At 67.1% G+C, this 113,458-nt stretch carries 100 protein-coding genes and 1 pseudogene (2 of these 101 cut by a window edge); 45 read left to right on the top strand and 56 right to left on the bottom strand.

All coding sequences use genetic code 11. The features are described 5' to 3' along the window. Nucleotides 1-324, bottom strand: the 5' end (the start) of a protein-coding gene (locus ACFQXB_RS08605) for a M81 family metallopeptidase (protein ID WP_377402187.1). Its footprint begins 1,200 nt before the window's first position; 324 of the gene's 1,524 nt are visible here — the first part of the coding sequence; it begins with the start codon at nt 322-324; the stop codon falls past the left edge of the window. Nucleotides 325-443: 119 nt separating this feature from the next. Here ACFQXB_RS08605 and ACFQXB_RS08610 point away from each other — a divergent pair, with 119 nt between their 5' ends. Next, nucleotides 444-1,256 (top strand): IclR family transcriptional regulator, encoded by an 813-nt coding sequence (locus tag ACFQXB_RS08610; RefSeq protein ID WP_377402190.1) that lies wholly within the window; start codon nt 444-446, stop codon nt 1,254-1,256. Nucleotides 1,257-1,265: 9 nt separating this feature from the next. Here ACFQXB_RS08610 and ACFQXB_RS08615 read toward each other — a convergent pair whose 3' ends face one another. From ACFQXB_RS08615 to ACFQXB_RS08625, 3 genes are all read right to left on the bottom strand, one after another. Further along, the gene (locus tag ACFQXB_RS08615) at nt 1,266-2,528 is read right to left on the bottom strand and encodes a TRAP transporter large permease (RefSeq protein ID WP_377402193.1); all 1,263 of its coding nucleotides are present in this window, start codon (nt 2,526-2,528) and stop codon (nt 1,266-1,268) included. After that, nucleotides 2,525-3,100 carry a TRAP transporter small permease gene (locus ACFQXB_RS08620; protein WP_377402196.1) on the bottom strand — a complete coding sequence of 192 codons (576 nt, stop codon included), beginning with the start codon at nt 3,098-3,100 and terminating at the stop codon, nt 2,525-2,527. The genes ACFQXB_RS08615 and ACFQXB_RS08620 overlap by 4 nt, the downstream gene beginning before the upstream one ends. Before the next feature lie 123 nt (nt 3,101-3,223). Next, nucleotides 3,224-4,201 carry a TRAP transporter substrate-binding protein gene (locus ACFQXB_RS08625; protein WP_377402199.1) on the bottom strand — a complete coding sequence of 326 codons (978 nt, stop codon included), beginning with the start codon at nt 4,199-4,201 and terminating at the stop codon, nt 3,224-3,226. Between the two features lie 308 nt (nt 4,202-4,509). Between ACFQXB_RS08625 and ACFQXB_RS08630 the strand changes: the two genes are divergently transcribed. After that, nucleotides 4,510-5,625, top strand: coding sequence for an NADH:flavin oxidoreductase (locus tag ACFQXB_RS08630; protein WP_377402202.1), 1,116 nt, complete (start codon nt 4,510-4,512; stop codon nt 5,623-5,625). An 810-nt stretch (nt 5,626-6,435) separates the two neighbouring features. Here ACFQXB_RS08630 and ACFQXB_RS08635 read toward each other — a convergent pair. After that, nucleotides 6,436-7,536, bottom strand: coding sequence for a hypothetical protein (locus ACFQXB_RS08635; protein ID WP_377402205.1), 1,101 nt, complete (start codon nt 7,534-7,536; stop codon nt 6,436-6,438). A 211-nt stretch (nt 7,537-7,747) separates the two neighbouring features. Between ACFQXB_RS08635 and ACFQXB_RS08640 the strand changes: the two genes are divergently transcribed. The 5 genes from ACFQXB_RS08640 to ACFQXB_RS08660 all read left to right on the top strand — a co-directional run bounded on the left by ACFQXB_RS08640 (nt 7,748) and on the right by ACFQXB_RS08660 (nt 14,561). Then, complete coding sequence (locus ACFQXB_RS08640; protein ID WP_377402208.1) at nt 7,748-9,322, top strand: gamma-glutamyltransferase; 1,575 nt, start codon at nt 7,748-7,750, stop codon at nt 9,320-9,322. Then, nucleotides 9,319-10,698, top strand: coding sequence for a M20 family metallopeptidase (locus tag ACFQXB_RS08645; protein ID WP_377402211.1), 1,380 nt, complete (start codon nt 9,319-9,321; stop codon nt 10,696-10,698). Before ACFQXB_RS08640 ends, ACFQXB_RS08645 begins: the two co-directional genes overlap by 4 nt. Before the next feature lie 39 nt (nt 10,699-10,737). After that, a complete protein-coding gene (locus tag ACFQXB_RS08650) occupies nt 10,738-11,805 on the top strand; it encodes a GAF domain-containing protein (RefSeq protein ID WP_377402214.1) in 1,068 nt (355 codons plus the stop codon). A gap of 111 nt (nt 11,806-11,916) precedes the next feature. After that, on the top strand, nt 11,917-13,437 hold the full coding sequence (gene adh / locus ACFQXB_RS08655; protein ID WP_377402217.1) for an aldehyde dehydrogenase: 1,521 nt from the start codon (nt 11,917-11,919) through the stop codon (nt 13,435-13,437). Nucleotides 13,438-13,571: 134 nt separating this feature from the next. Then, on the top strand, nt 13,572-14,561 hold the full coding sequence (locus ACFQXB_RS08660; RefSeq protein WP_377402220.1) for an SDR family oxidoreductase: 990 nt from the start codon (nt 13,572-13,574) through the stop codon (nt 14,559-14,561). Here ACFQXB_RS08660 and ACFQXB_RS08665 read toward each other — a convergent pair. Then, nucleotides 14,558-15,571 carry a LacI family DNA-binding transcriptional regulator gene (locus tag ACFQXB_RS08665; RefSeq protein WP_377402223.1) on the bottom strand — a complete coding sequence of 338 codons (1,014 nt, stop codon included), beginning with the start codon at nt 15,569-15,571 and terminating at the stop codon, nt 14,558-14,560. The two genes, ACFQXB_RS08660 and ACFQXB_RS08665, sit on opposite strands and share 4 nt — an antisense overlap. A 107-nt stretch (nt 15,572-15,678) precedes the next feature. Here ACFQXB_RS08665 and ACFQXB_RS08670 point away from each other — a divergent pair, with 107 nt between their 5' ends. The 3 genes from ACFQXB_RS08670 (at nt 15,679) to ACFQXB_RS08680 (ending at nt 18,203) form a co-directional block, all read left to right on the top strand. After that, nucleotides 15,679-16,737, top strand: a complete 1,059-nt coding sequence (locus tag ACFQXB_RS08670; protein ID WP_377402226.1) for a sugar phosphate isomerase/epimerase family protein — start codon at nt 15,679-15,681, stop codon at nt 16,735-16,737. Beyond that, on the top strand, nt 16,734-17,894 hold the full coding sequence (locus tag ACFQXB_RS08675; RefSeq protein WP_377402228.1) for a Gfo/Idh/MocA family protein: 1,161 nt from the start codon (nt 16,734-16,736) through the stop codon (nt 17,892-17,894). Before ACFQXB_RS08670 ends, ACFQXB_RS08675 begins: the two co-directional genes overlap by 4 nt. 90 nt (nt 17,895-17,984) lie before the next feature. Next, nucleotides 17,985-18,203 (top strand): helix-turn-helix domain-containing protein, encoded by a 219-nt coding sequence (locus ACFQXB_RS08680; RefSeq protein WP_377402870.1) that lies wholly within the window; start codon nt 17,985-17,987, stop codon nt 18,201-18,203. 106 nt (nt 18,204-18,309) lie between these two features. On the opposite strand, the gene ACFQXB_RS08685 is transcribed toward ACFQXB_RS08680, so the two are convergent. Both ACFQXB_RS08685 and ACFQXB_RS08690 read right to left on the bottom strand, forming a co-directional pair. Continuing rightward, on the bottom strand, nt 18,310-19,440 hold the full coding sequence (locus ACFQXB_RS08685; RefSeq protein WP_377402231.1) for an alpha/beta hydrolase: 1,131 nt from the start codon (nt 19,438-19,440) through the stop codon (nt 18,310-18,312). A 141-nt stretch (nt 19,441-19,581) separates the two neighbouring features. Next, a complete protein-coding gene (locus tag ACFQXB_RS08690) occupies nt 19,582-20,829 on the bottom strand; it encodes a lytic murein transglycosylase (protein ID WP_377402234.1) in 1,248 nt (415 codons plus the stop codon). Between the two features lie 161 nt (nt 20,830-20,990). Here ACFQXB_RS08690 and ACFQXB_RS08695 point away from each other — a divergent pair, with 161 nt between their 5' ends. Further along, complete coding sequence (locus tag ACFQXB_RS08695; RefSeq protein ID WP_377402237.1) at nt 20,991-21,476, top strand: hypothetical protein; 486 nt, start codon at nt 20,991-20,993, stop codon at nt 21,474-21,476. A 51-nt stretch (nt 21,477-21,527) separates the two neighbouring features. Here ACFQXB_RS08695 and ACFQXB_RS08700 read toward each other — a convergent pair whose 3' ends face one another. After that, nucleotides 21,528-21,875: a four-helix bundle copper-binding protein gene (locus ACFQXB_RS08700; RefSeq protein ID WP_377402240.1), complete on the bottom strand. Its 348-nt coding sequence runs from the start codon at nt 21,873-21,875 to the stop codon at nt 21,528-21,530. Between the two features lie 235 nt (nt 21,876-22,110). Here ACFQXB_RS08700 and ACFQXB_RS08705 point away from each other — a divergent pair, with 235 nt between their 5' ends. Beyond that, nucleotides 22,111-22,401, top strand: coding sequence for a hypothetical protein (locus tag ACFQXB_RS08705; RefSeq protein ID WP_377402243.1), 291 nt, complete (start codon nt 22,111-22,113; stop codon nt 22,399-22,401). A 94-nt stretch (nt 22,402-22,495) separates the two neighbouring features. Further along, nucleotides 22,496-22,777, top strand: a complete 282-nt coding sequence (locus ACFQXB_RS08710) for a hypothetical protein (RefSeq protein WP_377402894.1) — start codon at nt 22,496-22,498, stop codon at nt 22,775-22,777. A gap of 219 nt (nt 22,778-22,996) precedes the next feature. On the opposite strand, the pseudogene ACFQXB_RS08715 reads toward ACFQXB_RS08710, so the two are convergent. Then, a pseudogene (locus ACFQXB_RS08715) lies at nt 22,997-23,832 on the bottom strand (fumarylacetoacetate hydrolase family protein); the annotation flags it as partial. A gap of 301 nt (nt 23,833-24,133) precedes the next feature. On the opposite strand from ACFQXB_RS08715, the gene ACFQXB_RS08720 reads away from it, so the two are divergent. The 8 genes from ACFQXB_RS08720 to ACFQXB_RS08755 all read left to right on the top strand — a co-directional run bounded on the left by ACFQXB_RS08720 (nt 24,134) and on the right by ACFQXB_RS08755 (nt 35,286). Then, nucleotides 24,134-24,844, top strand: a complete 711-nt coding sequence (locus ACFQXB_RS08720; RefSeq protein WP_377402246.1) for an FCD domain-containing protein — start codon at nt 24,134-24,136, stop codon at nt 24,842-24,844. 127 nt (nt 24,845-24,971) lie between these two features. Next, nucleotides 24,972-25,481, top strand: coding sequence for a 2Fe-2S iron-sulfur cluster-binding protein (locus tag ACFQXB_RS08725; protein WP_377402249.1), 510 nt, complete (start codon nt 24,972-24,974; stop codon nt 25,479-25,481). Then, on the top strand, nt 25,478-26,497 hold the full coding sequence (locus ACFQXB_RS08730; protein WP_377402252.1) for an FAD binding domain-containing protein: 1,020 nt from the start codon (nt 25,478-25,480) through the stop codon (nt 26,495-26,497). Before ACFQXB_RS08725 ends, ACFQXB_RS08730 begins: the two co-directional genes overlap by 4 nt. Beyond that, nucleotides 26,494-28,707: a xanthine dehydrogenase family protein molybdopterin-binding subunit gene (locus tag ACFQXB_RS08735; RefSeq protein WP_377402255.1), complete on the top strand. Its 2,214-nt coding sequence runs from the start codon at nt 26,494-26,496 to the stop codon at nt 28,705-28,707. The genes ACFQXB_RS08730 and ACFQXB_RS08735 overlap by 4 nt, the downstream gene beginning before the upstream one ends. 228 nt (nt 28,708-28,935) lie before the next feature. Then, on the top strand, nt 28,936-29,139 hold the full coding sequence (locus ACFQXB_RS08740) for a hypothetical protein (protein WP_377402258.1): 204 nt from the start codon (nt 28,936-28,938) through the stop codon (nt 29,137-29,139). 123 nt (nt 29,140-29,262) lie between these two features. Continuing rightward, on the top strand, nt 29,263-31,098 hold the full coding sequence (ilvD, locus tag ACFQXB_RS08745; RefSeq protein WP_377402261.1) for a dihydroxy-acid dehydratase: 1,836 nt from the start codon (nt 29,263-29,265) through the stop codon (nt 31,096-31,098). 365 nt (nt 31,099-31,463) lie between these two features. Continuing rightward, the gene (locus tag ACFQXB_RS08750; protein WP_377402264.1) at nt 31,464-34,568 is read left to right on the top strand and encodes a bifunctional diguanylate cyclase/phosphodiesterase; all 3,105 of its coding nucleotides are present in this window, start codon (nt 31,464-31,466) and stop codon (nt 34,566-34,568) included. A gap of 73 nt (nt 34,569-34,641) precedes the next feature. Continuing rightward, nucleotides 34,642-35,286, top strand: a complete 645-nt coding sequence (locus ACFQXB_RS08755) for a sulfotransferase family 2 domain-containing protein (RefSeq protein WP_377402267.1) — start codon at nt 34,642-34,644, stop codon at nt 35,284-35,286. Here the strand turns inward: ACFQXB_RS08755 and ACFQXB_RS08760 are convergent. The 4 genes from ACFQXB_RS08760 to ACFQXB_RS08775 form a co-directional block, all read right to left on the bottom strand. Next, nucleotides 35,259-38,360: an efflux RND transporter permease subunit gene (locus ACFQXB_RS08760; protein ID WP_377402270.1), complete on the bottom strand. Its 3,102-nt coding sequence runs from the start codon at nt 38,358-38,360 to the stop codon at nt 35,259-35,261. The genes ACFQXB_RS08755 and ACFQXB_RS08760 overlap by 28 nt on opposite strands. After that, entirely contained in the window at nt 38,360-39,535 is a 1,176-nt protein-coding gene (locus tag ACFQXB_RS08765; protein WP_377402273.1) for an efflux RND transporter periplasmic adaptor subunit, read from the bottom strand. The genes ACFQXB_RS08760 and ACFQXB_RS08765 overlap by 1 nt, the downstream gene beginning before the upstream one ends. 141 nt (nt 39,536-39,676) lie before the next feature. Beyond that, entirely contained in the window at nt 39,677-40,171 is a 495-nt protein-coding gene (locus tag ACFQXB_RS08770; protein ID WP_377402276.1) for an RrF2 family transcriptional regulator, read from the bottom strand. An 85-nt stretch (nt 40,172-40,256) separates the two neighbouring features. Then, nucleotides 40,257-40,769, bottom strand: a complete 513-nt coding sequence (locus ACFQXB_RS08775) for a hypothetical protein (RefSeq protein WP_377402279.1) — start codon at nt 40,767-40,769, stop codon at nt 40,257-40,259. Between the two features lie 169 nt (nt 40,770-40,938). Between ACFQXB_RS08775 and ACFQXB_RS08780 the strand changes: the two genes are divergently transcribed. The 5 genes from ACFQXB_RS08780 (at nt 40,939) to ACFQXB_RS08800 (ending at nt 47,991) form a co-directional block, all read left to right on the top strand. Beyond that, complete coding sequence (locus ACFQXB_RS08780) at nt 40,939-43,251, top strand: FdhF/YdeP family oxidoreductase (RefSeq protein WP_377402282.1); 2,313 nt, start codon at nt 40,939-40,941, stop codon at nt 43,249-43,251. Next, on the top strand, nt 43,248-44,129 hold the full coding sequence (gene fdhD, locus ACFQXB_RS08785; protein WP_377402285.1) for a formate dehydrogenase accessory sulfurtransferase FdhD: 882 nt from the start codon (nt 43,248-43,250) through the stop codon (nt 44,127-44,129). The genes ACFQXB_RS08780 and fdhD overlap by 4 nt, the downstream gene beginning before the upstream one ends. A gap of 527 nt (nt 44,130-44,656) precedes the next feature. Continuing rightward, a complete protein-coding gene (locus tag ACFQXB_RS08790; protein WP_377402288.1) occupies nt 44,657-46,291 on the top strand; it encodes a GMC family oxidoreductase in 1,635 nt (544 codons plus the stop codon). 42 nt (nt 46,292-46,333) lie between these two features. After that, nucleotides 46,334-47,491: a zinc-dependent alcohol dehydrogenase gene (locus ACFQXB_RS08795; protein WP_377402291.1), complete on the top strand. Its 1,158-nt coding sequence runs from the start codon at nt 46,334-46,336 to the stop codon at nt 47,489-47,491. 14 nt (nt 47,492-47,505) lie between these two features. Next, complete coding sequence (locus ACFQXB_RS08800) at nt 47,506-47,991, top strand: hypothetical protein (protein ID WP_377402294.1); 486 nt, start codon at nt 47,506-47,508, stop codon at nt 47,989-47,991. Between the two features lie 107 nt (nt 47,992-48,098). Here the strand turns inward: ACFQXB_RS08800 and efp are convergent, their stop codons facing one another. After that, the gene (efp, locus tag ACFQXB_RS08805) at nt 48,099-48,665 is read right to left on the bottom strand and encodes an elongation factor P (RefSeq protein ID WP_377402297.1); all 567 of its coding nucleotides are present in this window, start codon (nt 48,663-48,665) and stop codon (nt 48,099-48,101) included. A gap of 114 nt (nt 48,666-48,779) precedes the next feature. On the opposite strand from efp, the gene epmA reads away from it, so the two are divergent. Both epmA and ACFQXB_RS08815 read left to right on the top strand, forming a co-directional pair. Next, nucleotides 48,780-49,829 carry an EF-P lysine aminoacylase EpmA gene (epmA, locus tag ACFQXB_RS08810; protein WP_377402300.1) on the top strand — a complete coding sequence of 350 codons (1,050 nt, stop codon included), beginning with the start codon at nt 48,780-48,782 and terminating at the stop codon, nt 49,827-49,829. Between the two features lie 22 nt (nt 49,830-49,851). After that, a complete protein-coding gene (locus ACFQXB_RS08815) occupies nt 49,852-50,403 on the top strand; it encodes a sugar O-acetyltransferase (RefSeq protein ID WP_377402303.1) in 552 nt (183 codons plus the stop codon). Nucleotides 50,404-50,537: 134 nt separating this feature from the next. Here the strand turns inward: ACFQXB_RS08815 and ACFQXB_RS08820 are convergent, their stop codons facing one another. Then, the gene (locus ACFQXB_RS08820) at nt 50,538-52,181 is read right to left on the bottom strand and encodes a sensor histidine kinase (RefSeq protein ID WP_377402306.1); all 1,644 of its coding nucleotides are present in this window, start codon (nt 52,179-52,181) and stop codon (nt 50,538-50,540) included. Nucleotides 52,182-52,506: 325 nt separating this feature from the next. Here ACFQXB_RS08820 and ACFQXB_RS08825 point away from each other — a divergent pair, with 325 nt between their 5' ends. The 3 genes from ACFQXB_RS08825 (at nt 52,507) to ACFQXB_RS08835 (ending at nt 55,518) form a co-directional block, all read left to right on the top strand. Then, complete coding sequence (locus ACFQXB_RS08825; RefSeq protein WP_377402309.1) at nt 52,507-53,526, top strand: TRAP transporter substrate-binding protein; 1,020 nt, start codon at nt 52,507-52,509, stop codon at nt 53,524-53,526. Nucleotides 53,527-53,641: 115 nt separating this feature from the next. Then, nucleotides 53,642-54,238 (top strand): TRAP transporter small permease, encoded by a 597-nt coding sequence (locus ACFQXB_RS08830; protein ID WP_377402312.1) that lies wholly within the window; start codon nt 53,642-53,644, stop codon nt 54,236-54,238. Beyond that, nucleotides 54,235-55,518 (top strand): TRAP transporter large permease, encoded by a 1,284-nt coding sequence (locus tag ACFQXB_RS08835; RefSeq protein WP_377402315.1) that lies wholly within the window; start codon nt 54,235-54,237, stop codon nt 55,516-55,518. The genes ACFQXB_RS08830 and ACFQXB_RS08835 overlap by 4 nt, the downstream gene beginning before the upstream one ends. Here the strand turns inward: ACFQXB_RS08835 and ACFQXB_RS08840 are convergent. Beyond that, the gene (locus tag ACFQXB_RS08840) at nt 55,515-57,032 is read right to left on the bottom strand and encodes an acetyl-CoA hydrolase/transferase family protein (RefSeq protein WP_377402318.1); all 1,518 of its coding nucleotides are present in this window, start codon (nt 57,030-57,032) and stop codon (nt 55,515-55,517) included. The two genes, ACFQXB_RS08835 and ACFQXB_RS08840, sit on opposite strands and share 4 nt — an antisense overlap. A gap of 313 nt (nt 57,033-57,345) precedes the next feature. Between ACFQXB_RS08840 and ACFQXB_RS08845 the strand changes: the two genes are divergently transcribed. Beyond that, entirely contained in the window at nt 57,346-58,854 is a 1,509-nt protein-coding gene (locus tag ACFQXB_RS08845; RefSeq protein ID WP_377402321.1) for an ABC transporter substrate-binding protein, read from the top strand. 339 nt (nt 58,855-59,193) lie between these two features. Here ACFQXB_RS08845 and ACFQXB_RS08850 read toward each other — a convergent pair whose 3' ends face one another. Continuing rightward, nucleotides 59,194-59,955 carry an IclR family transcriptional regulator domain-containing protein gene (locus ACFQXB_RS08850; RefSeq protein ID WP_377402324.1) on the bottom strand — a complete coding sequence of 254 codons (762 nt, stop codon included), beginning with the start codon at nt 59,953-59,955 and terminating at the stop codon, nt 59,194-59,196. Nucleotides 59,956-60,073: 118 nt separating this feature from the next. Here ACFQXB_RS08850 and ACFQXB_RS08855 point away from each other — a divergent pair, with 118 nt between their 5' ends. Genes ACFQXB_RS08855 through pcaF (ACFQXB_RS08865) form a run of 3 tightly spaced genes read left to right on the top strand, consistent with a single transcriptional unit; the run spans nt 60,074 to nt 62,684 of the window. Further along, on the top strand, nt 60,074-60,814 hold the full coding sequence (locus ACFQXB_RS08855; protein ID WP_377402327.1) for a 3-oxoacid CoA-transferase subunit A: 741 nt from the start codon (nt 60,074-60,076) through the stop codon (nt 60,812-60,814). Beyond that, nucleotides 60,811-61,482, top strand: coding sequence for a 3-oxoacid CoA-transferase subunit B (locus ACFQXB_RS08860; protein ID WP_377402330.1), 672 nt, complete (start codon nt 60,811-60,813; stop codon nt 61,480-61,482). Before ACFQXB_RS08855 ends, ACFQXB_RS08860 begins: the two co-directional genes overlap by 4 nt. Nucleotides 61,483-61,484: 2 nt before the next feature. Continuing rightward, nucleotides 61,485-62,684, top strand: coding sequence for a 3-oxoadipyl-CoA thiolase (gene pcaF / locus ACFQXB_RS08865; protein WP_377402333.1), 1,200 nt, complete (start codon nt 61,485-61,487; stop codon nt 62,682-62,684). 15 nt (nt 62,685-62,699) lie between these two features. Here the strand turns inward: pcaF (ACFQXB_RS08865) and ACFQXB_RS08870 are convergent, their stop codons facing one another. Then, nucleotides 62,700-63,296 (bottom strand): hypothetical protein, encoded by a 597-nt coding sequence (locus tag ACFQXB_RS08870; protein WP_377402336.1) that lies wholly within the window; start codon nt 63,294-63,296, stop codon nt 62,700-62,702. A gap of 192 nt (nt 63,297-63,488) precedes the next feature. On the opposite strand from ACFQXB_RS08870, the gene ACFQXB_RS08875 reads away from it, so the two are divergent. Next, nucleotides 63,489-64,028: a gluconokinase gene (locus tag ACFQXB_RS08875; protein ID WP_377402339.1), complete on the top strand. Its 540-nt coding sequence runs from the start codon at nt 63,489-63,491 to the stop codon at nt 64,026-64,028. Here the strand turns inward: ACFQXB_RS08875 and ACFQXB_RS08880 are convergent. The 6 genes from ACFQXB_RS08880 to ACFQXB_RS08905 all read right to left on the bottom strand — a co-directional run bounded on the left by ACFQXB_RS08880 (nt 64,025) and on the right by ACFQXB_RS08905 (nt 70,274). Further along, nucleotides 64,025-65,206: a Gfo/Idh/MocA family protein gene (locus ACFQXB_RS08880; RefSeq protein ID WP_377402342.1), complete on the bottom strand. Its 1,182-nt coding sequence runs from the start codon at nt 65,204-65,206 to the stop codon at nt 64,025-64,027. The two genes, ACFQXB_RS08875 and ACFQXB_RS08880, sit on opposite strands and share 4 nt — an antisense overlap. After that, nucleotides 65,163-65,906 carry a sugar phosphate isomerase/epimerase family protein gene (locus ACFQXB_RS08885; protein ID WP_377402345.1) on the bottom strand — a complete coding sequence of 248 codons (744 nt, stop codon included), beginning with the start codon at nt 65,904-65,906 and terminating at the stop codon, nt 65,163-65,165. Before ACFQXB_RS08885 ends, ACFQXB_RS08880 begins: the two co-directional genes overlap by 44 nt. Before the next feature lie 191 nt (nt 65,907-66,097). Further along, nucleotides 66,098-67,171, bottom strand: a complete 1,074-nt coding sequence (locus ACFQXB_RS08890) for an ABC transporter ATP-binding protein (RefSeq protein WP_377402348.1) — start codon at nt 67,169-67,171, stop codon at nt 66,098-66,100. A 3-nt stretch (nt 67,172-67,174) separates the two neighbouring features. Beyond that, complete coding sequence (locus ACFQXB_RS08895; RefSeq protein ID WP_377402872.1) at nt 67,175-68,068, bottom strand: carbohydrate ABC transporter permease; 894 nt, start codon at nt 68,066-68,068, stop codon at nt 67,175-67,177. A gap of 25 nt (nt 68,069-68,093) precedes the next feature. Then, nucleotides 68,094-68,987: a carbohydrate ABC transporter permease gene (locus ACFQXB_RS08900; protein WP_377402351.1), complete on the bottom strand. Its 894-nt coding sequence runs from the start codon at nt 68,985-68,987 to the stop codon at nt 68,094-68,096. A gap of 57 nt (nt 68,988-69,044) precedes the next feature. Further along, nucleotides 69,045-70,274, bottom strand: coding sequence for an ABC transporter substrate-binding protein (locus ACFQXB_RS08905; RefSeq protein ID WP_377402354.1), 1,230 nt, complete (start codon nt 70,272-70,274; stop codon nt 69,045-69,047). Between the two features lie 237 nt (nt 70,275-70,511). Between ACFQXB_RS08905 and ACFQXB_RS08910 the strand changes: the two genes are divergently transcribed. Further along, entirely contained in the window at nt 70,512-71,585 is a 1,074-nt protein-coding gene (locus ACFQXB_RS08910; RefSeq protein ID WP_377402356.1) for a LacI family transcriptional regulator, read from the top strand. Nucleotides 71,586-71,722: 137 nt separating this feature from the next. On the opposite strand, the gene ACFQXB_RS08915 is transcribed toward ACFQXB_RS08910, so the two are convergent. From ACFQXB_RS08915 to ACFQXB_RS08925, 3 genes are read right to left on the bottom strand one after another with little or no spacing between them, the layout of a single operon-like run. Then, nucleotides 71,723-72,649: an NAD(P)/FAD-dependent oxidoreductase gene (locus ACFQXB_RS08915; protein WP_377402359.1), complete on the bottom strand. Its 927-nt coding sequence runs from the start codon at nt 72,647-72,649 to the stop codon at nt 71,723-71,725. Beyond that, entirely contained in the window at nt 72,646-73,845 is a 1,200-nt protein-coding gene (locus ACFQXB_RS08920; protein WP_377402362.1) for an osmoprotectant NAGGN system M42 family peptidase, read from the bottom strand. The genes ACFQXB_RS08915 and ACFQXB_RS08920 overlap by 4 nt, the downstream gene beginning before the upstream one ends. A gap of 3 nt (nt 73,846-73,848) precedes the next feature. Then, entirely contained in the window at nt 73,849-75,624 is a 1,776-nt protein-coding gene (locus tag ACFQXB_RS08925; RefSeq protein WP_377402365.1) for an N-acetylglutaminylglutamine amidotransferase, read from the bottom strand. Between the two features lie 258 nt (nt 75,625-75,882). Here ACFQXB_RS08925 and ngg point away from each other — a divergent pair, with 258 nt between their 5' ends. After that, nucleotides 75,883-77,646: an N-acetylglutaminylglutamine synthetase gene (gene ngg / locus ACFQXB_RS08930; RefSeq protein WP_377402368.1), complete on the top strand. Its 1,764-nt coding sequence runs from the start codon at nt 75,883-75,885 to the stop codon at nt 77,644-77,646. Between the two features lie 317 nt (nt 77,647-77,963). On the opposite strand, the gene ACFQXB_RS08935 is transcribed toward ngg, so the two are convergent. The 9 genes from ACFQXB_RS08935 to ACFQXB_RS08975 all read right to left on the bottom strand — a co-directional run bounded on the left by ACFQXB_RS08935 (nt 77,964) and on the right by ACFQXB_RS08975 (nt 87,166). Then, nucleotides 77,964-80,162 carry a putative bifunctional diguanylate cyclase/phosphodiesterase gene (locus ACFQXB_RS08935; protein ID WP_377402371.1) on the bottom strand — a complete coding sequence of 733 codons (2,199 nt, stop codon included), beginning with the start codon at nt 80,160-80,162 and terminating at the stop codon, nt 77,964-77,966. A gap of 562 nt (nt 80,163-80,724) precedes the next feature. Further along, the gene (adhP, locus tag ACFQXB_RS08940) at nt 80,725-81,750 is read right to left on the bottom strand and encodes an alcohol dehydrogenase AdhP (RefSeq protein WP_377402374.1); all 1,026 of its coding nucleotides are present in this window, start codon (nt 81,748-81,750) and stop codon (nt 80,725-80,727) included. A gap of 90 nt (nt 81,751-81,840) precedes the next feature. Continuing rightward, nucleotides 81,841-82,671, bottom strand: coding sequence for a tellurite resistance TerB family protein (locus ACFQXB_RS08945; RefSeq protein ID WP_377402377.1), 831 nt, complete (start codon nt 82,669-82,671; stop codon nt 81,841-81,843). 78 nt (nt 82,672-82,749) lie between these two features. Next, nucleotides 82,750-83,910: a pyrroloquinoline quinone biosynthesis protein PqqE gene (gene pqqE / locus ACFQXB_RS08950; RefSeq protein ID WP_377402380.1), complete on the bottom strand. Its 1,161-nt coding sequence runs from the start codon at nt 83,908-83,910 to the stop codon at nt 82,750-82,752. Further along, complete coding sequence (gene pqqD, locus ACFQXB_RS08955; protein ID WP_377402383.1) at nt 83,907-84,212, bottom strand: pyrroloquinoline quinone biosynthesis peptide chaperone PqqD; 306 nt, start codon at nt 84,210-84,212, stop codon at nt 83,907-83,909. Before pqqD ends, pqqE begins: the two co-directional genes overlap by 4 nt. Continuing rightward, nucleotides 84,209-84,991: a pyrroloquinoline-quinone synthase PqqC gene (pqqC, locus tag ACFQXB_RS08960; RefSeq protein WP_377402386.1), complete on the bottom strand. Its 783-nt coding sequence runs from the start codon at nt 84,989-84,991 to the stop codon at nt 84,209-84,211. Before pqqC ends, pqqD begins: the two co-directional genes overlap by 4 nt. After that, nucleotides 84,981-85,901 carry a pyrroloquinoline quinone biosynthesis protein PqqB gene (gene pqqB / locus ACFQXB_RS08965; protein ID WP_377402389.1) on the bottom strand — a complete coding sequence of 307 codons (921 nt, stop codon included), beginning with the start codon at nt 85,899-85,901 and terminating at the stop codon, nt 84,981-84,983. Before pqqB ends, pqqC begins: the two co-directional genes overlap by 11 nt. Nucleotides 85,902-85,931: 30 nt before the next feature. Next, the gene (gene pqqA / locus ACFQXB_RS08970; protein WP_377402874.1) at nt 85,932-86,012 is read right to left on the bottom strand and encodes a pyrroloquinoline quinone precursor peptide PqqA; all 81 of its coding nucleotides are present in this window, start codon (nt 86,010-86,012) and stop codon (nt 85,932-85,934) included. 125 nt (nt 86,013-86,137) lie between these two features. Then, nucleotides 86,138-87,166, bottom strand: a complete 1,029-nt coding sequence (locus ACFQXB_RS08975) for a LysR family transcriptional regulator (RefSeq protein ID WP_377402392.1) — start codon at nt 87,164-87,166, stop codon at nt 86,138-86,140. Nucleotides 87,167-87,307: 141 nt separating this feature from the next. On the opposite strand from ACFQXB_RS08975, the gene ACFQXB_RS08980 reads away from it, so the two are divergent. Genes ACFQXB_RS08980 through ACFQXB_RS08990 form a run of 3 tightly spaced genes read left to right on the top strand, consistent with a single transcriptional unit; the run spans nt 87,308 to nt 91,689 of the window. Further along, on the top strand, nt 87,308-88,330 hold the full coding sequence (locus tag ACFQXB_RS08980) for a sugar-binding transcriptional regulator (protein ID WP_377402395.1): 1,023 nt from the start codon (nt 87,308-87,310) through the stop codon (nt 88,328-88,330). Then, complete coding sequence (gene deoC / locus ACFQXB_RS08985) at nt 88,320-89,318, top strand: deoxyribose-phosphate aldolase (protein WP_377402398.1); 999 nt, start codon at nt 88,320-88,322, stop codon at nt 89,316-89,318. The genes ACFQXB_RS08980 and deoC overlap by 11 nt, the downstream gene beginning before the upstream one ends. Nucleotides 89,319-89,328: 10 nt before the next feature. Continuing rightward, the gene (locus ACFQXB_RS08990; RefSeq protein WP_377402400.1) at nt 89,329-91,689 is read left to right on the top strand and encodes an aldehyde dehydrogenase family protein; all 2,361 of its coding nucleotides are present in this window, start codon (nt 89,329-89,331) and stop codon (nt 91,687-91,689) included. 15 nt (nt 91,690-91,704) lie between these two features. Here ACFQXB_RS08990 and ACFQXB_RS08995 read toward each other — a convergent pair whose 3' ends face one another. The 11 genes from ACFQXB_RS08995 to ACFQXB_RS09045 form a co-directional block, all read right to left on the bottom strand. Beyond that, nucleotides 91,705-92,526, bottom strand: a complete 822-nt coding sequence (locus tag ACFQXB_RS08995; protein ID WP_377402876.1) for a glycoside hydrolase family 25 protein — start codon at nt 92,524-92,526, stop codon at nt 91,705-91,707. 68 nt (nt 92,527-92,594) lie between these two features. Further along, nucleotides 92,595-93,239, bottom strand: coding sequence for a rhomboid family intramembrane serine protease (locus ACFQXB_RS09000; protein ID WP_377402403.1), 645 nt, complete (start codon nt 93,237-93,239; stop codon nt 92,595-92,597). A 3-nt stretch (nt 93,240-93,242) separates the two neighbouring features. After that, complete coding sequence (locus ACFQXB_RS09005; RefSeq protein WP_377402406.1) at nt 93,243-93,917, bottom strand: SDR family oxidoreductase; 675 nt, start codon at nt 93,915-93,917, stop codon at nt 93,243-93,245. A gap of 99 nt (nt 93,918-94,016) precedes the next feature. Next, nucleotides 94,017-94,793, bottom strand: coding sequence for a COG3904 family protein (locus ACFQXB_RS09010; RefSeq protein WP_377402409.1), 777 nt, complete (start codon nt 94,791-94,793; stop codon nt 94,017-94,019). Then, nucleotides 94,790-96,178: a hypothetical protein gene (locus ACFQXB_RS09015; protein WP_377402412.1), complete on the bottom strand. Its 1,389-nt coding sequence runs from the start codon at nt 96,176-96,178 to the stop codon at nt 94,790-94,792. Before ACFQXB_RS09015 ends, ACFQXB_RS09010 begins: the two co-directional genes overlap by 4 nt. A 57-nt stretch (nt 96,179-96,235) precedes the next feature. Then, complete coding sequence (locus ACFQXB_RS09020; RefSeq protein WP_377402415.1) at nt 96,236-98,287, bottom strand: 3-hydroxyacyl-CoA dehydrogenase NAD-binding domain-containing protein; 2,052 nt, start codon at nt 98,285-98,287, stop codon at nt 96,236-96,238. A gap of 3 nt (nt 98,288-98,290) precedes the next feature. Next, the gene (locus ACFQXB_RS09025) at nt 98,291-98,992 is read right to left on the bottom strand and encodes an ABC transporter ATP-binding protein (protein ID WP_377402418.1); all 702 of its coding nucleotides are present in this window, start codon (nt 98,990-98,992) and stop codon (nt 98,291-98,293) included. Further along, nucleotides 98,979-99,785 carry an ABC transporter ATP-binding protein gene (locus ACFQXB_RS09030; protein WP_377402421.1) on the bottom strand — a complete coding sequence of 269 codons (807 nt, stop codon included), beginning with the start codon at nt 99,783-99,785 and terminating at the stop codon, nt 98,979-98,981. The genes ACFQXB_RS09025 and ACFQXB_RS09030 overlap by 14 nt, the downstream gene beginning before the upstream one ends. Further along, nucleotides 99,782-100,738, bottom strand: a complete 957-nt coding sequence (locus ACFQXB_RS09035; RefSeq protein ID WP_377402424.1) for a branched-chain amino acid ABC transporter permease — start codon at nt 100,736-100,738, stop codon at nt 99,782-99,784. The genes ACFQXB_RS09030 and ACFQXB_RS09035 overlap by 4 nt, the downstream gene beginning before the upstream one ends. 2 nt (nt 100,739-100,740) lie before the next feature. After that, nucleotides 100,741-101,613, bottom strand: coding sequence for a branched-chain amino acid ABC transporter permease (locus tag ACFQXB_RS09040; RefSeq protein ID WP_377402427.1), 873 nt, complete (start codon nt 101,611-101,613; stop codon nt 100,741-100,743). Between the two features lie 60 nt (nt 101,614-101,673). After that, nucleotides 101,674-102,822: an ABC transporter substrate-binding protein gene (locus ACFQXB_RS09045; RefSeq protein ID WP_377402430.1), complete on the bottom strand. Its 1,149-nt coding sequence runs from the start codon at nt 102,820-102,822 to the stop codon at nt 101,674-101,676. 134 nt (nt 102,823-102,956) lie between these two features. Here ACFQXB_RS09045 and paaG point away from each other — a divergent pair, with 134 nt between their 5' ends. From paaG to ACFQXB_RS09065, 4 genes are all read left to right on the top strand, one after another. Further along, nucleotides 102,957-103,745, top strand: coding sequence for a 2-(1,2-epoxy-1,2-dihydrophenyl)acetyl-CoA isomerase PaaG (gene paaG, locus ACFQXB_RS09050; RefSeq protein ID WP_377402433.1), 789 nt, complete (start codon nt 102,957-102,959; stop codon nt 103,743-103,745). Nucleotides 103,746-103,747: 2 nt separating this feature from the next. Further along, nucleotides 103,748-104,173, top strand: a complete 426-nt coding sequence (gene paaI, locus ACFQXB_RS09055; RefSeq protein WP_377402436.1) for a hydroxyphenylacetyl-CoA thioesterase PaaI — start codon at nt 103,748-103,750, stop codon at nt 104,171-104,173. Nucleotides 104,174-104,199: 26 nt separating this feature from the next. Then, nucleotides 104,200-105,504 (top strand): phenylacetate--CoA ligase PaaK, encoded by a 1,305-nt coding sequence (gene paaK / locus ACFQXB_RS09060; protein WP_377402439.1) that lies wholly within the window; start codon nt 104,200-104,202, stop codon nt 105,502-105,504. Nucleotides 105,505-105,586: 82 nt separating this feature from the next. Then, nucleotides 105,587-106,183, top strand: coding sequence for a TetR/AcrR family transcriptional regulator (locus tag ACFQXB_RS09065; RefSeq protein ID WP_377402442.1), 597 nt, complete (start codon nt 105,587-105,589; stop codon nt 106,181-106,183). A 15-nt stretch (nt 106,184-106,198) separates the two neighbouring features. Here ACFQXB_RS09065 and ACFQXB_RS09070 read toward each other — a convergent pair whose 3' ends face one another. The 8 genes in view from ACFQXB_RS09070 to pcaF (ACFQXB_RS09105) are tightly spaced (at most 55 nt apart) and all read right to left on the bottom strand, a layout consistent with a single transcriptional unit that may run on beyond the window. Continuing rightward, entirely contained in the window at nt 106,199-106,816 is a 618-nt protein-coding gene (locus tag ACFQXB_RS09070; protein WP_377402445.1) for an acyltransferase, read from the bottom strand. Next, entirely contained in the window at nt 106,817-108,868 is a 2,052-nt protein-coding gene (gene paaZ / locus ACFQXB_RS09075) for a phenylacetic acid degradation bifunctional protein PaaZ (RefSeq protein ID WP_377402448.1), read from the bottom strand. It abuts the gene before it with no gap. A 55-nt stretch (nt 108,869-108,923) separates the two neighbouring features. Continuing rightward, complete coding sequence (paaE, locus tag ACFQXB_RS09080) at nt 108,924-109,997, bottom strand: 1,2-phenylacetyl-CoA epoxidase subunit PaaE (protein WP_377402451.1); 1,074 nt, start codon at nt 109,995-109,997, stop codon at nt 108,924-108,926. 17 nt (nt 109,998-110,014) lie between these two features. After that, nucleotides 110,015-110,533, bottom strand: a complete 519-nt coding sequence (paaD, locus tag ACFQXB_RS09085) for a 1,2-phenylacetyl-CoA epoxidase subunit PaaD (protein ID WP_377402454.1) — start codon at nt 110,531-110,533, stop codon at nt 110,015-110,017. Between the two features lie 4 nt (nt 110,534-110,537). Further along, a complete protein-coding gene (paaC, locus tag ACFQXB_RS09090) occupies nt 110,538-111,311 on the bottom strand; it encodes a 1,2-phenylacetyl-CoA epoxidase subunit PaaC (RefSeq protein WP_377402457.1) in 774 nt (257 codons plus the stop codon). Then, a complete protein-coding gene (gene paaB / locus ACFQXB_RS09095; protein WP_377402460.1) occupies nt 111,311-111,595 on the bottom strand; it encodes a 1,2-phenylacetyl-CoA epoxidase subunit PaaB in 285 nt (94 codons plus the stop codon). The genes paaC and paaB overlap by 1 nt, the downstream gene beginning before the upstream one ends. Nucleotides 111,596-111,636: 41 nt before the next feature. Beyond that, on the bottom strand, nt 111,637-112,641 hold the full coding sequence (paaA, locus tag ACFQXB_RS09100) for a 1,2-phenylacetyl-CoA epoxidase subunit PaaA (protein ID WP_377402463.1): 1,005 nt from the start codon (nt 112,639-112,641) through the stop codon (nt 111,637-111,639). Between the two features lie 14 nt (nt 112,642-112,655). After that, nucleotides 112,656-113,458, bottom strand: the 3' portion of a protein-coding gene (gene pcaF / locus ACFQXB_RS09105; RefSeq protein WP_377402466.1) for a 3-oxoadipyl-CoA thiolase. It continues 403 nt past the right edge of the window; 803 of the gene's 1,206 nt are visible here — the last part of the coding sequence; its start codon lies off the right edge, out of view; its stop codon occupies nt 112,656-112,658.

Consider the following 113,458-nt stretch of genomic DNA (forward strand, 5'->3'; position numbering starts at 1 on the left):
AAGAAAAACGCCATCCAGCCGGCCTGCGGCGCGAATGCCCGAAATGATCTCGTCCGTGATGCTTTCATAGGCATCGCGTGTAACCGGGGCCGAGGGAATCGCCCCCGCCCAGAGAATCGGCACCGCGTCCCAACCCGCGGCTGCGGCGTGATCCGCCGCGCCACCGATGCCAAGGTTGATCCCGCGCGAGGCGGTCAGCAGCGCCGGGCCCCGTGCCATCGGCATATAGCCACCCCCCTGAACAAAGGCGGCCATTGTCGCCTTTGTGGGCGCAAAGCTGTTTGTTTCGTGGACAAATCCTGCCAATGCGACGCGTTTCGACATTCTCTCGCTCCTGAAGGGCTTGGCATGGGGCGGTGCAGACTGTATCGCACAATGATACAACTGCATTGTCATAAAAGTCTAAGCCCCGCCCTTTCGCGCTGTCAACCATCAGGATCGCCATGACGCATACCCCGCTTCGCACGGAACCTGGCCTTCGCCGCCTCAGTGACGACCAGCGCGAGGATCCGCTGTTCATCCAGTCAATCGACCGCGCCCTGCAGGTTCTGTCGGCGTTCCACGGGACCGACCGTGCGCTGACCCTGTCCGAGATCGCCCGCCGCGCCAATATCGACCGCAGCGCGGCCCAGCGCGTCGTGCATACCTTGCGCACGCTGGGCTACATGCGCCGCGACGCGGCTGACCGCGGGTTTCTGCCGGGGGTCCGGCTTCTGGATCATGCGCTGGATTTCCTGCGCCTTGATCCGCTGGTGCAGCAGGCGACGCCGGTGCTGCTGGAACTGCGGCGCAATGCGCAGGAACGGGTCGATCTGTCGCTGTTCGACGGGCAGCGGGTTGTCTATGCCGCGCGGATGCAGAGCAAGCGCGAAACCTTCTATGCAACGCTGGTGGGCCACAGCGTGCCGACCTATTGCAGTTCCGGGGGCTGGGCCATCCTTGCGGCGCTGCCCGAGGCCGAGGCCCGTGCATTGGTCGAGGCATCGGACAGGCGCAGCTTTACCGCCCACACCCTGACTGCAACCGATACGATCATGGAGCGGGTCGCCGAAACGCGGCAGCAGGGTTTTTCCTGTGCACAGGAGCAGATCCTGGTGGGCGAAATCGCGATCGGCGCGGCGGTGATGGGTGCCGATGGCCGGCCGGTCGGCGCGGTCCATCTCGCGGGGTCGCTGGGTGAATGGGAGGCCGAGGCCTTTACCCGCCGCTTTGCACCGCTGGTGGTCGAGGCGGCGCGCGCGATCAGCCGCTATTGACCTGCGCGCTCAGGGCAGCAAGGCGAGGCTGAACCACGGCACCAGCGCCAGCACCACCAGCGCCGCACAGGCGACTGCGTAGAACGGCAGCGTCACCGCCACCACCCGCAGCGGGCTGACACCGGCGACCGAGGCCGCCACGAACAGCCCCACCCCCACCGGTGGCGACAGAAGCCCCAGGATCAGGTTGACCGAAACCACCACCCCGAAATGCAGCGGGTGGATGCCATAGACATCGGTCGCGATGGGCAGCAGGATCGGCACGACCATGATCAGGCCGGGGATCCCGTCGATCACCGTGCCGACCAGCAGCAGCACGACCAGCACCAGCAGCATGAAGGCCATGGGCGTTGTCGCGACGTCCTGGATCCAGCCGGCAGCCATCTGCGGCACCTGGCCGAAGATCAGCACCCAGGAAAACACCCCCGCCCCCGCGACCAGAAACAGCACCAGCGCCGAGGACAACCCGGTGCGCAGCAGGATGCCGGGCAGATCGCGCAGGCGCAGGCTGCGGGTATGGAAGATGCCCACCAGCGCCGCCAGAAGCGCCCCCACCGCGGCCGCCTCGGTCGGCGAGCCATAGCCGCCAAGGATCATGCCGATCACCGCAGCCGGGATGAGCAGCATCGGCAGCGCGGTGCGCAAGGCCGCAAGCCGGTCGCGCCAGGGCAGGCCCTGCCCCGCCGGAAAGCCCTGCCGCCAGCCCAGAACCGCCACCGTCAGCACGAACAGCAGTGTCAGCAGCAACCCGGGCAGGATCCCGGCCATCAGCATGTCGCTGACCGCCACCTGCGCCAGAACCGCATAGACCACGAAGACGATCGAGGGCGGAATGATCGGCCCCAGAAGTCCGCCGAAGGCTGTCAGCCCCGTCGCGAAGGCGCGGTCATAGCCGGCCTTTTCCATTTCGGGCACCATGACCTTGGCCATCATCGCGATCTGCGCGGTCGCCGATCCGAGGATCGAGGCGACCATCATGTTGGCCAGAAGGTTGATATAGGCAAGCCCGCCGCGCAATGCGCCGACGCAGGCTGCTGCAAGCCGGACAAGCTGCGTGGTGATCCCGGCTGCGTTCATCAATTCGCCGATCAGGATGAACAGCGGGATCGCCAGCAGCCCGAAATTGTCAAGGGATGTGAACATCTTGAGGGGATAGCTGTCAAGAAGCAGCGGATTGCCGCTCTGGACGATATAGGCCAGCGCGGCAAGGCACAGGATCAACCCGACTGGCAGGCCGATCAGCAGCAGGGCCAGAAAGACCAGCGCGGTCACGGCGCGGCCCCCGTTTCGGCGGGACCGGGGGGCGGCAGAAGGCCCAGATCCTCGCAGAGGTTGGCAAGCGCATGCAGGCTGAGCGTCAGCGCGAACCACGGCATGACAAGGAAGGGCAGGAACATCGGAAGGCCAAGCACCGGCGAGACCTCGGTGTAAAGAAAGTTGAAGGTCTGGCTTTCGTAAAGCGCCACGTCGAAACCGGCGCGGATCAGCCCCGGCAGGTCGAACCAGCGCCAGCACAGCCAGGCCAGCACCAGCCCGAATCCCAGCGCCAGCGCCGAGGCCAGGACACGCAGCAGATACAGGCCGCGCCCGGGCAGGACCTCGTGCAGGATCTGAACCGCCGGGTGGTTGCGCATCCGCAGCATGAGCGAAGCGCCCACAAACCCCGCAAGCACCATCGCCTGAATGGCAAGCTCATCCGCCCAAGCGAGCGTCATGCCCAGGGCGCGCGCCGCCACGTTCAGAAGCACCAGCCCCGCAATCGCCCCGACCAGCCCCACAAGAAGGCCGCGTTCGACCCGCGCCAGCAGCGCCGAGATCCGGGCGATCGTGCCGATCAGGGCCATGGGGGTCTCCTTCGTTCTGCGGTGGCCACCTGCGGGGCGGGGCCGCCCAGGGCTGCGCCGTTGCCACGGGGCCATCCCGGCGTGCAACGCGGAAGGCCACGCGACGACGGCCCGATCCTTTGCTCAGAACTCGGCGGCGAGCGCCCGCAGCCGCGCGACATACGGCGTCTGCGCACCCCATTCGGCATCCCAGCGCGCGACGATGTCGCCAAAGAACGCGGGTCCCACATTCTCGGTGATGACGATGCCGGGTGCTTCGCGCAGCCGTGCCAGCTTGCCGTCCTCTTCGGCGACGAAACGGTCGATCGTCCGGTCGCAATGGATCTGGACCGCCTCGGCGATGATGGCCTGATCCTCGGGCGAAAACCCGGCCCAGACGCGGCCCGACACCAGTGCCACCATGCCGAACATGTGATGGTTCGTCTCCATCAGATAGGGCGCATGCTCATAGTAGCGGAAGTTGATGATGGATTCATAGTCCATGTCGATCGCGTCGATCTGGCCATTGGCCAGCGCATCATAGACCTGGGTCAGCGGCATCGGCGCTGGCGCTGCGCCGAACATTTCGAAGAAGCTGCGGATCGCCGGGGCAGGCGTGATGCGGAAGCGCATGCCGCGCAGATCGGTCGCCGCGGCAACCGGCTGGCGCGTCAAGAGCTGGCGCATGCCGGTCATGGCATAGCAAAGGCCCACCGTGCCGGTTGCCCGTGGCAGGGCGTCCAGGATCTCGCGCGCGGGGTCAGATCGCAGCACCCGCGCCGCATCAGCGATGTTCTCCACCAAGAAGGGCGCATGAAGGGCCGCCATGTCAGGCACGCGCGTGGTTACCTCGGCCGTGGTGAGCCAAGCCATGTCCAGCGCCCCGGTCTGAAGCTGTTGCAGCATCGTCGCCTCGTTTCCCAGCTGCCCCGAGGGGAAGGGCACGATGGTGAAGCGGCCGTCCGACAGGGTGGACAGCGTGGCCGAAAGCGCTTCGACTTCCTGGTTCCAGACATGGGCGGGCGGCGTGATCAGACCCAGCCGAAGCGCGCGTTCCTGCGCTGCGCCAGGGACTGCGACGAAAGCCGCGGCGCAGGCCATCAGAATGCCTTTCCAGTTCATCGTGCGGTCCTCCTCATCGGGCGCGCTGCCGGATCCGGCCTTGCCCTGCCCGGGCAAAGGCCAGCGGTTGCTTGCTCTTGCCCGCAATCGACCCGCGTTTCAAGCACTGCGTTGCCGCTCGTCACACTTCATGCAGGCGTCGATCGGGGCGGCCGCGCGCGCGCGGCCAGCGCGGATCCGGTGGGGGCCGATGGCCAGCCCGGGCCCCTCGTCTGCGCTGCGGGACCGGGGGTCGTCGGCTGCGGCCGGCGATTGAAACGCCCTGCGCCGGTCTTACCTATGCACCCCGAAACCGCAGTGGAGTTGACATGACCAGCCAGAACGAAACGCTTTTCCGGCCGTTTCGCATCGGAACGCTTGAACTGAAAAACCGCATCGTCATGGCGCCGATGACCCGGAATGCCGCGCCCGATGGCATCCCCGGGCCTGCCAACGCGGCCTATTACCGCAAACGGGCGGAAGGGCAGGTCGGGCTGATCCTGTCCGAGGGAACGGTGGTCGAGCGTCCTGCCTCGCGCAATGAGCCGCATGTGCCTTTTTTCTTCGGGGAGGCGGCGTTGGCCGGCTGGAAGAGTGTGATCGATGCCGTCCACGCGGCTGGCGGGCGGATGGGGCCGCAGATCTGGCACACCGGCTCGACGCGCGGAGGGTCCGGCTGGGAGCCGGACGCGCCGGTGGAAAGCCCCTCGGGGCTGCTTGCGCCGGGCAAGCCGCGTGGCCGGGTGATGAGCGAGGAAGACATCGCCGACACGGTGGCGGCCTTTGCCCGCGCGGCTGCCGATGCGCGCCGGCTCGGGTTCGACACGGTCGAGATCCACGGCGCCCATGGCTATCTGATCGACCAGTTCTTCTGGTCCGGAACCAACCAACGCAGCGATGCCTATGGCGGAGCAACGATCGCCGAACGGTCGCGCTTCGCGGCCGAGATCGTGGCGGCCGTGCGCGCGGCGGTGGGGCCTGATTTCCCGGTGATCCTGCGGGTCAGCCAGTGGAAGCAACAGGATTATGGCGCCCGTCTTGCCACCAGCCCCGATGAGATGGCCAGCTGGCTTGTGCCCCTGGTCGAGGCCGGAGCCAATGTGCTTCATTGCTCGCAGCGCCGTTTCTGGGAGCCGGAGTTCCCCGAGATCGATGGCGAGGAGGGGCTCAACCTTGCGGGCTGGGCCAAGAAGCTTACCGGGGCCGCAACGATCAGCGTCGGGTCTGTTGGCCTCTCGGGCGAATTTCTGGCGGCGTTCGGGGGCGAGAACTCGCGCAGTGTCGGGATCGAGGGTCTGATCCGCCGGATGGAGCGGGACGAGTTCGACCTGATCGCGGTAGGCCGCGCGCTGATCAGCGATGCCGACTGGGTGAAGAAGGTCCGCGAAGGCGCACAGGAACAGCTTCAGGGCTTCAACCCGGCATCGCTTGCCGAACTGGTCTGATCGCCAAGCCGGGAGCCGAAGCCGGCAATCGCCTGCTCCGGCTTCCGCAGGGCGGATACAGGATGCTGACGCAGGCGGCAGGCACGCGCCGTGTTGCACAGCGATGCGGCAGCGCCGGTCTTTGCCGGGCAAGCCTGCAATCGAGGGTTGACCTCGGACCGCGCTCTGCCTAGCTGGACGGGTATCCGCGGTTTCCTCGCGGTGATCCTTCCCCGTCTCGGGCCGCTTTTCCTCCCGGCGCTTCCCGGGGCGGGGTCGAGGATGTCGCATGCCGGCTGCCTGCCAGCCACCGGGTTTGCCGGGGCACTAAGCTGCCTTGGAGGGCGCGTGGCAGCCGTGGACGGGAAGGCGACGATGCTGCGGCGCACGGTCGGGTTTGAGGATCATCGCCTGCGCATCAGCATCCCGGCTGCATGCCTCGGCGCCTCACGATCGGGCGGTGCCTTGACCGCGGCAGATCACCCGCACCTCACATGTGCCCCGACGCCGCGCGGCAACGATGATGATGCAGCCTGTGGCATCGTTCTGCGGTCTCCGGGGTTGCGGGTCCGGGTCAGGTGGCTCAGGACGGCGGGGCAAATCGTTTCGCGCGGCGCCGCAGCCAGGCCGCAGAGGGCTCTGCTGACGGACTGCGCCCCCACCATGCCTGGTGCATGGCGTCAGGCGGCAAGGAAGCCACGATGCCGCCCTGCGGTGATCCCCCGGCTTCGGGAGGCGAATTGGCCGCACGCCCTGTGGCAAGCGCCAGAGACCGCGCCGTGCGGCCGGCCGGGGCCAGCGCCGCGGATCGCCGGAACTGGCGGCGCCCGTTCAGAAGTAATCCTCGTCCTGATCCGGCCCGGATCCGCCCTGCCGCAGTTCTTCGGGCAGAAGTGCAGGAGGGGCGGCACCGCCCATCGGATCGGAAAGAAGCTCCTCGGCCAGGCGGGCCTGTTCTTCCCCTTCACTCACCAGGGCCCAGAGACGACGCATGTCTTCTTCGAAGCGCGCATCGCCGATTTCGCCGGCATCACGGAGCTTCTCGATTTCGCGCATCACTTCGACGGCATAGTCGGTGAGCCCCAGCGCCTGCACGGCCCCGTTCGAGATGATGTCATGTCGCACCGCATGGGCGAAGGCATACAGCACGAGCTGCGACAAGGCCTCGGCGGCGGAATCGCCGCGCGCGATGCGATGGGCGACCAGAGCGTCGCCGGCCATCGTCATTTCCATTCCCAGTCCCTCGATCACCTCGCGCAGGCTTTCCAGAAGGGCCGGATCGATGGCCGGGGCAGGGGTAACGATGACAGCAGGTGTTCCGCCCAGCTCTTCGGTGTAGGCGCTGGCGGCGGCGCGCTCGGCCGCCGTCGGGCGGGCGGGTCTGGGCAGTGGAGACGGTGCGCGGGGCTGGTCCTTGGGCGGCGCGGCGCGCGGATCGGCGGGCAGATCGGGGTGCTGCGGCGGGACGGCGTGATCGGACCCGGTCGTCGGCGTCGTCGGCGCTGTGGCGGGCTGATCCTCGGCGGCCGCGATCGCGAGGCCCGAGGCACCGGGCGTGGCTTCGTCGCTCGGGGGCATCGGATCCGTCGCGGCTGCCGGCGGCGCTTCGGCGACAGGGGTCGATGCTGCAACCGCGGACTGATCGGGCTGGGGTGCGGCGGGCTCCGCTTCGGGCGCCTCGGGCCGTGCAACCGGCTGCAGCAACGTCCGCGTGCGCGCACCGAACAGCCGGCGCAACAGGAAGGGGCGGCGCTCGATCTCTTCCACCAGCCCCAGCGCCCTGAGCCGGCCAAGCGCACGTCCGACCTCTAGCCCGCGTCCCCGTGCAACCACCAGCAGGACGTCGCGGTCAAAGGCACCCTTTTCGGCGTGGAGATCCCGGATCACGGACAGCAGATCCTGTTCGGCCCGGTCAAGCGTCTTGTCCTGCATGTTGCCCTCATCTGCAAGCGGAAGGCCAGATCGCAGATCGCGTGCAGCGCGTCAATTGGTGTTGCACCTTCGGGCAGGATGTTGCCCGGCCTGACCATCGCGCGCCACCGAAGGGAGATGGGGCAGAGGTGGTTGCAACTCCGGCCCTGCGCGTGGAAAGTCGCACAAGACTCGTGACGCCAAGCCCGTTCCAACCCAGCCGAGGATCTTCATGACCCGTTCAAGCCTGTCCCGAACCCAGATCACGCGCAAGACCGTTGTCGAAAGCCGGGGCGGCATCGTCGCGGCCCAGCATGGCCAGGCCGCCGAGGCGGGCGCCGCCGTGCTTGCTGCGGGCGGCGATGCGATGGATGCCGCCGTCGCGGTCTCCTTCGCCATGGGGGTGCTGGAGCCCTGGATGTCCGGCCCCGCCGGGGGCGGGGCGATGATGATCTGGCGCGCGGACGAAGGGCGCGCCCATGCGGTGAACTTCGGGATGCGCAGCCCTGCCGGGCTTGATCCTGCCGATTACCCGCTGGCCGGCACCGGCAAGGCGGGCGACCTGTTTCCGTGGGAGGCGGTGGTCGAAGATCGCAATATCGAAGGTGCAACGGCCATCGCGGTGCCGGGGACCGTGGACGGGATCGGCATTGCCCATGCCCGCTTTGGCCGGATGCCCTGGGCCGAGCTGTTGCAGCCGGCCATCGGCTTTGCGCGCGAGGGGCTGCATGTGGATTGGTACGCGGCGCTCATCATCGCCTCGGCCACGCGGGAACTGGCGCGCGATCCCGATGCGGCGGCCATGTTTCTTGAGGATGGCCAGTGGCCCACCATCGCCGGCTGGACGGCACTGTCGGAAAAACGCATCGCGATGCCGCAGATGGCCGACACGCTGGCAGAACTCGCTGCGGGCGGCCACCGCGCCTTTTACGACGGCGACATCGGCGCAACCCTTGCACGCGACGTGCAGGCCAAGGGCGGCTGCCTTGCGCATGACGACCTGCGCGCCTATCACGCCGCCTTCGAGGATCCGCTGAGCTTTGATCGCGGCACGGCGCGGTTCCACGTCACCCCCTTCATGACCGCAGGGCCCACCTTCCGCGACCTGTTCGCGGCGCTGCCACCGCTTGATGCCGCAGGTCCGGCGGCCTATGCCGGCTATGCGGCGGCGCTCAAATCGGCCTATGCGCAGCGGTTGGCCAGCGCGGGCGACAGTGAGAGGGCGCCGGGCTGCACCACGCATTTCTCGGTGGTGGACCGGCAAGGCAACATGGTGGCGGTCACGCAGACCCTGCTGTCCGTATTCGGCGCGCGGGTGGTGGCGCCGGGCCTTGGCATGCTGATGAACAACGGCATCATGTGGTTCGATCCCGAACAGGGCAAGCCGAACTCGCTGGGGCCGGACAAGCGCTGCCTGATGAACGTCTGTCCGGTGATCGGCGAGGCGGGGCTTGGCACTGCGGCCGAGCGGCGCTTTGCCTTCGGTGCTTCGGGCGGCCGCAAGATCCTGGGCGCGGTGGCGCAGCTCTCCAGCTTCGTGGCGGATTGCGGCCTTTCGCTGGAGGATGCCTTCCACCAGCCGCGCATCGACGTTTCGGGCGGCGAGACGGTGACGGCGGATGACAGCCTTCCGACCGAAGTGCTTGCGGCGCTGCGGGCCGAACATCCGGTGGTGACGACCCGCCGTACCGTCTTTCCCTATGCCTTTGCCTGCCCCGCCGGGGTGCTGCGGCAGGGCGAGGTGAACAGCGGCTGCACCGAGATCATGTCGCCCTGGGGCGATGCCGTCGCCGAAGGTGCGGCATGAGCCGGGATGCGGCCATTGCCGCCGCCGAACGCTATTTCGACGACGGCGGTTTTCAGGCCGAACTGGCGACGCTGGTGGCACATGAGACCGAAAGCCAGAACCCGGCGCAGGCGGCCGCCCTGCGCCGCTATCTGGACGAGGCGATGGCGCCGCGCCTGGCATCGGCGGGCTTTGTCTGCACGGTTTTTGACAACCCCGATCCGGCGGGCGGGCCGATCCTTCTGGGCGAACGGCACGAAGGCGCGGGCCTGCCGACGGTGCTCTGCTATGGTCATGGCGATGTCACCCACGGGCAGGCCGATCAGTGGCGTGCCGGCCTGCACCCTTTCCGACTGGTGGCCGAGGGCGACCGGCTTTACGGGCGGGGCAGCGCCGACAACAAGGGCCAGCACCTGATCAACATCGCCGCACTTGAAGCGGTGATCGCCACCCGCGGCAGCCTGGGCTTCAACATCAAGATCCTGATCGAGATGGCCGAGGAAACCGGCTCGCCCGGGCTTGCGGCCTTTTGCGCGGCGGAAAAGGCGCGTCTGCAGGCGGATGTGCTGATCGCGTCGGACGGGCCACGCCTGCAACCCGAGGTGCCGACGATCTTCATGGGCGCACGGGGCGGGGTGACCTTCGATCTGCGGGTCGATCTGCGCGAAGGCGCCCATCATTCGGGGAATTGGGGCGGGCTTCTGGCCGATCCCGCGATGATCCTTGCCCATGCGCTGGCCTGCATCACCGATGCGCGCGGGCAGATCCTGATCCCGGAATGGCGGCCCGACAGCCTGACTGACACGGTCCGCGCAGCACTTGCAGAGTTGCCGGTCGCGGGCGACGCCGGCCCGGCGATCGACTATAATTGGGGCGAAGAGAGCCTGAGCCCCGCTGAACGGGTGTTCGGCTGGAACGCCTTTGCGATCCTTGCGATGACAAGCGGCGTGCCCGATGCCCCGGTCAATGCCATCTCGGCCAGTGCCCGCGCCACCTGTCAGCTGCGCTATGTGGTTGGGACGGAGGCGGATCAGATCCTGCCCGCGCTGCGGCGTCACCTCGATTCGCATGGCTTCGCGCAGGTGCAGATCGTGCCGCAGGATCAGGGCGTGTTCCAGGCGACGCGGCTGGATCCGGGCCATCCCTGGGCGCAGTTTGCCGCCGCCTCTCTGACCAGAACCGCAGGGCGGGCGCCACATGTCCTGCCCAACCTGGCGGGTTCGCTGCCCAATGACTGCTTTGCCGATATTCTTGGCCTGCCGACCATCTGGATCCCCCATTCCTATCGTGGCTGTTCGCAGCACGCGCCGAACGAACATGTGCTGCTGCCGGTCTGCCGTTCGGCGCTTGCGGTGATGGCGGGGCTGTTCTGGGATCTCCCGCAGGAGGCGCCGTAGCGGCCGCCTTCGGCTCCGCTTCCATGCCATGCGATTCGCTTGCCTGATACGCCGGCCCGCGCCAAGATGGGGCATCCGCACCCCGTCCGTGATGCGGGTGCCGTCGCCGAGGAGTGGGAGGAGCTCATCGCGAACCAGGGCGGACATATCGAACGCGTGATCCGCTCGCTGTCCTCGGGCAGCGCAGCGGCGCGGTCACGGCTGGCGGCCTCGTGGCAGCGGTCGTGGCAGAAGCACGGGCTGGACCCGGCGCAGACACCGCGCCGGGCACCCGATACCGTGCGGCTGCGCGAACGGCGCGATCAGCTGGGCCCGGTTCTGGCCGTGGCGGCCCCTCGGTTGAATGAGCTGTTCGTGATGCTTGGCCAGTGCGGCTGCGGCGTGCTGCTGACCGATGCCGAGGGGGTGGTGATCGACAGCCGCTGCGCCGCGGGCGACGCCGATGTGTTCCGCAACTGGGGCCTGACCCCGGGCACCGACTGGAGCGAGGCCGCGCAGGGCACCAATGGCATCGGAACCTGCCTGGCTGAACGTCGCGCCGTGACCATACACCGGGATCAGCATTACCTGGCCGGCAATATCGGCATGAGCTGCATCGACGCGCCGATCTTCGGCCCCGATGCGGCGCTGGTGGCGGCGCTGGATGTCTCGTCCGCGCGGGCCGATCACACCGAGGGCTTCAACCGGCTGATCGAGGCGATGGTGGCCCAGGTCGCGCATCAGATCGAGTCGGAACTGTTCCGCAGCGCGTTTTCGCGCCACCGCATCCTGCTGGCCGGCACCGGCGGCGATGCCCAGAGTGCGGCGCTTCTGGCCGTTGATGATGACGATGTGGTCGTCGGCGCCACGCGCGAGGCCCGTCGCCTGCATGGGCTCGAGCTGGCAGGCACAATCCGCCCGCGCCCGATCGCCGATGTTCTGGGACGTTCGGGAACGGGCGAGGGGCTGGTCCGTGCCGAACGGGCCGCGGTGATTCGCGCGCTGACGCGCGCCGATGGCAATGTGTCACAGGCTGCGCAGGCCCTTGGCATGAGCCGCGCCACGCTTTACCGGCGGATGAAGCGGCTGGGGATCGACGATTTCCGCCCTGGGCTGTCGCGGATCTGAGACAGAACGCCGCAGCGCCCTGCCTCGCTCCGGTGACAGGCCCGTGTCTCGGCGTCACGCTGACCCTTGCCGACGGTCCGCATTGCGGCCGGGCACAGGAGGAGGATCGACATGAACGAGATGACCGAGGTTGCAGGCCGCCAGGCCTCGCCCTTCAAAAGCCGTTATGACAACTTCATCGGCGGCAGTTTCGTGCCCCCGGTGAACGGGCGCTATTTCGAGAATATCACCCCGATCACCGGCCAGGTGGTCTGCGAGGTGGCGCGGTCGGATGCCGCGGATGTGGAACGTGCGCTCGACGCCGCCCATGCCGCCAAGGCCGCCTGGGGCCGCACCCCGGCGGCCGAGCGGTCCACCACGCTGTTGCGGATCGCTGACGTGATGGAAGCGAACCTGGATCTTCTGGCGGCCGCCGAAACCTGGGACAACGGCAAGCCGATCCGCGAGACGACGGCCGCCGACATTCCGCTGGCCATCGACCACTTCCGTTACTTCGCGGGGGTCCTGCGCAGCCAGGAAGGCACGATGTCGGAGATCGATGCCGACACCGTTGCCTATCATTTCCACGAACCGCTGGGCGTGGTCGGGCAGATCATTCCGTGGAACTTCTCGATCCTGATGGCGGCGTGGAAACTGGCGCCGGCGCTGGCGGCGGGCAACTGCGTCGTGCTCAAACCCGCCGAACAGACGCCGGCAGCAATCATGGTGTTGGCCGAGCTGATCGCGCCGATGCTGCCCGGCGGCGTTCTGAACATCGTGAACGGCTATGGCGCCGAAGTGGGTGCGGCGCTGGCCCGCTCGCCGCGCATCGCCAAGATCGCCTTCACCGGCTCCACCGCGACCGGCCGCAAGATCATGCAGTATGCGACCGAGAACCTGATCCCCGTGACACTGGAACTGGGCGGCAAATCCCCCAACATCTTCTTTTCCGATGTCATGGCCGCGGATGACGCGTTTCTGGACAAGGCGGTCGAAGGGTTCGTTCTGTTTGCCTTCAACCAGGGCGAGGTCTGCACCTGCCCGTCGCGGGCGTTGATACAGGAGGATATCTACGACGCCTTCATCGAACGCGCCATTGCCCGGGTAAAGGCGATCAAGCAGGGCGATCCGCGCGATCCGGCGACGATGGTCGGCGCGCAGGCGAGCCAGGCCCAGCAGGAAAAGATCCTGTCCTATCTGCAGATCGGCCGCGAAGAGGGCGCCGAAGTGCTGGTGGGCGGTGATGCCGAGCGGATGGAAGGCGATCTTGCCCACGGCTTCTATATCCAGCCGACGATCCTCAAGGGGCACAACAGGATGCGCGTGTTCCAGGAGGAGATCTTTGGTCCCGTCGTGTCGGTCACGACCTTCCGTGACGAGGAGGAGGCGCTGCAGATCGCCAATGACACGATGTATGGCCTTGGCGCGGGGGTCTGGAGCCGCGATGCGAACCGCTGCTACCGCTTCGGCCGCGCAATCGAGGCGGGCCGGGTCTGGGTGAACAACTACCATGCCTATCCGGCCCATGCGGCCTTCGGCGGCTACAAACAGTCGGGTATCGGGCGCGAAACCCACAAGATGATGCTGGACCACTATCAGCAGACCAAGAACATGCTGGTCAGCTACAATCCCAACAAGCTGGGCTTTTTCTGACACTCCTGCGCCCTGGCCCCTGCGCCGGGGCGCAGCCTTCCGGATGCGCCGGGGCGCGTCCTGCCGGAACCTTTCCCCCCGCCGATGGTTGCCGGCTGAACCGCGCCTTCGGGCGCAGCGGATGGGGAAATTCCATGGCAGGATCCACTTCGGCACCCGTTGTCGTCATCACCGGCGCCTCAAGCGGCATCGGCCAGGCCACGGCCGAAACCTTTGCGCGCCGCGGCGCCCAGCTTGTGCTGGCCGCGCGCTCGACCGAGGCGCTGGAACGGGTGGCGCAGCGTTGCCGGGATCTGGGCGGCACCGCTATCGCCGTGCCCACGGATGTGACCGACAGCACCGCGGTGGCGGCGCTTCTGCAGCGGGCTCTCGGGGTCGCCGGGCGGATCGATGTCTGGTTCTCGAATGTCGGGGTCGGCGCGGTCGGCCGCTTTCAGGACGTTCCCCTGGAGGTGCATCGCCAGGTAGTTCAGGCCAACCTGATCGGCCATATGATCGACGCACATGCGGTCGTGCCCGTGTTCCTGCGGCAGGGGCGCGGGGTGTTCATCAGCATGAATTCGATGGGCGCCTATCTGCCAGCGCCCTATGCGGCCTCGTATACGGCGGGGAAGTTCGGGCTGCGCGGTTTCACCGCGGCGTTGCGCGCCGAACTGGCGGATCACCCGCAGATCCATATCTGCGAGGTCTATCCCCTGTTCGTGGATACCCCCGGAATCCCGCACGCGGCGAACTATACCGGACGGAAGTTGCGGATCGGTGGCACGATGAGCGATCCCTGGACGGTGGCGCGCGCGGTTGTGCGGCTGTCGCAGAAGCCACGGCCAAGCCTCACGATCGGCAGCGCCGCCTGGATCCTTCGGGCCGGGCATGTCCTGGTGCCGCAGCTTGCGGTGAACCTTGCGGCGGCTTTCATCCGCCGCGCGCTTGAGCGGGCCGAACCCGCGCCGTGCGGCAGCGGCAATGTGCTGGGACCACCGGCCCGGCCCGGCGGCGTCGAAGGTGGCTTGCGCCGCTCGGGCGGTGGCGGTGCTATCCTGCCGCTTGCGGTTCTGGCAGGGGCTGCGGCGTTCGGCCTGATCCGGACAGGCCGTTCCGGCATCGCGTCAAGGCGGCACGGCTAGGCTGGAGGACGGGCCGTGCTGTCGCGCACCAGAAGCTCGACGCCGAGGACGGTGCTCGGCTCGACCGTATCGCCCTGCATCCGTGCCAGAAGCACTTCGGCCGCCCGGCGACCAAGCCGCGCCCGGTGCTGGCGGATCGTGGTCAGCGGTGGCAGGCAATAGGCGGCAAGCCCGATATTGTCGAAACCCATGACCGACACGTCCCGCGGCACGGAAAGGCCCTGCCCGTGCAAGGCGTTGATCATGCCGAAGGCCATTTCGTCATTGTCACAGAAAACCGCCGTCGGGCGTTCCTGCATCGCGGCGATGCTGCGCCCGGCTGCGTGGCCTGAACGCATTCCGAAATCCCCGGCGAGGGGAGGGGCCGCATCAATCCCGGCCTCTGCCAGGGCCGCCACAAATCCCGCGCGCCGCGCCCGGGTCAGAGAGTTCGGCGCCGGCCCCGCCAGATGCAGGATCCGGCGATGTCCAAGCGCGATGAGGTGCTGTGCTGCCAGCCTGCCGCCCGCCTCGTTGTCCGCCAGAACGCGCGGCGCCTCCAGCCCGGGGATCCATTCGCAGGCCTGGACGACCGGCGGGCATCCGGGGCGGCTGAAAAGATCCGGTGACAGGTTGCCGTCCAGCACGATCACGCCGTCGGATCGGGAACGGTTGAGGTAAGGCGCCAGCGCCGCCGGGTCGGGGCTGTCGGGGTGGATGGACGTGTCGAGCACCAGCAGGCTCAGGCCACGGCTGCGCAAGACCTCGGAAATGCCCGAGAGGATCTCCGAAAAGAATGGATTGGCCAGCTTCGGCACAAGGGCAAGCACGCTGCCCACCTGCTGCTGCCGCAGGTTCCGGGCCATGAAGTTCAGCGTATAGCCGGTGCGGGCGATCGCGTCTTCCACCGACTTGCGCGTCGGTTCCGACACGATCCCCGGGTTCGAGATCACCCGGCTGACGGTGGCAACCGACACGCCGGCCAGCTTGGCGACGTCCTGAATGCGGGCGGGGCGGGTCTGATCGGTCACGCGGGGCTCCTTCTGCGGCGTGCAGTTAGCATGAATTGACGGTTGTAAACAATTTCATTCTGTGCATCCTTGTGTGAAACCGATTACATACCGCACGGGGGGAAGGCATGAAAACGATGAGGGGCCCGGGGCTGTTTCTGGCGCAGTTCGTCGGACCGGCGGCGCCGTTCGACAGTTTCTGCGCCATTACCCGCTGGGCGGCAGACTGTGGCTATCTGGGGGTGCAGGTGCCCTCGGGGGCAGGGGCGCTGATGGATCTGGAGCAGGCGGCCGCGTCGCAGGGTTATTGCGAGGATCTGGCCGGGCAGGCAGAGGCCAATGGCGTCTGCATCACCGAGCTTTCGGCCCATATCCAGGGGCAACTGGTTGCCGTTCATCCGGCCTATGATGCGGCTTTCGACGGCTTCGCTCCGCCGGAATTGCGCGGCAAGCCGGCGGCGCGGCAGGAATGGGCGGTGGATCAGGTACGCAAGACCATCGATGCCTCGGCGCGGCTGGGGCTTGACCGGATGGCAGCCTTCTCCGGCGCGCTTGCCTGGCCCTATGTCTATCCCTGGCCGCAGCGGCCGGCCGGCCTGATCGAGGCGGCCTTTGACGAACTCGCGGCGCGGTGGCGCCCGATCCTGGACCATGCCGAGGAAAAGGGCGTCGACATCTGCTTCGAGATCCATCCCGGCGAGGACCTGCACGACGGCATCAGCTTCGAGATGTTCCTCGATCGCCTGGACCAGCATCCCCGGGCCAGGATGCTTTACGATCCGTCGCATTATGTGCTTCAGCAACTCGACTACCTGCAGAACCTCGACATCTATGCCGAGCGGATCGGCATGTTCCACGTCAAGGATGCCGAGTTCAACCCGACCGGGCGCCAAGGCGTCTATGGCGGCTATCAGAGCTGGGTGGATCGTGCCGGCCGGTTCCGAAGCCCCGGTGACGGGCAGGTGGATTTCGGTGCCATCTTCTCGAAACTCACGACGATGGGGTTCGACGGCTGGGCGGTGGTCGAATGGGAATGTGCGCTCAAACACCCCGAGGATGGGGCGCGGGAAGGCGCAGCCTTCGTGCGCGACCATATCATTCGCGTGACCGACCGTGCCTTTGACGATTTCGCGGACGGTGGTGCCGATCATGCGGCCAACCTGCGCATGCTGGGGCTGGATCGATGACGGCGCGGCATGTCCCGCTGCGGCTCGGGATGGTGGGCGGCGGTGCCGGCGCCATGATCGGCAATGTGCATCGCATCGCGGCCCGGATGGACGGGCATTTCCAGCTGGTCGCCGGCGCGCTGTCGGCGACGCCCTCGCGGGCGATGGCCAGCGCAGCGCAGGCGGGCATTGCCGAGGATCGCAGCTATGACGATTACGAGGTGATGGCTACGGCCGAAGCCGCGCGCCCCGATGGTATCGAGGCAGTGGCGATCTGCACCCCGAACCATCTGCATTATCCGGTGGCCCGTGCCTTTCTGCGCCAGGGGATCCCGGTGATCTGCGACAAGCCCATGACCGCGACCCTTGACGAAGCGCGGGAGCTTGCCGCCCTTGTCGAGGCGACAGGGACGCTTTTCGTCCTCACGCACAACTATTCCGCCTATCCCCAGATCCGTCTGGCGCGCGAGATGGTCGCTCGCGGTGATCTTGGCCGGATCCGGCTGGTGCAGGTCGAATATGCACAGGACTGGCTGACCGAGCCGAGCGAGTCGAAACAGGCGGAATGGCGGGTGGATCCGGCGCGCGCAGGGGCCGGGGGGGCGATCGGTGATATCGGAACCCATGCCTTCCAGCTTGCGCGGTTCGTGTCCGGCCTGCGGCCCGACCGGATCGCCGCGGATCTGAGCAGCTTTGTGCCGGGGCGGCGTCTGGATGACAATGCGCATGTGTTGATGCGCTATGCCGATGGCGCGCGCGGAATGCTATGGTGTTCGCAGGTCGCACCGGGCACGGAAAACGGCCTGAGGCTTCGGATCTATGGCGACAAGGCGGGCCTCGAATGGGCGCATGAGGTGCCGGAAACCCTGTGGTTCACGCCGTTTGGCGCCCCCCGGCAGAAACTGCGTCGCGCAGGTCCCGGCACGACGGATGCCGTCGCGCGGGGCAGCCGGGTTCCGCCGGGGCATCCCGAAGGCTATCTCGAGGGTTTCGGCAATATCTATGCCGAGGCGGCAGAGGCCATCCGCGCCCGACAGGAAGGCACGCCGCCGCCGACCGACCTGGCGCTGCCGGGTATCGTCGACGGACTGGAGGGCCTGTGTTTCATTGACGCCTGCATCAGATCGCAGGCCGCGGATGGGGCATGGGTGGATCTGATGCCGGGGCCGACCGCATGAGCCCGGTCATGTAGCGCAAGAATAAACATAATCTTCATTCACGGGTTGAAACGCTCCGGTGGTGCGCGTTGTCCTGGAGCGCGACTTTTGGTGCCGGACAAGGGGTTTAGGCCTGAAAGCACACTGCGAGCAAAGATCCGCCAGAGCCACCTTTTCCGTTCGGAACGCCGCAGGATTGAACGTTGGCGGCAGGCCAATGTCACCCCTGACGAGATGGCGCACAGGCTTGGCCGGCATCGTTCGACAACCTGTCGCGAACTGCAGCGAAACCACTTCCGTGACAGCGGGATCCCGAAGCCGGGCGGCTAAGGGTGTGGGATGGCGCAGAGCTGCACGGACGGCCGACCGACTCGGCAGCCCAAGCTGATGTGTGATCCCGGGCTGCGCGACCAGGCTGAACGAACGTTGTCTCCGCTCAGCCACCGGCCCGCTCCAGCAACACCAGCGGGGCGGAGAGCGTCGCGCCGACGGCGCGGAAGATGAACGCGCCCGCCTGCCGCAGATTGTCGCCCGCCCCTGGGCGGGAGCTTTGCGACAGCTGCGGGTAAAGCGCCGCGAGGTTCACGTAACGGTCGTGGTTGAAGCCGTCGGTCGCGCCGATCTCCGAGATGTCCACGATCTGGATATGGCCCCGCTGCGCCGCCGCTCGCACGCGTGGATCATCGACGCTCAGCGCCCCGGCCCGCTGTCGATCCTGCCCGAGGATGCGCGACAGGGAAAGCGCGCGGTCATCGGGCGCGACCAGCATCAGAAGCGGTGGCGACAGGGGACCGATCACCTCGAGCTGCGCACTGAACACATCAACATCGATATCCGGCGCGGCAAGGATGACGCGCAGCCGGTCAATCGTGGTGTCTTGCCCGGACAGGCGCAGTTGACGTACCGCCTCGTTTGTCAGCCAGCCGCCCAGGCTGTGACCGAAGACCATCACCTGATCTTCGGTTTCGTTGCGCGCCAGAAGGATCAGCAGATCCGCCAGCCCGTCGCGCGAAGCGGTCGCGGCTTCGCGATCGGCCACATAGCCGGTCACCTGCCCCTGCGAGGGCCAGGCGAACAGCACCGGCACGCCCTCGATTTCCGCGTCGGCAGCGATCTGGGCAAGGCGGAACAGCGATTCCTGGAAGCTGTAGTTGAACCCATGCACGAAAACGGTCGTCTCGCCGCCGCCTCGCTGGGCCTCGGCCACCGCGCGTTCGAAACTTGCGCGGCTGTGACGTTTCTGCCCGATCGTCACGAAACTGCTCTGCGGATCGGGAATATCCTGTGGCCATTCGATCCGGCCGGGGAGGTGGCCGGGCGGAATCGAGATCTCGAACTCGGCAAAGCGCATTTCCGAGGCGCGGCTTGTTCCGAAGCCGCCCTGCCCCGGCGCGACTTCTTGCCGGGTCGTGGCAACATAGACCGTCACGCTGCGGGCGCCGGTTTCGGCAAGCGCCACCGGTTGCAGGATGCCGGGGCCGGGCCGGGCCGCGCATCCTGCGAGGATCAGAACGGCAAGAACCAGCATGGCGCGGGTGGCGGTGGGGCGGGCTCCGGGCGTCAGCACATCGATCCTCGTGGGTTGCGGCGGTTCAGGGCGCTGCCGGATGTCTAGCGCGCCAGCATCTTCCCCGGCCAGCCCCAACCGGCAGATCGGGAAGCGTGCCGCCCCGGCATCCCCGTCGGTGCCGGGGATCCGCCGGCGCCCCTAGCGCAACCGCCGCAGCAGATCGAGCGATGGCTCGCCCGTCACCGGCAGGCCCGCCCGTTCCTGATAGGCGCGGATCGCAGCGCGGGTGTTCGGGCCGATCACGCCGTCAGTGCCCTGGGTGTCAAAGCCCGCAGCGGTCAGGCGGCGCTGCAGGTCCTGCCGGTCAGCCATGGTCATGCCCTGGGCATCGGGCGGGAACCGGCCGCGGATGGGCGGACCGCCGCGCAGCCGGTCGGAGAGATGGCCCACGCCGATCACATAGCTTTCGGCATTGTTGTAGCGGGTGATCACGGTGAAGTTGCGAAAGGTCATGAAGGCCGGCCCGCTTGCCCCTGCCGGAATGATGATCGAGGCGGGGCCGTGATCCGGCACGACGCGCCCGTCCATGTCGCGCACGCCCTGCGCCGCCCAGTCTCCGGGGCTGCGGGTCGTGCCGCGCCCGGTCTGGCCGGTGTTGAAGCCCGAGGGCAGCCGCACCTCGACACCCCAGGGCTGGCCGCGTCGCCAGCCCGACCGCGACAGATAGGCCGCCGCCGAGGCAAGCGCATCGCTGGGATCCTCGGACCAGATATCCCGCCGCCCGTCGCCGGTGAAATCCACCGCATAGGCAAGATAGGATGTCGGGATGAACTGGGTATGCCCCATTGCACCGGCCCAGCTTCCGGTCATGCGATCCGCGGTGATATCGCCGTTCTGCAGGATCCGAAGCGCGGCGACCAGCTGCTGTTCGAAAAAGGCCCCGCGCCGGCCGTCGAAGGCCAGCGTGGCCAGCGCCGAGATCACCGGGACCGAGCCGCGCCGCGTCCCGTAGGAGCTTTCCATCCCCCAGATCGCAGTCACCACCTCGGGTTCGACGCCATAGCGCGCCTCGATCTGGGTCAGAACGCCGCGATACCGTTGCAGTGCTGCGCGCCCGTTTGCCACGCGTTCATCGGAGGCCGCGATCGCGAGATAATCTTCAAGCGAGCGGGTGAACTCGGTCTGGTTGCGGTCGCGATCGACCACATCGGGCAGGAAACCGGCGCCGCGCAGGGCCGTATCAAGCGTCGCCTGGGAAATCCCCTGCCCTGCGGCACGCGGACGGAACGCGGCAAGCCAGGCGTCGAACCGCGGATTTGGCACCGGCCGGAACTGCGGTTCCGGGGCGCGCGCGGGCCCCGCCAACCCCCCCGGGCCACCACCCGCACAGGCCGAGACTGCCGTTGCCGCCAACCCAAGGACCATCGTTCGCCGTTTCATCCGCATAGCTTTCCTCCTGCTCTTTTTCCGACCCTATCGCAGCACCGGCGTCGATCAAAGCCATGCAGGCGCAAAACCGACGCTCGGGCAGATATGCACCTGCGATGACAACCGGAACCTTTCGCGGCCCTGTTGGTTTCCCTGCGGCAATAACAAGAGCAGACGAAATGAAACATGCCGAGGTGACCGACCTGCGCATCCTGCTGGTCGAGGACGACTTCTATTCCGCACATGATCTGGCAGACAGGATCGCGGCCGCGGGCGGCCGGGTGCTTGGCCCCGTGGCCAGTGTGGCGGCCGCACTTGCGCTGACGCATGAAGGCCCCGTTGACGGGGCGATCCTTGACGTGGAGAGCCATGGAGCGGCCATCTTTGCGATTGCCGATGCGCTGGCGCGACGCGGAGTGCCGTTTCTGTTCACCGCCGGGCGTCAGCCCGACATCCTGCCGCGCCGCCACTCGGCTGTTCCCTTCTGCGCGAAACAGGTGTCTTCGGCACGCAAGCTTGCGGTTCTGGTCGAACGGATCGCGCGTTCGGCGCAGCTGGCGGGCGGCAATGGGCCGCCGCGCGCGCCTTCCGTTGCCGCGCGGAGGGTCATGCAAGGCGCTGCGGGACAGCAATCGCCCTGGCTGCCGGGCGCACGGGCGGTGTAGCTGCCCCGGCAGCGCCTGGCCAAGCGGTCATTCCTCAGGGCTCAGGAGGGCTCAGGCCGCCATCCGCCGGCATTCCTCGGCACATTTGCGGCAGGCCGCCACGCAGGCCTCCATTCCCTCCAGCCGCGCACAATCCTCGGCGCATTCGGTGCAGATCTCGGCGCATTCGGCGCAGACATGGGCATGATGCCGCGAACCGATCAGCATGAAATGGGCCGAGGTGCGGCAGATCTCGGCACAGGCCATCATCAGGCGGAAATGGTGCGGCGCGGTATGCTCGCCCCCGCTTTCAAGGCAGTGGCCCATCGCGGTGGACAGGCAGGTGCGATAGCATTCCAGACAGGCGGTGATGCACTCCTGCATATGGGCCTGCGAATGCGACGTCTCATGCTGTGCCATGGATCTCTCCTGTGTCAGGCGGGCCGCAACCACCGACCCGCACAAACCAACACCCGCCGGACGGCTTTGTTTCCGCCCCGCTACAGAACCGCCCTGATCTTCCACGGCAACTCGCCGTCCTGCGCGACCAGACGCGGGAGCTGACGGCCACCATCTGTCGGATCAACAAGGCCATGGCAGAGGCCGCGGCCGGGATGAACTTGAAGGCTTCGAATTACTCGCCTCAATCACGGGCGTGGGTCGGCCTGCCGCCGCGATCTTCCTGTCGGCCCTGGGCGACATCCGCGGCTTCGCCCATTGCGACAAGCGGGCGGCCCATGTGGGCGTCGTGCCGCGCATGGCGGCCTCGAACGGCGTCGAGCAACCGGCCGGGCAGCACGCTGGTCCGGACAAGGCTGGTGCAACAGGCGCTCAGCCGACCCGGTGCGCGGGATACCTGGCTACCTTTTATCGCCGCATCACGGAACGCCGCGGAGCAGGCAAGGCGATCACCGCCTCCGCGAAGGTTTCTCACGATCATCAATAACACGCGGAGAAACGGATTGGTCTTCGATGATTTTCCGGCCTTCAGCCTCTGAAGCACCAGCAATCTGACTCGGCAAACATCATGGGAGAACAGGATGCACAAGCGTTTCGCGGCGATCGGCGAATGTATGGTCGAACGGGCGCCTGCCGGCACGCGGAACGGTTCGGGCGATACCTTCGCCACCGGCTTTGCCGGCGACACGTTCAACACCGCGTGGTATCCGCGCCGCGCCCTGCCCCGGTATTGGCAGGTTCACCAACCGATTGCGATGGGCCCGGATGCACGACTGGCCCGGACGTGCGCCTTCATGGAACAGGCGGGGCTTGGGACGGCGCATGGGCGCGGGGTCCCGTCCGGACCCTGGGCCTTTACATGATCGAATTGCAGAACGGCAAGCGCAGCTCTTCCGGTGGCGCAGCCAGAGCGGGGCGCGCGGCCCTGCCGATGCGGCCGTGGTCTGTCTGTCGGGCATTACCCCTGGCCCTCCTTGACCCCGCGGACCGGCAGAGGCTTGCGAAGCGCTGCGGCAGGCCCGAGCAGGGGTTTGACCGGCACATCCCGGACCGATGCCAACCGGCCAGGCGCCCCAGGCTGGGTCTGCCATTACCTCCTGTCGCTGGGCACCCAGCCCGCCGATCCCCAGTTCCACAACGTCACCCGGCTTGAGGAACCGTTGCGGCGTCATGGCCATGCCGACGCCCGGCGGAGGTCCCGTCGAGATCACGTCGCCGGGATGCAGCGCCATGAACTGGCTGAGGTAGCTGACAACCTGCGCCAGGCCGTGGACCTTGGTGCGGGTCGAGCCCTGCTGCATCGTCTGCCGTTCACCCGCAGCCACATCCCCAGGTTCTGCGGATCGGGCACCTCGTTCCGGGTGACAGGCCAGGGGCCAAGGGGGCCGAAACTGTCGCAGCTCTTGCCCTTGGTCCATTGGCCGGCGCGCGCGGTCTGGAAGCTGCGCTCGGAGATGTCATTGGCCACGGCATAACCTGCAACATGATCCGGCGTCTGGTCCGGGCTCACGTATTTCGCGCGGCTGCCGATGATGACGGCAAGCTCCACCTCCCAGTCGGTCTTTTCCGATCCGCGCGGCAGGCACGCCGGATCATCGGGGCCGCAGATCGCACTGGTGGCCTTCATGAAGATCACCGGTTCGGGCGGGACGGCCATGCCGCTTTCGGCGGCGTGATCGGCAGAGTTCAGACCGATGCAGATGAACTTGTCCGTTCCGCCGACACAGGGGCCAATCCGCCCCGGAGTCCACCCGTGGCAGCCTGGCGGGATTGATCGCGGCAATCCGGGCAAGACTCGCGGGCGAAAGGGTCGCGCCAGCGATGTCGTCCCCCACAGAGGCAGATCGTGCAGCCTGCCTTCCGCATCAATAATTCCGGGCTTTTCCTGACCCGGGGGCCCGAAGCGCAGCAGTTTCATCGCCTGACCTTTCCTTCGGTGACCGGCCGCAGCCGCCGGCCGGGCGAAAGGACCGCAAGACTGCGAACCGTTCTTGATCGGGTTTCGGATCGTCGGCATTCGATGCCATGCCCGGATGACGTGACGAAGGGGCCGGGCGTGGCGCGCAGGAGCATCCGTTTCAAGGCGGCTTGCAACCAGATGCTGGACGATATGGCCGGGCGCGCTGGGGACGAGCCGGCTTTGGAATCGGATCGCACTGCAGCTTGGGGTCAGCCGCACCATCACCCGCCCGGTTCTGCGGGCGCTGCATGATCGGGGCGTGATCGCCTGGGAAGGGCGGCGCAGGACGGTGCTGCGCCTGCCACAGTCCGAAGACCGCTTCGATCGCGACGATCTGGTGCCCGAGGCCGAGCGGCTGGAACGGAGGTTCCCTGACTGGATCCTGCGCCGCGACGGTGCACCACGCACCCGGCTCAACATCAGTGAATTGTCCCGCCAGTTCGATGTCGGACCACAGGCGGCCGCCGGGTTTCTGGGCCGTTTCAGTCGCCTCGGACCGGTCGAGCGGATTGGCCGCAGCGACTGGGCGCTGCGCGGCTTTGCTGCCGATCATGCGCGTGAACTGCCAGAGTTCCGGATGATGATCGAACTGGATGCTGCACGCCGTTTCGCCAGCCTTCCCGCATCCCGTCCGGCCTTTGCCCGGCTGGAGCATCGGGAGGCGGAACATCTGGCGCTTCTGGACAGGATCGACACCGCCTGTCACGACTTCTCGGCGCTGGACGTCCGGCTGCATCCCGCGGTCACCGGCATTACCGGCAACCGCTTCGCGCGGGATTTCCGGGACCTCATCTCGTTCATCTTCCACCATCATAACCAATGGAACAAGCGCCTGGAACAGCGGCGCAATACGGCAGCCATTGCCGACCATCCGGAGTATATCCGGCCCCTGCGCAGCCGGGACAAGACCCGCATCCTTCGCGCGGCAGAGGGGCATCTGACCACGGCGCGCCAGACGCTTCTGGATTAGATCGGCGCCTGACTCTGCCCTGCCAAGGGAGATGCGGACCTCTCCGTGCATCGGGAACATCCGCCGCGACGGCGCGTTGCCTTCCGACCCGAAGCCCAATGCCACCCCAAGGGAAGCGACCCGGCCGATGAAACTCACCCTCACCGTCAATGGCGAGCCCCGCGCGCTTGATCTTGATCCGCGCGTCACCCTTCTGGATGCGCTGCGCCACCATCTTGACCTTCCCGGGACAAAGAAGGGCTGCGATCACGGCCAGTGCGGCGCCTGCACGGTGATCGTCAACGGTCAGCGCATCAATGCCTGCCTGACACTGGCCGTGATGCACGAGGGCGACCAGGTGACCACGATCGAGGGGCTGGCGTCAGAGGGCAAGCTGACGCCGCTGCAGGCAGCCTTCATCGAGCATGACGGGTTTCAATGTGGCTATTGCACCCCGGGCCAGATCTGTTCGGCCACAGCAATGGCCGAGGAACTGCGCCAGGGCTGGCCCAGCGACGCGACCGAGGATCTCGAGACCCATCCCAGCCTTACCGAGGCCGAGATTGCCGAGCGGATGAGCGGCAACCTTTGCCGCTGCGCCTGCTATCCCGGTATTCGCGCGGCGATCCTCGAGGCCTTGCAGGAGCGGGACGCATGAGGCCCTTCGATTATCACCGTGCCACCTCGCCCGCCGAGGCAACCCGGCTGGCCGACCAGAAGGGCAGCGCCTTCATCGCAGGCGGCACCAACCTGCTCGATCTGATGAAGCTCGAGGTCATGGCGCCGGATCGTCTGGTCGATGTGTCGCGGGTTGATGCAGACGGGATGGGCGGTATCGAACCGCAGCCCGATGGCGGGCTGCGGATCGGCGCCAGCGTCACCAACAGCGCCCTTGCCGCCGATCCGCTTGTGCGGCGCCAGTATCCGCTGCTTTCCCGGGCGCTTCTGGCCGGTGCCACCGCCCAGCTGCGCAACAAGGCCACCACGGGCGGCAATCTCCTGCAGCGGACGCGCTGCTATTACTTCTACGACCGCGACACGCCCTGCAACAAACGCAGCCCCGGCAGCGGATGTGCGGCGCAGAAGGGCGTGAACCGCAACCATGCGATCTTCGGCACCAGCCCCGCCTGCATCGCCACCCATCCCAGCGACATGGCGGTGGCGCTGCGGGCGCTTGATGCCCGGGTCGAACTGCTTTCCCCCCGGGGCAAGCGCCGGATCGTGCCGCTGGAGGGGTTTCACCGCCTTCCCGGGGACAGCCCGCATCTCGAGACGGTCCTTGCCCCCGGCGAATTGATCCTTGCCGTGCATCTGCCGCCCCCCATCGGGCCGCGCCAGATCTATCGCAAGGTGCGCGACCGGGCGTCCTATGCCTTTGCGCTGGTGTCGGTTGCCGTCGTGCTGCGGATGGAGGACGGGCGGATTTCCGAGGCCGCCTGCGCCTTTGGCGGGGTCGGAACCGTGCCCTGGCGCGATCCTGCGCTCGAGATCTTCCTGAAGGGCGAGGCAGCCTCGGAAGCCCTTTTCGACGAAGCCGGCCGGTTGCTGCTGCGCGATGCCAGGGGCCAGGGCGGGAATGATTTCAAGATCCCGCTGCTGAAACGCACGCTGCGGGCCGTGCTGGCCGAGGCCATGGCGGAACGCGCCAGCAATCCGGCAGGGGGTGAGGCATGAAACGCCATCAGAAAATCGACACGCCGCAGCGGGATCACCGCCTGGACGGCATGGTGCAAGGCGTTCTGGGCGCGCCCCTTGACCGTATCGACGGCAGCGTCAAGGTTCAGGGCCTTGCACCCTATGCCGGCGAAGCGCGTCTGCCGGGACTTGCCCATGGCGTTCTGGTACGGGCGCCGCAGATCGGTCGGATCACCGGAATGGACACCGACCGCCTGCAGCGCTTTCCCGGCGTGCTTCTGGTGCTGACCGAAGGCTTGCCGCGCAATTCGGCGCAGGGAACAGCCGATACCGCACCGCCGTCGTCGGGGGACCGGGCCGACTATGTCGGCCAGCCGGTGGCGCTTGTCGTGGCCGAGACGCTGGAACAGGCCCAGCATGCCGCCCTTCAGGCCGAGGTGGCGATCGCCGCCACAGGCGGGGTCACCGACCCCGAAGCCGCCGATACGCCGGTCGAGACACCGGAAAAGAAACAGCTTGATCTGGGCGATCTGGACCGTGCCCTGGCCGAAGCCGCCTTTCGCCTTGACGAAACCTATCGCACGCCCACGCTCAGCAGTGCCCCGCTTGAACCGCATGCCGCGGTCGCGCATTGGCAGGACGGGCGGCTGGAACTGCACGGCAGCTACCAGATGCTGAAATACAATGTCGCCCAGCTTGCCGATGCGCTGGACGTGGCCCCTGACCGGATCCGCCTGCTGGCGCCCTTCGTGGGCGGTGGCTTTGGCTCCAAGCTGGGGATCGGTGCCGAGGCGGTGGGCGCGGCGCTGGCCGCCCGCAAGCTGGATCGGCCCGTTTCGGTCAGGCTGCACCGCCGTCAGGTGTTCGAAATGACCAGCCGCCGGTCCGAAACCCGTCAGCGCATCCGTCTGGCCGCCGACCGCGACGGCAAGCTGACCGGGATCGGCCACGACAGCCTTGTGTCGAACCTCCCGGGCGAGGCGTTCTCGGAACCCGTGGCCCAGGGCACGCGCTTCAACTATGCCGCCCCGAACCGGCGCATCCTGCACCAGATCGCACGCGTTGGCCGGATCTCGGCCGGTTCGGTCCGCGCGCCGGGCGAGGCGGTGGGCGTGACCGCCTTCGAAACGGCGATGGACGAACTGGCGTTGCAGATCGGCCTTGACCCCGTCGAGCTGCGGCTGCGCAACATGCCCGATTGCGACCCGGTCAGCGGCAAGCCGTTTTCGTCGCACATGCTGGCCGAGGCGCTGCGGGAAGGGGCCGGCCGGTTTGGCTGGCAGCACCGCCCGCCCCGCAGCCGGCGCGAGGGCGAATGGTGGATCGGCATGGGCATGGCCTCGGCGGTGCGGGTGAACATGCTGATGGAATCGGAAGCCCGCGTGACCCTGTCCCCCGCGGGCGAGGCGCTGGTCGAAACCGACATGACCGACATCGGCACGGGCAGCTATACGATCCTTGCCCAGATCGCGGCCGAGATGCTGGGCCTGCCGATGGCCCGCGTCAGCACCCGGCTGGGCGATACCGATCTGCCGCCCGCGGCGGGCTCGGGCGGATCGTTCGGGGCAAGTTCTTCCGGCAGCGCGGTCTATCTTGCCTGTCTTGAACTGCGCAGCCGCATCGCCCGCAGCCTTGGCTGCGCGGAAACCGACCTCACGCTGAAGGACGGCGACGCGATCCATGCCAACCACCGCACCCCCCTGGCCGAGATCCTTGCCGGCGAAAGCTGGTCGGCCGTGGGTCATGTGGAGCCGGGCCAGACCGCGAAGGACGTGCGTGCCGGCACCTATGGCGTGAACTTCGCCGAGGTTGCGGTGAATGATGTCACCGGCGAAACCCGGTTGCGGCGGATGGAGGGTGTCTTTGCCTGCGGGCGCATCCTGAACGAAAAGACCGCCCGCTCGCAATGTCACGGCGGCATGATCTGGGGCATCGGAATGGCGCTGACCGAGGCGCTGCTGCACGATCCCCGCGACGGCCATGCCGTGAACCGGGATCTGGCCGAATACCACCTGCCCGTGAACCGTGACACGCCCGCCATCGGGGTGCATTTCCTGGACGAGCGCGACGACTGGGTTGGCCCGCTGCAATCCAAGGGCATCGGCGAGCTTGCCATCTGCGGCGCGGGCGCTGCGGTGGTCAACGCGATCCACAATGCCTGCGGGGTTCGCATCCGCGATTATCCCGCCACGCCCGACAAGGTGCTTCTGGGGCTTCTGGCGCTTGAAGATGATGCCGCGGTCTCGTGACGGACGGAGGGCGTGTTCGGGCAACTGCCTGCTTTTCCCGCACCGCCGGACGCCCGCCGGATCGAGGCGAGCTTTGCCGCGCACTTCCGCGGCATCCAGGCTGGTTTCTTCAAGGTTGAGCTTGTCTTTCCACAAATTTGCCCCAGGTTGAAGACTGCGGTTTCAGCGCAGCCGCCGCATCGGAAGTGGCACCAGCGCTGGAAGATCACCAGCAGCGGCGGAGGACATATGTTCGATCATCTCATCAGGCTCACGAAATACGAGGCACCCAAGGAGCTTCCGCGCCCCGAAACAGCGCTTGACCGCACCACCCGTGCGGCACAGGAAATCATCGACAGCGAAACGCGCAAGCGGGACGACAAGACGGAACGGCTGCGCCTCGCGCGGATCGAGCGCGCCCGCAAGGAGCGCAGGACGCCCGCCAAGGGCTGAGCCAGGCCCCCACGCACCCGCCTCCGTGACCGGGGGCGGACCGGGCACAGCCGGAAGCAGGGGTTGACAGAACCCGGCAGCAGGTGCAACCGCGCGCAGGTAACTGCGCAGAAAGGTTCCGCCATGCCCGTCTATCGCTCCCGCACCACAACTCACGGCCGCAACATGGCTGGCGCCCGGGGTCTCTGGCGTGCCACCGGCATGAAGGATGGCGATTTCGGCAAGCCGATCATCGCGGTCGTCAACTCGTTCACGCAATTCGTGCCGGGCCATGTGCATCTCAAGGATCTTGGCCAGCTTGTCGCGCGCGAGATCGAGGCCTCGGGCGGGGTGGCGAAGGAGTTCAACACCATTGCGGTCGATGATGGCATCGCCATGGGCCATGACGGCATGCTGTATTCGCTGCCCTCCCGCGAGCTGATTGCCGATTCCGTCGAATACATGGTCAACGCACATTGCGCCGATGCGATGGTCTGCATCTCGAACTGCGACAAGATCACCCCCGGAATGCTGATGGCGGCGATGCGGCTGAACATCCCCGCGGTCTTCGTGTCCGGCGGGCCGATGGAGGCCGGCAAGGTGGTGCTGGACGGCAAGGAAGTGGCGCTTGATCTTGTCGATGCGATGGTCGCGGCCGCGGATGACAGCGTTTCGGACGAGGATGTGAAGGTGATCGAGCGGTCGGCCTGCCCGACCTGCGGATCCTGCTCCGGCATGTTCACCGCCAATTCCATGAACTGCCTGACCGAGGCGCTGGGGCTGTCGCTTCCGGGCAATGGATCGCTGCTGGCCACCCATGCCGATCGCCGCGAGCTGTTCCTCGAGGCAGGCCGCACGATTGTCGAGATCACCCGTCGGCACTATGAACAGGATGACGGTTCCGTCCTGCCCCGCGCGATTGCCAACCGCGCGGCCTTCGAAAACGCGATGACGCTGGACATTGCGATGGGCGGATCCACCAACACCGTTCTGCATATTCTTGCGGCAGCCCATGAGGGCGGGATCGACTTCACCATGGCCGATATCGACCGCCTGTCGCGGCGCGTGCCGGTGCTGTGCAAGGTCGCGCCGGCAAAGCAGGATGTGCATATGGAAGATGTGCACCGGGCGGGCGGGATCATGGCGATCCTTGGCCAGCTTGATGCGGCGGGGCTTCTGAACCGCGATACGCCCACCGTTCACGCGCCCACCCTTGCGGCGGCGATCGATCGCTGGGACATCAGCCGCAGCACCGATCCCGAGGTGCAGAACCGCTTCCTGGCCGCGCCGGGCGGGGTGCCGACGCAAGTGGCCTTCAGCCAGAACCGGCGCTGGTCCAGCCTTGATCTTGACCGTGAGGCAGGGGTGATCCGCGCGGCCAGCCACCCCTTTTCTGCCGATGGCGGGCTGGCGGTGTTGTCGGGCAACCTTGCCCCCGAAGGCTGCATCGTGAAAACCGCCGGGGTGGACGAGTCCATCCTCGTGTTCTCGGGGCCCGCGCGGGTGTTCGAAAGCCAGAACGCGGCGGTCGAGGCAATCCTGTCGAACCGCATCAAGGCGGGCGATGTGGTGGTGATCCGCTATGAAGGGCCGAAGGGCGGGCCGGGGATGCAGGAAATGCTCTATCCCACCAGCTATCTGAAATCCAAGGGGCTGGGGAAGGCCTGCGCCCTGATTACCGACGGGCGCTTTTCGGGCGGCACCTCTGGTCTTTCGATCGGCCATGTCTCGCCCGAGGCGGCCTCGGGCGGCACGATCGGCCTTGTGCAGGATGGCGATCTGATCGAGATCGACATCCCCGCCCGGACGATCCGGCTTGCGGTAACGGATGAAGTGCTTGCCACGCGCCGGGCCGAACAGGATGCGCGCGGCTGGGCACCTGCCGCGCCCCGCCCGCGCAGGATCAGCACGGCGCTGAAGGCCTATGCGATGTTCGCCACATCGGCTGCGCAGGGGGCGGCGCGGCACCTGCCCGAATGACGGGGTGGGGGGCGGTTGCGCGCGGCGGCCCCCCACCCACCCTGTTCATCAGCGGTGCGCCCGGATGATGACGGATGTGGCGCCCACGTCCCGTCCGGCAGAGCGGAACGGTTTGCGCGCGCGGCGCGCGGAAAGATATTGTTAAGGGTCAGGGCTTACCCTATCAGATCTGCTTGGGCGTAGGATGCGGGTTGATTTGTTTGCAGATCTTCAACCAGAAGATATCTTGATATGTGTGTCGGTCTGCCGGCAACCCGCGCTTTCATCACGTCAGCGCAGGAAGTGCACCTGAACGGCGTCTGCCATGGGGGGCGCGTTCTGCTGAGCGCGCGCAAGGTTCTGGCCGAGGATCCGATGATGCCGCAATGCGGGAAGCCCTGCCGATGACGTCGGACAGCCCGACAGCCGATTGCAACGAGGACCGTCTGACCAAGGCGCAGGCGCTCATCCTTGACGCCTTGCGCCGGTTGCTGCGGGCCTCGATCGATCATATCGACGCGGAGGTCCTGGCGACGCTGGAGCGGGTTGGCCGTTTCGCGCAGGCTGATCGCAGCTATGTGTTCCGGCTGCGCGACGACGCCCTGCTTGACAATAGCCACGAATGGGTGGCCGCCGGCATCGAGCCCATGCAGGCCAGCCTTCAGGGCCTGCCGCTGGAGATGATCGCACAGTGGCAGACCAGCTTCGAACGGGATCAGCCGGTCTATATTGCCGATGTGAATGGACTGCCCGAACACGCGCCGGAAAAGACCACCCTGCAGCGGCAGGGGATCCGGTCGCTTCTGGTCGCACCGATGCTGAAGGCCGGCCGCTTCTACGGAATGATCGGCTTCGATCTGGTGCGCAAGCACGGTGACTTTCTGCCTGGCGAGGTTTTCCTGCTCAAATCCGTCGCGGATGTCATCGGTTCGGTGCTTCAGCACAGCGACACGGTGCAGGAAATGCGCCAGATCCAGGCACAGCTGCAGGACACCGGAAACCGGCTGAGGACGACGCTTGCGGCCATGCCGGATCTGGTGATCGAGATTGACGGCGAAGGGCGCTATGTGTCCTTCAACACCGACGAAAACCGCTTCCCCTTCGTGGATGTACCGGCGCTTCGGGGCAAGCTCATGGAGGAGGTTCTGCCGCCCCAGGTTGCCCGGTCGCGGCGGCTCCTGATGCATCAGCTGGATCAGGGAACCCCCGCCGTGCGTCAGAACTATAAGCTGCCTACCCCCTCGGGCCCCCGGTGGATGGAGCTGTCCGGGGCACTGCTGCCCACCCCAGCGGGAAGCGAGCGCCGTTATCTGTTCGTGGCGCGCGATATCACCGCGCGGGTGCGCGACCAGAACGAACTGGCCTATCGCGACGATCTGCTGACGGCGCTGTTCGATGTGATGCCGGCGGGAATGCTGCTTGTGGATCCGCGCAATGGCTGCATCCTCGAGGTGAACCGCGCGATGCTGGAGCTTACCGGCCAGTCGCGCGAGGCGTTGTTGAACCTGCGCAGCATGGATGTTGTTCCTGGACTTGACGTTGCGGGGGAGGGCATCCGGCGCGATCTTGAACGGCGGACGCGGTTCGGGCCGCTCCAGCTTTTCTGCCACCGCGCGGATGGCACGTCCAGGCCGGTGCAGATCCTGGGCTTCGAGGTGATGGACAGCGCGCGCGAACCCCGGATCTGGATGATTGTCGAGAACCTGAGCGAAACGCGCCGCCTGCAGGCCGCGCTTCTGGCCCAGCGTGACTTTCTGGCCACGCTGATGAACACCAGCATGACCGGGATCGCTGCGCTGGATGACAAGGGGCGTGTCCTGTTCGCGAACCGCGAAGCCGCGGCGATCCTCGATCTGGATCAGGAGCGGCTGGTGGACCAGGCGACGGGTGATCCGCTGTGGCTTGCGCCGCAGAACGACGAAGCCGTCACCTCGGTTGCCCTGCGTTCCCTGGTGGCCGAGGTCATCGGCACGGGGCGCGAGATCCGCAATCTGCGGATCCTCGGCGGCACCGCAGCCGCGCCGCGCCACGTCTCGGTTGATGCGGTGCCGCTGGCCGCCCCCGTGCGGGGCGCCCGGGTCGTCATCACGGCACGCGACATCACCGGACAGACCGAGGCCGAACAGGCGCTGCGCGAAGCGGCACGGCGGCAGGAATTCCTCGCCACGCATGACCCGCTGACGGGGCTCGCCAACCGGGCCCTTCTCAAGCATTGCATTGTCCAGGCCCTGTCCGAGCCCGATGCCGTGGTCGCGCTCCTGTTTCTTGATCTCGACAACTTCAAGACCATCAACGACAGCCTGGGCCATCGCGCGGGGGACATGCTGCTGCGCCTGGTCGCGAACCGGCTGCGGGCGCTTCTGGCGCCGGGTCAGACCCTCGCGCGGCTTGGCGGGGATGAATTCGTGGTTCTTCTGCCCCGGGCGGGGCTGACGGAGGCCACGTCGCTCGCCGAGGCGGTTCTGGAGACGCTCGGGGCACCCTTCGACCTGGACGAACAGCCCGTCTTCCTGTCCACCAGCATCGGGCTTGCGATTGCCCCGGATCATGGCGCGGACGAAGGCGAGCTGATCCGGAATGCCGATATCGCCATGTATCGCGCCAAGGAACTGGGCCGCAACCGCTTTGCCACCTTCCACCCCGAGTTTCAGGACAAGTCCAGCCATCAGAGCGCCGTCATCCAGGCGTTGCGTCACAGTCTGCGCAACGGCGGTTTCCGGCTGAAGCTGCAGCCCAAGTTCGACATCCGGTCCGGGCAATCCGGGCCGCGCATGATCGGCGCCGAAGCGCTGCTGCGCTGGAACGCGCCCGGGCTGGGCGAAACACCCCCCGACGTGTTCATCCCGATAGCCGAAAGCACCGGACTGGTGCGCGAGCTTGATGCCCATGTGACAAAGATGCTTGTCGGGCTTCTGGCCGGCTGGAACAGCGACGGCGGCCCCTGCCCCACCGTGGCCGTCAACATCTCTGCCCAATCCTTCCAGGACACCCGCTTTGCCGAACGGCTGCTGGAGCTTCTGGCGCAGAACGCTGTCCCGCCCACGGCGCTCAGCATCGAGATCACCGAGACGACGCTGATGAAGCGGTCCTCAAGCGCCAGCGACAACATCCGCAGTCTCCGCGCCGCGGGGATCACCATCGCCATCGATGATTTCGGCACCGGGTATTCTTCGCTCAGCTATCTTCAGCGTCTGCCGCTGGCCGAACTCAAGATCGACCGCAGCTTCATCGCGCGGATCGGCGGGCGCGACCGCGACGGCGAGGTCATCGTGACCGCGATCCTGTTGATGGCCCAGGCCCTGGGGCTGCGTACCGTCGCCGAGGGCGTGGAAACCGACGCCCAGTTCGAATGGCTGCGAAGCGAGGGCTGCGACATGGTGCAGGGCTATTTCCTGTCGCCGCCCCTCGAGCCGCAGGAGTTCATCAGGCTGTATCGCGAAGGTCGCGCCCGGCCGGATCCGGCAGCGCCGACCGCGGAACCGGGGGCCTGAGGGCTTCGCCTCCTGGTTGACCCGTCACATGCGGCCCCTTACGCTCGGGCAGCGTCACAAACAGGAGCAGGGTGTGAGTGCCTTTGTCAACGACTACAAGATCAGTTACTTCTCGGTGCCCAAGGTTGCCTGCACCTCGCTGAAATCGGCGTTCTTCCAGCTTGAGAACGATCGCGCCTTTCAGAACTTCCGCGTCAATGGCATCTGGAAATACATTCACCATTTCTACCCCTCGATCAACTTCGAACGCGCCCCGCATGATGCGATCGCCGGTCATGCCCGGTTCGCGCTCGTGCGCGATCCGGTCGAACGTGCGGTGTCGTGTTACCGCAACCGCGTCGTGCATTACCGAGAGCTTGCCCCCGGCCGGATCAGCGAGGAGCATGTTCAGAAAGGCGCGATCCCCGACCCGGATCTGGAGCATTTCCTGTGCAATCTGAAGCTGTACCGGCAGGCCTCGGTCTCGATCCGGCACCACACCGACCCGTTCACCTTCTATCTTGGCACCGACCCGGCCTATTACGACACGATCTTTGCCATGCGCGACATTGCGGATTTCGCCGCGCGCATTGCCCGGATCACCGGCAAGCCCTTTCCCCTGCCGCATGAACAGACCGGCGGCCCGCGCATCGATGCCACAAGCATCAGCAAGCGCGCGGCGAACCGCACCCGCCGTCTTTATGAACAGGATTACGAGGTTTTCGGCCGCTTCATGTGAGCACGCCGCACCCGTCGTGCCCCGTCCCAGGCCAGAAGCGCGGGGGTCAGCAGCACGGTAACAAGGGTCGAAAAGGCCAATCCGCCCACGATGGCGGTGGCCAGCTGGATCCAGAACTGCCCGGAAGGCGCACCGAAATAAAGATCGCGGCCGGTGAAGTCGATCGTCATGCCCATGACCATCGGCAAAAGCCCGACGATGGTGGTGATCGCGGTCAGCATCACCGGGCGGAACCGTTCGGTGCCCGCGCGGCGCGCGGCCTCGGACGGGTCAAGGCCAGTGCCGCGATGTTCGTTGTAACTGTCGATCAGCACGATGTTGTTGTTCACGACGATCCCCGCCAGCGCGACGAGACCGATGCCGCTCATGACCACGGAAAACGCCTCTTGCCGGATGACAAGGCCGATGAACACGCCGGCAAAGGAAAAGATGATCGCCGACAGCACCAGCAGGCTCTGGAAGAAGCTGTCAAGCTGCGCCAGCAGGATCAGGAACATCAGGAACACCGCGACGATGAAGGCAAGGATCAGGAAGGTCATGGCCTCCTGCTGTTCCTCGATCTCGCCGGCAAAGGTGATCTCGATCCCTTCGCCGAAGTCCTCTGCCTGAAGGCGCGATTCAAGGGTGGCAAGTTCCTGTGCCACAGTCGTGCCAGGGACAAGCGCAGCCGAAACCGTCTGGACATTGCGTGCATCGACCCGGTTCACCACCGAAGGCGCGGGGGCGACGGTCAGCGTCACGAAATTGGCGATCGGGATCATGCCGTTCTGGGTCGAGATGCGCAGATCGGCCAGCTGTTCGAATGTCCGGTCCTCGGCGGGATAGCGCAGCCGGATCTCGACCTCGTCGGTGGCATAGTCGGGCAGATAGGTGCCAAGCACCACGCCATCCGTCAGCATCTGCACCGCGGATCCAAGTGTGCCGATATCGACGCCATAGCGCGCGGCCTGTTCCCGGTCCACCAACAGCCGCAGTTCCGCATTGGGGCGCGGCACATCGCTGGACACATCCACAAAGGCCTGCTGTTCGGCCATCAGCCCCTGAAGCTGCGCCACTGCCGCCGGCAGCGCCGCCCGGTCGGCGGCCGAAACCTCGATCTGCACGGGGCGCGATTCACCGGGGCCGGCCTGCTGTTCCTCGATCTGCAGGCCGATGCCCGGCAGGTCGGCGGTCTCGGCGCGCATCCGTTCGATCAGGTCCGAGGCCGGGGCGCGGGCCCGCCAGTCGATGAAGTCGATCTGGATCGTGCCCACGACATCGGGATTGAGATTGGCGCCCAGCCGCCCCTCGACCGAACCGATGGTGCGGGAATAGACGCGGTCGTTGCCCGGAATGCCGATCAGCCGGTTTTCGACCATCCGCACCAGCCGGTCGGCCTCGTGCACCGAAAGGTTGCCATCGGCCTGCACCTGCACCTGTGCGCGTTCGGGCTCGACCGCCGGGAAGAAATCCACCCCGCGGCCGAAGGTGCCATAGATCAGGAACGATCCCACCAGCGCCAGCAGGCAGAGGCCAAGCGCCAGCCCCGGCCGCGCGATCATCCGGTCCAGCACGCGGTCATAAAGCGCGGGACGCTGGCCGCCCTCCTGTTCGGGCGGCTTCGGGGGCGCCCCGGGAAACAGCGTGCCGATCGCGGGCACGAAGATGAGCGCCATCAGCAGCGAGGCGATCAGCGTCACGATCACGGTGGCCGGCAGGAAGCGCATGAACTGCCCCGCCGTGCCCGGCCAGAACAACAGGGGCAGAAAGACCGCCAGCGTCGTGGCCGTCGAGGCGGTGATCGGCCAGGCCATGCGCTGCGCGGCGGCAAGGAAGGCGCTGCGGCGGTCCCTGCCCTCGCTCTGATAGCGTTCGGCAAGCTCCACCACCACGATCGCCCCGTCGACCAGCATGCCGATCACCAGGATCAACCCGAACAGCACCACGATGTTCAGGGTGAAGCCGATCAGCCAGATCGTCAGGATGCCGCCCAGAAAAGCACCCGGAATCGCCACCGCCACCAGAAGCGAGGCCCGCAGCCCCAGCGCCAGGATCGTGGTCAGCATCACCAGAACCACCGCCGCGATCACGTTGTTTTCCAGATCGCCCAGAAGCTGTTCGATATCCTCGGCCTGGTTTTGCAGGTAATCCACCCGCACCGCCTCGGCCCAGCTTTCCGACAGCGCATCGACCTCTTGCTGAACGCGCGCCACCGTGTCGATCACATTGGCGCCGGCGGCCTTGCGCACATCAAGCCCCACCGTGGCGCGGCCGTCGATCCGGGCAAAGGATGTGGCATCGCGGTAGGTCTGGCGGACCTCGGCCACATCCTGCACCCGCACCACCGTGCGGTCGGTCACCTGGACCGGAATCGCCAGCACATCGGCCAGCGTCTGGATCGTGCCGGGGATCGCCACGCCGATCCGGCCGGCGCCGGTGTCGAAGGCCCCCGCTGCGATCAGCTGGTTGTTGGCCTGCACGGCCTGCGCCACCGCATCCGTGGAAATCCCGTAGGACTGCGCGGCAAGCGGGTTGATGATGATCTCCAGCAGGTCGTCCCGGTCGCCGGTCAGATCGACCTCGAGCACCCCGGGCAGGGTTTCCAGCTGGTCCTGCAGTTCGCGTGCCATGCGGATCAGTTCGCGTTCCGGCACCGCACCCGAAAGCGCGACCGTCAGGATCGGGAATTGCGACAGGTCCACCTCGCGCACCGTGGGCTGATCGGCGCCTGCCGGCAGATCGGGGGTGGCGTTGTCGGTTTCGTCGCGCACGCTTTGCAGCGCGGCCTGATGGTCAAAACCGGGGTCGAATTCCAGCGTGATGGTCGCAAATCCCTCGCCGGCCTGCGCCGACATGCTGCGCAACCCGTCGATCGTCTGCAACTGCCGCTCCATCGGCTCGACCAGAAGCCGCGCGCTGTCCTCGGCCGAGATGCCGGAATAGGTGATGTTGACGATGAAGATCGGGATCTCGATCTCGGGCGTCGATTCCTTCGGGATCGTCACATAGGCATAGATGCCCGACAGGAAGACCAGCGCCAGAAGCAGCATGACCATCCGGACGCGGGCAAAGGCGGCGGCGATCAGCGTGCGCACTAGGGGCTCTCCGCGGTGGTGCTGGCCGGTGCGTCGGCTGCCGCGGCACCGCCATCCTGAACCTGGTTCGCCGCTTCGGGTTCGGCTTCGGGCAGATCGCCGACCAGATATTCGGGCGGCGTTTCCTGCACCTCGACCTGCTGGCCCACGGCAAGGCTGCCCTGGCTGATGGTCACGATCCGCACCCGCGGTGGCAGGCCGGTCACCCAGACGCCGTCAGCCCGGGCACGGATCACCTCGACCGGTGCGAAGGTGACCCGGTTTTCATCGTCCAGCACATGCAGACCCAGCCGCCCCTGTTCGTCCAGCCGCCCCAGCGCCGCCGAAACCCGGTGCGCCGCGACGGTCTGGTAGGGAATGATCACCTCGGCGCTGAGCCCGGCGGGCAGGTCACGTTCCTGGTTCGGGATCTCGGCCTCGACCCGGAAGGTGCGCGTTGCCGCATCGGCCAGCGGCGAGACGAAGCGCAGCACGCCCTCGCTTTCGCCGCCCCCGACAAAACGCACCCGCGCGGCCATGCCCGGCCGGATCCGTTCGATCGCGGTCTGCTGGACATGAACCACGGCGACCAACGGATCGTTCTGCACGATGTCCAGAACCTCCCCGCCCGGCGAGACGAATGAGCCCACCTCGGCCAGCACCTGGTTGACGATGCCGCTGATCGGCGCCTGCAGGCGGGTGTTCTCGATATCCAGTTCGATCGCGCGCAATTCGGCCCGCGCCGCTTCCAGCTGCGCCAGACGGGCGCGGGCTTCGGCTTCGGGTCCTACGCCGCGCTCGAACAGTTGTTGCGCGGCGTTGTAGTCACGCTCGGCCGCGGCCAGCTGTGCCTCGGCGCCCGCCAGCCGGGCATCGCGGTCATCGGTGGACAGCCGTGCCACCACATCGCCGGCGCTGACGCGGGTGCCCTGCGCCACCGCTTCCTCGACGATGCCGTCGGTGCGGCTGCGCAGCGTCGCAACCTGGACCGGCTCTACATCGCCGTAAAGCACCAGTTCGCGCGTGACCTCTTCGGCCGTGCTCCAGCTTGCGGCCACGGTGGGCACGCGGGGCGGCGGGGCTTCGGCCTCTTCGACCGGTTCGCGGCCGATCATGCCGCTTCCGATCCAGAGCACGACCAACAGCAGGATTGCGGCGAAGGTCAGGATGGTGGGATCAGCAAATCGCGCGCGCATGGGTCCTTTCCGCGGCTCGGCCGGTGTGTCAGTGGGCTGCACCCCCGACAGATCCTGCGAGACGCGCAGGGCGGGGCCTGCCACTGAACGCAAGGCGGGGCGATGGGGTTCCTTGTCCGGCGGGAAGGAGGCCGGGCGGTGTCAGCCGGCCGTGCCGGTGGGGCTTACCGCCGCGGGCGGCAGGACCGCGTCGCCCAGCACCACCTCGGCAGGGCCGCCGGGGCCCAGAAGGTCTTCAAGGGTCAGTGACTCGATCAGCAGAAGATAGGACCAGAACACCTCGGCAAAGACCTTGCGGATCCGGCAGGTCTTTTCGTCGGTGCAATCCTCGCAGCGCTGATAGGCGCGGCGCGACAGACAGGGCAAGGGTGCGATCGGCCCGTCGATCATCCGCAGCAGTTCGCTCAGCGCGATGGCCTTGGGCGGCTTGATCATGACATAGCCGCCCTTGCGGCCACGGACCGAAGCGATGAAGCCCGCGTTGCGGATTTCCAGAAGGATATGCTCGAGAAACCGCTTCGGCGCGCCCGAGCGCAGCGCGATCTCCTCGATCCGCAGGGGCTGGGCGTTTTCCGCCGCTTCCTCCGCCAGCACGATCAGTGCCTTGAGCGCATATTTCATCTTCTGTGTGATCATGGCCCTTCATAGGCGAGCCGCGACCGTCGTTCAACAACGACCGGTGGCCGGCCGCCTGTTTCTGCGGCAGGCGGGCCAGCGGCGATCAGTGCAGATCCGGCAACGCCTCGGTCCCGCGCCGCAATTCGCCGGCGACGGAGCCTTCGATCTGGCGCAGGCCAAGGGCCAGCGTGCCCCCCCAGACCAGATGCGCCGCGATCATCAGCAGGTTGCGCCGCAGCGGATGGCGATGCGCGGGCTTCAGAAGCCCCGAGGCCGGAACCCAGCCGAAATAGCTTGCCGTCCAGACCGTCACGCCATAGGCGGCCCCCGTCCCTGCACCCCGGCGCTGCTGAAGTGCGAAGAGCGCGCCGGTGGCTGCGCCGAACAGCGCATGGGCGATCAGGGTCGCATTGGCCAGCCCTGCCTCGTCCCGGCCCGGATCGGCAACGCTGCGGCCCTCGCCCCGCAGCGCGCCGATGATTTCCCGGGGTGGCAGCGGATAGCGGTCGCGGGCGGGCAATCTGCGCGCCAGTTGCCGCGCTGTTGCGGTCATGGCGACCGTTGCCGCCGTTCCCGCGATGGCGCCCTGCAACAACCGGTATGGCAAACGGTTCATGTGGTTCTCCTTTTCCTGGCAGCCCCGCGCATCGGCCTTCCGCGACGGCCCGCGCGGCGTCGCAGTCTAACCCGTGGAGCCTGTCGCCTGTTCCGCGGAATGCCGCGCGGGGAACATCCGCGCCTGCCACCGGTTCACCCCCCAAACGTCTCGAGCCGAAGGACACGTCATGCAGCGCAAGACCAAGATCAAACCCTATCCAGGACCTGCCGGCGGCTGGGGATCGCTGAAATCCGTTTCGCGGCACATGAAGAAGCAGCACCTCATCCCCGAGGCGATGCCGGCCCTTGAACGCCAGAACAAGCCCAAGGGCTTTGCCTGCGTCAGCTGCGCCTGGGCCAAGCCCCATCCTGCCCATGCCGCCGAATTCTGCGAGAACGGCGCCAAGGCCACCTTCTGGGAACTGACCAAGAACCGCACCCCGCCCGAGTTCTTTGCCCGCCACAGCGCCGCCGAGCTGCGGCTCTGGCCCGATCACGACCTGGAACAGGAGGGCCGGCTGACCCATCCGATGCGCTTCAACCACGAGACCGACCGCTACGAACCGGTCAGCTGGGACGAAGCCTTTGCCGAAATCGGCCGCGAACTGGCCGAGATCCGCGCCCGCGATCCCAGGCGCGCGGTGTTCTATACCTCGGGCCGCGCCTCGCTGGAAACCAGCTACATGTACCAGTTGTTCGCCCGGCTTTACGGCAACAACAACCTGCCCGACAGTTCCAACATGTGCCATGAAAGCACCTCGGTCGCGCTGCCGGAAAGCATCGGCGTGCCGATCGGCACCGTCCAGCTCGAGGATTTCCAGGAAACCGACACGATCTTCTTCTTCGGCCAGAACGTGGGCTCGAACAGTCCGCGCATGTTGCACCAGCTCAAGGATGCGCGGGAAAACGGGGCGCGGATCGTCACCTTCAACCCCCTGCGCGAACGCGGGCTGGAAAGCTTCATCGATCCGCAGGACCCGGTGCAGATGATCACGCGCGATGCGACCGAAATCAGCCAGGAATACCACCAGCTGCGCGCCGGCGGCGATATCGCCGCGATCACGGGCCTTTCCAAGGCGGTGTTCGATCTGGACGACGCGGCCCGCGCGGCCGGTGCCCCGCGGGTGCTGGATACCGAATTCATCGAGCAGCACACCCACGGCTTTGCCGCGTTCGAGGCCCATGTCCGTGCCACCGGCTGGGACGACATCACCCGCGAATGCAGCCTGACCCGCGCCGACATCGAATCCGCTGCCCGGATCTATGCCGAGGGCAAATCGGTGATCGCGATCTATGGCATGGGCCTCACCCAGCACAAGCGCGGGGTGGAGACGATCCAGATGCTGGTCAACCTGCTGCTGATGCGCGGCAATATCGGCAAGCGGGGCGCCGGCATCTGCCCAGTGCGGGGCCATTCCAACGTTCAGGGCCAGCGCACCGTCGGCATCACCGAAAAGCCCGAGCTTGCCCCGATGGACAAGCTGGCCGAGCTTTACGGCTTCACCCCGCCCGAGGACGAGGGCCACACCACCGTCACTGCCTGCCAGGCCATCATCAATGGCGAGGTCGATGCCTTCGTGGGCCTGGGTGGCAACTTTGTCCGCGCCATCCCCGAGCGGGAGTTGATGGAGGCGCACTGGCCCCGGATGCGGCTGACGGTCCAGATCGCCACCAAGCTGAACCGCAGCCATCTGATCAACGGTCAGGTCGCCTATCTGCTGCCCTGTCTGGGCCGGCTCGAGATCGACCGGCAGGCCAGTGGAGAACAGGTGGTCACGATCGAGGACAGCACCGGCAAGTTCCACGCCTCGGTGCCGATCCGCGAACCGGCCAGCCCGCATCTTCTGTCGGAACCGGCGATCGTGGCCGGCATCGCCAAGGCCACGCTGCCTGCCAATCCGAAAGTGGACTGGGACGGCTGGGTGGCCGGTTACGCCCGGATCCGCGACGCCATGGGTCGCACCTGGCCCGAGTTGTTCACCGATTTCAACGAGACCATGTGGACCCCCGGAGGAATTTCCCGCCCCATTCCGGCACGTGAGCGCGTCTGGCAGACCGAAACCGGCAAGGCCAACTTCAAGCTGCCCTCGGCCCTGACGGCGAGCTTCGACGAAGGCCATGACCCGGCCGTGCTGCGGCTGATCACGCTGCGCAGCAACGACCAGTTCAACACCACGATCTACGGCTATCGCGACCGGTTCCGCGGCATCTATGGCACGCGCATGGTGGTGCTGTTGTGCGACGAGGACATGCAGCGCCTGGGCGTCGAGGACGGCGCGATCGTCTCGATGGAGACAGCGGTGGATGACGGCGTGCACCGGCGGATGGACGGGTTCCGGGTGGTGCGCTATGGCATCCCGAAAGGCTGCGTCGGGGCCTATTATCCCGAAGCGAACGCGCTGATCCCGCTGTGGCAGCATGCCGAGAAAAGCATGGTTCCCGCCGCCAAGTCGGTGCCGGTGCGCATCATCACCCGCGCCATGGTCGAGGCCGCGGAATGAACGCCGCAGTAACGACAGTGGCCCCCGCGCAGGACCTGTCGCCCATGCAGGATGCGCGGCGGGGCTTTCCCGCCCATGAACAGGTCATGCCGCTGCGCTGGCGCAGCCAGCCGTCGCGGGCATGCCGCGATGTGCCGGCGGAAACCGCCGTGGCGATCGTTGCGAACGGAACCAGCCATGCGGTGATGATGGCAACCCCGGATGATCTCGAGGATTTCGCCGTGGGCTTTGCCCTGACCGAGGGCCTGATCACCCGTCTCGATCAGGTCGAGGAGATCGAGGTGGTGGCCCATCCGCGCGGGCTTGAGGCGCGGCTCTGGCTTCAGGAAGGGCGGGCCCGCGCGCTCGCGTCCCGGCGCCGGCAGATGGCGGGCCCAACGGGATGCGGCATGTGCGGGCTGGAAAGCCTGGACGAGGCGCTGCGCGAGGTGCCCCGGGTCGAGGCGGAGTGCGAGCTGCGGCCTGCGGATGTGGTGCGGGCGATGGCGGCGCTGGGGGGCCAACAGCACCTGCACGCCCGCACCCGCGCCGTTCATGCCGCCGCCTTCTGGACCCCGCGCGGCGGCATCCTTGCCCTGCGCGAGGATGTCGGCCGCCACAATGCGCTCGACAAGCTGGTGGGCGCGCTGGCCCGGCAGGGGGTGCAGGACCGCTACGGGCTGCTGCTTCTGACCAGCCGCGTCTCGCTTGAAATGGTGCAGAAGGCGGCGATCGGCGGCTTTCCGATGCTGGCCGCAGTCTCGGCACCGACGGCCAGCGCGCTTGAGGCCGGGGCATCGGCAGGGATGACCGTGATCGGCGTGACGCGCGACGACGGGTTCGAGATCTTTACCCATCCCCGACGCATCACCGGCGCGACTGTCCCCATATCCGCCTGACGCGCCCTCCGGCAAAGGCGGGCGCTCCGACGGGAAACAGGCGTTCCCGCGCGTCCTCGCCCGCGCCCGGTGTCATCGGCCGGGCCGGAAGATGCTCCGCCTCAGACGGGGTGCATCCCCTGAAAAGCAGCGCCTTGCCGCGCCCTTGGCTCGGGCCGGGGCCGCCGTTCCCGGCTCGGCGTCGCCGTCTTCGCCGGTGGGCAGGGCGAGACAGGCGCTTCTGCATCATGGCGCGTCACGGGCCTGAGAACGGCCGGGCAATTTGCCCCAGGGCCGAGCGCAGCGGACCAGTCAGAACGTCGGGAAGGGCCGCGACAGCGGGCTTGGCAAGCCTTGCGCCTGACTGGCATCTGCCTTGCCCACCGGGCCGGGGCCGGCGGGTGCGTCACCGCGGCCAGCGGCGGGATGGCCGTTTCGCGGCGAAACGTGGGCGGGTCAAGGCCGGAATGCCGCAGCCTGGCCCCCTTGTGCGGCGGCCCCCGTCCTGAGATGGTGCAAAAGGGACGGCAGGGCGCCAGGGGGGACGAATGGGGGATTACGATTACATCGTGATCGGTGCAGGCAGTGCGGGCTGCGTGATGGCGAACCGGCTTTCCGCCGATCCGCGCCACCGGGTGCTGCTGCTGGAGGCAGGTGGCAAGGACAATTACCACTGGGTGCATATCCCGGTGGGCTATCTCTACTGCATCGGCAATCCGCGCACCGACTGGTGCTTCTCCACCCAGCCCGAACCGGGGCTGAACGGGCGCAGCCTGGCCTACCCGCGCGGGCGCATCCTGGGGGGCTGTTCCTCGATCAATGGCATGATCTACATGCGCGGCCAGTCCGCCGATTATGACGGCTGGCGGCAGATGGGCTGCACCGGCTGGGGCTGGGACGACGTGCTGCCGCTGTTCCTGCGCCAGGAGGACCATCACCTGGGCGCCAGCGATCTGCATGGCGCGGGCGGCGAATGGCGGGTGGAACGGGCGCGGGTGCGCTGGGACGTGCTGGACGCCTTCCTTGACGCCGCCGAACAGGCCGGCATCCCCCGCAGCGCCGATTTCAACACCGGCGACAACGAAGGCGGCGGGTATTTCGAGGTGAACCAGCGCTCGGGCATCCGCTGGAACACTTCCAAGGCCTTCCTGCGCCCGGCAATGGCACGGCCCAATCTGCGGGTGCTGACCCATGCGCAGGTGGTGCGCCTGATCGTCGAACAGGGCGAGGTGCGCGGCGTGGTCTATCAGCGCGACGGCCAGCTGCACGAGGCCCGCGCGGGCGCCGAAACCGTGCTTTGCGCCGGGGCGATCGGATCGCCCCATATCCTCGAATTGTCGGGGATCGGGCGCGGGGAGGTGTTGCAGGCAGCGGGCATCAGCCCCGTTGCGGATGTGGCGGATGTGGGCGAGAACCTCCAGGACCACCTGCAGCTGCGCATGGTCTTCAAGGTGACCGGCGTGCCGACACTGAACGAAAAGGCCTCGAGCCTGTTCGGCAAGGCGGCGATCGGGTTCGAATATCTGGCGCGGCGTTCGGGGCCGATGTCGATGGCGCCAAGCCAGCTGGGCATCTTTACCCGTTCCGGCCCCGACAAGGCGACACCGGATCTGCAATACCATGTGCAGCCGGTCTCGCTCGACAAGTTCGGGGATCCGGTTCACCGCTTCCCGGCCATCACCGCCAGCGTCTGCAACCTGCGCCCCGAAAGCCGCGGATCGGTGCATGCGGCGGGCCCGGATTTTCGCGCGGCCCCGGCGATCCGCCCCAACTACCTTTCGACCGAAGGCGACCGCGAGGTGGCGGTGCGGTCCCTGCGCCTGACCCGCAGGATCGCCAGCCAGCCGGCCTTCGCGCGGTATCACCCCGAGGAGTTCCGCCCCGGCGCCCATTGCGAAAGCCACGACGATCTGGTGCGCGCGGCCGGCGATATCGGCACGACCATCTTCCACCCCACCGGCACCTGCCGCATGGGCGCCGATCCGGGCAGCGTGGTGGACCCGCGGCTGCGGCTGCGCGCGCTGGGGCGGCTGCGGATCGCCGATGCCTCGGTCATGCCGCGCATCGTGTCGGGCAATACCAATTCGCCGACGATCATGATCGCCGAAAAGGCCGCCGAGATGATCCTTGCCGATGCGCGGGTCGGCAGCGCCCCGGCGGGGGTGGCCCGCACAGGAACATAAGCCCGGGCCAGCGGTTCAACCCCGATCAGAACGGAGTTGCATATGCTGGCGATGAATTACAGAGGGCCCTACCGGGTCCGCGTCGATCACAAGCCGATGCCGGAAATCCTGCACCCGCAGGATGCCATCGTGCGGGTGACGCGGTCCTGCATCTGCGGGTCGGACCTGCACCTTTATCACGGGATGGTGCCCGACACCCGCATCGGCCACACCTTCGGCCATGAATTCACCGGAATCGTCGAAGAGGTCGGCGGCGCGGTCGAGAACCTGAAGCCCGGCGATCATGTGATCGTGCCCTTCAACATCGCCTGCGGCAAATGCCATTTCTGCCGGCAGGGCCTGTTCGGCAACTGCCACGAGGCAAACCCCCAGGCCACGGCAGTGGGCGGGATCTTCGGCTATTCGCATACCGCGGGCGGCTATGACGGCGGGCAGGCGGAATATGTCCGCGTGCCCTATGCCGATGTCGGGCCGGTGCGCATCCCCGAGGGCATGGATGTCGAGGATGCGGTGATGCTGACCGATGTGGTGCCCACCGGCTATCAGGCCGCCGAGATGGGCGGCATCGCCCGTGGCGATACGGTGGTGGTGTTCGGGGCGGGGCCCGTGGGCATCATGGCCGCGCGCTGTGCCTGGCTGTTCGGGGCGGGCCGGGTGATCGTCATCGACCATATCGACTACCGGCTGGATTTCGTCCGTCAGTATGCCCCGGCCGAGGTCTACAACTTCCGCTCGCTGGAAGATCCGGTCTGGTTCATCAAGAAGATCACCGACGGGCTGGGGGCCGATGTCTGCATCGATGCGGTGGGCGGCGATGCCGCGGGAAGCGCGTTGCAGACGATCACGGGTGCCAAGCTCAAGCTGCAGGCGGGTGCCGCCACTGCCCTTGTCTGGGCGATCAATGCGGTCAAGAAGGGCGGGATCGTCTCGATCGTGGGCGTCTATGGGCCGACGGCGAACATGGTGCCGATCGGCAATGTGCTGAACAAGGGCATCACGATCCGCGCCAATCAGGCCTCGGTCAAACGGCTTCTGCCACGGCTGATCGACCATGTGCAGGCCGGACGGATCGACCCCAAGGCGCTGGTCACGCATCGGATCCCGCTTGAGGAGATTTCCGATGCCTATCACATCTTCTCGGCGAAGCTCGACGGCTGCATCAAGCCGGTGCTGGTGCCCCCCACCGGCGACCGGCGTTGAAAGGAGGCGCGACCATGACCAAGCGGATCGATCCGAAACAGGTGCCCGGCTGGGGCATCGACGCCGACCCGGCCAACAACCCGACCTATCCGATGCGCGACATCACCAGGGACGACAAGGGCGGCATGAACTGGGCGCGCCCACCCCTGCAACCGCCGGGGGTCGAGGTGCTGTGTTCGACCGAACACCAGCGCCGCACCGCCGTCTTCGGCACCTCGGCCCCGCCCAGCGGACTGAGCGGCATGCTGCGCCGGGTGGCCTTTACCCGCAGCGAGGGACGCTGGAGCCACTGGCTGATCCTGCTGTTCGCCGACCGGATCAACGTCGTGGAAGGCGTTCTGGAGGATCTGGGCAAGGGCCGGGTGCCGAACATCCCCGTCGAGATGGGGCTGAAATCCGAACTGCGCCATAACCCGCAGGGCTTCATGCGCAAGGTGGCGGTTGTCAGCGGGGTGATCACGCTCGCGATGCTTCTGCGGGCCCGCAGCCGCGCGCGCTGACGCCGCGGCGGAGGGGCCGCGCCGTGGCGCCGGCGATAGGGGCGCCGCGGCGGTCTGTTGCAGCCCCCGCCTGTGGTCCCGCGGGGCTGACCGCCGTTCCCGTGCGGTCAGTCCTTGGCGCGCTCGACATAGGTCATGTCGGCAGTCGAGATCACGATGCGGGTGCCTGCGCTGATATGGGGCGGCACCATCACGCGCAGCCCGTTGGTCAGCATGGCCGGCTTGTAGGAGGCCTGCGAGGTCTGACCCTTGAGGACCGGCTCGGTCTCGGCGATCTCGACAGTCATCTTCTGCGGCAGTTCCAGCGCGATCGCGACTTCCTGATAGGTCTTGAGCATCACGCGCAGCCCCTCGGTCAGGAACACCTTCTGGTCGCCGACCACATCCGGAGCCACGGTCACCTGTTCATAGCTTTCGGGCTGCATGAAGTGAAAGCCCTCGCCATCCTCGTAAAGAAAGTCGTATTCGCGTTCATCGACATGGGCGCGTTCGACCTGTTCGGTGGTGCGCCAGCGCTCCGACACCTTCACCCCGTCGCCGATGCGACGCATGTCCACCTGCGTTACCGGTGTTCCCTTGCCGGGATGGAAATTCTCGGCGGTCAGCACGACATAGAGCTTTCCATCGATATCGACGACATTTCCCTTGCGCAGGCTCGAAGCGATCACTTTCACGGGCGGTGCATCCTTGTTCCGGACTTGTTCTGAAGATGGGCGCGTCCTAGAACGTCCCTTGCCCCCCGCCTAGCGCAAAACGATCCATATCTCCAGCCGAAAGCCGCAGTTGCCGTGACCGACCACCCGACCGAGACCCCCTGGTGGAACCCCGCCTTCCATGCCGACCGGCGCCCGCTGCTTTTGGCGCGCAACCGCATCCTCGCGGCGCTGCGCGGCTGGTTCGCCGCCGAGGATTTTCTGGAGGTCGATCCTGCCGCCCTCCAGGTCAGCCCCGGAAACGAGACACATCTTCACGGCTTTGCCACGCGGATGATCGGCACCGACGGGCAGGCGCGGCCCATGTATCTGCACACCTCGCCCGAATTCGCGATGAAGAAGCTGCTGGCGGCGGGCGAAAGGCGCATCGCCGCCTTCAGCCATGTCTGGCGCAACCGGGAACGCGGGCCGCTGCACAGCCCCGAATTCACGATGCTGGAATGGTATCGCGCCGAAGAACCCTATGAGCGGCTGATGGAGGATTGCGCGGTGATCCTGCGCCTGGCGGCCACGGCGGCGGGCAGCGTGCAGTTGCGCTTTCGCGATCGCCTCTGCGATCCCTTCGCCGCACCCGAACGGCTGGATCTGGCCGAAGCCTGCCGCCGCCATGCCGGGGTGGACCTTCTCGCCAGCATCGGACCCGAGGGCGCCCCCGATGCGACCGCCCTTGCGCGGGCGATGGCCGCAGCCGGGCTGCGCACCGCCGCCGATGACACCTGGTCGGACATGCTGTCGCGGCTGCTGGTCGAACGGGTCGAGCCGCAGCTTGGCCTTGGCCGCCCGACCATCCTTGACCGCTATCCCGCAGCCGAGGCGGCGCTGGCCCGTCGCCTGCCTGCCGACCCCCGCCTTGCCGAAAGGTTCGAGCTTTATGCCTGCGGGGTCGAGCTTGCAAACGGGTTCGGGGAACTGACCGATCCTGCGGAACAACGCCGCCGTTTCACGCTTGAGATGGACGAGAAGCACCGCATCCATGGCGAGCGCTATCCGCTGGACGAGGATTTTCTGGCGGCACTGGCGCTGATGCCCCCGGCCAGCGGCATCGCGCTTGGCCTTGACCGGCTGGTGATGCTGGCCACGGGGGCGCCGCGGCTGGATGCGGTGATCTGGACACCGGTCGCCTGAGGGCGCTGACAGGAGGCGCGGAATGGACAGCGAGAAGGCCCGGATGCTGGCGGGCGCGCCCTACCGTGCCGATGACCCCGAACTTGCGGCGGAACGGGCGCGGGCCGAGGCCTTCCTGCAGCAGATCAACACCGGGCCTCCGGCGCAGCGCCCTGCCCTTCTGGGCCAGTTGCTGGGAACGATGGGCGAGGGCGCGGTGATCCGGCCGCCGTTTCACTGCGATTATGGCTACAATATCCGGCTGGGGGCGGACGTATTCCTCAACTTCGGCTGTGTGATCCTTGATGTGGCCGAGGTCAGCATCGGTGCGGCCACCCAGATCGGCCCCGGCGTGCAGATCCTGACCGCCGATCATCCGCGGGATCCGTCCCGGCGTCGGGCCGGGCTGGAATCGGGCAGGCCGGTGCAAATAGGGGAAAATGTCTGGATCGGTGGCGGCGCGCTTCTGCTTCCCGGGGTGCATGTGGGTGCGGAGGCAATCATCGGTGCCGGCGCGGTGGTGACGCGCGATGTCGCAGCCGGCAGCACGGTGGCCGGAAACCCCGCCCGGCCCCTTGCACCCGGAAGGGTCTGATACCATCCCCCTGCCCCGTTCCGCTGCCCCGTTCCGCTGCCGGCAGGATTGCTGCGGCGGATCCCCGCACGGCGGCCGCGCCGCAAGGCACCTTCGCCCGTCGGCGTCACCGGACGGAGGGCGCTGCCCGCGGATCAGGCGGCGGGCTGGGCGGTGATGCCCTGCGCATCCTTCTGCAACTGCGCCAGAGCGCCTTCGCGCACCGGAAAGACAAGGCGGAACCCGATCCCCGATGTGCCAAGCCCGGGGGTGGTGGTCAGCTGGCCCTCGATCTGTGACACCAGCGCGCCCACGATCTTGAGCCCTGAACTGCGGTTGCCCTCCTCTATCGCGCCACGCCCGTCGTCGGCGATCTCGAGCACCGCGTGATCCGGGCCGTCGCGCGTCAGGGCGACGCGGATCGTCCCGCCAGGGCGGTCGGGGAAGGCGTGCTTGACGCTGTTGGTCACCAGCTCGGTAGCGATGAGGGCAAGCGGCCCGGCCGTATCCGCGCCCAGCCGTATTCCCCTCTCGAGCCGCAGATCCAGGGCGATGCCGCGTTCGGGCGGGACAACGGCGGCACTTTCGCAGATCTGGCGCAGCAGAAGCCCGAGATCCACATGCAGCGCATCGGTCGCCTTGTGCAGAAGGTCATGCACCTCGGCAATGGCATGAACCCGGGCGCGCAGCGCCACCGCATCGACCTGCCCGCGGTGACGCAGCTGCATGCCGATCATGCTTTCGACCAGCGCGAGGTTGTTCTTGACCCGGTGGTTCAGTTCTTGCAGCAGCTGGACGCGCTGTGCGGCCAGGCGTTCGGCCTGTTCCAGCCGCTTGTGGCTTTCCTCGGCGGCGAGACGCGCCACGACGGCGCGCCGCACCTGCCCGCTGAGAAAGAACGAAAAGGCTGCAATCACCGCCAGAAGTCCCCAGATCGGCGCGGCGCGCGACAGCCAGCTCAGCCGAAGCTCGCGCACGGGCGTGCCGAAATTGGCAAACAGCGGCAGGTCGTCCAGCTTGGAGAAGGCGTAGAGCCGCTCGATTCCGTCAGCAAGCCCCACTGAACGGTAAAAGCCGCTGTCGGCCACGGCCCGCGCCTGCATGGCCAGGGTTTCCGGCGCGACACGCATCGGCACCGAGGGCACATGGCGCAGAAGGATGATGCCATCCTCGGTCATGAGCGAGGCAGCCTCGCGCGGGCCCGAGGCGATGCCGCTCAGGAACTCCCGCACGGCCGTGACCGCAACCGTCGAGACGATGACGCCGCTGAAATCGGGAAGGTCAAAGCGCGTGCCCACAATCAGCGCGTCGTCACCGGCGGGTTCGAGGATGCGCCGGTCAATGGCGACGGGCTGCCCGGCGGCGATCTTGTCAAGATAGTCGCGCTGCCCGAACTGGACCTCCGTCGGATGTGACCGGCTTGACGCGATGACGCGCCCGTCAAGCGTCATCACCGCAATGCCGTGGCTCGCATCCTGCGGCGCCTCGATTCCCGCCAGAAACTGGTGGAACTCGGCGCTGCCAAGGGCATCGGCGCCCAGTTGCAGCGCATGCTGGCGCGCGGCGCTGTGCAGGGTCATCTGGATCTGCACCAGCCTGTGAACGAACTGCCGGGTCAGGGCGACGTTTTCCTGCGCCCGGTCGCGGCCGCGCGCCATTTCGTCCTGATAGGACCAGATCCCCCAGATGATGCCGCCCAGAAGCGGCAGAAGCAGGCTGCCCAGCCGCAGCACAGCCAGCGCATTGGGCGCCTTTCTGGCGGTCGGGCCATTCCCGCCGTTGCCGGTCCGTTCCGTCATGTGCTGTTCCGTCTGCCCGGTCTGCCCGATCGGGCCGGCGTCACCTTAGAGGCAATGGGCCGGATTTGAAAGTGGGACATGCTGCAGCGCCTTCCGGTTGCGGATCCGGCGGGAATATGGGACAAGTGCCCATGGATGCCTCGGCGGCCCGTCTTGGGCCCGGGGCCGTGTTCCGCCCGGTCCGGCGCAGTCCAGCCAGGACAGCCCGGCCGCGCCAGAGGCGCGATGATCGGACCGGGGTGCCGGCTGGCACGGACACTCTCTGCCGGGTCAAGATGGACCAGCGCGCGGCGAAACCGCCTGGCGCAAAGCCAAGGAGACAGCGATGTCATCCAGAAACCTGTTCACCGCCGCTGCGGCGGGCTGTGCCCTTTTCGCATTCGGCACCCAGGCGGCGCAGGCCGACACCTGGCGCTATGCCTTCGAGGAAGCGCTGGACGAAGTGCAGGGCGTCTTTGCCCAGAAGTTCAAGGAAGAGATCGAGGCCAATTCCGACCATGAGATCCAGCTGTTCCCCTACGGCACGCTGGGGGAATCGGCCGATATCATGGAGCAGGCCCAGGCCGGCATCCTGCAGTTCGTCAACCAGTCCCCGGGCTTTACGGGCGCGCTGATCCCCGAGGCGCAGGTGTTCTTCGTGCCTTATCTTCTGCCGCAGGATCCCGAGGAACTGAACAGCTTCTTCCGCAACTCGGTCGCCATCAACGAGATGTTCCCCGAGCTTTATGCCGAACAGGGGCTGGAACTGCTGACGATGTATCCCGAGGGCGAGGTGGCGATCACCACCAAGGCCCCGATGCGCAGCCCCGAGGATCTGAACGAGGTCAAGATCCGGGTCATGACCAACCCGCTGCTGGTGGAAAGCTACCGCGCCTTCGGGGCAACGCCGACGCCGCTGCCCTGGGGCGAAGTCTATGGCGGGTTGCAGACCAACCTGATCCAAGGGCAGGAAAACCCGGCCTTCTTCATCGAATCCACGCGCATGTACGAGGTGACCGACCACATCACCTTTGCCGGCCACAACAACTTCACCACGGCGCTGATGGCCAACAAGGACTTCTTCGACGGGTTGTCCGAGGAAGATCAGGAACTGATCCGCGCCGCGACCGAAGCGGCCTTTGATCATATCCTCGACTATCAGGAAGGCCTGACCGAGGCCTCGCTGGACGCGATCCGCGCGGCGCGGCCCGAGGTGACGATCACCTGGCTGAGCGAGGAAGAACGCGCGCCCTTCGAGGCATCGGCCGAAAGCGTGGAAGCGACCTTCATCGAGATGACCGGAAGTCGCGGCCAGGAGATCCTCGATCAGATGAAGGCCGATCTTGCCGCAGCCGCGGAAGGCTGAGCCGCAGGGCTGGAGCTATGGCGCTGATCCGGCGTGCCGAGCCCGGCCAGAGCGTCGGGCCGCGGGCGGGGCGCTTCCGGCGCCCTGCGCCTGAACCATTACGGGACAAACCCAGGTGTCAGAGACAAGCGAGGCCGCACGGCCGCCATCGGCCCTTCCGGGCATCTTCGGCCTGATCGACGGGGCGATCGCCCGGATCGAGGCGTTCTTTCTGGCGGCAGGCGTGTTGCTGATGGCGCTGAACGTGGTGGCCAATGTCGTCGGCCGCTTTGCCTTCGGGCGCAGCATCCAGTCGGCGGAAGAGATCAACCGGATCCTCATCATCCTGATCACCTTCGCCGGGCTCAGCTATGCGGCGCGTCAGGGGCGACATATCCGCATGTCGGCCTTCTATGACCGGCTGCCCCAGCGCGGGCGCAAGATCATGATGATCTTCATCAGCCTCGTGACGGCCGCGATCATGTTCGCCCTGTCGCGGTACGCGCTGCAATACATGCTGACACAGCAGGGCCGCGGGCGGGTTCTGCCGTCGTTGCAGATCCCGGTCTGGCTGATGCTGATCTGGGTTCCGGTCGGGTTCTTCATGGCGGGGCTGCAATATGCGCTGACCGCGTTGCGCAACCTCACCGCGCCGGGCGTGCATCTGTCCACGAGCCTCGCCGAGGCGCAGCTGCCCGATCCTGCCCTGAACCGCGGAGAGCCTGCGCCATGACCGCCACGATCCTTGGCATCATGGTGGTGCTGCTGCTTCTGGGCTTTCCGATGATGATCCCGCTGATCGCCGCGACCGGCGTCGGCTTCTACTGGCTGTTCGGCAGCCTCGACCAGCTTGAGACGATGGTGCAGCAGATGATGGCGGGGATCCGGCCCGCCTCGCTGATTGCGGTGCCGATGTTCATCTTTGCCGCTGACATCATGACGCGCGGCCAGTCCGCCGGCCGGCTGATCGACCTGGTGATGAGCCTGGTGGGCCACCGGCGCGGTGGCCTTGCCATTTCCACCGCCGCCGCCTGCACGATGTTCGGCGCCGTGTCGGGATCGACCCAGGCGACGGTGGTCGCCATCGGGTCGCCCCTGCGGCCACGGATGCTGAAGGCGGGTTACAAGGACAGCTTTGTTCTCGCGCTGATCGTCAACGCGTCGGACATCGCCTTTCTGATCCCGCCCTCGATCGGGATGATCATCTATGGCGTCGTGTCCGGCACCTCGATCGCCGAGCTGTTCATCGCCGGGATCGGGCCGGGGCTGCTGATCCTGTTCCTGTTCTCGATCTATTGCTGGATCTATGCGGTGCGCAACAACGTGGCGCCGGAACCGCGCATGGGCTGGGGCGCCCGCGCCCGGGCCCTGCAACGCGCGCTCTGGCCGCTGGGCTTCCCCGCGATCATCATCGGCGGGATCTATGGCGGCGTCTTCAGCCCGACCGAGGCCGCCTCGGCCTGTGTGCTATATGCGCTGGTGCTGGAGATGGTGGTGTTCCGCTCGCTTGATCTGCGCGGGCTGGTGGCCACGGCGCGGTCAACCGGGCTGGTGACGGCGGTGGTCTTCATTCTTGTCGCGGCGGGCGCGGCCTTTTCCTGGGTGATCTCGTTCGCGCAGATCCCGCAAGAGGTGCTGGCCAGCATCGGGATCGACCAGATGGGCCCGACGGCGGTGCTGTTCGTCATCGCCGCCGCCTTCTTCATCGGCTGCATGTTCGTCGATCCGATCGTGGTGATCCTTGTGCTGGTGCCGGTCTTTGCCCCGGTGGTGCGCGCCAGCGGGCTTGACCCGGTGCTGGTGGGCACACTGATCACGCTGCAGGTGGCGATCGGGTCGGCCACGCCCCCCTTCGGCTGCGACATCTTCACCGCGATCGCCGTCTTCCGCCGCCCCTATGCCGAGGTGATCCGCGGCACGCCGCCCTTCATCCTGATCCTTCTGGCCGTCTCGGTCGCGCTGATCCAGTTCCCGCAGATCGCGCTGTTCCTGCGCGACCTGGCCTTCGGCTAGGGGCGCATCGAGCCCGTCTCGATGAAACGTTGGTGCCAGGACAGCGCCTCGTTCAGAAGCGAGGGCGCGTGCAGCCCGTAGGAGCCGCGGCAGGCGCGGTCGAAGTAATCGGCCAGCGCCGGGCGGAAATCGGGATGGGCGCAGGTGTCGATGATGCGGCGCGCGCGCTGCTTGGGGGACAGGCCGCGCAGATCGGCAAGGCCCTGTTCGGTCACGATCACCTGCACATCCTGGGGGATGTGATCGACATGGCTGACCTGCGGCACGATCGCGCTGATCTTGCCGCCCTTCGCGGTGGAGGGCGTCATGAAGATCGAGATATAGCCATTGCGCGCGAAATCCCCCGACCCGCCGATCCCGTTCTGGATCCGCGAGCCCATGATATGGGTGGAGTTCACGTTGCCATAGATATCTGCCTCCAGCAGCCCGTTCATGGCAATGCAGCCCAGCCGCCGGATCAGTTCGGGGTGATTGCTGATTTCCTGCGGGCGCAGGATCATCTTGTCACGCCACTGGGCCATGTCGCGGTTCACCCGTGCCGCGGCCTCGGGGCTCAGCGAAAAGGCGGTGGCCGAGGCCAGGCGCAGCTTGCCCGAGTCGATCAGGTCCAGCATCCCGTCCTGGATCACCTCGGTATAGGCGGTGAGCTGCTCGAACGGCGCGTCGATCAGCCCGGTAAGAACGGCATTGGCGATGTTCCCCACCCCGGACTGGATCGGCAGCAGGTTGGGTGGCAGCCGCCCGCGCGCGACTTCATGGCCCAGAAACTCCAGCAGATGGCCGGCAATGGCCCGCGCCGTGTCATCCGGCGCCGAGAACGGGAGGTTCCGGTCGGGCGCGTCGGTTTCCACGATCGCCACGATCCGGTCGGGATCGCAGCGGAAGCCGGTGTCGCCGATCCGGTCGCCGGGATGGACCAGCGGAATCGGCACGCGGTTCGGCGGCAGGGCGGTGCCGTAATAGATGTCGTGCATCCCTTCGATCGCCGGGTTCTGCCAGCGGTTGACCTCGAGGATCACCTTGTCGGCGCGGTCAAGCCAGGTCTTGTTGTTGCCCACCGAGGACGACGGCACCAGCGTCCCGTCGGAGCGGATGCCCGTCACCTCGATCACCGCGATGTCAAGCGGACCCAGAAAGCCCTGCCAGGCCATCGGCGCCACCTGGCTCAGATGCATGTCAAAGTAATCCATCGCGCCGCTGTTGATCTTCGCCCGCGCGATGGGGTCGGAATTGTAGGGCAGCCGGAACTCGATCCCGTCAGCCTCGGCCAATGCGCCGTCCAGTTCCGGCCCGGTCGAGGCGCCGGTCCAGGCGCGGATGCGAAAGGGATCGCCTGCGTCATGGGCCGCCTTGATCCGCCGGGCCAGCGCCGTCGGCACCGCCTTGGGATAACCCGAGCCGGTAAAGCCGCTCAGCCCGATCGTGCTGCCCGACGGAATGAGCGCCGCCGCATCCTCGGCCTGCATCACCTTGGCGCGAAGCCGCGCCGCCCCGATCCTGTCCTGTGTCGTCATGCTGTACTCCTGTGCCGGGGTCAGACTAACCGCAGCCGGGGTGTCGTTTCCAGACAGGAGCAATCCGGTTATTGCCCTGACGCCACGGCATCTGATGCAATCCGGAAGCGAGCAGGACCGGAAAGATTGGCCTTTTGTGCCGCCGTCGCCTACCCTGCCCGCGCAACCGGCGCGAGAGGCCATCATCCATGGGTTTCATCATCTTCGGTCCAGGGGCCGGGCGGGGCCAGGGGCCATCGCCGGAACGGCCGGCCGGTTGCCCGGGCCGCTGCAGATCGCGGCACGGTCGCATAACCATCAGAGAGGACGATGCATGCAGAAATTGCACCTTTGGGGCGGGATCGCCGCCCTTGCCCTTGCCGCCGGCCCGGTGCTGGCCAGCGAGATGCGGATCGGTCTGAACGAGGATCCGGATTCGCTTGATCCGGCGCAGTCGCGCACCTTCGTCAGCAGCCTTGTCTACGAACAGCTGTGCGACCGGCTGTTCAATGTCAACGAAGACATGGAAATCATCCCCGAACTGGCCACTGACTGGGACTGGTCCGAGGACGGGATGTCGCTGGTCATCACGCTGCGCGATGATGTCGTGCATCACGATGGCACCGAAATGACCGGCGAAACCGTCCGCGCGGTGCTTGAGCGGAACATGACCCTGCCCGAATCCAGCCGCAAGAGCGAGCTGTCCTCGATCGAGCGGGTCGAGGCCACAGGCCCGCACGAGGTGACGATCCACCTGACCGCGCCCGATGTGACGCTGGTTGCGCATCTGTCGCACCACGCCGGGCGGATCTATTCGCCCACCGCAGCCGAGGCTGCCGGCGCGGGCTTTTCCAGCAATCCGGTCTGCACCGGCCCCTACCGGTTCGTGCAGCGCGTCGCACAGGACCGGATCGTGCTCGAGAAGTTCGAGGATCACTGGGATGCCGACAACTATCACCTGGACCGGGTGATCTACATGCCGATCCCGGATACCACCGTGCGCCTGTCGAACCTGCGCGCCGGCGATCTGGACATGGTCGAGCGCGTGGCCCCGCCCGACGTTCCGACCGTGCAATCCGACAGCCGGCTGAAGTTCTTCGAGGTGCCCAACATCGGCTATCAGGGCATGACCTTCAACGTCGGCAACGGCCCGCGCAGCGAAGAGCCGCTGGGTGCCGATCCGCGGGTGCGCAAGGCGCTGTCGCTGGCGATTGATCGCGAAGTGCTGAACCAGGTCGTGTTCGAAGGGCTTTATGTGCCCGGCAACCAGTGGGCGGCCCCCGGCACCACCTGGTATAATGAAAACGATCCGGTTCCCGCGCGCGATGTGGACGCGGCCCGCGCCCTGCTGAACGAGGCCGGGATCGACCGGCTGGCCTTCGAACTGACCACCGGCAATGCGCCCGTCGCGATGCAGGCCGGGCAGGTGATCCAGGCGATGGCCGCCGAAGCGGGCTTCGACATCACGCTGCGCGTCACGGAATTCGCGACGCTTCTGTCCGAAAACGCTGCCGGCAACTTCCAGGCGTCGCTGCAGGGCTGGTCGGGGCGGATCGACCCGGATGCGAACATCCATGTCTTCGTGTCCTGCCAGGGCGGCAACAACGACGGCCGGTATTGCAACGAAGAGGTCGATGCCATTCTGGCCGAGGCCCGCACGGTCGCCGACCCGGAAGAGCGCAAGGCGCTTTACGACCGCTCGCAAGAGATCCTGGCCGAGGAACTGCCGCTTCTTTACCTCTACCACATCAAGTATCTCTATGCGGCGCGTGAAAGCGTCGAGGGCTTCACCCCCTATGCGGATGGCGTGATCCGTCTTGCGGGCGTGACCAACAACCGCTGAGTGCGGCGTGCCGGCCCCTGCGGGCCGGCAGAACTGCCCGTTGTGCGTGCCCCGTCCCGCGGGGTTTTGCGCGGCGGGCAGTGTTTTCGGCCCATCTTCCGGACCGCCCCAGCAGCGGGACGTTGTTCATTCTGGGCCGTGATGGCCTGGCCGGCGCCTTCGATGAGCGTCGTATTCGTCCGTGACGGAGGTAAAGCGGAAAGTGGTTCTCGCCAGCTTCGGCCTTTCCCCACTAAAGGATGGCGCGGGACGCAGACCATCCCTCACCTCCTGCCGCCGCCGGTCAGCCGCGTCGCCTGACCGGCCCGGTCAGGGCGCGATCCTGCCCGGCTTGCACCGTCACCGCAGCAGGGGCCTCAGCCGTGCGGCGACCTCTTGCAGGGCGGGCAGATAGTCTGAAACCAGCGTGTCCGGCTCGGCCTGCGCGGCGGCCGCGCCGATGTTCAATCCCGCGACCACCCGCCCCGCGGCATCCCGCAGCGGCACCGCGATCGAACGAAGGCCAAGTTCGATCTCCTGGTCGATCACCGCGTAACCCTGCGCCCGGACCCGGGCAAGCTCTGCAAGGATCGTGGCGGGATCCGTAAGGGTTCGCCCTGTCCGCCCCGGCAAGGGCCCCGGCCCCAGACGCGCGCTGGCCTCTGCCTCGGGCAGCGCCGCAAGCATTACCCGCCCCATCGAGGTGCAATAGGCCGGCAGCCGCGATCCCACGCCAAGTGCGATCGACATCACCTTGCGCTGCGCCGCCCGCGCCACATAGACGATTTCGTCCCCGTCGAGGATGGACACGGACGAGCTTTGTCCGATCCGGTCCGACAGGCGGTCCAGTTCCGGCTGCACGATCTGTGGCAGGGGCATGGTGCTCAGACAGGCGGTGCCCAGACGCAGCACCCGGGGCGTCAGCGTGAAGAACTTGCCGTCGTAATCCGCATAGCCCTGATGGGCGAGCGTCAGAAGGCAGCGCCGCGCGGTGGCGCGGTCAAGCCCGCTTGCCGCTGCAACCTGCGCGATGGACTGGCGCGGCTGCGCGGCGCTAAAGGTTTCGATCACCGCCAGCCCCTTGACCAGCCCGGACATGATATCCCGGTCGGGGATCCGCATCCTCGCCTCCGTGCGATATGTGAACAAATAACACATAGCGCACAAAACGGCTGGACGCCAGCCCTGCCTGCCCGCTATGCCTGCCGGGCAGAAGCCAGACCGGCAGAAGGACAGGCAGATGGACAAGACAGTTCCCGATCTCGCAACGGCCGTGGCGGGCATCAAGGACGGGATGACGGTGATGATCGGCGGTTTCGGCGGCTCGGGCGCGCCGATCGAGCTGATCCACGCGCTCATCGACCGCTTTGTTGCGACCGGCCACCCCAGGGATCTTACCGTCGTCAACAACAACGCCGGCAACGGGCATGTGGGCCTTGCCGCCCTGATCGAACAGGGGATGGTGCGCAAGCTGATCTGCTCCTTCCCGCGCTCGGCCGATCCGGTGGTGTTCACGCAACGCTACCTTGCCGGCGAGATCGAGCTGGAGCTGGTGCCGCAGGGCACGCTCGCGGAACGGATCCGTGCCGGCGGCGCAGGCATTCCCGCCTTCTACACGCCCACCAGCTTTGGCACCGATCTGGCCAAGGGCAAGCCGGTTGCCGAGTTCGACGGCCGCCCCTATGTGCAGGAGCGCTGGCTGCGGGCCGATGTCGCGCTGGTCAAGGCGCATCTGGGTGACCGGCTGGGCAACCTGACCTACCGGATGGCGGCGCGCAACTTCAACCCGCTGATGTGCATGGCCGCCACCACGACGGTGGTTCAGGTCAGCCGCATCGTCGAACCGGGCGGGATCGATCCCGAAGCCGTCATCACCCCCGGCATCTTCGTGCAGGCGCTGGTCGAGGTTGCCGACCCGGCGCAGGAAGAGGCGCTGAACCGCGCCCAGGCCGTTTATCCCGAACCCGAGGCCACGACATGACCACCAAGCTTTCCCCCGCCCAGATGGCCTGGCGCGCCGCCCAGGACATTGCCGATGGCGCCTATGTCAACCTTGGCATCGGCTTTCCGGAAATGGTCGCGCGGTTCCAGCCCCCCGGGCGCGAGGCGATCTTTCACACCGAAAACGGCATCCTTGGCTTCGGCGAGGCCCCGGCCCCCGGTTCCGAGGACTGGGATCTGATCAATGCCGGCAAGAAGGCCGTCACGATCAAGCCGGGCACGGCCTTCTTCCACCACGCCGACAGCTTTGCGATGGTCCGTGGCGGGCATCTGGATGTGGCGATCCTTGGCGCCTATGAGGTGGCCGAGACCGGCGATCTTGCCAACTGGTCCACCGGCCCGCGCGGCGTGCCGGCGGTGGGCGGGGCGATGGATCTTGTGCACGGCGCGCGCCGGGTGGCGGTCATCACCGATCATGTCACCAAGGACGGCAAGCCGAAGCTCGTTGAACGCTGCAGCCTGCCGCTGACCGGTGTGGGCTGCGTGACCCGGATCTATTCCAGCCTTGCCGTCATCGACATCGCCGAGGGGCATTTCGTGCTGCGCGACAAGCTGCCGTCGCTGAGCCTTGAAGAACTCCAGGCCCTGACCGGGGCCAGGCTGCATCTGGACGGCCCTGTCGCCGACCTCATCGTCCCCGAGGTATGACCATGAACGACGTATTCATCTGCGACTATATCCGCACCCCGATCGGCCGCTATGGCGGCAGCCTGTCATCGGTGCGCCCCGATGATCTGGGCGCCGTGCCGCTGCGCGCGCTGATGGCGCGCAATCCGGGCGTGGATTGGGAAGCGGTCGATGACGTGATCTATGGCTGCGCCAACCAGGCCGGCGAGGACAACCGCAACGTGGCGCGGATGTCCGCGCTTCTGGCGGGGCTTCCCGTCGGCGTCACCGGCACGACCGTCAACCGGCTGTGCGGATCGGGGATGGATGCGGTGCTCATCGCGGCCCGTGCCATCGCGGCCGGCGAGGCCAGCCTGATGATCGCGGGCGGCGTCGAAAGCATGAGCCGGGCGCCCTTCGTCATGCCCAAGGCCGACAGCGCATTCTCGCGTCAGGCCGAGATCTTTGACACGACGATCGGCTGGCGCTTCGTGAACCCGGCGATGCATGCGGCCTATGGCACGGATTCGATGCCCCAGACCGGACAGAACGTGGCCGACGATTACGGCATCAGCCGCGAGGCGCAGGATGCGATGGCACTGGGGTCGCAGACCCGCGCCGCAGCCGCGCAGGCCAATGGCCGGCTTTCGCGGGAAATCACGCCCGTGACCATTCCGCAGCGCAAGGGCGACCCGCTGATCGTCGATCGCGACGAACATCCCCGCGCAACCACGGCGGAAACGCTGGCCAAGCTGCGCCCGCTGTTCCCGAACGGTTCTGTCACCGCGGGTAATGCGAGCGGCGTGAACGATGGCGCGGCGGCGCTGATCCTTGCATCGGCCGAGGCCGCGCGCGCGCATGGGCTGACACCGGTGGCCCGGATCCTTGGCGGTGCCACAGCCGGTGTCCCGCCCCGGATCATGGGGATCGGGCCGGCGCCTGCGGCGGCCAGGCTCATGGCGCGGCTGGGGCTCGGCGCGTCTGATTTCGACGTGATCGAGCTGAACGAGGCCTTCGCGGCACAGGGTGTGGCCACGCTGCGGCAGTTGGGCATTGCGGATGACGATCCGCGGGTCAATCCCAACGGCGGTGCCATTGCACTAGGTCATCCGCTGGGCATGTCGGGTGCGCGCATCACCGGCACGGCGGCGCTGGAACTGACGCTGACCGGTGGCAAGCGGGCGCTGGCCACCATGTGCATCGGCGTGGGCCAGGGCATCGCCATCGCGGTGGAGCGGGTCTGACCCGCCCCCTTGGCCTCAGGCCGTGGTGAAGAACCGCTCGGCGGGAAGATAACCTGCCAGCCGGGCGGCGGCGCACCATTCCCGCTCGGGGGTGGTATCGCCGACCAGAACAACCTCGCCGGGCGACAGAGGCGCCCCCGGCCCCGCCGTCAGCACATCCAGAACGCGCTGGCGCGCCTCGGCCCAGGGCCCAAACGGCGCCGGCGCCGGGCCAGCCGCCTCAAGCAGGCCCGCCGACAGGCGGATCATCCGCGGCCCGTCAAGGCGTCCCTGCGCAAGACCGATGCGCCCGCAGTTGATCAACGCCTCCAGCCGTGCCGCGCGATCGGCGGGCAGCGCCGGTTCCGGCGGCAGCAGCCGCAGCGCGTTCGAGGAAAACAGGAAGGCGATCACGTCATGCCCGCTGGCCGCGCGGATCGAGGCATAGCTGCGATAATCCAGCCCCAGTTCCCGCGCCCGCCGCAGCCGGAGCCGCAGCACCTCGATCGGAAGCTGGGGCAACAGTTGCCGCCGCGCCTCGGTCCAGCTGTGGCGGCGCCAACTGCGCCCCGCAGACATGTCTGGCCCCCGGTTGTGACCGATGCCGGCCAGCCCATGCGGATCTGCTGTCATTGCGCCCCTCATCCAAAGCCTGGGCCGCAGCCTAGCGCATGGCCCGAGCTGCGCAAGCCTCCTGTCCGTTGCGCGTGATCCCATCCCGACCTGGCTCGCCGCTTTCGTCACCACCCATCTGTTCAGGGCCAGATCGCAGTTGATCGCCCGCCCCGCCCCGCCTATCATGTGAGCGCTAACAGGGAGGTTGCCATGGATGCGCCACGGGTCGTTGTTGCCGGCGTTTCGGGCTGCGGCAAAAGCACGGTTGGTGCCGCACTTGCCGCGCGGCTGGGGCTGACCTTTGTCGATGGCGACGATTATCACAGCGCGGCGAATATCGCCAAAATGGCCGCCGGCACGCCGCTTGACGATGCCGACCGTGCAGACTGGCTTGACCGGATTGCCGCGCGGCTGGCGCAGCCGGGCGGGCTGGTGCTGGCCTGTTCGGCCCTGCGCCGGCGCTACCGCGACCGGCTGCGTGCGGCGGCGCCGGGGGTGATTTTCGTGTTTCTGGAGGGGGATTATGCCACCATCGCGCGACGCCTTTCGGGGCGCGAGGGGCATTTTCTGACCGACAGCGGGCTGCTGCAGTCGCAATTCGAGGCGCTTGAACCGCCCACCGAGCCCGGCTGCTGGCGCATTCCGGTAGATCAGCCGCCCGAGGCGGTTCTGGACGCGGCACTTGCCGCCGTCGATCGGGCGCTGCGGGCCGAGGCCCCCGAAGGGGCCGCGGCCAAGGCCAGAGGCTAGGCCAGAAGCGCGCGCGCCTCATCTGGCCCCAGGGGCGCCGGCTGGGTGCAGGTGGTGGTCATCTCGACAAAGCGACCCTCCTCGCCCGAGGCAAGGATCGCCATCATCACCTCGATCCCGTGCAACGCCAGATCAAGCGAACAGCGATGCGGCCGCCCCTCGATCAGCGCCACCGCCATGTCGGCCAGCCCCGCGCCGCGGTAGTTCGCCATGGCGCCCCGCGCATGTTCCTGATTGGGGATGCCGAAAGGATGGTCCCAGGCGGGCTCGGGCACGATCTCGCCATCGGTGCCCGCAAATTCCACGAGGCCGCCGAAGAAGTTCGGGTCGGGCAGGAACAGCGATCCCTCGGCACCGAACAGTTCGGTGTTCACACGCCGATGTGCCCAGACATCCCAGCTTGCCGAGAGGGTGAAGGTCGCGCCATTGCAGAACTCCAGCAGCGCATGGATGTTGGTGGGCGTGCGCACGGTGATCTTTTCGCCCCGGCGCGGTTCGGATGTGACGGTGCGCGTCGGGCTGCCCATGCTGGTCAGCGCCGCCACCCGGCGCACGGGGCCGATCAGGTTGACGAGGTTCGACAGGTAGTAGGGTCCGAGATCAAGGATCGGCCCGCCGCCCGGCTGGAAGAAGAAGGCCGGGTTGGGGTGCCAATGCTCCATCCCGTGCGACATGACCGCCGCACCGCCGGCAATCACCTGCCCCAGCCGCCCTTCCTCGATCAGATGCCGCGCGTATTGATGCGCGCCGCCCAGGAAGGTGTCGGGGGCGCAGCCCACCCGCAGGCCACGCGCCTCGGCCAGGGCGCGCAGTTCCAGCCCCTCCTGCAGTGACAGCACCAGAGGCTTTTCGGAATAGACATGCTTGCCGGCTTCAAGCGCCGCCCTGGAGACGGCGAAATGCGCATCGGGGATCGTCAGGTTGACGATGATGTCGATATCGGGGTTGCCCAGCAGATCCTCGACCGACTGGGCCACGATCCCGTATTCCGCCGCCCGCGCCTGCGCGGCAGAAAGATCGAGATCGGCACAGGCCCGCATCTCGATGCCACGAAACAGCGGCGCCAGAGACAGATAGGTGACCGAGATATTGCCGCAGCCGATGATGCCAAGGCCCAGCGTTGCGGGGCGGACTTCAGAAGGCCGCGATGGCGCGGGATGCAAAACGGTGGTGGTCATCGGGGTTATCGTGCTCCATGATGAAATATGTGCAGTTGGTGCCGCGCAGCGCCGTCATCAGCGCCGGCCAGTCCATCGTGCCGTGGCCGGGATCGGCCCAGCCGTCTTCGGCGGTGGTGCCCTCGGGGGCGATATCCTTGATGTGGACGGCAGTTATCCGCGCGCCGTGGCGGGCGATCCACTCCAGGGGATCTGCGCCACCGCGCAGGATCCAGGCCAGGTCGGCCTCCCATTCCAGATCGGGACCGCCCTCGAAGATCGCTTCTTGCGGGATGGTGCCGCAGGCGAGCGGTCTGAACTCGAAGTCGTGGTTGTGCCAGCCAAAGCCGATGCCGGCCGCGCGCAGGGGGGCGCCCGCCGCCTGCAGCCGTGCCCCGAAGTTCCGCCAGCCGGTGGGATCGTGCGGGCGTTCTTCGGGTCCGAGGAAGGGGATATAGATCTTTTTCAGGCCCAGCCGCGCTGCGATCGCGATCACGCGGTCGGGCTCTTCCTCCAGCATCGAAAGGGCCATATGGGCGGTGGGCATGGCAAGGCCGGTGTCCTGGAGGGCATCGGCCAGGCGCGTCACCATCTCGGGGTCGGCATAAAGCGCGCCGTAGCCTTCGACCGCGACATAGCCAAGATCGCGGAGCATCCGCAGCGTGTCCTCCAGCGGCGGGAAGTTGCGCGAGCTGTAAAGCTGATAGGAAAACTGGGTCATCGGTCCTCTCTGAAGAATGAAAACAGTCAGCCGCTTCCGGGCCGCAGAACGGCCGGCGAGGGCAGAGCCAGGATGACAGGCCCTAGCGTTTGCGGGGCTTTGCGGCGGGCGACGGGGCGCGGATCATCGGCAACGTCCTGCAGTGCGGGCGCGGGCCTTCGATGGCCAGAAGGCGGCGGAACGGAGACATGTCACATCCTCTGCCCGCTTCGCGCGTCGAAGACCGAAGCTTTCGTGATGTCGGGCACAAGCCAGACCTCGTCCCCTGGCGCGTGCCGCGTTTCCGCCGGGACACGGACCGAGATCTGCGCGCCAGCACTGCGGAGCCAGACAAGACTGTCTGCCCCCATGGGTTCGTCCAGATCGACGATGGCGTTGATCCCTTCTGCCACGGGCGTCGTGCTGATGCGCAGATGTTCGGGCCGCAGCCCCAGGACCGCATCGGCGCAATCCAGAAGCCGCCCGCCGTCATAGCCCGCAAGCGGCACAAGCTGGTCGCCGAAGCGGAACCCCCTGCCGCCCTGCACCACTGCGCCATTGAGGAAGTTCATCGCCGGAGAGCCGATGAACCCGGCCACGAACAGGTTCGCGGGCTTGTTGTAGATCACCTGCGGCGCATCGAGCTGCTGGATCACGCCGCCGCGCATCACCGCGATCCGGTCGGCAAGCGTCAGCGCCTCGATCTGGTCATGGGTCACATAGACCATCGTGTTTCCCAGCCGGTTGTGCAGCCGCTTCAGTTCCACCCGCAGTTCCGAGCGCAGCTTGGCATCGAGATTCGAGAGCGGTTCGTCGAACAGGAACACATCCACATCGCGCACCAGCGCCCGGCCGATGGCCACCCGCTGCCGCTGCCCGCCCGACAGGGCACCGGGCTTGCGGTCCAGCAGCGCCTCGATCTGCAGGATCTCGGCGGCGCGGGCGACACGGGCGTCGATTTCGGCCCTGGGCATCCGCTGGTTCTTCAAGCCGAAGCTCAGGTTCCCGCGCACCGTCATCTGCGGATAAAGCGCGTAGGACTGGAACACCATGCCGATGCCGCGCCGCGAGGGTTCATCCCAGGTCACATTGCGGTTCTTGATGAAGATCTGTCCTTCGGTGATGTCCAGAAGCCCGGCGATGCAGTTCAGCAAGGTGGACTTGCCGCAGCCCGACGGGCCAAGCAGCACCAGAAACTCACCGTCGCGGATATCGAGGTTCAGCGTGTCGAGCACCGTCAACGCCCCGAAGGACAGTTTCAGATCCCGGATCGAAATGCTTTGCATGGCTTATCCTTTCACCGCGCCGGCGGCGATGCCGCGCACGAACAGCCGGCCCGAGACGAAGTAGATCGTCAGCGGCACCAGCCCGGTCAGCAGCGTTGCCGCCATGTTGACGTTGTATTCCTTGACCCCCTGGACCGAGTTGACGATGTTGTTCAGCTGCACCGTCATCGGATAGCTGTCGGGGCGGGTGTAGATCACGCCGAACAGGAAGTCGTTCCAGATCCCCGTCACCTGCAGGATAAGCGCGACCACGAAGATCGGCAGGCTCATCGGCATCATGATCTTGAAGAAGATCGTCCAGAAACCGGCGCCATCGACACGGGCAGCCTTGAACAGCTCTTCCGGGATCTGCGCGAAATAGTTGCGGAAAAGCAGCGTCAGGATCGGCATGCCGAAGATCGTATGCACAAGAACCAGGCCCCAGACGCTGCCGTAAAGGCCAAGGTCGCGCAACAGGATCACGATCGGGTAGATCATCACCTGATAGGGGATGAAGGCACCGATGATCAGGATCGCAAAGAAGGTCTCCGAGCCGCGAAACCGCCACATCGACAACGCATAGCCGTTGACCGAGGCGATCGCGATCGACAGCACCAGCGACGGGATCAGGATGCGAACCGAATTCATGAACCCCCGGCTGAGCCCGTCGCAGTTGAGCCCGGTGCAGGCCTGCGACCAGGCCTTCACCCAGGGCTCGAAGGTGATTTCCAGCGGCGGGGCAAAGACGCTGCCCATCCGGATTTCGGGCATGCCCTTGAGCGAGGTGACCACCATCACGTAAAGCGGCAGCAGGTAGTAAAGCGAGATCAGGCCAAGCGTGCCATAGATCAGGACATTGCGCCGGGTCAGCACCCGCTGCGGGCGCCGGCCACGCGGCTCGGCGCGTGCGGGCGCCAGGGCGACAGCAGCATCTGGGGCAGCATCAGCCACGTTTCTTTCCTCCGAATTCAAGATAGGCCCAGGGGATCAGCACCACCGCCACCGACAGCAGCATCATGGTCGAGGCCGCAAAGCCCTGACCGAGGTTCTGCGAGCGGAACATGTGGTCATAGACGTATTTGGCCGGCACTTCCGACGCGATGCCCGGCCCGCCCGAGGTCTGGGCGACCACGAGGTCATAGACCTTGACGATCCCGGTCGCGATCAGCACCAGCGCGGTGATGAAGACCGGCCGCATCATCGGGATGATGATCATCACATAGGTTTTCCAGGTTGGAATGCCGTCCACCCGCGATGCCTTCCAGATATCCTCGTCGATGCTGCGCAGCCCGGCCAGCATGATGCACATGATCAGCCCCGTCCCCTGCCAGAGCCCGGCGATCAGGATGCCGTAGATGACGATGTCGGGGTTGTAGAGCGGATCGAAGGAAAAGCTTTCCCAGCCGAGGCTGCGCACCATGGACTGGACCCCGAACTCGGGGTTGAGGATCCATTGCCAGACAAGCCCCGTCACGATGAAGCTGAGCGCGAAGGGATAGAGCAGGATGGTGCGGAACGCACTTTCAAAGCGGATCTTCTGATCCAGCAGCGCCGCCAGCACGAAGCCGATCGCAAGGCTGAACACCATCATGAAGAAACCGAAGATCGCGAGGTTCTCGATCGACACGATCCAGCGGTTGGAGCTCCACAGCCGTTCGTACTGGGCAAGGCCGACGAAATCGGTGCGCGGCAGCAACCGGGACGAGGTGAAGGAATGCACGACCGTCCAGGCGGTGCAGCCGATGAAGATCACCAGCGCCGTGAAGATCATGGGAAGCGAGGCGATCTTGGCGCTGAGGTTGCGCATCAGGCGATGCGGGCGGGCAGAGGCAGCCATGCGGTTCTCCTGCAAGGGGCGCGTCACCGGGCGGGGCCGCTGGCGACGCGCCGTTGCTCAGTCGGCGCTGGCGATGATGCTGGCGAAACGGGCCTGCGCATCCTCGGGCGTCATCGAGAAGTCGTTCCAGAACTCGACCATCAGATCCTCGATCTGGCCCTGCGTGTCGGGCGAGATGACCATGGCAAGGTCAGGCACCGTATCGCCGCGCGTCAGGATCTCAAGCCCGCGTTTCATGCAGTCATTGGCGGCACCCATGTCGATATCGGTGCGCACCGGCAGCGATCCCTTGCGCAGGTTGAAGGCGACCTGCGTGTCCGGGGCGATCAGATGCGAGGCAAGCGCAAGCTGCCCCTCCCGGATCGCGGGGTCGCGATTGACGGGGAAATAGAAGGCATCGCCGCCGGTCGAGATCACCTCGTTCACGCCAAGGCCGGGCAGGCAGCTGTAATCCTCGCCGGCGACAAGGCCCGCGATGGCAAATTCGCCCTGCGCCCAGTCCCCCATGATCTGCCCGCCGGCGGCGCCGGTGATCACCATGTTCGTTGCCTGGTTCCAGTCCTGGACATTGCTGCCGGCCGACAGGCGTCGCGCCACATCGACCCCGGCAAAGACCTCGGCCATGCCCGCGCTTGCGGCGGCATCCGCGTCCTTCTCCTCATAGACCTGGCGCCACAGGTCCAGCCCGCCAAGCGCGATGGACATGACGTTGAAGGTGCCGTTGCTTTGCCAGGACTGCTGGCCCACGGCGAGAGGAACCTTGCCGGCCTCTTCAAGCGCGGGGGCGGCGGCCACGAATTCCTCCCAGTTGGTCGGCACCTCGACACCGGCATCCTCGAAGGCCTGATGCGAGAGCCAGAGCCATTGCCACGAATGGATGTTCATCGGCACGCAATAGACGCGACCATCAACGGTGCAGGCATCCAGCAGCGTGACCGGCGTCACGATATCGCGCCACCCCTCGGCCTCGGCCAGTTCGGTAAGGTCGAGCATCAGCCCCGCCTCGATCAGCTCCTCCGCCTGCCGACCGTGGTTGAGCTGCGTCGCCGCCATCGGATCGCCGCCCAGAATCCGGCTGATGATGATGGGTCGTGCCGTGCCCGATCCGCCGGCGATCGCCCCATCGACCCAGCGGTGTTCGCCGCGTTCGTCGAACATGCGCGCCACTTCGGACACCGCCGCAGCTTCGCCGCCCGATGTCCACCAATGGGCGATCTCAAGATCGGCGGCAGATGCGGCAGCGGGCATGACGGCCCCCAGTGCCACCAACTTCCAGAAACTGGACATTACTCTCTCCTCCCGGTATCTAAAACGTTATAGTTTGCACTATATCGTTGATGTAAACGTTCTCAAGGAAAAGTTGATGGCGATCAACCCGCAAAATCGATGCAAGATTTTCGTGCAGAAGCGGCGCTCTGCGCCGGCTTTTCCCGCAACACGAGCAACTTCCGGGGCGAAAGGACAGCGATGCTGCCGCATCACCGGCACTACGGCGGCCCCCGCCTTTCGCGCGGATCCGGCAGGATGAGCGGCCCCTTTCCGCCCGCCGTCCCGCCGCTGCCGGAGGGTGATTCGGTGCCTCTGGCCGCCCCTGCCCGGCCCACGCTCAAGACCATCGCGGCGCTGACCGGGCTTGCCGTGGCCACCGTGTCACGCGCGCTCAAGGATGCGCCCGATATCGGCGAGGCCACGAAAGAGCGGGTGCGCGCGGTGGCGCATCAGGTGGGCTATCGTCCCAACCGGGCCGGGGTCCGTCTGCGGACCGGCAAGACCAATGTGGTCGCGCTGGTTCTCTCGGCGGAACATGACGTGATGAACCATACCGCGCGACTGATCTATTCCGTCGCGGCGGCGCTGCGTGAAACGCCCTACCACATGATCGTGATGCCGTTCTTTGCCTCGGAAGATCCGATGCTGCCGATCCGCTATCTTGTCGAAAGCGGCTCGGCCGACGGGATCATCATCAACCAGATCCGCCCCCAGGACCCGCGGGTGCGCTACATGCATGACCGCAACGTCCCCTTCGCCACCCATGGCCGCAGCGACATGGGGATCAGCCATGCCTTCGCCGATTTCGACAATGAAGGCTATGCCCGGCTGGCCGTGCAGGCCCTGGCCGCGCGGGGACGCCGGCGGCTCGTGCTCATTTCCCCGCCCGCCGATCAGTCCTATGGCGCCCACATGATCCGTGGCTTTCTGGATGAAGCGCGCCGCTGCAACCTGAGCGCCGAGGTTCTGCCCGATGTGAGCAGCGATGCCGGCGGCGACCGGATCGAGGCGGTGCTGAGGGGCCTGCACAGCCGTGCCGCGCCGATGCCTGACGGCTTCGTTTCCGGATCGACAACGGGCGCGGTCTGCGCCGTTGCCGCCGCCGAGGCTGCCGGCCGTCAGATCGGAACCGACTTCGACGTCGCCGCGAAAGAGGCCATTCCCTTCCTGCACCGCTTCCGCAAGGACATGATCGTGGTGCGCGAGGATATCTCGCATGTCGGGGACTTTCTGGCACGGGCGGTCATCAACGCGATCGAGGCGCGCAGCAGCGACACGTTCCAGTGGCTGGAGCAACCGTTCATTCACCCTCGTCGTGCCGGCGCATAGCCCCCGGCCGTCGTGTCGCGCCATGACAGCAGGCGCGCGCGCCCGCACAAGGCCGGCCACGCCGGGTCCGTCGAGGCTGCGGCCGATGCCCGCCGGATCCGGCCGCGCCAGACAGCGCTCCGGCGGACCGGGGGCGATCAGCCCGGCAGCACCCGCAATTCCTCGCGGCGCAGACGATTGTGGATCTCGACCGCGGCAATCTCGGCCTGGGCCATCGCTACGGCGATCTGGTTCAGCCCCGTGACGACATCGCCCGCGGCATAGACACCGGGAACCGAGCATTCCTGACGGCGATCGGTGACGATGCGACGGTCCGGCGTCAGCTCCAGCCCGAGCTGTTCGCCAAGATCGCTTTGCGCCGTGACCCCGAGCCCGGAATAGATGGCATCAAAGGTCAGGCGAACATGATCCTCGAGGCAGATCTCGACGATGCGGTCATCGCCGAAGCGGATGTCCCGCACCGGCTGGTCCTGCACCACGATTCCCGCGCCGCGCAGCCGCCCAAGCGCCGCGGGGGGCAGATCCAGACGGCGACCCAGCGTGACGATCGTGATCCGGTCGGTATAGCTGCGCAGAAACAGCGCTTCGCCCGCCGCGCAGGCCTCATGTCCGATCACGGCAAGGCGGCGATCGGTCATCTCGTATCCATCGCAGATCGGGCACTGACGGATACGGCCCTCCAGCACATGCGCCACCGCGTCGCGGACCGGTGGCAGGTGATCGCGCACGCCGGTGGCAAGGATCAGGTGCCGCGCCAGCACCATGTCGTCGCCCGCCGTCACCTTGAAGCGGCCGTCAGGCATGGGCACAACCGCCGTCACCGCCGCAGAGACCGGGCTGTGCCCGAACCCGCCCAGTTGCCTGCGCATCCGCTGCAACAGGTCATGGCCGTTGATGCCCCCCGGAAAGGCCGGGTGATTATGGCTGCGCGGGATCCAGGCTGCACGGCTGTCGCCGGCGCCGAACAGCCTGAAGCTGCGCCGGAACCGTGCCAGAAAGATCGCCGCCGTCAGGCCCGCAGGGCCCGCCCCCACGATGCAGCAGTCGATTTCGGGAATGTTCATGCAGCGCTGCCGTCGGCTTCGGGAAGCGGGTAGTCCGGCGGCAGATCCTCTTCGTCGAAGGGCCGCTGCTGCGCGGGGGGTGCGTCCTGGCGGGTGAAGCCCTGCAGGCTTCCGAACGGCTGATAGTCGCGCGGGATCTCCACCTTGCTCAGGGCATGGGCGGTCAGAAGCTCGGCCACCGAGCGCAGGGCGTGCATGTGGATCCGTTCATAGCCGTGGCTGGCATCCACGCCAAAGGTGACAAGCGCGGTGCGCACATCCGCCCCTGCCTCGATCGCCGAGGCGCTGTCGGACCGATAGTAGCGGAACACATCCTTGCGATAGCGGATATCATTGGCGCGGCACAGCGCGGCCAGCTTGCGCGTCAGGTGGAAATCGAACGGGCCCGTCATGTCGGCCGCCGCGATCGTCACCCCGAATTCCGAGGAGTTCTGCCCGGGCGCCGAGGTGCCGTTGTCCACGGCCACCATCGAGGCGACATCCGCCGGAAGAACCGAGGACGCCCCGTGACCGACCTCTTCCGAGATGGTGAACAGCCAGTGCACATCCACCGGGGGCGGGGGCGCATCCTGAAGGGCGCGCATCGCGGCAAGCATCAGCGCCACGCCGGCCTTGTTGTCCAGATGGCGCGAGACGATGAAGCCGTTGTCCAGGAACTCGGGCTGCGGATCAATGGCCACCGTGTCGCCCACCTCGATTCCCAGTCGCTCCAGCGCCGGCGCATCCATCGCAAAGGCATCCACCCGCAGTTCGACATGGGGCCAGCCGCTGGGCTGGCTGTCGATCTCGTCGGCAAAGGTGTGGCCCGATGCCTTGAGCGGCAGCACCGTGCCCCGATAGCTGCCCTTTTCGCAGAAGATCGTGCAGCGCGCGCCCTCGGCGAAACGCGCCGACCACGAGCCGATCGGCACCAGTTCCAGCCGCCCGTTGGGCTTGAGCGCCTTGACCTGGGCGCCCAGCGTATCGACGTGGCTGACGATGGCGCGCGCGCCTTCGGCACGTTCCCCGGCCAGACGCGCCCGGATCGCCCCGCGCCGGGTCAGCACATAAGGCAGGTGCAGCCGCTCAAGCTCCTGGCAGACATGGCGCACGACCTGATCCGTATAGCCGGTGGGGCTCGGGATCGACAGCAGCGCCTGCAACTGCTGGCGCAGGTAGTCCACATCGATCGGAAGGCGGGGCGTGGGTGTGGTCATCCCTCAGGCCTCGATGTCCTGAAGCCACATTTCCAGAACCGCCGCCTGCCACAGTTCCGACCCGCGCAGCCGGGTGATGTGATCGGCAGGTGCTGCGAACAGCTGTTCAAGATACTCCGGGCGAAAGATCCCCCGGCTGCGGGCGGAGTCCGAGGTCAGCGTGTCGCGCACCATCTCCAGATAGGGGCCATCGATGTATTTCAGCGCCGGCACCGGGAAATAGCCCTTGGGCCGGTCGATCACCTCGGCCGCGATCACCTGGCGCGCGGCCTCTTTCAGCACGCCCTTGCCGCCCTGGGCCAGCTTGTGCCGCGCGGGGATGCGGCCGGCCAGTTCGACCAGTTCGTGATCCAGAAACGGCACCCGCGCCTCAAGACCCCAGGACATGGTCATGTTGTCCACGCGCTTGACCGGATCGTCCACCAGCATGACATTGGTGTCCAGGCGCAAGGCCTTGTCCACCGGATCATCGGCGCCCGGCAGCCCGAAATGATGGGTCACGAAGGCCAGGCTCTCGTCCTTGTCGGCCAGGTAGTCGGGCGACAGGTGCTGCGCAAGCCGGGCGTGGCTGCGATCGAAAAAGGCCGCGGCATAATCGGTCACCGGATCGGCGGACCCGGCAAGCGGCGGATACCAGTCATAGCCGCCAAAGACCTCATCGGCCCCCTGCCCCGACTGCACGACCTTGATTGTTTTCGACACTTCGCGCGACAGAAGGAAGAAGCCGATGTTGTCATAGGACACCATCGGTTCCGACATGGCCGCGATCGTCGCCGGCAGGTTCGCGCGCATTTCGTCGGAAGGAATGAAGATCTTGTGGTGATCGGTTTCGTAATGGCGCGCGATCAGGTCGGAATAGCGGAATTCGTCGCCCTTTTCGCCCTTGGCCTCTTCGAAGCCGATCGAGTAGGTGGCAAGGCCGCGCTGCCCCTCTTCAGCCAGAAGCCCGACGATCAGCGAACTGTCCACGCCCCCCGAAAGAAGCACGCCGACCGGCACATCCGACACCATGCGCCGACGCACCGCAATCCGCAGCGCCTCGAGCACGCGCTCGCGCCATTCCTCCATCGGCCGGGCCTCATCCTCGGGGCTGCGCAGGAAGCTTGCGGTCCAGTAGACGGTATCGCTGTGACTGCCATCGGGGGCATAGCGGCGGATCGTCGCCGGGGGCAGCTTGCGCACGGCCTGCAACAGGGTGCGGGGCGGGGGCACCACTGCATGCCAGGTCATGTAGTGATGCAGTGCCACGCGGTCGAGGGTCAGATCCACATCGCCCCCCGCCAGTAGCGCCCGCAGCGTCGAGGCAAAGCGCAGGCCCTTGCCCGTTTCGGTATAGTAAAGCGGCTTGATCCCGAAGCGGTCCCGCACCAGCGTCACGGCGCCGCTGGCCCAGTCATGCACCGCAAAGGCGAACATGCCCGCGAAACGCTCGACAGCCGCAGGCCCCCATTCCGCCCAGGCGCGCAGCACCACCTCGGTATCCGAGGTTGACCGGAAGCTGTGGCCGGCGGCTTCAAGCTCCTGCCGCAGTTCGGGATAGTTGTAGATGCAGCCATTGAAGACCAGTGACAGGCCGAGTTCCGGCACGACGAAGGGCTGGGCGCCGGCCTCGGTCGGGTCGATCACCATCAGGCGGCGATGGCCAAAGCCCACCGATCCGCGCTGGAAGATGCCTGCCCCATCGGGGCCGCGGCGCTCCATCGCGGCCGTCATCGCCTGCAGGCGGCGTTCCGAAGTCTCGCTGCCGTCAAAGTTGATCTCGCCGCATATGCCGCACATCTGGCCCTCGTTCTCTGCTTTCCGTCGGGTGGCCCCGCAGGCCGCCGGCAATCCAACGGGAAAACGCGGGGGATGTTCCGTCCCGGGGCCGCCGCAGCACGAAACCGGCGGAGGACGACAGCGGATGGGCGGGCGTTGCGGGGAACAAAATCCGGCGCGTTCCGTTCGCCCTCTGCCGGTTCCGGCACCGGGCTTTCCGGTTCACCGCATCCCGAAGGCATGCCCCTTCGGCCGACATCCCAGGCAAGGAGAGATCCTGTGCAAAAGCCGCAGGCCAGACACACGACCGCCCCGTTCCCGCAGTTCGCAGCGCCGCCGGGGGAAGGCGCGCCGCAGGCCGATCATCCTGCGGCCGGGGGGACAGTCGTAGAGTGCGGCTGGGGCCGGCTGATCTTTGCCCAGACGTTCAGCGCGCATGAGGATCTTGCCACGGCGCTGCGCGCCGAGCGGCGCGGCGATCGTGACATCGCCTTTTATGTGGCCGAGCCGCAGATCCTGCTGGCCGTCGCGCCGCAGGCGTTGTTTCTGGATCCGTCGCATTGCCTGCGGCTTGATCTTGCCCGGGGAACCCCCGTCCCGGAGGCGGCGCTTCCGTTCCGGATCCGCCCGGTTCAGGGCAGCGCCGATATCCGCGCCGTCAACGCGATCTATGGCGCCCACGGCATGGTCCAGTTGCCGGACGATTTCCACCGGATCGGGCAGGGCGACACGGTCACGCTGCTGGTGGCCGAGGACCGGACGACGGCCGAGATCCTGGGCGCGGTCATGGGGGTGGATCATGTCGCGGCCTTCGATGATCCCGAGGGCGGAAGCTCGCTCTGGAGCCTTGCCGTGGCGCCGCAGGCGCCGCACGGGCGGATGGGCGAATATCTGGTGCGCGCCGTGGCGGACCGGTTCCGCGGCCTCGGACGCCGCTTTCTTGATCTGACGGTGATGCAGGGCAATGCCGAGGCGATGGCGCTTTACGAAAAGCTCGGCTTCCGCCGGGTGCCGGTGTTTTCGGTGAAATGCAAGAACAGCATCAACGAACGGCTCTATGCCGGCACCGTGCCCGGCGAAGGGCTGAACCCCTATGGGCGGCTGATCGTCGACGAGGCCAGCCGCAGGGGCATTCATACCGAGATCATCGATGCCGAGGCCGGGTTCTTCAAGCTCAGCTATGGCGGGCGCAGCGTGCGCTGCCGGGAATCGCTCAGCGAATTCACCTCGGCCGTGGCGATGTCGATCTGCGACGACAAGCGCGTCACCCACCGGATCGTCGCCGCGGCCGGCGTCGTGGTGCCCGAACAGATCAGCGCCGACCCGCCCGAGGCCGCGGCAGACTTCCTGCGCCGGGTCGGAAAGGTGGTGGTCAAGCCCGCGCGCGGCGAACAGGGCCGCGGTGTGGCGGTGGGCATTACCACCGAGGCGCAGCTGGTGACCGCCTGCGAACAGGCGCGCCAGATCTGCGCCGAGGTGATTGTCGAGCACTGCGTGGAGGGCGAGGATCTGCGCATTGTGGTCATCGATTATCAGGTCGTGGCTGCCGCACTGCGCCGCCCGCCGCGGGTGGTCGGCGACGGGCACAGCAGCATCGGCGATCTGATCGCCCGCCAGAGCCGTCGTCGCGCTGCTGCCACGGGTGGCGAAAGCACAATTCCCGTCGATGCCGAAACCCGTGCCTGCCTTGCGGAAGCCGGGGTGACCCTAGACGATGTGCTGCCCCGGGGCGTGGAACTCGTGGTGCGCCGGGCGGCCAATCTGCATACCGGTGGCACGATCCATGATGTCACCGATCGCCTTCATCCGGCGCTGGCCCAGGCGGCGATTGCGGCGGCGCGCGCGATCGACATCCCGGTCACCGGTATCGACCTGATCGTTCGCGCGCCCGAAGCGCCGGATTACGTGTTCATCGAGGCGAACGAGCGGCCGGGCCTTGCCAATCACGAACCGCAGCCCACGGCGGAACGGTTCATCGACCTTCTGTTCCCGCTCTCGGTCCGGCCGGCGTCCGACTCTGACAGCGCGCCCAGCGTCGTCTGAGGGCGGCTTGCGCTGCACCGCGGCCGCAGCGCGCCTGGCCCGGATTCCAAGCCTGATGCGGGCGGGGGCCCACAGGCTGGACGCGGGCCGGAACGGATACTGCGCGCTTGGCCCGGATCGCCCTCATGCCCCCGTTCTCATGTGGCCATCACGAGGCAAGGCCTCGGGCGGCTCCCCTCCCGGTCGCGGCTGTCGACGCTGCCCGGCCCGAAAGCGCCGCGCGACACAACCGGGGCGCTGCGTCCATGGCCAGCCGCGACAGGGGAGGCCCGGCCCCTCCGGATCGCAGGGGCTGCTGCGGCACCCGCTGGTGCGGCTCAGGCGCTGGCGGGGCTGGGGCGGCAGTAGCGATGCATAAGCTGGACAGGCTCCATCGGTTCCGAAAAGAGCTGCCCCCGGAAGCGGCTGCAGCCGAGATCCAGCAACAGCGCATGTTCCTGCGCCGTCTCGACCCCATCGGCAGACACTTTCATCCCCACCCCCCGCGCGAGGTCAACCATGACCTGGGCCACCCGCAGCAGGTAGTCGTCCTCCTCGAGCCGGCGCACGAAGGTGCGGTCAATGCGCAGCGTATCGATCCCCAGGCTGCGCATCGCCGGAAGGGCGGCAAAGCGGGTTTCGAAATTGCTGACCGACACCGAGACGCCCAGACGCTTGATCTCGGCGATGCCCCGGATCATCGCCTCGTCCTCGCCCTGCCGGCCGCCGGGGGTCAGGCCCAGTTCCAGCCGCGAGGGCGAAAGCCCCGTCGCCACAAGGATGGTGGTCAGCTTGCGCGGAAACTGGTCGTCGCGCAGCTGGATGGGTGAGACATCCACCGCGATTTCCGGCAGGTCCGCTTCGGCGGCAAACTTGCAGGCCCGCGACAGGGCCTGCTGTCCAAGCGCCTGCACCAGGCCGCGTTCTTCGGCCAGCGGCACGAAGAGTTCGGGTCCAAGCGTCCCCTGTTCGGGGTGGTTCCAGCGCAGGGCGCTTGCAGCACCCGAGAACTGCCCCCGCCCGTCGAAAACCGGCTGATAGACGGTAACAAGCTCCAGGCCGGTTTGAAGCGCCCGGCGCAGATCGCGCTCCATGTCGTTGCGGCGCAGCATTGTCCGGGCCATGGAACTGTCAAAGACGCGATGCCGCGCGCGTCCGTCCCTTTTCGCGCGATACAGGGCAAAATCGGCCTTGCGCATCAGCGCGTCGGGCTCTTCGGGCCGGACAGGATCGGCCGCGACGCAGCCGATGCTGGCCGAGGCATGAATCACTTCGCCGCTCAGCTCGTAGGGCTGGGAAAGACGTCGTGCCAGGTCGGCGCAGAACCTGTCCTGCCCTTCTGAAGAGCGTGCCCGCAGCACAACCGCGAATTCATCCCCGCCCAGCCGCGCCGGCAGATCGCCGGGTCGCAGCGCATCCTGAAGGCGGCGGGCCACGACCCGGATAAGCTCATCTCCGGCCGGATGGCCGAGGGAATCGTTGACCAGCTTGAAACGGTCCACATCCAGACACACCAGGCCGACGGTTGGTCCGCCAGCAGCAAGATCCTTCAATGCCGCTGTCAGATGTCGTTCGAAACTGGCGCGATTCGGCAGCCCGCTGAGCGGATCATGCAAGGCAAGGTGCCGGGCCTTTTCCTCGCTGCGCTGCAACCGGACCGAGGCATTGACCAGAAGCCAGGACAGAAGCGCCACCACCATGCCGCCAATGGCAAGCGCCAGTGCGAAGGCCGGAACAAGTTCCCGCACAAGCACCATCCCTGGCCGGCTGGGGTTCCAGGCGAACCACATGATCGGGCGGCCCTGCGCGTCGGCAAGCGCCACGGCCCGCACCGTCGGATCATCGGGGGGTTCGGACAGGAAGCGCGGCTGGTTCAGTTCGATCGGTGCCGCCACCCGTTCCGAGAGGGCGGCGTCGATATATCTGACGGCGACGTGCAGGAACTCGCGCCCCACCGGCTGGACAAGGCGATCGGTGTCGGGGACGATCGGAACGATGCTGACCATGGAACCCCGTCCGCCGATCGTCACGAGATCGCCGACCGACATATGGGCGATCACCTCGGTCGCATCGGCAAGGCCGACACTGGCCGCCCGCATTTCCCGCCGCATGTCGCCGATAAGCGCCGCCAGCACCGGTGCCCTGTCGCCCCAGTCTTCGGGGGGGACCGTGGTGCCGTCGCGCCAGACATAGGTGAGATACCCTTCGGGCGAGACCAGCATGGTCTCGTCGTGGCCGAAATACTCCTGCAGCCAGGTGCCGAGGTTCTCGATCAGCCATTGGCGGTTGTCGCTCTGGGCGGCGCGGACGGCGTCATCCCAGATGGTCGCGCTTTGTTGCTGAACCGGAAGCTGTTCCTGTTCGGCTTTCAGCCGATGCAGGGCAAGACGGCTTTCATGCTCTGCCGCCTCGGTGTCGGCCGCCCGGATCGCGGTGACGCCGAGAAACAGCGTGCCGGCAATTCCCGACAGCATGAGCACGCAGATCGCGGCAAGAAACTGATTAGAAAGGCTCAAAGGATACCTGAAAAACGACATGTATTCCCCTCTGCCCTGGTGTGGACACTTATCAGACAGGAATTCATGATGACATTTAACCGTGCAGAACACTCGGTTGCCATGGACCGGACCAGCACGCAACATGGCAGTGGATTCATTTTTATGTTTCTCGGCTGATGCTGCACGGATGCGACAAGACGCATCCGCGGCGCGCATCTGGCCAGGGCCGCGTCAGTCCCGCCCGGCCCGCCCGCGAAAACCGGCACAGGGGCCCGCGGTGGCGCCCTCCGCAGTGGCGGTTGCCGGCGCCTAATCCCGGGCGTCGGCAAGAGTGTCGGCAGGAGGGGCGCGAGAACCTGTCCCGGGCACGGCTTGGCCGCAGGTGGCGGTGCCCGGGGCGCGCTGCCGGCTCCGGACACCGGGATCCGCCTTCTGCCTGCGCCCACGGGAGATTTCGATACTGGCGAACGGCCGCGCATGGCGGCGATCAGCGTTTCGCCAGCATCATCTTCCGCCCTTCACATGAGCATCCGCCGGATGGTGCCCTCGCTTGCTTCGGCGCAGCTCGCGCATCTGCTTTCGGCGGGCGGCTGCGTAATGGCTACATCGTCACCACCATCCGGCCCTCGACCCGGCCATGCCGCAGATCGTCGAAGACATCATTGATCTTGTCCAGCGTCGTGAGGGTTCGGTGAACCCGGACCTTGCCTTCGCCCGCGATCCTCAGCGCCTCGTCCAGATCCTTGCGCCCGCCGACGATGGACCCGCGCAGCGTGATCCGCTTGAGCACGACATCGAAGATCGGCGTCGGGAACTCGCCTGGCGGCAGCCCGACCAGCGCGATCGTGCCGCGCCGCCGCACCAGTTGAAGTGCCTGCGCAAAGGCGGGCACCGACACGGCGGTGACCAGAACGCCATGCGCGCCGCCGCCGGTGGCTTCCCGCACCGTCTCGGCCGCGCCGGGCTGTCCCGCATCCACGGCCAGATCCGCGCCAAGGCTTCGGGCCAGGGCCAGCTTTTCCTCGCCCAGATCAAGGGCGGCCACATGCAGGCCCATCGCCTTGGCATATTGCACCGCAACATGCCCCAGACCGCCGATCCCCGAAATCGCAAGCCATTCGCCCGGGCGCGCCTCGGTTTCGATGATGCCCTTGTAGGTGGTGACGCCCGCGCAGAGGATGGGGGCGATATCGGCGAAATCCACGTTCTCCGGGAGGCGACCCACGTAGTCGGCGTTCCCGATCGCGTATTCCGCGAAACTTCCGTTCACGGTGTAACCGCTCATGTGCTGGGCCTCGCACAGCGTTTCCCAGCCGGTGATGCAATGCTCGCAGCGGCCGCAGGCGTCGTGCAGCCAGGCGATGCCCACCCTGTCGCCGACCTTCAGATGGGTGACGCCCTCGCCCAGTTCCTCGACCACCCCGGCGCCTTCGTGGCCGGGGATGAACGGCAGGCCGGGCTTGACCGGCCAGTCCCCGTCCGCCGCATGCAGATCGGTGTGGCAGACGCCGGTCGCAACGATGCGTACCAGCACCTCGCCCCGGCCGGGGCTGGGAACCGGCACCTGTTCAATCACCAGCGGCTTGCCGAATTCCCGCACCACCGCGGCTTTCATCATTCTGGCCATCTGCTGTTCCTCCTGAGGTTGCGTGATGGCAGGATGGCCGACGCGGGCCTTGACCGCCTTGATGCAGGTCAAGGCCGGCGCCGCGCCGGGTCAGAGCCGCGGCGCCCCCACCATCCGGTGCAAGCGGTCCACTACCGCGGGTTCGAGCCGCAGCGCCGTGCCGAGGCGACGGAAGTAGCTGCGCTCGGCGTCCGTGTCGGCCGCAACCGTCAGCAGCGCCGCAAGATAGATCTCGGTCGCAAGTTCGGGATGGCTTACCTGCCGCCCCAGCGTCTCGAGATCAACGGGTGTGCGCAGCTGCTCTTCCAGCTCGGCGCGTTCTGCCTCCGACACTTCGCCCTCGGTCAGATGCGACAGAAGGCGCTTCGTCTCGGCCTCGTCGACATGGCCGTCAGCCTGTGCTGCCCCGATCATGGCGCGCAGCACCAGACGCTCCGCCTCGGGGCCGGTCAGCACCGCCTCCTGTTCCACGCTGGGCCCGGCAAGCTCGTTTCCGCCCGTGGCGCCCTGGTGTTCGCGCCAGGCACGCAGCGCCAGCGTTCCCAGGACGGCCATCGCCCCGCCGCGCACGGCACCGCCCAACCCGCCGCCAAGCACCCCGCCAGCCGCCGCCCCGATGCCGCCGATCTGCGCGCCGCTCATGCCCCCCAGCTGTTCCGAGCGCAGAAAGGCCCGCGCCCGTTCGGCCAGCGAGCCCGCGCTGCCCGGCGATCCGGACATGGCGCCGCCGCCAGGCGTCGCGTTCGTCCCGCCGCCGCCCGCAAGGGCTGCAAGGAGTCCGTCGAGGCCACCGCGCCCGGATTCCGCCGTGCCAGTCGTTCCCGCCCCCGTTCCAGTTCCCGTCGCAGCCCCGGTGGCCGGATGCTGGGGTGCGCCCATCCGCTGTTTCAGAAAACCCTCGACCAGCTGTCCGATGCTCATGTTCATCTCTCCCACGCGGCGGCCATGTGCCGCCTTTGCAGAAACGTCATGCGCCATGCGCCGGTTCCCGCGGGGCGGTCAGGCTTCGACCGTTCCGCCGGAAAAATTCCGGTAAAGGAACCGGGGCGGTTCCTGCGCGGATTCGGCCAGCGCAAGTCGGAACAGATCCTCGTGGCGCGGCGACAGGGCGCAGGCGGGATCGGTGTTCGCCGCGTCCCCCGTCAGCGCGAAGGCCTGACAACGACAACCGCCGAAATCCGCCTCCTTGTGGGCGCAGCTGCGGCAGGGCTCCTTCATCCAGCCGGTGCCGCGATAACGGTTGAGCGCCTCGGAATGGTGCCAGATCCACGCCAGTGGACGGTCGCGCACCGAGTCGAATTCAAGCCCGGTGATCGTTTCCGCCGCATGGCAGGGCAGAACCTTGCCCGAGGGCGAGATATTGAAGAACTGCCGTCCCCAGCCGCCCATGCATTGTTTGGGGCGCAGCGCGTAGTAATCGGGGATGACATAGTCGATCTCGAGCACACCCTGCAGCCGCGCGCGGGCCTCCTCGACGATGCGCGTGGTTTCTTCCAGCTGTTCAAGGGTCGGCATCAGGGCCTGACGGTTGCGCAGCGCCCAGCCGTAATACTGCACATTGGCAACCTCGATCCGGTCGGCATCGAGGGCGACGGCCATGTCGATCATCGCGCGCAGCTCATGCAGGTTCTGGCGATGCATCACGGCATTGACCGTCAGCGGCAGATCAAGCGCACGCACCCAACCCGCGACCTCGATCTTGCGGGCATGGCCGTTGCGAAAGCCGCCGACCCGGTCGGCCAGGGGCGCGGTGGCAGCCTGAAAGCTGATCTGGACATGGCAAAGGCCGGCATCGGCAAGCGCGTGCAGCCGGTCGCGGCTCAGCATCACCGCCGAGGTGATCAGGTTGGAATAAAGCCCCACCTCGGTCGCGTGGCGCACCAGCGCGGCCAGATCCTTGCGCACCGCAGGTTCACCGCCGGAAAAGTGGATCTGCAGCACGCCCATCTCGGCCAGTTCCGTCATGACGCGCTGCCATTCCGCCGTGTCAAGTTCACGCCCCGCAGCTTCAAGGTCCAGCGGGTTGGAGCAGTAGGGGCATTGCAGCGGGCAGCGGTGGGTCAGTTCCGCCAGAACCGCAAGGGGAATGCCGTAGCTGCCCTCTGCCCGCTCGCCGGCGCCCGCGCCGACCAGCCGGAAATCGTCTTCCGGGGCGCTCATGCCGGGGGTCCTGCCATGGGACGCAGGAAGCCCTTGTCGGCCAGGCCCTGCAACAGGTCGATGACATCGCGCCGGATCACGCCTTCGTCGGCGGTATATTTCTCGGACAGGGTGGCCGCGATTGCCTCGATGCTGCGATCTCCGTCACAAAGCTGCAGGATCTCGGTGCAGGTTTCATCCGGCACCATCACCCGTTCGGGCACCAGCAGCACCCATCTGCCGCGCACGGAATCAAAGCGCAGCCGGGCATGACGGGCAAGCGTCACCCGGTCCGCGGGGGCAAGGCGGGGCCGCGCGCTCATGCCGTGCCCCCGTCCTGACCGGGGCGGAAGGCGCCGGGCGGCACATGGCCCGTCACATAGGCATGATGAAGCGCGTCAAGCTGCACCCAAAGCACGTTGGTCTTGAAGATCAGCGCCTGACAGACCGCCTCGCGCTGTTCCGGGGTGCGGGCATTGCTGCGCACATAGGCCAGCGCAAAGCCTGCGTCGCGCGGCGCCTGTGTCAGCCGGGTGCTGAAATAGCGCATCACCTCGGGGTTGACGAAATCGTAATGGCGCAGCATCCCCGCAATCCGCTGTTCATGGATCGCGGGCGCGAACAGTTCCGTGAGCGAGGACGCCACCGCGTCAAGCGGGGAACGACGCCCGACGAAATCGACATAGGCATCGACGGCAAAGCGGGTGGCCGGCAGGATGCCCGCCGCCGAAACGACATAGTCGCGGTCCAGTCCCAGAGCATCGGTCAGCGCGAGCCAACGATCGATACCGCCCTCCTCGCCGGCCGAGCCATCGTGATCCTCGATCCGGTGACGCCATTCGCGCCGGGTCTCCCGGTCCTGCAGGCGCGACAGGACCACCGCATCCTTCAGCGGGATCATGCTTTGATAATAGAACCTGTTCAGGGCCCAGGCCTGAACCTGTCCGCGGTTCAGCGCGCCGCTGTGCAACAGGTGGTGAAAGGGATGGCGGTCGTGATACCGGGCGGCGCCGATTTCGCGCAGGCGCGCCTCGAGCGCATCGGCGCTGTCCAGGGCGCGCGCAGGCGACAGCGCCGGCGGGGGAACCAGATCAAGCGTCATGGCGAAACTCCGTTCCAGGGGTGGCGATGGTCCAGCCCGCGGCATCGGCCGCGTGGCGTTCGGGCGTGTCGGGCATCAGGGCGGGGTTCGAATTGTTGATATGGATGAAGACCTTGCGCGCGATGCCCAGCCCGGACAGGGCTGCAATGGCCCCCTCCGGCCCCGACATGCTGACATGGCCCATGCGTGCGCCGGTCTTCTGCGACAGCCCGGCGCGGATCATCTCGTCATCCGACCAGAGCGTGCCGTCCATAAGGACCAGATCCGCCCCTGCCAGACGGTCGGCAAGCGGAGGGGTGATCGCCCCGCAGCCTGGGATCACAAAGGCGCCCTTGCCGCCCCGGGCGGGTTGCAGAAAAAGGCCCATGGTGTCGCCTTCGCCCGGACGGGCCGTGCCCTCCAGATACCAGGCCGGCTTGCCCGGCACGGCAAAGGCCAGCACCTGCAGCCCCGACGGCCGGCCATCGGGCAGGCGCGGCTCGAACGGCTGGTCGGGGAGGATCGGCACCCGGGGCACCAGCGCCCGGTCAAGCACATTGAAGATGCTGTTGGCCTCCAGCGTGGCCAGCACATCGGCATGGGCATGCAGGGCAAAGGGCGTGCCCTCGCGCAGCGACAGAAGGCCCGCCACGGCATCAACCTCGCCATTGGTCAGGATCACCCCGGCCAGGGGCGCATCCCGCAGCCGCCCCTGCCGCGGATGAAGCGCCGGCGTGTCGATCAGCTGCTGGCGCAGGTCCGGGGCAGCATTGATGAGAAACCAGTGTTCGCCATCAACCGAAGCGGCAAGCCCGGTCTGGCCGTTGCGCAGCGCCGGATCGGCACGGGCGGCGCGGCAGTTCGTGCAGTTGCAGTTCCATTGCGGCAGGCCGCCGCCTGCTGCGGATCCGAGAACGATGATGTGAAGCATGGCGCCCCGCAAACGCAGCAGGCTTTGGGATCACTTGCGCTTGGCGCAGGCGTACATGTTGATTTCCATGCCCACGGGCGTTTCATCAAACTTCGGGGTCTTCCAGGCCATCGCGGTCTCCTCCTCACGTGATGGGTGTCTTCCCGGTTGTGCCGGGGGCCTTTGCAGTGCGCGGGCCAGTTCTGATACTAGGCAGGCCGGCCACCGACGCCAGCTATGCGGCAGATAGGCTGGGCCTATGGCGCCGGCGGCGCGACCGAGAACAGCGCCGGCAGAGGCGCAATCGGGGGCAGCACAACCTGCGAAGCCGCCGCGCGCAGCCCGTCCAGCAGGCTGTCATAGCGCCCGGTCCGGTGCAGGGCCGGCTGGATCAGCGCCACGATCCGCCGGGCGGCCAGCCCGCTGTGATAGAACCGCAGCCGCGCGGCCGCCTGCCCCGCCGCGACCACCGACAAGGCCGGAACCACGCAGATCCCAAGCCCTTCGCGCACCATCGACAGCGCCGTCTCGAAGCTGCGGACCTGCGCGACCACGCGGTTGCGCGGCAATGTCTCCAGATACCAGTCGGCGATCCGATGGGTGTGCTGCGTGCCGAAGGAGATCCGGATCGAGGCATCCAGTACCGCCTGGCGCCGCGCCACCAGCCCCGGCTCGGTCGAGGTCAGATCGCCCAGATCCAGCCAGTCCGGCACCACAAGCACCATCGGATCCTCGGTCAGCGGGATCTGCAGGAAGCCGGTGCAGGCATCGGCGATCGAATTGGCCGCCAGAAGCCCGATATCAACCCGCCGCGCATAAAGAAGCTCCAGAATATCCGCCGGCGCCCCTTCCAGCAGATCGCAGTCAAGCCGCCGGGGATCGCTTTCCATCCGCGCCAGCGCAACCGGCAGAAGCGTCCGCAGCAGCGACTCCACCCCTGCCAGCCGCAGGGGATGGCGTTGCTGCGCGCAGAAGGCGGCAAGCCCGTCCTCGAGATCCTGCATGCTGCGCAGGATCTCTTCGCAGCGGCGCAGCAGGAACCGGCCGGCATTGGTCAGCACCATCTGGTTCGACCGGCGCTCGAACAGGGGCTGGCCGATGGATTTCTCGAGGCCGGTGATCTGCTGCGACAGCGAGGGCTGCGCAATGCCCAGCATCTTGGCCGCAGCGGTGAGCGAGGGCGCATTGGCCACTGCCCAGAAGGCGCGCAGCTTGCGCAATGTCAGATCCGCGCCCGGACCGGGGCCATCCTCGGGGGGAACAAGGGACAGCCGCTCCTGGGTCATGATCTTCCTCCTCGCTGGCAGACATGCGGCAAGTCTGCCAGCAAAGCGCCGTGCCGTCTCTCAGCCAAAGGCACGAGGGGCGGATTGGCGCTTGTTCCGCCGGGCGGTGCAGGATATCACATATGTGATGAAAGATCACGAATGTATATTTCGCCTGCCGCAGATCGCGGGACGCCGCCGGTGAAGGCCCCGGCGAACCGGCTGCCGCTGGATGCCGCCCGCGATCAGCTGATGATCCGCGTGGCGCGGATGGCCTATCAGCAGGACCGGAGCCATACCGAGATCGCGGCCGAGACCGGGCTCAACCGCTGGCAGGTGAGCCGGCTTTTGCAGGAGGCGCGCGACCAGGGCATCGTGCGGATCGAGATCATTCCCCATGTCGCGCGCAAGCCCGATGTCGAAAGCGCACTTTTGCGCCGCTTCGGCCTGCGCGATGCGGTGGTGGTGCCCACTTCGCCCGGCAGCGACGACAGCGCGGCCCTTGCCCATGCCGCCGGGCAGTATCTTGCCGCCCTGCACCCGAGGCCGGGGCTTCTGGGCCTGTCCTGGGGCCGCACGATGGACCGCGTGGCGCAGTGGCTGCCCGATGGTTGGTCCGAGGATGTGTGCATCGTGCAGATCAACGGCACCGTGGCGCCCCTGCCCCATCTCGCATCCGGCGGGGCCCTGACCGATGTCGCCGGAACCTTTGCCCGCAAGGGCAATGGCCGCATGGTGCCGCTGCCGGTGCCCGCGATCGTGGGTGCGGCCGCGACCCGTGCCGTGCTTGAACAGGACCGGATCGTTGCCGATGTGCTGGCGCTGGCTCGGGCGGCGCCGGTTCTGGTGTTTTCGGCGGGCGTGGCGGGACCGGATTCGGCCTTGCTGCGCTCTGGCAACGTGCTTGGCCCCGAAATGGACCAGTTGGTGGCCCAAGGCGCGGTGGGCGATGTGCTGGGCCATTTCATCGACCGTCACGGCCAGCCGGTGATGGCCGAGCTGGAGGCCCGCACGATCGGGCTGACGCTTGATGATCTGCGCCGCGCCGCCTGCACCATCCTTGTGGCCACCGGCACCGCCAAGCGCGACGTCACGCTGGGCGCGCTGCGGGCCGGGCTGATCCGCACGCTTGTCGCCGACGAACCCCTTGCAACCCAGCTTCTGGAGCATGCCGATGACCCATGACGCCGCGCCCGCACCGCCCGCTCCTGCGCCGCCCCCCAACCACGCGCGCAATCCCGGCACCGGGCTCCGCCCCGAGATGTTCGAAGGCCATCCCGTCAACCGCAGCGCGGCCGAGCGCCGGGCCGCGGCGCTGTTGCAAACCCGCAGCGTCAAGAAGGCGTGGCAGGCGGCCTGGCTTGTGAATGCGATCCGCTGCATCGACCTGACCACCCTTGCCGGGGATGATACCGAAGGGCGGGTGCTGCGGCTTTGCGCCAAGGCCCGCCGCCCCCTTGCCCCGCATATCCTCGCGGGGCTGGGGCTTGAGGGTGCGGATCTGCACGTGGGCGCCGTCTGCGTCTATCCGACGATGGTGCCCCATGCCGTGCGCGCGCTGGCCGGCAGCGGCATTCCGGTGGCCTCGGTCGCGACCGGCTTTCCCGCCGGCCTGATGCCGCTGCCGCTGCGCCTGGCCGAGATCCGCTGGGCGGTGGATCAGGGCGCCGCCGAGATCGACATCGTCATCACCCGCGAACATGTGCTGCGCGCGAATTGGGCCGCATTGCATGACGAGGTGGCCGCCATGCGCGAGGCCTGTGGTCCGGCCCATCTCAAGGCGATCCTCGCCACGGGCGATCTTCAGACCCTGCGCAATGTCTATGCGGCCTCAATGGTGGCAATGCAGGCGGGAGCCGATTTCATCAAGACCTCGACCGGGAAGGAACCGGTGAACGCGACCCTGCCGGTCAGCCTCGTGATGCTGCGGGCGTTGCGCGACTACCGCGATGCAACGGGCCACCGCGTGGGCTTCAAGCCTGCGGGCGGGATGAAAAGCGCCAAGGACGCGCTGAGTTGGCAGATCCTGATGAAAGAGGAACTGGGCCGCGACTGGCTGTCACCGGATCTGTTCCGGCTGGGCGCCTCGTCGATGCTGGGGGATATCGAGCGCCAGCTCGAACACCATGTCACCGGACGCTATGCCGCGTCGTTGCGCCATGCACCGGCGTGAGGGGGAAAAGATGAGCACGATCAAGGAAATCCTGGCCACCATGGATTACGGTCCCGCCCCGGAGGACAGCACCATCCCCCGCGACTGGCTTGCGCGCCACGAGGCAGGCTTTGGCCATTTCATCGACGGTGCCTTCACCCCGCCTGCCGACTGTTTCGACGTCATCAATCCGGCCACCGGCGCGCGGCTGGCGCGCGCCAGCCAGGGCAGCGAGGCGGATGTGGCCCATGCGGTGCACGCGGCGCGAAGGGCCTTGCCGAAATGGGCCGCACTTACGGGCCATGACCGGGCGCGGCATCTTTATGCGCTGGCCCGCCACTTGCAGCAGCATGCCCGGTTTCTGGCCGTGCTCGAAACGCTCAACAACGGCAAGCCGATCCGCGAAAGCCGTGACAGCGACCTGCCGCTGGTGATCCGGCATTTCTATCATCATGCCGGTTGGGCGGCAGTGCTGCAGGACGAGTTTCCGGGCCTTCAGCCGCAGGGCGTCTGCGGACAGGTGATCCCGTGGAACTTCCCGCTGCTGATGCTGGCCTGGAAGGTCGCGCCCGCGCTCGCCGCAGGCAACACCGTGGTGCTGAAACCCGCCGAATACACGCCCCTCACCGCGCTGGCCTTTGCCGAAATCGCGCGCGAAGCGGGCCTGCCGCCGGGGGTGCTGAACATTGTGACCGGCGACGGGCGCACCGGGGAAGCGCTTGTCGCAGCCCAGGGCGTGGACAAGCTGGCCTTCACCGGCTCGACCGATGTCGGCCGGGCGATCCGCCGGGCAAGCGCGGGCAGTGGCAAGGCGCTGACGCTGGAACTGGGCGGCAAATCGCCCTTCATCGTCTGCGCCGATGCCGATCTTGATGCCGCCGTCGAGGGGGTGGTGGAGTCGGTCTGGTTCAACCAGGGCGAGGTCTGCTGCGCCGGGGCGCGCATCCTCGTGGCCGAGGCGGTGGAGCAACGCTTTGCCACTCTCCTGCGCCGCCGGATCGCAACCCTGCGCACCGGCGATCCCCTGGACAAATGCACCGATATCGGCGCCATCGTGCACCCGCGCCAGTTGGAGCGCATCCGCCGCATCGTGGACCAGGGCGTGGCCGAGGGCGCGCTTCTGCATCAGGGCACGGCGCCCGACGGCTGTTTCTATCCCCCGACCCTTGCCACCAACGTGGCCCCCGCCTCGGTTCTGGCCACCGAGGAAATCTTCGGCCCGGTCGTCACCCTCACGCCCTTCCGGACACCGGCCGATGCGGTCGCGCTGGCGAATGCGACGCGCTATGGCCTTGCCGCCTCGATCTGGACCGAGAATGTGAACCTGGCGCTGGATCTGGCCAACCGGGTTCGGGCCGGTGTGGTCTGGATCAATTCCGCCAATGTGCTGGATGCGGCCGCGGCCTTTGGCGGCTGTCGCGAAAGCGGATTTGGCCGCGAGGGCGGGCGCGCCGGGATGACGGCCTATCTTGCCGCGCCGCTGCCGCGCCCGAAACGCCCTGAAACCGCCGCCACGGCCCCGGTTGCCCTGCCTGCGGGCGGGCCGGCGGGTGCGGCGCTGGACCGGACAGCCAAGCTTTACATCGGTGGCCGGCAGGTGCGGCCCGACAGCGGCTATTCCTACCAGATCGACGGGCCGCGCCGCCCGGTGGGCCTGGCCGCGCTTGGCAACCGCAAGGACATCCGCAACGCCGTCGAGGCCGCGCACAAGGCCGCCGGCTGGTCTGCGCAATCGGCCCATAACCGGGCGCAGGTGCTGTTCTACATCGCCGAGAACCTGTCCGCCCGCGCCCCCGAGTTCGAGGAGCGGCTGCAGGGCCTTGGCCTGTCCCGCAGCGCCGCCCGCGCCGAAGTTGAGACCTCATTGCGGCGGATCTTCTGGTATGCCGGGCAGTGCGACAAGTTCGACGGAGCGCTGCAACAGGCCCGTGCGGGGCACATGACGCTGGCGATCAACGAACCGCTGGGCGTTCTGGGCATCGCCTGCCCGACGGCGCATCCGCTGCTGGGGTTCGTTTCGCTGGTGATGCCGGCCATCGCGCTTGGCAACCGGGTGGTGGCCCTGCCCGCGCAAGGCCAGCCGCTTGCGGCGACCGATTTCTACCAGATCCTTGATACCTCGGATCTGCCGGGCGGGGTGGTGAACATTGTCACCGGCGATCGCGATCAGCTTGTGCAGACCCTGGCCGACCACGACGATGTGGATGCGGTCTGGTATTTCGGAACCGACGACGGCGTGCGCATGGTCGAGGAGCGGTCCTGCGGGAACCTCAAGCAGACCTGGTGCGAAAACGGCGCCGCGCGCGACTGGGCCGGCCCCGAAGGACAGGGCCGCGCCTTTCTGCAACGCGCTACCCAGGTCAAGACGGTATGGATCCCCTACGGAGAGTAGGTGCGCCGCGCCGGCCTATTGCCGGCGCGCCGTCAGCCATTGCGCCCAGGCGCCGGGCTGGCCATGAAAGACGTTGATATCCACCGGCCCCCGTACCCCCGGCACCAGCCCCGTGCCGGTATATTGCCAGAACACCCAGCGTTGCCCCGGATAGACGGTGCCGGGATGATCGGCGACCGACCGCAGCCAGAACTCGACCCCGGCCAGGCTGCCGATCCCGGTGTCGCGGTAGAAATCGACGGTGGTGTAGATGATCGGGCGCTGGCCATAGTGGCGGCCGACGATATCGAGGAACTGCGCCGCCTCGGCCCGGATATGCGCGCCGCCGGGCCGATGCGGGCAGTTGCGCGACCGGGTCCATTCCATGTCCAGCACCGGTGGCAGCGCGCCCCGTTCGCGCGGCACATTGGCAATGAACCAGCGGGCGTTCTCCTCGGCGGTGCGGCAGAAGTAATAGAAGTGATAGGCGCCCCGCGGAATACCGGCCGCACCCGCCTCGCGCCAGTGCTGGCTGAACATCGGGTCCATGTGATCGCCGCCCTCCGTCGCCTTGATGAAGGCAAAGGACACCCCTGCCGCCTGCACGGCCCGCCAGTTCACATCGGATTGCCAGCGTGACACGTCGATGCCGTGGATCGGGTATTGCGTGGGCCGGCGGCCGGGCCAGTCGACCGGCTGCGCATCCCCGAACAGTGGTGCGGTAAAGGTTACGGGCGCACCGGGCCGCGGGATGTTGCGCCCGCAGGCCGCCAGCACCAGCGCCAGCGCGATCAGCAGCACTGCCAGTTCCAGCCGGCCGCGCCCCGCCACAGCCCCCTGCCCGTTCCCCAGCCGCATCGTCATGTCCCTCCGTGTCGTTCTCGTTTGCGTTTTTGTTTTCGGTGTCGTTCAGGCGGCGGTGCCGATCACACCGGGCGCTGCCGCGCCTGCACAAGGCGCGTGACCAGCGGCCCCAGCGCCGCGCCGGCCAGAAAGCCGCCCAGATGTGCCTCCCAGGCCAGGGCGCCCTGCAGCATCACCGCGATCACCACATTGGCGAGGATCAGCCCGAGGCAGGTGCCCAGGACCGGGCGCAACGACATCCGCCGCGCCAGCCGCAGCCGTGCCTCGCCATATTGCCACAGCCCGATAAAGCCGAACACCGCCCCCGAAGCGCCGATCATCGGCGCCTCTCCGTCCGACAGAAGCGCAAAGCCCGCACCGCCCCCGATGGCCGAGATCAGGAACACCAGCATCAGCGCGACCGTTCCCGCCTGTTCGGTCACCGCCTTGCCAAGGGCCAGCAGCACGACGGCGTTCATCGCCAGATGCAGAAAACCGCCATGCAGGAAGGCATGGGTCACGAACATCGCCGCCGTCTGTCCCGGATAGGCGCCGATCAGCGTGCCCTCCAGCAGTTGCGGCCAGAAGGCGCCATAGATCAGCGCGGTCATGCGCAGGTCCTGCCCCAGCACGCCGCTGTCGGACAGCCAGAGCGCGAATTCGATCGCCGCCATCACCCCGACAAGCCCCCAGAGCGCCGGCGGCACACCCTCGTCCCGATGCGCCATGGCTCAGTTCGTCGGCATGATGTGGATCTCGCGCAGTTCGGCGCGCGGGTCCTGGGTCAGGGCAAAGACCACGGCGCGTGCAACATCCTCGGGCTGAAGCTTGTCGGGTTTTGCCTCGTCGAAGAAGGGCGTATCGACCATTCCCGGCGAAATGACCGTGCAGCGTCCACCCCAGCGGCGCATTTCCTCGGACATGTTGCCACCATAGCCGTGCACGAACCACTTGGTCGCGCCATAGATCGAGCCGGGAATATGCACGCGCCCCGCCGCCGATCCGGTCAGCAGAAGATGGCCCCGCGTCTTGCGCAATTCGGGCAGCGCGACGCGCGCGGTGTAAAGCAGCGCAAGGATGTTGAGATCGATCATCCCGCGCCAGTCATCCGGGACGCCCGCCTCGGTGCCAGGGGTGACCAAGCCGCGGCCCGCATTGGCGAAGGCTGCGTCCAGCCGGCCAAAGGCGGCAACCGCGTGCGCCACGGCCTCTTGCTGCTGCGCAAGGTCGGTGGCATCGCCCGGCAGGGCCAGCGCCTGCGGCCCAAGTTCCTGCGCCAGCGCGTGCAGCCGGTCGGCGCTGCGCGCCATCATCGCCACGTTCCAGCCGGCGGCGACAGCAGCCCGGGCCGTGGCGGCGCCAATCCCCGACGAAGCGCCGGTCAGGAACAGGGTGCGGGGGGTCATCAGCGGTCCTTTCATCTTCGGCGACACAGCGGGCGGAAGCCCTGCTGCACTTATGACATGGGCCGGGAAAGGCAATGCCCGTCCGGCCTGAAGCCCGGCTCAGCCACCGCTCGTTCCCGCCGGCACGCCCGGCGGCGGGGTGACAAGGCGATAGGTGGCCAACTCCTCGGGAAGCAGGATGTAGATTTCGTCGGGCGGGGTCAGAAGCGCGTGGCGCATCAGCCGGAGATCAATGCCCATCTCCTCGAGATAGCCCATCACCTCGCCCTGCCCACGCTGGATATCCTCGACGGCCAGGAAGGCCGGAAGCAGCGTGTTTTCCCCGAAATAGTGCTGATGCACCCCGATCATCGCCCCCTCCGCCGCCGCGCGGCTGGTGCCTGCCGCCAGCACATAGGGGCAGGCCGACAGGCAGATGTCGCCCGCCGCCACCGCGGTTGCCAATCCCCGCGCGCGCAGGATCTGCCCGATCTCCAGCGCATCGGCGACCGAGCCGCCCGGACTCGCAAGCCAGAGCGTCGTCGGCGGCGCCTCAAGCCCCTCCAGATGCGCAAGAAACCGTTCCGCATCGCCCGGCGCGATCTGCCCGCGCAGGCGCAACCCGTCCTCGGCGGGTTCAAAGGCCAGCCGTCGCGGCATGTCGGCGGCACCCGGGGCGCGAAACGGACTGGGCGGCGCGCGGTCGGGGCGATAGCGGCGGGTCTGATCGCCCGGGCGCACCGGCTGATCCAGCGCCGGGGCGCGCTCGGCCCAGGGCCAGCGCGGCCCGCCCGGGCCCAGCAGATCGCCCGACAGCAGCAGCGCCCCGATGGCGATCTGCGCCAGAAGCATCAGCCGGATGCCCTGCGCCGCGCCGATCCGGAAGGCCCCGCTCATCGCAGGGCGCCGGGTTTCAGCGGTTCCACGCGCGCGATGGGGCGTTCATCGGGCGCGGTCGCGCGTTCATCGGCCAGGTTCGGGGGCTCAGCGGGCGGCGTGTCGGGCACGGCATCCGGACGGGGCGCGGTGGGCGCGCCTTCGGCCTGCGGCGGGTTTTCCGGCGGGATCACCTGTTCCAGCTCTCGCCAGGCGCCAAGGGCCACGCGCAATTCGGCCACCGTCATGCTGTCCTCGATCCGGGTGTCGCCCCGTGCGTGGCGGATCGCCGATTGCGTGACCGCGAGGATGAACACCAGAACCCCCGGCAGAAGGTCGATCGCGATGGCCCCCGCCCAGCTGGGGCCGAAGTTGCGGGCATAGCGGATCACCGCATCGGCGGTCGAGATCGGCGTATAGACGGTTTCGGGCGGGCTTTGCAGGGCCAGAACCTCTTGCGCGGCCTGCGAGAGCGTCGCGGCGCGCTGCCCCAGCACCGTCATGACCGAGGTGATCGTCGCCGCCTGATCGTTCCTGGCATCGGCGCTGCGCCCGTCGAGTTCCGGCAACACCACCGAGGCGGACAGATCCTGCGCGGCCCGCGACACCAGCGGCGCCACCGACAACTGGCGCAGCCGCGCGATGATCCCCGCAAGGCGCACCGCCTCTTCGGAAAACTCGACCGAGCGCGCCTCGACCGGGCCGGGCTCGACCGTCAGCGCGCGCATCCGCGACAGGATCTGGTTGCCCTCGGCAAAACCTGCCTCGACCAGGGGCGCCTGGGCCGCGATCTGGGTTTCCAGCGCCGCAAGCTCGGTCGCCTTCTGGCGCAGCACCCGGAACACCGCGCCGCGCCCGGCAAGGCCCGAAAGATCGCCGCTGGCTTCCTGTTCCGAAAGATCCTCGAAGCTTTGCCGCACGCGCGCCACATCCTGTTCCAGCGCCAGCGCGGCAAGGGCGATGGCATTGGTCTGTTCAAGGCTGGCCTGATAATCCTGAACAGTGCGCGCGAGATGCTGTTCCACTGCCGCCGCCCCCGCAAGCGCCGCGGCGTTCAGCCAGGACGACATCGCGATGATGGCAAGCGATCCAAGCCCCATCGACAGCAAAAGCCCGACCCGCGCCGCCGCGGTCCGCACCGCCGGAAGCAACCGCAGCAGAAAGGACCAGAAGACGAAGATCGCCACCGAAACGGCAATGGAATAGGCCATCGCCGCCAGGGTCGACCAGCCGCCGGTATCCACCAGCAGCGACGAGACGCCCAGATAGGTATAGATGCCCGAGGCCACCGCCAGCACCCCGAGCGCCGGCCCGGTGATGGTATCAAGCCAGGCAAGATGGCCCTCAAGCTCCTTGGCGTTCTTCAGCCCCCTGGCGGCGACAAGCCGGTCGCGCGTTTCCTGCATGGCGATCCCTTTTGCGATGACCGGCAAGATATGGCGCCGGTTCGGGACCAAGGCAAATCAACTGTCTGTCGGCGCCTCATCCGCCGCCATCGCGCGCAGGGCCGCGCCCGGGGGCGGCGCAAGGCCCCGATCCGCCAGGGCCGCAAGCCGGGCCAGAACCGCGCGCCAGCCCTGCCGTTCGGCCATGTGCAGCGGCCCGCCGCGCCAACGCGGAAAGCCATAGCCATGCACCTGCACCAGATCCACATCGGCCGGACGCAGCGCGATGCCTTCCTGCAGGATCGTCACGCCTTCGTCGATCATCGGCAGCAGGATGGCCTCCACGATTTCCGCGTCCGTCAGCGCCTGCCGAGGCGCGCCCGCGATGTCGCGCAGAAGCGCCTCTACCTGGGGCGAGGATCTGGGCCGTCGATCGCCTGCGGCATAGTCATACCAGCCGCCGCCGGTCTTCTGCCCCAGCCGGTTCAGCGCACAAAGCCGATCGGCCACCGGGGCAAAGGGCGTTTCGCCGCGCGCGCGGGCGGCCTGACGCTGAAAGGCGGCGATGTCGAGCCCGCCGAGATCCTGCGCCTCGAAGGGGCCCATCGGCAGGCCGAAGCCGCGCATCGCCGCATCCACCTGCGCCGGGCTTGCCCCGGCCAGCAGCAGCCGTTCCGCCTGGGCGCGGGTGGTCTTGAGCATCCGGTTGCCGATGAAACCGTCGCAGATGCCCGCGCGCACCGGGATCTTGCCCAGCCTTTGCGCAAGGGCAAAGCCGGTGGCCAGAACATCGGGCGCGGTATCGCGGCCGGGCACGATTTCCAGCAGCTTCATCACATGGGCCGGGCTGAAGAAATGCAGGCCCAGAAACCGCCCGGGGCCGGGCAGGCCGGCGGCAATCGCTTCGGGGTCCAGATAGGAGGTATTGGTCGCAAGCACGGCATCGCCGCGACAATGGCGGGCCAGTTCGGCAAAGACCGCGCGCTTGACCTCCAGATCCTCGAACACCGCCTCGATCACCAGATCGGCATCGGCCAGGGCCGCATAATCGGTGCTGGCGGTGACGCCGGCCAGACGTTCGGCCAGCGCCGCCTCGGTCATCCGTCCGCGCTTGACCGCGCCCTGATAGATTGCACGAAGATTGGCCAGGCCCCGCGCCGCTGCCGCATCGTCGCGTTCAATCAGCACCACCGGAAGGCCCGCATCACGCAGCGCCGCGGCGATGCCCGCGCCCATGGTGCCGCCGCCCACAACCCCGGCCACCGCGATCGGCCGCGGGGCGATGCCCTTCAGTTCCGCCGGGCGCGGGGCCGCGCGTTCGGCAAAGAATACATGACGCAGCGCCGCCGCCTGATCGGAGGCCCGCAGCTCAAGAAATGCCGTGCGTTCCTGTGCCATGGCCGCCGCGAAGGGCAGGGTTTCGCCCGCGCGCAGCACCGCCAATGCGCGCAGCGGCGCCTCGGCCCCGCGCGCCGATTTGCGCAGATCCGCCTCAAGCGCCGGCCAGAAGGCTGCATCGGCCGGCTGCAACACCCGTTCCGACAACACGGGCGGCAAGGGCTGGGTCAGCACTTTGGTGGCATAGCAGCAGGCCGCCGTGACCAGATCGCCCTCGGCAAGGCTGTCGATCAGACCCAATGCGCGCGCCTTTTCGGCCGGCACCGGCTTGCCGCCGGTGATCATCCGCGCCGCGTCTTCCATGCCGATCAGCCGTGGCAGGCGGGCCGTTCCCCCCGCGCCCGGCAGGACACCCAGCGTCACCTCGGGCAGGCCCAGCTGCGCACCCGGCACCGCCACGCGGAAGCGGCAGCCAAGCGCGAGCTCCAGCCCGCCACCCAGGGCCGTGCCGTGAATCGCGGCAATCCAGGGCTTCGCCGCAGTTTCGATGCGCGCAATCACATCGGGCAGATGCGGCGGTTCCGGCGGGCGGCCGAATTCGCTCACATCCGCGCCGGCGACAAAGGTGCGCCCGGCGCAGCACAGCACCACCGCCCGCACCGCTGTATCGGCATCAAGACTGGCCGCCGCCGACAGCAGATCCTGCCGCAGCGCGCGCGACAGCGCATTGACGGGCGGATTGTCGATGGTGACGATGGCGATATCGCCGGCGCGGGTGACGGAAAGGGTCATGGCTCAGATCCCCAGATAGGCTTCGCGGATACGTTCATCGGCGACAAGTTCCGCCGCAGGCCCGGACATGGTGATGCGCCCGGTTTCCATGACATAGCCGCGATCGGCGATCGACAGGGCGCCAAAGGCATTCTGTTCGACCAGAAGCACGGTGACGCCCAGCCCGCGCATGCCCTTCACCACATCGAAGATCTGCGCGACAAGGATCGGCGCCAGCCCCATCGAGGGTTCGTCCAGCAGCAGGCACGAGGGACGCCCCATCAGCGCCCGCGCAATCGCCAGCATCTGCTGCTGCCCGCCCGAAAGCCCGCCGGCCGACAGGTTGCGCTTCTGCTTCAGGATCGGGAACAGGGCAAAGGCTTCGTCCATGTCCTTCTCAACCCGGTCGTCGGCGAACAGATAGGCGCCCAGCCGCAGGTTGTCTTCGACGCTGAGGTTGGTGAAGATCTGCCGACCCTCGGGCGATTGCGCAAGGCCGCGTGCCACCCGGCGATGCGCGGGCACCGCCGTCAGCGTTTCGCCGCGAAACAGGATCGATCCGCCCGAAACCGGCTGGATCCCCGAGAGGCAGCGCAGCAGTGTCGTCTTGCCCGCCCCGTTCGCGCCCACCACGGTCACGATCTCGCCCGAGCCGACAGTCAGGTCGATCCCGTGCAGGACCTCGATGCGGCCATAGCGCGACCGCAGCCCCTCAACGCTCAGCATCGGCAGCCTCCGTCGCCTGGGTGCCCAGATAGGCCTCGATCACCCGTGGATCACGCGAGACACTGCCTGGATCGCCCTCGGCGATCATTTCCCCGTGGTCCAGCACGACGATGTGGTTCGAGATGCGCATCACCATCTTCATGTCATGTTCGACCAGAAGGATGGCCACGCCTTCGGCGGCGACCTCCGCGATCAGCCGGTCGATCTCTTCCGTCTCGACCGCGTTGCAGCCGGCCGCAGGTTCATCCAGCAGCAGGACGCGCGGGTTCAACGCCAGGGCGCGCGCGATTTCCAGCCGCTTGAGCGCCCCGTATGACAGCGATCCCGCCTCGTGATGTGCAGCGCGGCCAAGGCCGACCCGGTCAAGCAATGCGCGCGCGCTGGCCTCCGAGGCGCGGCTGCGGCGGCGCGATCCCGGCAGGCAGAACAGATCGGCCAGCACATTGCCGCGTTCGTGCAGGTGGTGCCCCGCGACGGCATTGTCGAGCACGGTCATCGTCTGGAAGATCTGCAGGTTCTGGAAGGTGCGCGACAGGCCGCGGCGCGCCAGAAGATGTGGCGCCATGCCCGTGACATCCTCGTCCGCCAGCACCACCCGTCCGCGCCCGGGCAGGTAGATGCCCGAAATCATGTTGAACAGGGTGGTCTTGCCCGCCCCGTTCGGCCCGATGACCGAAACGATTTCCCCCGGCAGCACCGAAAAGCCCACGTCATTGACCGCCCGGAGCCCGCCAAAATCGATGCCCAGCCCCTCGATGCGCAGCAGCGGTGCGCTGTCGTTGCGCGCGCTCATTCGCTTCTCCCCCGGATGCGGCGCAGGATGCTTGGCAACAGCCCCTCGCGCATGAAGATCATCACCAGCATCATGATCAGGCCCAGCATCAGATGTTCGTATTCCTGAAAGACCGTCAGCGCCTGCGGCAGCGCCGTCAGCAGCGTGGCGCCAAGGATCGCGCCCAGGACCGAGCCCGCGCCGCCCAGAACCGTCATCGTCACCATCTCGATCGAGTGCATGTAGCCGGCGACATCAGGCGTCACGAAGCGGTTCATCTGCGCCAGCAGCGACCCCGAGACCGAGGCATAGACCGCCGAGATCACGAAGGCCTGCAGCTTGAGCCGCGCGACATCGACGCCCACGGTGCGCGCCGCAACCTCGGAGCCGTGCAGCGCGCGCAGGGCGCGGCCCGTCGGGCTTTGATGAAGGTTGAGCGCAAGCCAGGCCCCCAGCCCCAGCGCCAGCGCACTGAACACATACCAGAACTCGGCATTGGACAGGTCCAGCCCCAGATCGCGCAGAACCGGCCGCAGCCCAAGATCCGGCACAGCGATCCCGTCGGGGCCGCCGGTGATCTGCGCCTCGTTGGTCAGGATCATTGCGACAAGGATGCCGAAGCCCAGGCTTGCCACGGCCAGATAATAACCCTGCAGCCGCAGGATCGGCCGTCCGACCACCCAGGCCAGCGCGCCCGAGATCGCCGCGCCCAGAAGGATTGCGGCACCGGGATGCAGGCCCAGATGCACCGGCGCCAGTGCGCAGGCATAGGCGCCGATCCCGGCAAAGCCGGCATGGCCAAGGCTGATCTGCCCGGCATAGCCGATCAGGATCACCAGCCCCGTCACCGCGATCCCGTTGACGAAGATCAGCGCGCCGACGCGGTAGTAGAAGGACGAGGGGAAGAAGAACGGCGCGAGGGCGATCAGCAGTGCCAGCACAAGAAGGGTGGTGTATTTCGGAGGCAGCCGCATCGTCACACCCGATCCGTCGATTTGCGACCGAACAGCCCCTGCGGCATGGCGAAAAGCACCGCAATGATGATGATGAAGGCGGCCGCGTCCTTGTATTGCGAACTGATGTAGCCGGCGGTCAGCGCCTCGAGGATGCCCAGCAGAAGCCCGCCCACCAGCGCGCCCATCGGGTTGCCCATGCCGCCCAGCATCGCCGCCGCAAAGCCCTTGAGCGCCAGCGCAATGCCCACGTCATAGCTGGTCAGCGTGATCGGCGTGACCAGAACCCCCGCCAGCGCGCCGATCGCGGCCGACAATGCGAAGCTCAGCGTCATCATGTAGTTGGTGTTGATGCCCACGAGCTGCGCGGCAACCCGGTTGTTGGCCGTGGCCAGCACCGCGCGCCCCGTCAGGGTGCGGGTGAAGAACAGCCACAGCGCAACAAAGACGGCCACCGCGCCGGCCATCACCCACAGGCTTTGCGGCAGGATCGTTGCGCCCATGACCCGCAGCGGCGCATCGCCCGAAAAGGCCGGAAAACGGTGCAGCTGCTTGCCAAAGACGATCTGCGCCACGCCCTTGATGAAGATCGAGGCGCCGATCGTGATGATGATGAGCGAAACCACCGGGGCCCCGCGCGCAGGCTCGATCGCCAGCTTGTTGAGCGCGACCCCCGCCGCCGCCGTGACCAGGATGGCGATCACCGCCGCCAGCGGCAGTGGCAGGCCGGCGCCATAGGCAAAGACCGTCACCATGCCCCCCAGCATGACGAATTCGCCCTGCGCGAAGTTCACCACGTCCGAAGCGTTGTAGATGATCGTGAAACCCAGGGCGACCAGCGCATAGACAGCGCCGACCGTCACCCCGGACAGCAGATATTGCATGAGTTCGGGCATCAGGGACTCCGATGTGCCGCGCGACGGGGGAAATGCCGGGCGCGTCGCCCGGCCGAAGGCTCAGTCCACCAGCGTCCAGGCGCCGTCGCGGACTTCCAGCATGCGGAAGGCATCCAGCGTCAGGCCCAGATGGTCGTCAGCGGACATGGTGACGGTGCCGGTGGTGCCTACCAGGCCCGAGGTCTCTTCGATCGCGTCGCGCACCGCCTGCGGATCGCTGCTGCCGGCGCGCTCCATCGCATCGACAAGGATGCGCAGCGCGTCATGGGCATAGCCGCCAAAGGTCGAGACCGGGGTCGCATGGGCGCCCTCGTAGGCGGCTTTGTAGGCCTCGACCACCGGGCGCTGCGGGTCGTCCTCGGCCAGAAGATCGGCCACCAGAAGCGCGGTGCCGGGCAGGCGCACGCCTTCAGCCGCCTGCGCGCCGGCCAGTTCGATGAATCCGTCCGAGGCAACGCCGTGGCTTTGATACAGCGGCAGGTCGATGGCAAGCTGCGCATAGTTGCGGGTGACGATCGCTGGCCCCTGGCCGAAGCCCGGGTTCAGCACTGCCTCGATCTGCGCATTCGACTTGATGTTGGTCAGCTGCGGCGTCATGTCCGCATCGGCGGGGGCATAGGTTTCATCGGCCAGAACCTCGATCGCATAGTCACCCACGATCTGCAGGCACTGGTTGCGCATCGAGGCGCCAAAGCCGTCCGAGCCCGAGATCATGCCGATCCGGGTGATGCCGCGCGCCTGCATGTCCTCGAAGATCTTGGCGCAGGCCATCCGGTCGGTATGCGGCGTCTTGAAGGTGTAGGGGCGGACGGGGTCGATGATCTCGATCGCGCCGGCCAGCGAGATGAAGGGAATTTCCTCTTCCTCGAACACCGGGATGATCGCCATGGAGGTGCCGGTGGTGGTGCCGCCGATCACCGCCACGACCTCGTCATCCTCGATCAGCCGGGTGGCGAAGGTGCGGGCGCGATTCGGATCGCCGCCGTCGTCATACATGAACAGCCGGATCTCTTCGCCCAGCACCCCGCCATTGGCGTTGATCTCGTCGACCAGCATCTTGAGCGTCTTGCCCTGCGGATCGCCCAGGAACGAGGCGCCGCCCGTTTCCGAAAGCGTCGCGCCGATGCGAATCTCGGCCGAGGCGGCGCCGGCAAGCGCCAGCGCCATGCCCGTCGCAAGGGCGGTGGTCGTGATCAGATTCATTGTCATTGTCTCCTCCCAGAAACCGGTCAGGCGGCGCGTCAGCGCCTTCCTCTTCCTGACGGAAAGATAATTGACTGACCGGTCGGTTTATGCAACAGATTTTTTACGCTGCGTCGCAAACAGCGGGAGGGAGGAAGCGAATGTCCGATACCGTGCTTTCGTCGCTGGAGGCGGGCGTGTTGCGCCTGACGCTGAACCGGCCTGAAAAACTGAACTCTTTCAACGAGGAAATGCATCTTGCGCTGCGGGCCGGGTTCGAACGCGCCCATGCCGATGCGGCGGTGCGCGCGGTTCTGCTGACCGGGGCGGGCCGCGGGTTCTGCGCCGGGCAGGATCTGGGTGACCGCGATCCGCGCAAGGGCGGCCCCGCCCCCGATCTGGGCGCCACGATCGACCGGTTCTACAATCCGCTGGCCGGGCTGATCCGCAGCCTTGAAAAGCCGGTGATCTGCGCGGTGAACGGCGTGGCCGCAGGCGCCGGCGCCAACCTGGCGCTGCTTTGCGACATCACGCTTGCTGCCCGCTCGGCCCGCTTCATCCAGGCGTTTTCGCGAATCGGCCTCGTGCCCGATACCGGCGGCACCTGGAGCTTGCCGCATCTTCTGGGCGAAGCCCGCGCCAAGGCGCTGGCCCTGACCGCCGAACCGCTGGATGCCGAAACCGCCGCCGCCTGGGGGCTGATCTGGCGCGCAGTCGAGGATGCGGCGCTGATGGAAGAGGCAACCGCCCTTGCCACCCGCCTTGCCGCCGGCCCGACCCGCGGTCTGGGCCTGACCAAGCGCGCGATCCAGGCTGCCGCGACCAACAGCCTTGACGACCAGCTGGTGCTGGAACGCGACCTGCAGCGCGAGGCCGGCCGCAGTGCCGATTACGCCGAGGGCGTCACCGCCTTCCTGGAAAAACGCAGCCCGCGGTTCGAGGGGAAATGACCATGACCGATCAGGAACTGGCCGAAGCCTGCGCCAGGGCGATGTGGAACGGCGACAGCACCTCGCAGCGGCTGGGCATGTCGCTGGAGGCGATCGGGCCGGGCAGTGCCACGCTGACCATGACGGTGACCGACCAGATGACCAACGGACATGGCAATTGTCACGGCGGCTATATCTTCACCCTTGCCGACAGCGCCTTTGCCTTTGCCTGCAACACCTACAACCAGCTGACGGTCGCGCAGCACTGCTCGGTCACCTATATCGCGCCGGTTTCGGTCGGCGACCGGCTGACCGCGCAGGCGCGCGAAGTGTCGCGCCGGGGGCGTGGCGGAATCTATGACATCACCATCACCAATCAGGACGGCGCGGCAGTGGCCGAATTCCGCGGCCATTCGCGCACCGTCAAGGGCACCCATCTGCCCGGCTAGGGCCGACATTCGTCTGGGAGGACACCATGGAAGACCTTGCGCCGCGCCCCGGCGATCTTGAACCGATCGAGACCGCCTCGCGCGATGAAATCGCCGCCCTGCAGCTGGAGCGGATGAAGTGGTCGCTGCGCCACGCCTATGACAATTCGCCGTTCTACCGCGCCCGGTTCGAGGCGGCGGGCGTTCATCCCGACGATCTGACCACGCTCGCGGATCTGGCGAAATTCCCCTTCACGACCAAGACAGACCTGCGCGACACCTATCCCTTCGGCATGTTCGCCGTCCCGCGCGAGAAGCTGTGCCGCATCCACGCCTCTTCGGGCACGACCGGCAAGCCCACGGTGGTGGGCTATACCGCGAAGGATATCGACACCTGGGCCGATCTGGTGGCGCGGTCGATCCGCGCCTCGGGCGGGCGGCGCGGCGACATCGTGCATGTGGCCTATGGCTATGGCCTGTTCACCGGTGGCTTGGGCGCCCATTACGGGGCCGAGCGGCTGGGCTGCACGGTTGTGCCGATTTCGGGCGGGATGACCGAACGGCAGGTGACGCTGATGGCGGATTTCAAGCCGCGCATCATCATGGTCACGCCCTCCTACATGCTGTCGATCCTTGACGAATTTCGCCGTCAGGGGATCGATCCGCGCGAAAGCTCGCTGGCCGTGGGCATCTTCGGGGCCGAACCCTGGACCAATGCGATGCGGCAGGAAATCGAGACCGCCTTCGACATGCACGCCGTCGATATCTATGGCCTGTCCGAGGTGATGGGCCCCGGCGTCGCCAATGAATGCGTCGAAAGCAAGGACGGGCTGCACATCTGGGAGGATCACTTCTATCCCGAGATCATCAACCCCGAAACCGGCGAGGTGCTTCCCGACGGCGAGATCGGCGAACTGGTCTTTACCACGCTGACGAAAGAGGGGCTGCCGATCATCCGCTATCGCACCCGCGATCTGACCCGGCTTCTGCCCGGAACCGCACGATCGATGCGCCGGATGGAGAAGATCACCGGCCGGTCGGACGACATGATCATCCTGCGTGGCGTCAATGTGTTCCCGACCCAGATCGAAGAGCAGATCCTCAAATGCCGCGCCCTTGCGCCGCATTTCCAGATCGAGCTGTCGCGCGAGGGACGGATGGACATGATGACTGTCCATGTCGAATGCCTGGAAGGCCCGGCCGAAAGGTGCAGCGGTGCCGGGCGCGAGCTTGCCCATCACATCAAGAGCGTCGTCGGCGTCAGCACCCGGATCAGCATCTGCGATCCCGGCACGCTGGCCCGGTCCGAGGGCAAGGCCAAGCGGGTGATCGACAACCGGCCCCGGGGCTAGGCGCTCTTCAACCCCGGCACGGGCCGGATTATCCTGTGGCCGGACCTGCCCCGGCCCCAGGGCAACATCAGATCGGATGGACATGGCCAGAACACGCGCCACGGACTTTGAGGAAAAACAACGCGGCATCCTGCGCGGCGCCGCCGCCGTCTTTGCCGAGCTCGGCATGGAAAAGGCGTCGATGGCGCAGATCGCGGCGCATTGTGCCGTGTCCAAGGCGCTGCTCTATCACTACTATCCCGGCAAGGATGCGCTGATCTTCGACATCATCCGCACCCATCTGGTCGAGCTTGACTCGGCGGTCGAGGCCGCCGACCGCCCCGATCTGCCCCCGCCCGACCGGCTGCGACTGCTGGTGCGACAGGTGCTGGAAAGCTACCGCGATGCCGATGATTACCACAAGGTCCAGCTCAACGCGACCGCCGCCCTGTCCGAGACGCAGCTGGCCGAGATCCAGGCGCTTGAACGGCGGATCGTGCGCCGCTTTTCCGATGTGATCCGCGAGATCAATCCGGATCTGAGCAAGGGCCGCCCGCTGCTGATGCCGGTGACCATGTCACTGTTCGGCATGATGAACTGGGTCTACATGTGGTTCCGCGACGGCGGCCCGATCAGCCGCGAGGATTATGCCAATGTCGCGACGACGCTGATCCTCGAGGGGATCAAGGCCGTCCGCTAGGCCGCGCCGCCCGGATCAGGACCGCGCGTCCAGCCGCATCCGTTCCAGCACCAGCGGATCATGTTCGGGCGCGCGGATGCGGCGCCGGTCGGCTTCGGGTGCGCTCAGCGCCGTGGCCGGATGCAGCTTGTCGCGCGCCTCGGACGCAAGCTGCTGGTAGACGGCGGTGCCCTTGCGCTTCCAGGCGATCTCCTCGGCGGTCAGCTTGCGCAGGATGCGCGCGGGGCTGCCCACGACCAGGCTGTCGGGCGGCACCTGCATCCCCGCCTTGACGAAGCTCATCGCGCCGATGATCGCGTTCTCGCCGATCTCGGCTTCGTCCATGACCACGGCATTCATGCCCACCATCGCATTGCGTCCGATCCGGCAGCCGTGCAGAACCGCACCGTGGCCGATATGCCCTTCTTCGCCGATCACCACGTCAAGGTTTGGGAAGCTGTGGACGACGCAGGTTTCCTGCAGGTTGCTGCCCCGCTCCATCACGATGCGACCGAAATCGCCACGCAGCACCGCGCCGGGCCCGACATAGCAGCCGGGCCCCACCATCACATCGCCGATCACCACCGCCGCCGGATGCACGAAGGCCAGCGGGTCGATCACCGGCACGATCCCGTCATAGGACCAGACCTGCATCTAGCCCTCCTTGGCGACCATGGTCAGCACGTCATACTGCGCGACCACCTCGGCCTTCTGGTTGGTGACGCGGCAATCCCAGCGCACCTCGCCGTGTTCGGCATTGGCCCGCGGGTTGATCTCCTTGCAGGTCAGCTGCACTTGAAGAACGTCGCCGGGGTTCACCGGGGTCAGGAACCGCAGGTTGTCAACGCCATAGTTCGCCAGCACCGGGCCCGGCGCCGGATCGACAAAAAGGCCCGCCGCAAACGACAGGATCAGATAGCCATGCGCCACGCGCCCCTCGAAGAAGGGGTTCGCGCGCGCGGCCTCTTCATCCATATGGGCATAGAATGTGTCGCCGGTGAAGGTGGCGAAATGGGCGATATCCTCAAGCGTCACCTCGCGGGTGCCGGTCAGGATCTGGTCACCGATCCGCAGCGTTGCCAGGGATTTCCGGAACGGATGCACGGTATCGCGCGGGGCATCGGCGCCGGCGATCCAGCGCCCGGTGACGGCCGAGACCAGATCTGGCGTGCCCTGCACCGCGCTGCGCTGCATGAAATGGGTCACGCCGCGGATCCCGCCCAGTTCCTCGCCACCACCGGCCCGGCCCGGCCCGCCATGCACCAGCACCGGAAGCGGGGATCCATGCCCGGTCGAGCTTTTGGCGCTGCCGCGGTTGCCGATCAGGATCCGGCCGTGGAACGGCGCCATGCCCAGCACCATCTCGCGCGCCACGTCGCGATCATTGGTGAAGACCGAGGCGACAAGGCTGCCCCTGCCGCGGCGCGCAAGTGTCACCGCCTCGGCGATGTCGTCATAGGGCATCACGGTGCTGACCGGGCCGAAGGCCTCGACCTCATGCACCCGGGTCGCCGTGCCGGGACGGTCGCAATACAGAAGAACCGGGCTCAGGAACGCGCCCGCCTGCGCATCGCCGCTGTGCAGGCGCGGCTGGTCGGGGTTGCCGGCCACGACCTCGGCCTCGCGCGACAATTCGGCGATGCGGCCGCGCACCTCGTCACGCTGCGACAGGCTTGCCAGCGGACCCATGCGCACGGCTTCGTCGGCGGGGTTGCCGAGCGGCGTCTTTTCCAGCCGGTCGCGCAGCGCCGAGACCAGCGCATCGCACTGGGCGCGGGGCGCGATCACGCGGCGGATGGCGGTGCATTTCTGCCCGGCCTTCACCGTCATCTCGCGCGCGACCTCGCGCACGAAAAGGTCGAACTCTTGCGTGCCCGACACCGCATCGGGGCCCAGGATGGCCGCGTTGAGACTGTCGGCCTCCATCGTGAAGCGTGTCGCATTGGCGACGATGACGGGATGGGTGCGCAATCTGGCCCCCGTCGCCGCCGAACCGGTGAAAGTCACCGCATCCTGGCAATCCACATGGTCCAGCAGATCCCCGACCGAGCCGCAGATCAGTTGCAGCGCGCCCTCGGGCAGGATCCCCGTCTCGATGATCCGGCGCACCATCAGTTCGGTCAGATAGGCGGTCTGGCTTGCCGGCTTGATGATCGCGGGCATTCCCGCCAGAAGCGTCGGCGCCAGCTTCTCCAGCATGCCCCAGCAGGGGAAGTTGTAGGCGTTGATATGCACCGCCACGCCTTCCAGCGGCGTCAGGATATGCTGGCCGACAAAGCTGCCGTCGCGGCTCAGCTGTTCGACCTCGCCATCGGTCAGGATCCGGGCGTTCGGCAATTCGCGCCGGCCCTTCGAGGCATAGGACAGAAGCGTGCCGATCCCGCCCTCGATATCGATCCAGCTGTCGGCGCGGGTGGCTCCGGTTGCCAGCGACAGCGCATAGAACTCTTCCTTCTGCGCCATCAGGGCCTGGCCAAGCGCCTTGAGCATCAGCGCCCGGTCATGGAACGTCATCGCACGCAACACCGGCCCCGCGGTGCGGCGCCCCCAGTCCAGCGCCGCGGCGAAATCAAGCCCGGAACTGTCGACCAGCGCAACCGGCAGGCCGGTGGACGCGTCCAGCAGGGTGGCACCCTCGCCCTGACCCGCCGTCCAGCGGCCACAGACAAAGCTTTCCAGGCGCCGTGGCCGGGTGATGACGTTCATGTTGGTCTTCCTTCGTTCAGGTCACAGGCCTGCGCGGCGGGCGCCGGGCCAGGTGTCATTGGTCGTAGCTGACCACGATCCGGTCGCTGATCGGGTAGCACTGGCAGGTAAGCACATAGCCTTGCCGCACCTCGTAATCCTCAAGGGCGTGGTTGGTTTCCATCTCGACCTCGCCCTCGATCACGCGGGCGCGGCAGGTCGAACAGACGCCGGCCTTGCAGGCATAGGGCGCATCGATCGCATTCGACAGCGCCGCCTCAAGCAGGCTTTGCCCCGCCTTGGGCATCCGGAAGGTCCGCGTCGTGCCGTCCAGCGTCACCGTCGCCTCGCAGGCCGCATCTTGATCGGTGAGGGTTGCCGCCACGCGTTGCCGGGCGCGACCGGGCTGGCCCGCGGCGAACAGCTCGAACTTGATCTGGTCATCGCTCAGCCCGTGATCGCGCAGCGCCTGGGCGATGGCCAGCATCATCGGTTCCGGCCCGCAGATGAAGGCGGTATCGACCGAGGCGATATCGATCCAGCGGCTGAACAGTTCGGCACATTTCGCCCCGTCCACGCGGCCGGTGAAAAGGTCGATGTCCTGCGCCTCGGATTCCAGCACATGGATCACCGAGAAACGGCCCAGATAGGTGCTTTTCAGGTCATCAAGCTCTTCGCGGAACATGATCGAGCTGATCTGCCGATTGGCATAGACCAGCGTGAAGCGCGAATTCGGCTCGCGCGCAAGGACGGTCTTGATGATCGACAGCACCGGGGTGATGCCACTGCCGCCGGCAAAGCCAAGGTAATGCCGCGCCGCCTCGGGTTCGAGCACGGTGAAGAAGTTGCCCATCGGTGGCATGGCTTCCAGAACCTCGCCGGGGCGCAGGTTCTCGTTCGCCCAGCTGGAAAAGGCCCCGCCGTCCACGCGCTTGATGCCGACGCGGATCACGCCTTCGTCAAGTCCTGCGCAGATCGAATAGCTGCGGCGCAGTTCTTCGCCATCGAAACTGCGGCGGAAGGTCAGGTATTGGCCCTGGGTGAAGGAAAAGGCCGCGCGGTCTTCTTTGCGCGGGCGCAGCGTGACGACCACGGCGTCACGGGTTTCGCGGCGAACGTCGGTGACTTCAAGCGGATGAAAACGTGCCATGGCGGGTCCTCGCATCCTCAGATGCATTTGAAATAATCGAAGGGTTCAAGGCAGTCGGTGCAGCGATAGCTGGCCTTGCAGGGGGTCGATCCGAACTGGCTGATCTTCTCGGTGGCCGAGGATCCGCAGTGCGGGCAGGCCACCACAAGGTTCGCCCCGCCGGCAAGCCGCGCCGCGCGCCCCATCACCACGCCGTCGGCGGCGGTTCCGTCGATGGGCGGCGCAATCCCGTAGGCGCGCAGCTTTTCCCGGCCCTCGGCACTGATCCAGTCGGTCGTCCAGGGCGGGCTCAGTTGCCGTTCCAGCCGAAGCTTCTCGATGCCCCTGGCGCGCAGTGCCGTCTCGATATCAAGGTTGATGACGGTGGTGGCCGGGCAACCGGAATAGGTCGGCGTGACCGTGACGACCAGCGTGTCGTCCTGCCAGCCCACCTGACGGATGATGCCCAGATCGGTGAGCGAGATCACCGGGATTTCGGGGTCGGGAACGGCCGAGAGCCAGTCCCAGATCTGGGCGATATCGGGGCGGCCGGTCATGGCGCTACCAGGTTGCATCCGGATAGGCCCGTTGCAGGAACTGCATCTCGGCCAGGATGAACCCCAGATGTTCGCTGTGCACGCCGCGCTTGCCACCACGATGCATGTAGCCGTCGGCCGGCTGCTGCAGCGTTGCCTCCGAGAGCACCTCGGACAGGGTGGCCTGCCACGCGTCCCGCAGCGAGGAAGGCAGCGGTGCCACTCCGGCAAGCCGCGCGTCACCCGCATCATCCATGAACATCTCGCCGGTATAGGGCCAGAGCGCCTCCAGCGCCGTCTGCATCCGGCGGTGGCTTTCCTCGGTGCCGTCGCCCAGGCGGATCACCAGATCGCCCGACCGCTCCAGATGATAGGCCACTTCGCGCACCGCCTTGGCCGCAATCTCGGCCAGCCGGGGATCGGACGAACCTTCCAGCGCCTTCAGCATCGGCAGATGCCAGGCGTCGAACAGGAACTGACGCATCAGCGTGTGCCCGAAATCGCCGTTGGGAATTTCCGTCAGCAGCAGGTTGCGGAAGCCCTGGGCATCACGGCGATAGGCCAGCGCATCGGCATCGCGGCCACGGCCTTCGATCGTGCCGGCAAGACCCAGCCAGAGCTGCGTCTGGCCGATCAGGTCCAGCGCCACATTGGCAAGGGCGATGTCCTCTTCCAGCACCGGGCCATGCCCGCACCATTCCGACACCCGATGCCCCAGGATCAGGCAGTTGTCGCCCATGCGCAGCAGGAAGTCGAAAAGCGCCGCCTGATCGACGGCGGTCTCTGCCACGGCAGCCATCACATATGCCCCACTTCGTCCGGGATGTCGAAGAAGGTCGGATGGCGATAGACCTTGCTGTTCGCGGGGTCGAACAGTGGCCCCTTGTCCGACGGCGCGCTGGCCACGACATCGGCGGACCGCACCACCCAGATGCTGACGCCTTCGTTGCGCCGCGTATAGACATCGCGCGCGTTCAGGATCGCCATTTCGGCGTCGGGCGCGTGCAGGCTTCCGACATGGCGATGGTTAAGCCCGTGCTGGCCACGGATGAAGACCTCCCAGAGGGGCCATTCGCTGGACATCTGCATTCCTCCGATATCTGGCAAGGCGGTGTGCCGCCGGACTATTCTGCTGCGATCTGGGCCGCGCGGCGCCGCGCGGCGGTTTTTTCGGCATGGGCCACAAGCCCGTCGCGGAACCAGGCGCCTTCGTCCCAGGCCTTGACCCGCGCGCCCAGCCGTTCCTTGTTGCAGGGGCCGTTGCCGGCAATCACCTCGAAGAACTCGGACCAGTCGGGTTCCCCAAAGTCATAGCCGCCCTTTTCCGCGTTCCATTTCAGCTCGGGGTCGGGGATGGTGAGGCCAAGGTATTCGGCCTGCGGCACGGTCTGATCCACGAACTTCTGCCGCAGCTCGTCGTTCGAGTTCTGCTTGATCTTCCAGGCCATCGATTGCGCCGAATGGACCGAGGCATCGTCCGACGGCCCGAACATCATCAGCGAAGGCCACCACCAGCGGTTCAGCGCATCCTGCACCATGTCGCGCTGCGCGTCGGTGCCCTTCACCATCTTCATCAGGATGTCATAGCCCTGGCGCTGGTGAAAGCTTTCTTCCTTGCAGATCCGGATCATCGCGCGGCTGTAGGGACCGTAGGAACAGCGTTGCAGCGGCACCTGGTTCATGATCGCCGCGCCGTCCACCAGCCAGCCGATCGCGCCGATGTCGGCCCAGCTCAGCGTGGGATAGTTGAAGATCGAGGAATACTTGGCCTTGCCGGAGTGCAGCTGTTCGTAAAGCTCGTCCCGGCTGACGCCCAACGTTTCCGCGGCGCAGTAAAGGTAAAGCCCGTGGCCGGCCTCGTCCTGAACCTTGGCCAGCAGGATCGCCTTGCGTTCCAGCGTGGGGGCACGGGTGATCCAGTTGCCTTCAGGCAGCTGACCCACGATTTCGGAATGCGCGTGCTGGCTGATCTGACGGATCAGCGTCTTGCGATAGCCTTCGGGCATCCACTCCTTGGGCTCGATCTTCTCGCCGCGGTCCACGCGCTCCTGAAAGGCACGCTCGACCGGATCCATTTCGTCAAGGCTCCGGACCCGGGCGCCATCTGTCTTTACCATCTGTGCATACATGACCGTCTCCGTTGCTAAATTCGTTCGAGGATCAGGGCCACGCCCTGCCCTACGCCGACACACATGGTGCACAGCGCATACCGTCCACCCTGCCGCTGCAGCTGATAGCTTGCCGTCGTGACAAGCCGCGCGCCGCTCATGCCCAAGGGGTGGCCAAGGGCAATGGCGCCGCCGTTCGGATTGACATGGGGCGCATCATCCGGCAGCCCCAGCGTGCGCAGAACGGCCAGCGCCTGCGCGGCGAAGGCTTCGTTCAGCTCGATCAGATCCATCTGTGCCAGCGTAAGCCCGGCGCGCTCCAGCACCCGCTGCACCGCCGGGACCGGGCCGATGCCCATGATCCGTGGCGCCACACCGGCCGCCGCCATCGCCACGATGCGGGCGCGCGGCGTCAGCCCCTGCTCGGCCGCCATCCGTTCCGAGGCGACGATCAGCGCCGCCGCCCCGTCATTGACGCCCGAGGCATTGCCCGCCGTCACCGTCAGATCCGGCCCGTTCACGCCCTTCAGCCGCGCAAGGTCAGCCGCCTCGGTGCCCGGACGCGGATGTTCATCGACCTCGACCTGATGGGTTTCGCCCCTCCGGCCGGCCACGGTGACCGGCACGATTTCCCGGGTGAAGTGGCCAGCCGCCTGCGCCGCGGCCCAGCGGCTCTGGCTGCGGGCGGCAAAGGCATCCTGATCGGCCCGGCTGATCCCGTAATCCGCAGCCACATTATCGGCCGTTTCGGGCATCGAATGGGTGCCGTGGCTGGCCGCAAGACGCGGGTTCGGAAAGCGCCAGCCAATCGTCGTGTCATAGATCGCGCTTGAGCGGG

This window comes from Halodurantibacterium daqingense, from assembly GCF_042666235.1.
Taxonomy (GTDB): Bacteria; Pseudomonadota; Alphaproteobacteria; order Rhodobacterales; family Rhodobacteraceae; genus Halodurantibacterium; species Halodurantibacterium daqingensis.

Coding starts and splice junctions, on each gene's coding strand:
- ACFQXB_RS08925 (WP_377402365.1), bottom strand. CDS start 75,624: ATGTGCGGCATATGCGGCGAGATCAACTTTGACGGCAGCGAGACTTCG.
- pqqC (WP_377402386.1), bottom strand. CDS start 84,991: ATGACGCTTGATCTGGTTCCCCCGCCGGCGCTGTCGCCTGCGCGCGCC.
- ACFQXB_RS09015 (WP_377402412.1), bottom strand. CDS start 96,178: ATGCAGGAAACGCGCGACCGGCTTGTCGCCGCCAGGGGGCTGAAGAAC.
- pqqE (WP_377402380.1), bottom strand. CDS start 83,910: ATGAGCGCCCCGGAAGACGATTTCCGGCTGGTCGGCGCGGGCGCCGGC.
- ACFQXB_RS08725 (WP_377402249.1), top strand. CDS start 24,972: ATGAAACTCACCCTCACCGTCAATGGCGAGCCCCGCGCGCTTGATCTT.
- ACFQXB_RS08850 (WP_377402324.1), bottom strand. CDS start 59,955: ATGCGGATCCCCGACCGGGATATCATGTCCGGGCTGGTCAAGGGGCTG.
- ACFQXB_RS08920 (WP_377402362.1), bottom strand. CDS start 73,845: ATGACCACACCCACGCCCCGCCTTCCGATCGATGTGGACTACCTGCGC.
- ACFQXB_RS08835 (WP_377402315.1), top strand. CDS start 54,235: ATGACCGCCACGATCCTTGGCATCATGGTGGTGCTGCTGCTTCTGGGC.
- ACFQXB_RS08995 (WP_377402876.1), bottom strand. CDS start 92,526: ATGCGGCTGGGGAACGGGCAGGGGGCTGTGGCGGGGCGCGGCCGGCTG.
- ACFQXB_RS08905 (WP_377402354.1), bottom strand. CDS start 70,274: ATGTCCAGTTTCTGGAAGTTGGTGGCACTGGGGGCCGTCATGCCCGCT.
- ACFQXB_RS08880 (WP_377402342.1), bottom strand. CDS start 65,206: ATGACCACCACCGTTTTGCATCCCGCGCCATCGCGGCCTTCTGAAGTC.
- paaD (WP_377402454.1), bottom strand. CDS start 110,533: ATGACCGGCCGCCCCGATATCGCCCAGATCTGGGACTGGCTCTCGGCC.
- ACFQXB_RS09035 (WP_377402424.1), bottom strand. CDS start 100,738: ATGCGGCTGCCTCCGAAATACACCACCCTTCTTGTGCTGGCACTGCTG.
- ACFQXB_RS08845 (WP_377402321.1), top strand. CDS start 57,346: ATGCAGAAATTGCACCTTTGGGGCGGGATCGCCGCCCTTGCCCTTGCC.
- ACFQXB_RS08620 (WP_377402196.1), bottom strand. CDS start 3,100: ATGGCCCTGATCGGCACGATCGCCCGGATCTCGGCGCTGCTGGCGCGG.
- ACFQXB_RS08695 (WP_377402237.1), top strand. CDS start 20,991: ATGAAACATGCCGAGGTGACCGACCTGCGCATCCTGCTGGTCGAGGAC.
- ACFQXB_RS08885 (WP_377402345.1), bottom strand. CDS start 65,906: ATGACCCAGTTTTCCTATCAGCTTTACAGCTCGCGCAACTTCCCGCCG.
- ACFQXB_RS08635 (WP_377402205.1), bottom strand. CDS start 7,536: ATGCAGGACAAGACGCTTGACCGGGCCGAACAGGATCTGCTGTCCGTG.
- ACFQXB_RS08900 (WP_377402351.1), bottom strand. CDS start 68,987: ATGGCTGCCTCTGCCCGCCCGCATCGCCTGATGCGCAACCTCAGCGCC.
- ACFQXB_RS08765 (WP_377402273.1), bottom strand. CDS start 39,535: ATGCGCGCGCGATTTGCTGATCCCACCATCCTGACCTTCGCCGCAATC.
- ACFQXB_RS08875 (WP_377402339.1), top strand. CDS start 63,489: ATGGATGCGCCACGGGTCGTTGTTGCCGGCGTTTCGGGCTGCGGCAAA.
- paaE (WP_377402451.1), bottom strand. CDS start 109,997: ATGGCACGTTTTCATCCGCTTGAAGTCACCGACGTTCGCCGCGAAACC.
- pqqA (WP_377402874.1), bottom strand. CDS start 86,012: ATGGCCTGGAAGACCCCGAAGTTTGATGAAACGCCCGTGGGCATGGAA.
- ACFQXB_RS09000 (WP_377402403.1), bottom strand. CDS start 93,239: ATGGCGCATCGGGACGAGGGTGTGCCGCCGGCGCTCTGGGGGCTTGTC.
- ACFQXB_RS08990 (WP_377402400.1), top strand. CDS start 89,329: ATGAGCACGATCAAGGAAATCCTGGCCACCATGGATTACGGTCCCGCC.
- paaK (WP_377402439.1), top strand. CDS start 104,200: ATGGAAGACCTTGCGCCGCGCCCCGGCGATCTTGAACCGATCGAGACC.
- ACFQXB_RS08710 (WP_377402894.1), top strand. CDS start 22,496: ATGCACAAGCGTTTCGCGGCGATCGGCGAATGTATGGTCGAACGGGCG.
- adh (WP_377402217.1), top strand. CDS start 11,917: ATGAACGAGATGACCGAGGTTGCAGGCCGCCAGGCCTCGCCCTTCAAA.
- ACFQXB_RS08855 (WP_377402327.1), top strand. CDS start 60,074: ATGGACAAGACAGTTCCCGATCTCGCAACGGCCGTGGCGGGCATCAAG.
- ACFQXB_RS08780 (WP_377402282.1), top strand. CDS start 40,939: ATGCAGCGCAAGACCAAGATCAAACCCTATCCAGGACCTGCCGGCGGC.
- ACFQXB_RS08730 (WP_377402252.1), top strand. CDS start 25,478: ATGAGGCCCTTCGATTATCACCGTGCCACCTCGCCCGCCGAGGCAACC.
- pqqB (WP_377402389.1), bottom strand. CDS start 85,901: ATGCTTCACATCATCGTTCTCGGATCCGCAGCAGGCGGCGGCCTGCCG.
- ACFQXB_RS08980 (WP_377402395.1), top strand. CDS start 87,308: ATGTATATTTCGCCTGCCGCAGATCGCGGGACGCCGCCGGTGAAGGCC.
- ACFQXB_RS08625 (WP_377402199.1), bottom strand. CDS start 4,201: ATGAACTGGAAAGGCATTCTGATGGCCTGCGCCGCGGCTTTCGTCGCA.
- ACFQXB_RS09045 (WP_377402430.1), bottom strand. CDS start 102,822: ATGACAATGAATCTGATCACGACCACCGCCCTTGCGACGGGCATGGCG.
- paaB (WP_377402460.1), bottom strand. CDS start 111,595: ATGTCCAGCGAATGGCCCCTCTGGGAGGTCTTCATCCGTGGCCAGCAC.
- ACFQXB_RS08700 (WP_377402240.1), bottom strand. CDS start 21,875: ATGGCACAGCATGAGACGTCGCATTCGCAGGCCCATATGCAGGAGTGC.
- ACFQXB_RS08840 (WP_377402318.1), bottom strand. CDS start 57,032: ATGACGACACAGGACAGGATCGGGGCGGCGCGGCTTCGCGCCAAGGTG.
- ACFQXB_RS08630 (WP_377402202.1), top strand. CDS start 4,510: ATGACCAGCCAGAACGAAACGCTTTTCCGGCCGTTTCGCATCGGAACG.
- ACFQXB_RS08735 (WP_377402255.1), top strand. CDS start 26,494: ATGAAACGCCATCAGAAAATCGACACGCCGCAGCGGGATCACCGCCTG.
- ACFQXB_RS08775 (WP_377402279.1), bottom strand. CDS start 40,769: ATGAACCGTTTGCCATACCGGTTGTTGCAGGGCGCCATCGCGGGAACG.
- ACFQXB_RS08740 (WP_377402258.1), top strand. CDS start 28,936: ATGTTCGATCATCTCATCAGGCTCACGAAATACGAGGCACCCAAGGAG.
- ACFQXB_RS08795 (WP_377402291.1), top strand. CDS start 46,334: ATGCTGGCGATGAATTACAGAGGGCCCTACCGGGTCCGCGTCGATCAC.
- ACFQXB_RS08945 (WP_377402377.1), bottom strand. CDS start 82,671: ATGAGCATCGGACAGCTGGTCGAGGGTTTTCTGAAACAGCGGATGGGC.
- ACFQXB_RS08675 (WP_377402228.1), top strand. CDS start 16,734: ATGACGGCGCGGCATGTCCCGCTGCGGCTCGGGATGGTGGGCGGCGGT.
- pqqD (WP_377402383.1), bottom strand. CDS start 84,212: ATGAGCGCGCGGCCCCGCCTTGCCCCCGCGGACCGGGTGACGCTTGCC.
- ilvD (WP_377402261.1), top strand. CDS start 29,263: ATGCCCGTCTATCGCTCCCGCACCACAACTCACGGCCGCAACATGGCT.
- ACFQXB_RS08690 (WP_377402234.1), bottom strand. CDS start 20,829: ATGCGGATGAAACGGCGAACGATGGTCCTTGGGTTGGCGGCAACGGCA.
- ACFQXB_RS08815 (WP_377402303.1), top strand. CDS start 49,852: ATGGACAGCGAGAAGGCCCGGATGCTGGCGGGCGCGCCCTACCGTGCC.
- ACFQXB_RS08610 (WP_377402190.1), top strand. CDS start 444: ATGACGCATACCCCGCTTCGCACGGAACCTGGCCTTCGCCGCCTCAGT.
- ACFQXB_RS08825 (WP_377402309.1), top strand. CDS start 52,507: ATGTCATCCAGAAACCTGTTCACCGCCGCTGCGGCGGGCTGTGCCCTT.
- ACFQXB_RS08910 (WP_377402356.1), top strand. CDS start 70,512: ATGAGCGGCCCCTTTCCGCCCGCCGTCCCGCCGCTGCCGGAGGGTGAT.
- adhP (WP_377402374.1), bottom strand. CDS start 81,750: ATGGCCAGAATGATGAAAGCCGCGGTGGTGCGGGAATTCGGCAAGCCG.
- ACFQXB_RS09070 (WP_377402445.1), bottom strand. CDS start 106,816: ATGCAGGTCTGGTCCTATGACGGGATCGTGCCGGTGATCGACCCGCTG.
- ACFQXB_RS08640 (WP_377402208.1), top strand. CDS start 7,748: ATGACCCGTTCAAGCCTGTCCCGAACCCAGATCACGCGCAAGACCGTT.
- ACFQXB_RS09030 (WP_377402421.1), bottom strand. CDS start 99,785: ATGAGCGCGCGCAACGACAGCGCACCGCTGCTGCGCATCGAGGGGCTG.
- paaG (WP_377402433.1), top strand. CDS start 102,957: ATGTCCGATACCGTGCTTTCGTCGCTGGAGGCGGGCGTGTTGCGCCTG.
- ACFQXB_RS08935 (WP_377402371.1), bottom strand. CDS start 80,162: ATGTCGTTTTTCAGGTATCCTTTGAGCCTTTCTAATCAGTTTCTTGCC.
- ACFQXB_RS08860 (WP_377402330.1), top strand. CDS start 60,811: ATGACCACCAAGCTTTCCCCCGCCCAGATGGCCTGGCGCGCCGCCCAG.
- ACFQXB_RS08750 (WP_377402264.1), top strand. CDS start 31,464: ATGCGGGAAGCCCTGCCGATGACGTCGGACAGCCCGACAGCCGATTGC.
- pcaF (WP_377402333.1), top strand. CDS start 61,485: ATGAACGACGTATTCATCTGCGACTATATCCGCACCCCGATCGGCCGC.
- ACFQXB_RS08890 (WP_377402348.1), bottom strand. CDS start 67,171: ATGCAAAGCATTTCGATCCGGGATCTGAAACTGTCCTTCGGGGCGTTG.
- ACFQXB_RS08800 (WP_377402294.1), top strand. CDS start 47,506: ATGACCAAGCGGATCGATCCGAAACAGGTGCCCGGCTGGGGCATCGAC.
- ACFQXB_RS09005 (WP_377402406.1), bottom strand. CDS start 93,917: ATGACCCCCCGCACCCTGTTCCTGACCGGCGCTTCGTCGGGGATTGGC.
- ACFQXB_RS08870 (WP_377402336.1), bottom strand. CDS start 63,296: ATGACAGCAGATCCGCATGGGCTGGCCGGCATCGGTCACAACCGGGGG.
- ACFQXB_RS08975 (WP_377402392.1), bottom strand. CDS start 87,166: ATGACCCAGGAGCGGCTGTCCCTTGTTCCCCCCGAGGATGGCCCCGGT.
- paaZ (WP_377402448.1), bottom strand. CDS start 108,868: ATGAACGTCATCACCCGGCCACGGCGCCTGGAAAGCTTTGTCTGTGGC.
- ACFQXB_RS08790 (WP_377402288.1), top strand. CDS start 44,657: ATGGGGGATTACGATTACATCGTGATCGGTGCAGGCAGTGCGGGCTGC.
- ACFQXB_RS08820 (WP_377402306.1), bottom strand. CDS start 52,181: ATGACGGAACGGACCGGCAACGGCGGGAATGGCCCGACCGCCAGAAAG.
- ACFQXB_RS08770 (WP_377402276.1), bottom strand. CDS start 40,171: ATGATCACACAGAAGATGAAATATGCGCTCAAGGCACTGATCGTGCTG.
- ACFQXB_RS09010 (WP_377402409.1), bottom strand. CDS start 94,793: ATGAGCGGGGCCTTCCGGATCGGCGCGGCGCAGGGCATCCGGCTGATG.
- deoC (WP_377402398.1), top strand. CDS start 88,320: ATGACCCATGACGCCGCGCCCGCACCGCCCGCTCCTGCGCCGCCCCCC.
- ACFQXB_RS08670 (WP_377402226.1), top strand. CDS start 15,679: ATGAAAACGATGAGGGGCCCGGGGCTGTTTCTGGCGCAGTTCGTCGGA.
- ACFQXB_RS08660 (WP_377402220.1), top strand. CDS start 13,572: ATGGCAGGATCCACTTCGGCACCCGTTGTCGTCATCACCGGCGCCTCA.
- ACFQXB_RS09040 (WP_377402427.1), bottom strand. CDS start 101,613: ATGCCCGAACTCATGCAATATCTGCTGTCCGGGGTGACGGTCGGCGCT.
- fdhD (WP_377402285.1), top strand. CDS start 43,248: ATGAACGCCGCAGTAACGACAGTGGCCCCCGCGCAGGACCTGTCGCCC.
- ACFQXB_RS08645 (WP_377402211.1), top strand. CDS start 9,319: ATGAGCCGGGATGCGGCCATTGCCGCCGCCGAACGCTATTTCGACGAC.
- ACFQXB_RS09025 (WP_377402418.1), bottom strand. CDS start 98,992: ATGCTGAGCGTTGAGGGGCTGCGGTCGCGCTATGGCCGCATCGAGGTC.
- paaA (WP_377402463.1), bottom strand. CDS start 112,641: ATGTATGCACAGATGGTAAAGACAGATGGCGCCCGGGTCCGGAGCCTT.
- ACFQXB_RS08915 (WP_377402359.1), bottom strand. CDS start 72,649: ATGAACATTCCCGAAATCGACTGCTGCATCGTGGGGGCGGGCCCTGCG.
- paaI (WP_377402436.1), top strand. CDS start 103,748: ATGACCGATCAGGAACTGGCCGAAGCCTGCGCCAGGGCGATGTGGAAC.
- ACFQXB_RS09065 (WP_377402442.1), top strand. CDS start 105,587: ATGGCCAGAACACGCGCCACGGACTTTGAGGAAAAACAACGCGGCATC.
- ACFQXB_RS09020 (WP_377402415.1), bottom strand. CDS start 98,287: ATGACCCTTTCCGTCACCCGCGCCGGCGATATCGCCATCGTCACCATC.
- paaC (WP_377402457.1), bottom strand. CDS start 111,311: ATGGCTGCCGTGGCAGAGACCGCCGTCGATCAGGCGGCGCTTTTCGAC.